Annotated in this window: 98 protein-coding genes (2 of these 98 running past the window's edge); 23 read left to right on the forward strand and 75 right to left on the reverse strand. The window is 43.3% G+C overall.

All coding sequences use genetic code 11. The features are described from left to right. The 22 genes from AC6H3C_RS00685 to AC6H3C_RS00790 all read right to left on the reverse strand — a co-directional run. On the reverse strand, positions 1-230 hold the 5' portion of the coding sequence (locus AC6H3C_RS00685; protein ID WP_497518583.1) for a DUF4134 domain-containing protein. The gene continues 85 nt to the left of window position 1, outside the view; the window shows 230 of its 315 coding nt (coding positions 1-230); the start codon lies at positions 228-230; its stop codon lies off the left edge, out of view. Positions 231-269: 39 nt separating this feature from the next. Beyond that, a complete protein-coding gene (locus AC6H3C_RS00690; RefSeq protein ID WP_497518584.1) occupies positions 270-629 on the reverse strand; it encodes a hypothetical protein in 360 nt (119 codons plus the stop codon). A 1,080-nt stretch (positions 630-1,709) separates the two neighbouring features. Next, complete coding sequence (locus AC6H3C_RS00695; protein WP_497518586.1) at positions 1,710-5,234, reverse strand: ATP-binding protein; 3,525 nt, start codon at positions 5,232-5,234, stop codon at positions 1,710-1,712. Positions 5,235-5,493: 259 nt separating this feature from the next. Beyond that, the gene (locus AC6H3C_RS00700; protein ID WP_497518587.1) at positions 5,494-6,222 is read right to left on the reverse strand and encodes a P-loop NTPase family protein; all 729 of its coding nucleotides are present in this window, start codon (positions 6,220-6,222) and stop codon (positions 5,494-5,496) included. Beyond that, positions 6,146-7,198 carry a hypothetical protein gene (locus AC6H3C_RS00705; protein WP_497518588.1) on the reverse strand — a complete coding sequence of 351 codons (1,053 nt, stop codon included), beginning with the start codon at positions 7,196-7,198 and terminating at the stop codon, positions 6,146-6,148. Before AC6H3C_RS00705 ends, AC6H3C_RS00700 begins: the two co-directional genes overlap by 77 nt. After that, complete coding sequence (locus AC6H3C_RS00710) at positions 7,195-7,491, reverse strand: helix-turn-helix domain-containing protein (protein ID WP_497518589.1); 297 nt, start codon at positions 7,489-7,491, stop codon at positions 7,195-7,197. Before AC6H3C_RS00710 ends, AC6H3C_RS00705 begins: the two co-directional genes overlap by 4 nt. 300 nt (positions 7,492-7,791) lie before the next feature. Further along, positions 7,792-8,052 (reverse strand): hypothetical protein, encoded by a 261-nt coding sequence (locus AC6H3C_RS00715; RefSeq protein ID WP_497518590.1) that lies wholly within the window; start codon positions 8,050-8,052, stop codon positions 7,792-7,794. A gap of 319 nt (positions 8,053-8,371) precedes the next feature. After that, positions 8,372-9,220 (reverse strand): RteC domain-containing protein, encoded by an 849-nt coding sequence (locus AC6H3C_RS00720; RefSeq protein WP_497518591.1) that lies wholly within the window; start codon positions 9,218-9,220, stop codon positions 8,372-8,374. A 410-nt stretch (positions 9,221-9,630) separates the two neighbouring features. Next, positions 9,631-10,830, reverse strand: coding sequence for an anaerobic sulfatase maturase (locus tag AC6H3C_RS00725; RefSeq protein ID WP_497518593.1), 1,200 nt, complete (start codon positions 10,828-10,830; stop codon positions 9,631-9,633). A gap of 258 nt (positions 10,831-11,088) precedes the next feature. Then, positions 11,089-11,316 (reverse strand): hypothetical protein, encoded by a 228-nt coding sequence (locus AC6H3C_RS00730; protein ID WP_497518594.1) that lies wholly within the window; start codon positions 11,314-11,316, stop codon positions 11,089-11,091. Positions 11,317-11,686: 370 nt separating this feature from the next. After that, positions 11,687-13,141 carry a glycoside hydrolase family 30 protein gene (locus AC6H3C_RS00735; RefSeq protein ID WP_497518596.1) on the reverse strand — a complete coding sequence of 485 codons (1,455 nt, stop codon included), beginning with the start codon at positions 13,139-13,141 and terminating at the stop codon, positions 11,687-11,689. Positions 13,142-13,259: 118 nt separating this feature from the next. Then, on the reverse strand, positions 13,260-15,026 hold the full coding sequence (locus AC6H3C_RS00740) for a beta-L-arabinofuranosidase domain-containing protein (RefSeq protein WP_497518597.1): 1,767 nt from the start codon (positions 15,024-15,026) through the stop codon (positions 13,260-13,262). Between the two features lie 321 nt (positions 15,027-15,347). Beyond that, a complete protein-coding gene (locus AC6H3C_RS00745; RefSeq protein WP_497518598.1) occupies positions 15,348-16,697 on the reverse strand; it encodes a sulfatase family protein in 1,350 nt (449 codons plus the stop codon). A gap of 132 nt (positions 16,698-16,829) precedes the next feature. Beyond that, on the reverse strand, positions 16,830-18,761 hold the full coding sequence (locus tag AC6H3C_RS00750) for a beta-L-arabinofuranosidase domain-containing protein (protein WP_497518600.1): 1,932 nt from the start codon (positions 18,759-18,761) through the stop codon (positions 16,830-16,832). 74 nt (positions 18,762-18,835) lie between these two features. Beyond that, entirely contained in the window at positions 18,836-20,359 is a 1,524-nt protein-coding gene (locus tag AC6H3C_RS00755) for an MmgE/PrpD family protein (protein WP_497518602.1), read from the reverse strand. Positions 20,360-20,528: 169 nt separating this feature from the next. Beyond that, positions 20,529-22,070 (reverse strand): alpha-L-arabinofuranosidase family protein, encoded by a 1,542-nt coding sequence (locus AC6H3C_RS00760; protein ID WP_497518604.1) that lies wholly within the window; start codon positions 22,068-22,070, stop codon positions 20,529-20,531. Positions 22,071-22,073: 3 nt separating this feature from the next. Beyond that, on the reverse strand, positions 22,074-23,729 hold the full coding sequence (locus tag AC6H3C_RS00765) for a lyase family protein (protein ID WP_497518605.1): 1,656 nt from the start codon (positions 23,727-23,729) through the stop codon (positions 22,074-22,076). 210 nt (positions 23,730-23,939) lie between these two features. Then, positions 23,940-25,379 (reverse strand): RagB/SusD family nutrient uptake outer membrane protein, encoded by a 1,440-nt coding sequence (locus tag AC6H3C_RS00770; protein WP_497518607.1) that lies wholly within the window; start codon positions 25,377-25,379, stop codon positions 23,940-23,942. Between the two features lie 17 nt (positions 25,380-25,396). Next, positions 25,397-28,705 (reverse strand): TonB-dependent receptor, encoded by a 3,309-nt coding sequence (locus AC6H3C_RS00775; RefSeq protein WP_497518608.1) that lies wholly within the window; start codon positions 28,703-28,705, stop codon positions 25,397-25,399. Positions 28,706-28,798: 93 nt separating this feature from the next. Continuing rightward, on the reverse strand, positions 28,799-29,824 hold the full coding sequence (locus tag AC6H3C_RS00780) for a FecR family protein (RefSeq protein ID WP_497518609.1): 1,026 nt from the start codon (positions 29,822-29,824) through the stop codon (positions 28,799-28,801). A 267-nt stretch (positions 29,825-30,091) separates the two neighbouring features. Continuing rightward, positions 30,092-30,646 (reverse strand): RNA polymerase sigma factor, encoded by a 555-nt coding sequence (locus AC6H3C_RS00785; protein WP_497518610.1) that lies wholly within the window; start codon positions 30,644-30,646, stop codon positions 30,092-30,094. A 112-nt stretch (positions 30,647-30,758) separates the two neighbouring features. After that, positions 30,759-30,974: a hypothetical protein gene (locus tag AC6H3C_RS00790; RefSeq protein ID WP_497518611.1), complete on the reverse strand. Its 216-nt coding sequence runs from the start codon at positions 30,972-30,974 to the stop codon at positions 30,759-30,761. A 420-nt stretch (positions 30,975-31,394) separates the two neighbouring features. Here AC6H3C_RS00790 and AC6H3C_RS00795 point away from each other — a divergent pair, with 420 nt between their 5' ends. Genes AC6H3C_RS00795 through AC6H3C_RS00805 form a run of 3 tightly spaced genes read left to right on the forward strand, consistent with a single transcriptional unit; the run spans position 31,395 to position 34,322 of the window. Next, a complete protein-coding gene (locus AC6H3C_RS00795) occupies positions 31,395-32,618 on the forward strand; it encodes a site-specific integrase (protein ID WP_497518613.1) in 1,224 nt (407 codons plus the stop codon). Between the two features lie 2 nt (positions 32,619-32,620). Continuing rightward, entirely contained in the window at positions 32,621-33,997 is a 1,377-nt protein-coding gene (locus tag AC6H3C_RS00800; protein ID WP_497518614.1) for a site-specific integrase, read from the forward strand. After that, positions 33,966-34,322, forward strand: a complete 357-nt coding sequence (locus tag AC6H3C_RS00805; RefSeq protein WP_497518615.1) for a virulence RhuM family protein — start codon at positions 33,966-33,968, stop codon at positions 34,320-34,322. The genes AC6H3C_RS00800 and AC6H3C_RS00805 overlap by 32 nt, the downstream gene beginning before the upstream one ends. 47 nt (positions 34,323-34,369) lie before the next feature. Here AC6H3C_RS00805 and AC6H3C_RS00810 read toward each other — a convergent pair whose 3' ends face one another. Together AC6H3C_RS00810 and AC6H3C_RS00815 are read right to left on the reverse strand one after the other, a co-directional pair. Beyond that, complete coding sequence (locus AC6H3C_RS00810) at positions 34,370-34,681, reverse strand: helix-turn-helix transcriptional regulator (protein ID WP_497518617.1); 312 nt, start codon at positions 34,679-34,681, stop codon at positions 34,370-34,372. Continuing rightward, on the reverse strand, positions 34,671-34,964 hold the full coding sequence (locus AC6H3C_RS00815; protein WP_497518618.1) for a helix-turn-helix domain-containing protein: 294 nt from the start codon (positions 34,962-34,964) through the stop codon (positions 34,671-34,673). The genes AC6H3C_RS00810 and AC6H3C_RS00815 overlap by 11 nt, the downstream gene beginning before the upstream one ends. Before the next feature lie 458 nt (positions 34,965-35,422). Here AC6H3C_RS00815 and AC6H3C_RS00820 point away from each other — a divergent pair, with 458 nt between their 5' ends. From AC6H3C_RS00820 to AC6H3C_RS00850, 7 genes are all read left to right on the forward strand, one after another. Further along, positions 35,423-35,659: a hypothetical protein gene (locus tag AC6H3C_RS00820; protein WP_497518619.1), complete on the forward strand. Its 237-nt coding sequence runs from the start codon at positions 35,423-35,425 to the stop codon at positions 35,657-35,659. Positions 35,660-35,670: 11 nt separating this feature from the next. Then, positions 35,671-36,672, forward strand: a complete 1,002-nt coding sequence (locus AC6H3C_RS00825; RefSeq protein ID WP_497518620.1) for a hypothetical protein — start codon at positions 35,671-35,673, stop codon at positions 36,670-36,672. 50 nt (positions 36,673-36,722) lie between these two features. Next, complete coding sequence (locus AC6H3C_RS00830; protein WP_497518621.1) at positions 36,723-37,133, forward strand: PcfK-like family protein; 411 nt, start codon at positions 36,723-36,725, stop codon at positions 37,131-37,133. Next, on the forward strand, positions 37,130-38,398 hold the full coding sequence (locus AC6H3C_RS00835) for a PcfJ domain-containing protein (RefSeq protein ID WP_497518623.1): 1,269 nt from the start codon (positions 37,130-37,132) through the stop codon (positions 38,396-38,398). Before AC6H3C_RS00830 ends, AC6H3C_RS00835 begins: the two co-directional genes overlap by 4 nt. A 50-nt stretch (positions 38,399-38,448) precedes the next feature. Further along, entirely contained in the window at positions 38,449-38,739 is a 291-nt protein-coding gene (locus AC6H3C_RS00840; protein WP_497518625.1) for a DUF7258 domain-containing protein, read from the forward strand. 2 nt (positions 38,740-38,741) lie between these two features. Beyond that, a complete protein-coding gene (locus AC6H3C_RS00845) occupies positions 38,742-38,978 on the forward strand; it encodes a DUF7688 family protein (protein WP_497518626.1) in 237 nt (78 codons plus the stop codon). Between the two features lie 137 nt (positions 38,979-39,115). Then, positions 39,116-39,442 carry a hypothetical protein gene (locus AC6H3C_RS00850; RefSeq protein WP_497518627.1) on the forward strand — a complete coding sequence of 109 codons (327 nt, stop codon included), beginning with the start codon at positions 39,116-39,118 and terminating at the stop codon, positions 39,440-39,442. Between the two features lie 280 nt (positions 39,443-39,722). On the opposite strand, the gene traN is transcribed toward AC6H3C_RS00850, so the two are convergent. From traN to AC6H3C_RS00930, 16 genes are all read right to left on the reverse strand, one after another. Continuing rightward, entirely contained in the window at positions 39,723-40,643 is a 921-nt protein-coding gene (gene traN / locus AC6H3C_RS00855) for a conjugative transposon protein TraN (protein ID WP_497518629.1), read from the reverse strand. 62 nt (positions 40,644-40,705) lie between these two features. Next, positions 40,706-42,052 carry a conjugative transposon protein TraM gene (gene traM, locus AC6H3C_RS00860; RefSeq protein ID WP_497518630.1) on the reverse strand — a complete coding sequence of 449 codons (1,347 nt, stop codon included), beginning with the start codon at positions 42,050-42,052 and terminating at the stop codon, positions 40,706-40,708. After that, the gene (locus AC6H3C_RS00865) at positions 42,033-42,341 is read right to left on the reverse strand and encodes a TraL conjugative transposon family protein (RefSeq protein ID WP_497518631.1); all 309 of its coding nucleotides are present in this window, start codon (positions 42,339-42,341) and stop codon (positions 42,033-42,035) included. Before AC6H3C_RS00865 ends, traM begins: the two co-directional genes overlap by 20 nt. A 6-nt stretch (positions 42,342-42,347) precedes the next feature. Beyond that, positions 42,348-42,971 (reverse strand): conjugative transposon protein TraK, encoded by a 624-nt coding sequence (gene traK, locus AC6H3C_RS00870; RefSeq protein ID WP_497518633.1) that lies wholly within the window; start codon positions 42,969-42,971, stop codon positions 42,348-42,350. 28 nt (positions 42,972-42,999) lie between these two features. Further along, positions 43,000-43,986 (reverse strand): conjugative transposon protein TraJ, encoded by a 987-nt coding sequence (traJ, locus tag AC6H3C_RS00875; protein WP_497518634.1) that lies wholly within the window; start codon positions 43,984-43,986, stop codon positions 43,000-43,002. A gap of 20 nt (positions 43,987-44,006) precedes the next feature. Further along, the gene (locus AC6H3C_RS00880; RefSeq protein ID WP_497518636.1) at positions 44,007-44,546 is read right to left on the reverse strand and encodes a hypothetical protein; all 540 of its coding nucleotides are present in this window, start codon (positions 44,544-44,546) and stop codon (positions 44,007-44,009) included. Further along, positions 44,539-46,344 carry a reverse transcriptase/maturase family protein gene (locus tag AC6H3C_RS00885; protein ID WP_497518637.1) on the reverse strand — a complete coding sequence of 602 codons (1,806 nt, stop codon included), beginning with the start codon at positions 46,342-46,344 and terminating at the stop codon, positions 44,539-44,541. The genes AC6H3C_RS00880 and AC6H3C_RS00885 overlap by 8 nt, the downstream gene beginning before the upstream one ends. A gap of 555 nt (positions 46,345-46,899) precedes the next feature. Then, a complete protein-coding gene (locus AC6H3C_RS00890) occupies positions 46,900-47,115 on the reverse strand; it encodes a DUF4141 domain-containing protein (RefSeq protein ID WP_497518639.1) in 216 nt (71 codons plus the stop codon). Between the two features lie 65 nt (positions 47,116-47,180). Continuing rightward, positions 47,181-47,492, reverse strand: coding sequence for a hypothetical protein (locus tag AC6H3C_RS00895; protein WP_497518640.1), 312 nt, complete (start codon positions 47,490-47,492; stop codon positions 47,181-47,183). Positions 47,493-47,505: 13 nt separating this feature from the next. After that, entirely contained in the window at positions 47,506-50,001 is a 2,496-nt protein-coding gene (locus tag AC6H3C_RS00900; RefSeq protein WP_497518641.1) for a TraG family conjugative transposon ATPase, read from the reverse strand. Then, complete coding sequence (locus tag AC6H3C_RS00905; protein WP_497518642.1) at positions 49,998-50,327, reverse strand: DUF4133 domain-containing protein; 330 nt, start codon at positions 50,325-50,327, stop codon at positions 49,998-50,000. Before AC6H3C_RS00905 ends, AC6H3C_RS00900 begins: the two co-directional genes overlap by 4 nt. Before the next feature lie 41 nt (positions 50,328-50,368). Next, on the reverse strand, positions 50,369-50,671 hold the full coding sequence (locus AC6H3C_RS00910) for a DUF4134 domain-containing protein (protein ID WP_497518643.1): 303 nt from the start codon (positions 50,669-50,671) through the stop codon (positions 50,369-50,371). Between the two features lie 148 nt (positions 50,672-50,819). Next, positions 50,820-51,581: a hypothetical protein gene (locus tag AC6H3C_RS00915; protein WP_497518644.1), complete on the reverse strand. Its 762-nt coding sequence runs from the start codon at positions 51,579-51,581 to the stop codon at positions 50,820-50,822. A gap of 33 nt (positions 51,582-51,614) precedes the next feature. After that, the gene (locus AC6H3C_RS00920; protein WP_497518645.1) at positions 51,615-51,899 is read right to left on the reverse strand and encodes a DUF3408 domain-containing protein; all 285 of its coding nucleotides are present in this window, start codon (positions 51,897-51,899) and stop codon (positions 51,615-51,617) included. Between the two features lie 19 nt (positions 51,900-51,918). After that, entirely contained in the window at positions 51,919-52,353 is a 435-nt protein-coding gene (locus tag AC6H3C_RS00925) for a DUF3408 domain-containing protein (protein ID WP_497518646.1), read from the reverse strand. 8 nt (positions 52,354-52,361) lie between these two features. Next, complete coding sequence (locus tag AC6H3C_RS00930; RefSeq protein ID WP_497518648.1) at positions 52,362-53,114, reverse strand: ParA family protein; 753 nt, start codon at positions 53,112-53,114, stop codon at positions 52,362-52,364. A 752-nt stretch (positions 53,115-53,866) separates the two neighbouring features. Between AC6H3C_RS00930 and mobA the strand changes: the two genes are divergently transcribed. The 4 genes from mobA (at position 53,867) to AC6H3C_RS00950 (ending at position 57,290) form a co-directional block, all read left to right on the forward strand. Further along, positions 53,867-54,301 (forward strand): conjugal transfer protein MobA, encoded by a 435-nt coding sequence (gene mobA, locus AC6H3C_RS00935; protein ID WP_497518650.1) that lies wholly within the window; start codon positions 53,867-53,869, stop codon positions 54,299-54,301. Between the two features lie 6 nt (positions 54,302-54,307). Continuing rightward, entirely contained in the window at positions 54,308-55,570 is a 1,263-nt protein-coding gene (mobB, locus tag AC6H3C_RS00940) for a conjugal transfer protein MobB (protein WP_497518651.1), read from the forward strand. Between the two features lie 90 nt (positions 55,571-55,660). Continuing rightward, the gene (locus tag AC6H3C_RS00945) at positions 55,661-56,398 is read left to right on the forward strand and encodes a type IV toxin-antitoxin system AbiEi family antitoxin domain-containing protein (RefSeq protein WP_497518653.1); all 738 of its coding nucleotides are present in this window, start codon (positions 55,661-55,663) and stop codon (positions 56,396-56,398) included. Beyond that, positions 56,391-57,290 carry a nucleotidyl transferase AbiEii/AbiGii toxin family protein gene (locus tag AC6H3C_RS00950; RefSeq protein ID WP_497518654.1) on the forward strand — a complete coding sequence of 300 codons (900 nt, stop codon included), beginning with the start codon at positions 56,391-56,393 and terminating at the stop codon, positions 57,288-57,290. The genes AC6H3C_RS00945 and AC6H3C_RS00950 overlap by 8 nt, the downstream gene beginning before the upstream one ends. A 12-nt stretch (positions 57,291-57,302) precedes the next feature. On the opposite strand, the gene AC6H3C_RS00955 is transcribed toward AC6H3C_RS00950, so the two are convergent. Then, positions 57,303-58,160, reverse strand: a complete 858-nt coding sequence (locus AC6H3C_RS00955; RefSeq protein WP_497518656.1) for a toll/interleukin-1 receptor domain-containing protein — start codon at positions 58,158-58,160, stop codon at positions 57,303-57,305. A gap of 177 nt (positions 58,161-58,337) precedes the next feature. Between AC6H3C_RS00955 and mobC the strand changes: the two genes are divergently transcribed. The 8 genes from mobC to AC6H3C_RS00995 all read left to right on the forward strand — a co-directional run bounded on the left by mobC (position 58,338) and on the right by AC6H3C_RS00995 (position 72,115). After that, entirely contained in the window at positions 58,338-60,350 is a 2,013-nt protein-coding gene (gene mobC / locus AC6H3C_RS00960; RefSeq protein ID WP_497518657.1) for a conjugal transfer protein MobC, read from the forward strand. A 179-nt stretch (positions 60,351-60,529) separates the two neighbouring features. Continuing rightward, positions 60,530-60,841, forward strand: a complete 312-nt coding sequence (locus AC6H3C_RS00965; protein ID WP_497518659.1) for a hypothetical protein — start codon at positions 60,530-60,532, stop codon at positions 60,839-60,841. A 266-nt stretch (positions 60,842-61,107) separates the two neighbouring features. Next, positions 61,108-61,284: a helix-turn-helix transcriptional regulator gene (locus tag AC6H3C_RS00970; RefSeq protein WP_497521238.1), complete on the forward strand. Its 177-nt coding sequence runs from the start codon at positions 61,108-61,110 to the stop codon at positions 61,282-61,284. Between the two features lie 7 nt (positions 61,285-61,291). Continuing rightward, entirely contained in the window at positions 61,292-62,671 is a 1,380-nt protein-coding gene (locus AC6H3C_RS00975; protein ID WP_497518660.1) for a toll/interleukin-1 receptor domain-containing protein, read from the forward strand. Further along, complete coding sequence (locus AC6H3C_RS00980) at positions 62,652-64,175, forward strand: argonaute/piwi family protein (RefSeq protein ID WP_497518662.1); 1,524 nt, start codon at positions 62,652-62,654, stop codon at positions 64,173-64,175. Before AC6H3C_RS00975 ends, AC6H3C_RS00980 begins: the two co-directional genes overlap by 20 nt. A gap of 153 nt (positions 64,176-64,328) precedes the next feature. Beyond that, positions 64,329-65,789 carry a DUF3945 domain-containing protein gene (locus AC6H3C_RS00985; protein WP_497518663.1) on the forward strand — a complete coding sequence of 487 codons (1,461 nt, stop codon included), beginning with the start codon at positions 64,329-64,331 and terminating at the stop codon, positions 65,787-65,789. Between the two features lie 223 nt (positions 65,790-66,012). Beyond that, positions 66,013-66,459 carry a DUF1896 domain-containing protein gene (locus AC6H3C_RS00990; RefSeq protein WP_497518664.1) on the forward strand — a complete coding sequence of 149 codons (447 nt, stop codon included), beginning with the start codon at positions 66,013-66,015 and terminating at the stop codon, positions 66,457-66,459. Next, positions 66,446-72,115 carry a helicase-like domain-containing protein gene (locus AC6H3C_RS00995; protein ID WP_497518665.1) on the forward strand — a complete coding sequence of 1,890 codons (5,670 nt, stop codon included), beginning with the start codon at positions 66,446-66,448 and terminating at the stop codon, positions 72,113-72,115. Before AC6H3C_RS00990 ends, AC6H3C_RS00995 begins: the two co-directional genes overlap by 14 nt. A gap of 107 nt (positions 72,116-72,222) precedes the next feature. On the opposite strand, the gene AC6H3C_RS01000 is transcribed toward AC6H3C_RS00995, so the two are convergent. The 15 genes from AC6H3C_RS01000 to AC6H3C_RS01070 all read right to left on the reverse strand — a co-directional run bounded on the left by AC6H3C_RS01000 (position 72,223) and on the right by AC6H3C_RS01070 (position 87,754). Next, positions 72,223-72,537 (reverse strand): helix-turn-helix domain-containing protein, encoded by a 315-nt coding sequence (locus AC6H3C_RS01000; RefSeq protein WP_497518666.1) that lies wholly within the window; start codon positions 72,535-72,537, stop codon positions 72,223-72,225. 261 nt (positions 72,538-72,798) lie between these two features. Continuing rightward, positions 72,799-73,626, reverse strand: a complete 828-nt coding sequence (locus tag AC6H3C_RS01005) for an RteC domain-containing protein (protein WP_497518667.1) — start codon at positions 73,624-73,626, stop codon at positions 72,799-72,801. Next, on the reverse strand, positions 73,611-74,312 hold the full coding sequence (locus AC6H3C_RS01010; protein ID WP_497518669.1) for a vitamin B12 dependent-methionine synthase activation domain-containing protein: 702 nt from the start codon (positions 74,310-74,312) through the stop codon (positions 73,611-73,613). The genes AC6H3C_RS01005 and AC6H3C_RS01010 overlap by 16 nt, the downstream gene beginning before the upstream one ends. Beyond that, positions 74,309-75,214: a CobW family GTP-binding protein gene (locus tag AC6H3C_RS01015; protein WP_497518670.1), complete on the reverse strand. Its 906-nt coding sequence runs from the start codon at positions 75,212-75,214 to the stop codon at positions 74,309-74,311. The genes AC6H3C_RS01010 and AC6H3C_RS01015 overlap by 4 nt, the downstream gene beginning before the upstream one ends. Continuing rightward, complete coding sequence (locus tag AC6H3C_RS01020) at positions 75,211-76,560, reverse strand: uroporphyrinogen decarboxylase family protein (protein ID WP_497518672.1); 1,350 nt, start codon at positions 76,558-76,560, stop codon at positions 75,211-75,213. Before AC6H3C_RS01020 ends, AC6H3C_RS01015 begins: the two co-directional genes overlap by 4 nt. Before the next feature lie 2 nt (positions 76,561-76,562). Beyond that, positions 76,563-77,234: a cobalamin B12-binding domain-containing protein gene (locus AC6H3C_RS01025; protein WP_497518673.1), complete on the reverse strand. Its 672-nt coding sequence runs from the start codon at positions 77,232-77,234 to the stop codon at positions 76,563-76,565. A gap of 42 nt (positions 77,235-77,276) precedes the next feature. Continuing rightward, positions 77,277-78,446: a uroporphyrinogen decarboxylase family protein gene (locus AC6H3C_RS01030; protein WP_497518675.1), complete on the reverse strand. Its 1,170-nt coding sequence runs from the start codon at positions 78,444-78,446 to the stop codon at positions 77,277-77,279. Positions 78,447-78,454: 8 nt separating this feature from the next. After that, a complete protein-coding gene (locus AC6H3C_RS01035; protein ID WP_497518677.1) occupies positions 78,455-79,729 on the reverse strand; it encodes an MFS transporter in 1,275 nt (424 codons plus the stop codon). A gap of 2 nt (positions 79,730-79,731) precedes the next feature. Beyond that, positions 79,732-80,688, reverse strand: coding sequence for an aldo/keto reductase (locus AC6H3C_RS01040; protein ID WP_497518678.1), 957 nt, complete (start codon positions 80,686-80,688; stop codon positions 79,732-79,734). A 5-nt stretch (positions 80,689-80,693) separates the two neighbouring features. Continuing rightward, complete coding sequence (locus AC6H3C_RS01045) at positions 80,694-81,827, reverse strand: glycoside hydrolase family 88/105 protein (RefSeq protein WP_497518679.1); 1,134 nt, start codon at positions 81,825-81,827, stop codon at positions 80,694-80,696. 17 nt (positions 81,828-81,844) lie between these two features. Continuing rightward, complete coding sequence (locus AC6H3C_RS01050) at positions 81,845-82,855, reverse strand: winged helix-turn-helix domain-containing protein (RefSeq protein WP_497518680.1); 1,011 nt, start codon at positions 82,853-82,855, stop codon at positions 81,845-81,847. 185 nt (positions 82,856-83,040) lie between these two features. Then, complete coding sequence (locus AC6H3C_RS01055; protein ID WP_497518681.1) at positions 83,041-84,540, reverse strand: ASKHA domain-containing protein; 1,500 nt, start codon at positions 84,538-84,540, stop codon at positions 83,041-83,043. Between the two features lie 88 nt (positions 84,541-84,628). Continuing rightward, a complete protein-coding gene (locus tag AC6H3C_RS01060) occupies positions 84,629-85,549 on the reverse strand; it encodes a CobW family GTP-binding protein (protein ID WP_497518682.1) in 921 nt (306 codons plus the stop codon). A gap of 43 nt (positions 85,550-85,592) precedes the next feature. Further along, a complete protein-coding gene (locus AC6H3C_RS01065; RefSeq protein WP_497518683.1) occupies positions 85,593-86,969 on the reverse strand; it encodes a methyltransferase MtaB domain-containing protein in 1,377 nt (458 codons plus the stop codon). Positions 86,970-87,088: 119 nt separating this feature from the next. Continuing rightward, entirely contained in the window at positions 87,089-87,754 is a 666-nt protein-coding gene (locus AC6H3C_RS01070) for a cobalamin B12-binding domain-containing protein (protein ID WP_497518685.1), read from the reverse strand. Between the two features lie 140 nt (positions 87,755-87,894). Between AC6H3C_RS01070 and AC6H3C_RS01075 the strand changes: the two genes are divergently transcribed. Beyond that, on the forward strand, positions 87,895-88,764 hold the full coding sequence (locus tag AC6H3C_RS01075) for a helix-turn-helix domain-containing protein (RefSeq protein WP_497518686.1): 870 nt from the start codon (positions 87,895-87,897) through the stop codon (positions 88,762-88,764). A 55-nt stretch (positions 88,765-88,819) separates the two neighbouring features. Here AC6H3C_RS01075 and nqrF read toward each other — a convergent pair whose 3' ends face one another. The 19 genes from nqrF to AC6H3C_RS01170 all read right to left on the reverse strand — a co-directional run. Continuing rightward, positions 88,820-91,102 (reverse strand): NADH:ubiquinone reductase (Na(+)-transporting) subunit F, encoded by a 2,283-nt coding sequence (gene nqrF, locus AC6H3C_RS01080; protein WP_497518687.1) that lies wholly within the window; start codon positions 91,100-91,102, stop codon positions 88,820-88,822. Between the two features lie 2 nt (positions 91,103-91,104). Further along, positions 91,105-91,920: a sugar phosphate isomerase/epimerase family protein gene (locus tag AC6H3C_RS01085; protein WP_497518689.1), complete on the reverse strand. Its 816-nt coding sequence runs from the start codon at positions 91,918-91,920 to the stop codon at positions 91,105-91,107. A 244-nt stretch (positions 91,921-92,164) separates the two neighbouring features. Beyond that, positions 92,165-93,214, reverse strand: coding sequence for a uroporphyrinogen decarboxylase/cobalamine-independent methonine synthase family protein (locus AC6H3C_RS01090; protein WP_497518691.1), 1,050 nt, complete (start codon positions 93,212-93,214; stop codon positions 92,165-92,167). Positions 93,215-93,300: 86 nt separating this feature from the next. Further along, positions 93,301-94,584, reverse strand: coding sequence for an MFS transporter (locus AC6H3C_RS01095; RefSeq protein ID WP_497518692.1), 1,284 nt, complete (start codon positions 94,582-94,584; stop codon positions 93,301-93,303). Next, positions 94,568-95,701, reverse strand: coding sequence for a uroporphyrinogen decarboxylase/cobalamine-independent methonine synthase family protein (locus AC6H3C_RS01100; RefSeq protein WP_497518693.1), 1,134 nt, complete (start codon positions 95,699-95,701; stop codon positions 94,568-94,570). Before AC6H3C_RS01100 ends, AC6H3C_RS01095 begins: the two co-directional genes overlap by 17 nt. Positions 95,702-95,752: 51 nt before the next feature. Further along, on the reverse strand, positions 95,753-97,381 hold the full coding sequence (locus tag AC6H3C_RS01105; RefSeq protein ID WP_497518694.1) for a glycoside hydrolase family 28 protein: 1,629 nt from the start codon (positions 97,379-97,381) through the stop codon (positions 95,753-95,755). Positions 97,382-97,411: 30 nt separating this feature from the next. Then, the gene (locus AC6H3C_RS01110; protein WP_497518696.1) at positions 97,412-98,923 is read right to left on the reverse strand and encodes a glycoside hydrolase family 28 protein; all 1,512 of its coding nucleotides are present in this window, start codon (positions 98,921-98,923) and stop codon (positions 97,412-97,414) included. A gap of 9 nt (positions 98,924-98,932) precedes the next feature. Beyond that, positions 98,933-100,030, reverse strand: coding sequence for a glycoside hydrolase family 16 protein (locus AC6H3C_RS01115; RefSeq protein WP_497518698.1), 1,098 nt, complete (start codon positions 100,028-100,030; stop codon positions 98,933-98,935). Positions 100,031-100,221: 191 nt separating this feature from the next. Then, complete coding sequence (locus tag AC6H3C_RS01120; protein ID WP_497518699.1) at positions 100,222-101,898, reverse strand: RagB/SusD family nutrient uptake outer membrane protein; 1,677 nt, start codon at positions 101,896-101,898, stop codon at positions 100,222-100,224. 12 nt (positions 101,899-101,910) lie between these two features. Beyond that, positions 101,911-105,183 carry a TonB-dependent receptor gene (locus AC6H3C_RS01125; protein WP_497518701.1) on the reverse strand — a complete coding sequence of 1,091 codons (3,273 nt, stop codon included), beginning with the start codon at positions 105,181-105,183 and terminating at the stop codon, positions 101,911-101,913. Between the two features lie 197 nt (positions 105,184-105,380). Continuing rightward, positions 105,381-106,376, reverse strand: a complete 996-nt coding sequence (locus AC6H3C_RS01130; RefSeq protein ID WP_497518703.1) for a FecR family protein — start codon at positions 106,374-106,376, stop codon at positions 105,381-105,383. Between the two features lie 116 nt (positions 106,377-106,492). Next, positions 106,493-107,104: an RNA polymerase sigma factor gene (locus AC6H3C_RS01135; RefSeq protein ID WP_497518704.1), complete on the reverse strand. Its 612-nt coding sequence runs from the start codon at positions 107,102-107,104 to the stop codon at positions 106,493-106,495. 30 nt (positions 107,105-107,134) lie between these two features. Further along, entirely contained in the window at positions 107,135-108,436 is a 1,302-nt protein-coding gene (locus AC6H3C_RS01140) for an ATP-binding protein (protein ID WP_497518705.1), read from the reverse strand. A 177-nt stretch (positions 108,437-108,613) separates the two neighbouring features. Beyond that, positions 108,614-110,377, reverse strand: coding sequence for a hypothetical protein (locus AC6H3C_RS01145; RefSeq protein WP_497518706.1), 1,764 nt, complete (start codon positions 110,375-110,377; stop codon positions 108,614-108,616). A gap of 84 nt (positions 110,378-110,461) precedes the next feature. Then, positions 110,462-111,610 carry an SGNH/GDSL hydrolase family protein gene (locus AC6H3C_RS01150; RefSeq protein ID WP_497518707.1) on the reverse strand — a complete coding sequence of 383 codons (1,149 nt, stop codon included), beginning with the start codon at positions 111,608-111,610 and terminating at the stop codon, positions 110,462-110,464. A gap of 134 nt (positions 111,611-111,744) precedes the next feature. After that, a complete protein-coding gene (locus AC6H3C_RS01155) occupies positions 111,745-112,902 on the reverse strand; it encodes an MFS transporter (protein WP_497518708.1) in 1,158 nt (385 codons plus the stop codon). Positions 112,903-112,907: 5 nt separating this feature from the next. Continuing rightward, entirely contained in the window at positions 112,908-113,516 is a 609-nt protein-coding gene (gene lpcA, locus AC6H3C_RS01160; RefSeq protein WP_497518710.1) for a D-sedoheptulose 7-phosphate isomerase, read from the reverse strand. Positions 113,517-113,535: 19 nt separating this feature from the next. After that, positions 113,536-114,513, reverse strand: coding sequence for an ROK family protein (locus AC6H3C_RS01165; protein WP_497518711.1), 978 nt, complete (start codon positions 114,511-114,513; stop codon positions 113,536-113,538). A 15-nt stretch (positions 114,514-114,528) separates the two neighbouring features. Then, positions 114,529-115,343, reverse strand: partial view of a uroporphyrinogen decarboxylase family protein gene (locus AC6H3C_RS01170; protein ID WP_497518713.1) — the 3' portion only. Its footprint extends 427 nt past the window's final position; only the last 815 of its 1,242 coding nucleotides appear in the window; the start codon falls outside the window, past its right edge; the stop codon is at positions 114,529-114,531.

A 115,343-nucleotide genomic window follows, 5' to 3' on the forward strand; every position in this document is an offset into this window, starting at 1 on the left:
TCCTGGTCCCCGCTCTGCCATTTAATGTACACGCGGACACCGCCAATCAGCCCAACCACGGCTCCAATGGCAATAATCAGGTTGGAGATGGGATCCACGTAAGAACTCACTTCGGCAGTGGCCTGATCAATTCCGGCGGCGGATTGGGCCATGGCCTGGTAAACGCCCAGAAGGAGCAAAACAACAAGGGCTTCCACCCTTTTAAAAAAACGTTGAACTTTTGTTTTCATGAAACTTTGAGTTTTTAAGAATGAATAATTGAGGATGATTTATGACTGGAACTGGATGTTCTCCAGGATTTTTGGCAATTGAGGATGATTGGGATTTGTAAAGCATTCGATAGGGTAACCGTCGTCCAGACCGGTTTCTTCGTACAAGGAAACTGGTAAGAGAATCGATTCTGCCAACCGAATTGGGATAAGCTCTGAAGGGTAATCATGTGCAGAGACCGCAATGGGTTGCAAGCCCTCTGAAAGAACCGGAGTAAATTGGTCGTCCTCAAAAAGAGTTTTCCGATTGCTCTTTTGATTGACAAGCGCAATAAGGATAATTGACAGGTACCATAAAATAAGAGCTCCAGCAATGAATTGAACGAATTGCCCCCAACTGATTTGATCGATTCCAAACATATTTTTTAAGTTTTTTGGTAGATAAAAAGTGATGGACATTGAGGGTTTTGGTCAATCCATTCCCTCAAGTCATCGCCGCAAAGGTGAAGTGCCGGAATCAGATTATTTATCAAGATGAGTTCAGGTGGGGTGTTTTATATGGTTAAGAAACACATTAACAATCAATTGTATTTTAATTGGTTTTGTATCGTTTTGATACTGATAGGATTTGTTTAGGCTTTAAATCCCATTTCAAAGAGTATGATTTGATACAGTTTGGAGGGTGAAAGATTATTCCAAAAGAGAGAGAAAAAACAGTCAAAAAAAGAAAAAGAAAGCCAATCAAGAGCCGGTCGGGGCGGAAATGCAAGACTGTACCGGTCAATCAGGAAAATTTCTTATTGAAATGGGAAACAAAATGAGGAAAAAAGCGGGACACTTGTCTTGGTCTTGCATTTGTTCCGGCACTTGGATGTGTGGAGACTGGCTAAATTAGGCTTGCTTTTTGATTTTGACGAAACTATTAACTGACCAAAATTTTTGAGAGTGGGCGGGCGAAAGGCAAGTGTGGCCCGGAAATGGAATGAAGCTGACGGCTAGGGCCGGAATGAAGCCCTGCATCCGGTTTTGTGCAGGGAAGTGGTTATGGGTAAACCGGGCGGGCGAAATGGAGTCGGGGAGGGGTCAGCGCAATGGAATGAATCGGGCTACTCTTGCCGTGCGGTACAACCCGGCTTATGAGCTGAACGAGCGGATCAAGCGACCGGTCCCAGTGAGGTTACGAACAGGGAAAAGGGAGTGATAAAGCGAGGGAAGCGAATGTGCCGGGGTACAGGGGAAATACCTGCTAAAAGGATTTTTAAACCTCAAAATTCATTTAAAACCTAAAAAAAAACGGGGAAGTGTGGACGGGAAGGGAAAAGTCAATCCAGGCATGAAATGACAGGTATTGATCTTTGAACCGGACAAGGCCACTCTTCCATGCTGAATCGAGGCTTGTTCGCGCCCTGGCGGAGCCAAAGCGCGAACAGGCCGCAGAACCTAATACACAAACCTCATTAGTTTACTGAGTAGAACATTAGTTTCCTAACAGGAATTGGGTTAATTAATAGATGCTTTTGCTGGAAGGTATTTGTTCAGGAGTTCAAATAATTTTTGCGAATTAATCGGCTTCGAAATATAGTCGTCGCATCCGGCAGCCAGACATTCGTTAATATCATTGGCCGAGGCGTAAGCGGTCTGGGCAATAATTATCATTTTCGGTTTTGTCTGTTTCAAAGACCGGGTAATAGTCAATCCATTGCTGTCCGGTAACCGGATATCCATGAGAACCATGTTGATTTCAGGGTTTTGGTCTATAGCTTCGAGCGCTTCATGGCCCGACCCTGCAAAAAACAATTTTATATCGTGCCCGTTAAGCAATTCTTTCAGGTATATTGCATTTGGCTGGTCATCTTCAACAATCAATATGGCTTTACCGTTCCATTTCGAATGGACTTTAATTTTCTCCTGTTTTGCTTCATGGATTTCAACATCCCCATTCAACGAATAGTTGAAATAAAACGTTGAGCCTTTCCCTAATTCCGATTCGAGCCACATTCTTGAATGAAATAATTCAAGAATGCCTTTGACGATAGAAAGTCCTAATCCCGTTCCGCCATATTTTCGGGTGGAACTTATATCTTCGGCCTGCCTGAACCTGTCAAAAATGATCGTTTGTTTATCCGGCTCTATCCCGATACCGGAGTCTTTAACAAAAAAGATAATTTCTGAATCAGCCCCTTTGGTAATCCCAAATTCGATTAAGCCCTCTTTAGTAAATTTGATCGCATTATCAATTAAGTTTCCAAGTACCTGTTTGAGCCTTTGCGCGTCGGTTCTGATCACGGTGTTAATTAATTCATCCGGAATTGATAGAAGTATTGAAACGTCAGACTTTTCATGGTTTGTTTCAAGGTACAACTGGTAAAATTCGTTCAATCCTTTTAAGAGATTGGATATTTTGACGGGAACCATAATAACCTGTAGTTGGCCTACCTCAATTTTAGAAATATCCAAAATGTCTTCAATAATATGCAACAAATCGTATGACCGACGCTGGATCAGGTGGGTAAACTCAGTTTTTTTCGATTCGTCAAAGTCAGGATCTAAGATCAGTTCTGAAAAACCAATGATCGCATTCATCGGTGTACGGATTTCGTGGCTCATGTTTGCCAAAAAAGAGGATTTTAACCGGTCGCTTTCTTCTGCTCTTTCCTTTGCCCTGATAATTTCATCTTCGGCAAGTTTACGCTGCGTAATGTCCTGAATTATTCCCTTTAGTATTAATGGTTTATTGGAGTCATCATGTATGAGTTCACCGGATTCTGTCCAGACGTAATGAAGCGAACCATCAGGCCAAACGACCCTGTATTCAGCAGGAACAGTAACCCCCTCTTCAATGACGACTTTCATCGAATTAAAAACTCGTTCCCTGTCGTCAGGATGAATTGCGTTCCGTATAAGCGATTCGATGCTCCCGTCAAACGTTTTTGGATCAATCCCCATTATAGGGAAGATCTCATCTGACAGCTCTAGCTTATTGTCTTTGATAGACCATGTCCAGTATCCCAAAGCAGCTATCTGCTGGGCCCGCCTGAGCTCTGCCTCAGATTTCTTTATCCGTTCTTCAGCTTTTCGGCGTTCGGTAGTATCAAAAGATAATATAAAAATCCCATCGGGAATGGGATGGATACTCATTTCAAACCAGCCCTTTGATTGGTCCGGATATATAAATTCAATTTCAAAGTGGTCGCGAACTTTGTTTTCAAGACAATTTTTTAGCTTGGCGTAGATAGGTTGTTCCACAATATTTGGATAAACCTCGATGACTTTTCTCCCTATTATATCGTCCCTGGTTGTATGTCCGAATTTTGCCCCGCTGTCGTTTATGTACAGGTATTGCCAGTCGTGCCCAATTATCTGGCAGCCCTCAAGCATATTGTCAAGGGCATATTGGTAACGGAGTTCGGCTTCTTCAATTTTACTCTTCTGTTTTGAATTTAACCTGATAATATTTTCAACTTTTGATTGAAGCTCTTCGACCGAAAACGGTTTGGTCAGAAAATCCTGAACCGATTCCTTCAATAGTTTATACTTAAGCTGTTCGTCAATAACGGCAGTCAGCATGATGATCGGAGTATCCGTCAAGTCTTCATTGCCCCTAATCAGGTGGACCATTTCATCACCGTTCATCAGGGGCATCATAATGTCAGTAATAATCAGGTCAGGCTTAATCATTAACGCTTTTTCAAACCCTTCCTGACCATTTGATGCTGTCGATATTAAAAAGTCGGGTGATAAACTACGGCTAAGAAAATCGGTAATATCCTGATTATCGTCCACAATCAGGATAGAATTTAACAATGCTGTTTCAGAATTCCGGGTCTTTTTTAATTTCCCGGATTCCTCCAGGTAAGAGTCAAAGGATACCTGATTCCTGATGTCAGTTGATTTTTCTCCCTCGTTTTCCGAAACTGTAACTCCTTCCGGCGCTTTCAGGGGAAGGAAAACCTGGAATAATGCCCCGTTTCTCGGAGAATCTGAAACAACGGCTTTCCCTTTATGAAGCTCTGCAAATTCTTTAACTATGGCTAATCCCAGCCCGGTACCTCCATAAAGTTGTCCTTTCTGTCCTTCAATTTGCTGAAAGCGTCCGAATATATTTTCCCTTTTCTCTGATGGTATTCCAGGGCCGCTATCATTTATCTCAAAAATTACGTTCTCACCATTGCTTGTCAAACTAATCGAAATCTCACCTCCGGGCGGCGTAAAACGAAATGCATTGGACAAAAGGTTCTGGAGAATACGCTGATACTTCTCTGTATCGAGTTCAACTAATAACTTATCAGGAAGTTGAACCAAATATTGGATTTTATTTGATTTGGCGATAGAGTCAAAGTAAGAAGTAATCAACCGGGTATTTTCAACCAGGTCAACACGCGAATAATTTAAAGCCATCTGGTGGGCTTCCAATTTGGATATATCTAACAAATCGGTCACCCGACGGTATAAAACATTGGCATTTCTCTGGATAAGTTCAAGATCATACCTTGTGGTTTTATCGATCTTTCCCTTTTTCAGCAACTCGGAAACTGGGTTTACAATTAAAGTAAGCGGGGTGCGGAGTTCATGACTGACATTGGTAAAAAAATGGGTTTTAAGTCTCTCTGCTTCAACTGATTTTTCATATAATTGGCTTACTTTTTCGTTTGCCTCCTGTGCGGCATCCAAAGCTTCGGAAGTTTTCCGGTTAGCCTTTTTCAGGTTTTCCTGCACGTCACTAAAGAGATAGCCCATAACAACAAATACTATAATTGAAAACAGGGCTTTGGGTTCTTCTATTTTAAAAGACAATTCAGGCGGCATAAAGAAAAACCAAACCATCAATGCGGATAAAAGGGTACTGGCGATACCTGCTTTCAGTCCCCCGACACGTGCACTGAAAAACACAGCCGGATAGAACAAAAACCAAACAAAAGGGTTGATGAATGACCACAGTTGCCATTGAACCAGTAACGCAATAAAAGGAATGCTAATTGCAACGAAAAAATTTACCTGTCCTTTTCTATCTGATTGGTGTTGCATTGCTAAAGATTAAACTCAAATATGAGATAGGTTAGTATAGAATTACTATTTGGTTTTTTGCTGTTTATGAGCTATTTGTAAAGTTATATTAAAAAAACATTGAATTCCTAATGAACTATATTTTTAATTTAAAATCTAATATTTTCGGTATAAAACAAACAGTATCAGATTAATTTACACACTTCATCTTATATCTCTCAACTAAACCCTTTTGCACTGCACAAAATGAAAAAACTTACAAAAATCAAAATCAAAATTTTCAAACCCGTTTATCTTTTGTATCCCGGTCAAAGGCCACCAGATTGAACATCTCTCGCATCCGGCTGCGGATTCTGTTGCCGTATATGGATTCCAATTCTGAAGCAGAGAGATTGGTGGTAATGTGGGTCATCATGCGTTTGGAGACAAACAGGTCATAGCGGTTTAGCAGGATTTCTGCCATCACATTGCATTCGTTGCCAAAGTATTTCGGGGTCTGTTCCAATCCCAAATCATCGAAACAATACACCTTTGGCAGGAAAGGCATATTGGCATATTTGACAAATGAACCCTTGCTGTAATGATTGATCACTGCAAATCCATCTTTCTCAAACTCAAAACTGATCTCCCTGGTTGGCTTAACGAGGTATTGAGTTTCTCTGGGGAAAAAATAGTTCACCAACTGCATCAAAGTTGTTTTGCCCGATCCGATTGGGCCCGACACAAGAATACCTTTTCTCAGGCTGATTCCGTGATTTGCAGCATTTTCCTGATCACCGATGGCATAAACCAGCAGTTTGTAGATCAGCTCGAAGTCGGATTCAACCAATGAAAAATGGTTTCCAAAAAGGATTTTACCCCGCTCTTCCATCCATTGCAGGCTGGCCGGGAAGCTGAAATTGAATACTCCGCCGCGAAAATCGGCTATCTGCTCATAAGGGTTCAGAATAATCTTTGTTGACGGTGACGCTAAGTTTGCTGGTCCCGACTTGATTGGGTTCTCGTTCATCTGTTCTAAAACTTTGGGTATTGTTCATCCATTTCCGGGCAACGGCCTGCCAGGAAAGTATTTTTTTCATATCTCCCGTTTTCCAGCCTGACGACTGGTAGTGGGCGTAAAACTTCTGCGCCTCGCTGCGAGGAAACTGGTTCTGTTCAAAAAATTGTTCGGTTTCGGATAAATCCGGAATCGGAGATTTCTCCTCCGGAAGATTTTTGGAATTTTTCTTTTTAATCCTTTTTTGACTTTTTTCGTTTTCATCAACATCTGATTCTTGATTTCTTCTGACTGACTTTTCTTCCTGTTTCTTTTTGTTTAGACTGTTTATAAGAAGTGTATCACTTCCTGTATCACATGGAGTATCAGATTTGATACCGGCAGAATTATTTTCTTGGTCAGCAGTACTTCTTCCTGTATCAGTTTCAGTATTGGCTGTGATACCGGTATCACTTGCGGTATCACATGCAGTATCACTTTTGAGATTGCATGAAGTCCCGGTATTTCTTCCAGTATCATTTGTAGTATCAGATGCAGTATCAGTTTTAATACAGGTATCACTTGCGGTATTACTTCCTATATCACTTTCAGTACTGCCTGAAATACCGGTATCTCTTCCAGTATTATTACCTATATCGGTTGAAGAATTAGTTTTGATACCGGTATCAGTTCCTGTATTTCTTGCGGTATCAGTTACAGTATCGAATCTGATACAGGAGACCCGGCTACCTGAGTGGAGATTGGAAGAAGCGGAGTACCTGATATATCCCCAATCAGACAGCTCTTTCATGCAGCGGGCATAGGTATTGGCAGAACCAATCCGGGACAGTTGCATCATTTCACTTCTGGAAATGACAAACCAATCCCCGAACCGTTCCGCATTCCATTGCTGAAACAGGGAAAAATACAGGCTGATGTGATAAGGTGTCATCCGCTGATCTTCGGCCAACCGGATAAAGAATCCGCTCAGGTGCCTGATGTAGTTCATCGTTTCCCGTCGAAACTGAACCGGGGCACATTCTTGTTATCTTCCAGTATTTTACGAATGTCTTCGGAGTCATAGAAAAGGATTCCGCCCATTTTTGTAAATGGAATGGTTCTGTTTATCCTCATGTTCTGGAGGGTTCCCGGAGAGATGCCAAGCATTTTCTTGACCTCGTGGGATTTAAGCCACTTTTTGGATGGTTGACCATGATGCTCTTTCAGCATCTTTCTGAACTCGGTGAGTAATTCGGTTTTAAATTCCCGAAGATCGTCAGTTGTAATAATTTCTGAAGGCATAACTTTAAAATTTAAATTGGTACATTTTGAATAGTCCCAAATTTGAAGCCTTCAAAAATCATTTGTTGTCAATACGAGTTCAGACGGGGTGTTTTTTATGGTTAATCAAAAAGAAAAGAATTCACAAGACAATATAATATTACACTGATAAACAATCAGATATAATACAATTCAAATAGATGATAAGGATATTTTATTCAGACAAGAATTTGAGGAGAAATAGCAGCACATATAGCCAACTGTATTCAATTGGGAAAGGAATGATATATACAGAGGAAGGGTGGAATTCCTCTGACGATTTTATATCGCTTTCATTTTGGGATTTGTTGGTTTCCATTCGCCACTCCTGTATCTTGCCATGCAAGCGCGATGGAATTTGCGGAGTTCATCCAGTTCTTCCTGTGGGATAACTTCAACTTGTTCCATTTGTTTTTGCTCATCCTTCAGTGCATAATAAGGGATAAATGGGCATTCAGCGATTGGATCCCCAAACGGGCATTCCGAGATCGGGACAAGCAGATCAGCATTTTGACGGATTTTATCAGTATAAAGATTTGACATAACTTATTATTTTGGGTGTAATTTTTATCAAAAAAAGAGGCGCGAACCAAGACTTAAATCTTCCACGGTACCGCCAGGAACCCTAGTCTCAGTTAAGCTCGATCCACGCCAAAAGCGCAGACATCGAACTTTTATCTCTGAGACTATAATCAATAAAACTGGCGGTTTTAGGATTCTCAAATAAAAGTCAACGCATTATATGTCCTCAATTCATCGGAGTTTTATTTCCGATGATCGTTTACAATTCATTTCATTTATCAATAGCAAAGATACAAAACATACCGGAACTATTGATTTTTGATCATTTTTACTTTTCCTATTATGGAGCTTGAAATTTGTCATCTTCGTCGATCCTTCGTTTCAAAATAGCTTTAATGTAATCCAAAAACTTGGCCTTTTCAATCTTTCGCTGCTTGATTTCCATATAATACTTGTATATGTCCTTTGTCAGGTCCACATTCAAGATATATCCCATGGCTTCAGTCAATTCCTTGATGGTCGTATTACCATCGTTGATAGCGTCAGAGAAATGGAGTGCGTAAAGAATCTCGGCCAAGTCAATCTTATTGCCGGTCCAGCGCAGGGTTGACTTAAAGGTTTCCGTAGTCTCTATACCTGAGTTTTCAAGTCTTTCCATCTCTTTCCGGATATATTCCATCAGCATTTCATAGGCCATGATCGTCGAAAACGTGTGGTCGTGCCATGTAAAGAAGGCTTCATCCAACAGGTGTTGGTCTCCTCGAATTTCCATTGGGATTTCATTGTTTTCACGCACAAAATACTTCTCATCAAGATGCTTGAAATTGCACTTGTAATACTGGACTTTCACCTGGTGTTTATCCATGTATTCCTTGATTTTGTCCATCTGTTGCTGAAAATACTTCTTCTGCCCTTTTTTGTCTATTTCATTACGATTGGACTCAATTTCAAAAACAGCCCGGTAGTATATCAGCTTACAATAAACAGCAGGTTTGATCTTCTTGAAAAAATAGATTTCCGACTTCTGGTCTGGAAAACCTTCACTGACCACCAATTTACGCATACGGTCCAGTGCGACCTTACACTGCCCGACAGCATACTCCAATTGTTCCGGTAGGTTTTCCGAAACTTCTTTCATTCTAGACAGGTCGTTCTCAAGGTCCAGAATGATTTCACAAAACGTTTCCATAGCTAAGATTTAAACTGTTAATGTTTGGGTCTTAAATAAGACCGGTAATATCTTGAATCCATCCACCAGATTCTATAACAGTTCAATCTTCCCTTTTCAAGTAATCTAAATTATTAACTCAATCCTATTATTTATTTTTCAGTCTGAAAGTTTTGCCTAAAGCCCCCTCGCCCGGATTCCAGACAAAAGGGGCAAACCATCCACTCCGATCAAACTCTGTTTTTTGAACAGTTGCTATGTTGTTCAATCATTCTTTGCTTTTAATGCTGACTTAAATTCTTAATCCAGAGATATTTCTCACTAAAAGTAAGAGATTCAACTTCTAGCATTGGGCAGTTGTTCTTTCTATTATGATATAGAAAGTCAAAAGTCAAACCGTAGAGTGTAATATCTTCTCCCATAGAAAAAAACTAGTTTTTGACAAAATCTTTAAACGCATTATAAACCCTGCGGGAACATTCTACCTCTGCATAATCGGACTGTTTTTGATGCCAATGCTCTGCCAACTGCTTCATTTTAGCATCGGCATGTTCGAAAAACATTTGATAGGCCAGGCAAAACCTGGGTTGACGCTTATCGCCCGGATCTTTAATCCGGTCTTTTATACATCCACCAAAACATTTCTGATACCAAGGACAAAATTTGCATTTTCGGGGTAGTGAAGTTTTGGCTTTGCCAAATTCGTCCTGCCTTTTGGAGTTTAGCATGTCAATTATCCTTCCCTGCCGAATATTTCCCAGACGGTGGCGAGGCTCTACAAAGAAATCGCACGAATAGACATTACCATTGTGTTCAACAACCACGTATGGGGCACATTCTTTCATCATCGTGCATTCGGGCGAATCCATTCCCATATAACTGTAAAAAACCGAATCGAAGTGGCGAACTGAAGTTGTTGGCTCTCCATTCTTGAAATCGTTGATCCATAAATCGAAAAGTATAACCAGAAATTGACCATATTTTTCATCGGTTACCGAAAATGGGGCTGCTTTTGAAGGATCATCCTTATCGGTTTCTACAATCGGGATAAATTGCATCCAAGTAAAGCCAATGCTTTTATAATAATTGTATAACTCCACAGCATAATCAGCGGAGTAGTCGGTAATACAGCACATGGCATTAACGGCCACCCCCTCTTCCAACAACATCTTGGCCACTCCTTCCACTTTCTCCCAAGTCGGATGAAGTCCTTTATCTAATCGATAGCGGTCATGTATATGCTGAGGTCCATCAAGCGAAAGACCAATCAACCAGTCGTATTCTTTGAAAAACGTGGCCCATTCGCGGTCAAGCAATGTGCCGTTGGTCTGAAACCCGTTTCCAATCGACTGCCCGTGTCCGTATTTTTTCTCCAATTCAATGGATCGCTTATAAAAATCGAGTCCCATCAAGGCGGGCTCGCCTCCCTGCGAGCCAATCGTTACCGCTTCACTCGACTGTTGCATTATCTGGCGAATCATCTCCTCCTGTATCTTAGGATTCATCTGATGTACCGGCGATTGTTGAAACAAGGCAGATTTCTCAAGGTAAAAGCAGTATTTACAATCCAGGTTACAATCCGGACCGGTTGGTTTGATCAAAACTGAAGATAAAGAAAGCCGTCTCGCCATGTTTTTTTTCGTTATTGCAATTTAAAATTAATCCACTACAAGAGTAATCCGTAATCTACGTTTAGTAACCTTTTTTTTGTTCCAAAATATTGGTAACTAAATTTCAACTCTAAATTTTTATAATCATTCTAAATCTACCTTTTCAAATAAGAACGGGGCTTTTATGAATCGTCTTTCTATATTTTGAAATTTAAACTTTTCAAAGACCCTTTGCCGAAATTTCGGCAAAGGGTAACCTAACTAATTCAGCCACTCCAATCAAACTCTGTTCTTAGAACAGTTTATATGATGATTTACTAATTCCCTTTTTCGGTCTTCGCTCAATTCGGTTATCCGGTGATACTTTTCTTCAAATGAAAGTTCTTCTAATTCCTGGATTGGACAATTACCCAGTCTGTCCATATAGGGACATCCGTAAGCTATTCCGTAAAGCTGATAATTATTCTCTGTTGGTTTTCCTTCATTATACCCATATTTTCTATCCAAGTAAAATTAATTCAAAACTTAGACAACCTAATTGCAACGAAGCCCAAATAATATTATTCGCTTAATGAATCCTGGTTTCTTTTCCAAACATTATGAACAGAGCATGATATGGTAGAAAAAAGAAATAGCAGTACCATATCTTCTTGTAATACTGAAATTTTCATATTTCAGTATTCTTTTTTAATAAATTGAGTATTTCATCAGTAAATAATTTGTTTTTAATGTCTGATGTAACTAACATGTTGTTGCGAATTATTTTCGTTTCATGGATTTCCACTTCGTTCCAATTCATTGGTGTTTGTGCTGCCCACAACATGTTTGTTTCATTTTTAAATCATTGCACTTAAACCAGATATTAAAAAGGTTTCTTTTATCCCAGAATTATTGTCATAATCGAATGCGCCAAACTAACTGTTTGGGCTGCTTTGCAATCAGTCAACAAGCGGAAAGGCAGCTTTTCATCCGATGTATTTAAAATAACCACGACCATTTTGCCATTCGGATTCAGAAATGCCGTTGCCTGCAATTTGTCCCGATTGGTTGAGCAGCTTATCCGTTTGGCTCCGGGTTGGATAAATTTAGAGAAATGCCCGATGTAGTAATAACTGTTGGTATAAATCAGTTTGCCGCTTTTCGTGTCGGCATGTACTGGAGCGAAGCAGAAATTACCCATGTGGTTTGGTCCACCTTTTTCGTCTAAAAGAACATTCCAGTCGGTCCAGGCAACGGTTCCGCAATTGAAATCGTTTACCATTGAAGTTCCGTAGCGTTCACCCAATGACCAGTCATTTACTCGGTCAAAGCTGAATTTTGCAACACAGCCTTCTGTGAAAATCAAGTTTTTATCGGGAAAAGCTTCTTTCACCCGCTTCAGGTTTTCGAACTGCATTGAGTTTCCGCTCCAGGTTTCGTACCAGTGGTAGCCAATTCCCCAAATATACTTGGCAGCTTCCTGATCGTTTAAAACTGTGCTGGCGCGTTGGAAAATCAAGTCGCGGTTGTGATCCCAGCAAATCAGCTTTTTATTCCCCAATCCACTCTTCTGTAAAGTTGGGCCAAGGTAGTTCTTCACAAAATCACGTTCTTCTTCAGCAGTGTAAATGCACGACTCCCATATTTGGCTAGCCATTGGTTCGTTTTGTACAGAAAGCCCCCATATAGGAATTCCAATAGATTCGTATTTTTTAATAAATTTCACATAGTGATTTGCCCAGACCTTGGCGTATTTCGCTTGTAGTTTTCCTCCGTGCAAAACATTATTGTTGTCTTTCATCCATCCTGGCGGACTCCACGGACTGACAAACATAGGCAGTGAGCCACCAGCAGCAAGAATGACCTTTTTGATAAATGGAATCCGATACTTTTCATCATGCAAAACATTAAATGACGCCAAAGTCGTATCTTTTTCAGCAATATAATCATACGTGTCGCTTGAGAAGTCACAACTGGCTATGTTAGTGCGACTAAAATTGTATCCAATCCCTTTTTCGCGGTCGTAATAGGCCGTTAAGAATTCTCTTTGATCGGTTTCCGAAAGTTTGGAAAAAACCTCGGCAGAGGCATCAGTTAAAGCGCCTCCTATTCCAATATAAGTCTGGAAAGTGTGTCGCTGATCAACAAATACACAGGCCTGAGTTTCGAGCGGCTGTCCGAAATTTTCGAACGAAATATCGGCGGTTTTGGTTAATCGGAGCATGGTGTCTTTAGCGGTGACAAAAACCTGGGCCTTTACAGGAACATCTTTTCCACCGGTTTTTTGCTCCGAAACAAACGAGAATATTCCCAGGCTCAAAACGAAAAGAAGAATAGAATTAATCTTGTTCATATTGAATTGTTTGTTTATTTGTTTTGAATGCAAATAATTTTTAACTGACAATAAGACTTCTGAATGTATATGAGTTCAGAAACGTCTTCCCCCTTAAATCAGTAAACTCATTGATTAATCAGAAATCAGATTGTTTTATCCCCTGCATTGCATTTAGTGGTATCCTAAACCAGATATTAAACCTTGACTGCTCGTCCCAAGTGTTGCCTGCCGAAGCGTAATCACAGAATTTGACCATCCTTGCCTGGTGATAAGCCGGTTCGGTGTTTAAGCCCATTATTAGCGGTGTCTCATAGCTCATCAGCATTCCTTCTGGTTTGTCTTTTATTTCATTCAGCTCTACAAATCCATCTTCCGTTTTTGGGGAAAAGGCTGGCTCCAATACATTCCCGTCATTAAAGCGGGCATCCCTGGCCAAAACCAACGGGCCCCTTGTTATAGCAAAATGATTGCCTTGCAAAATAACATGTCCCCTCATATCCAGGGCCAGGCGTATTTTGTCCCCCTTTTTCCATTTTCTCACCAACCGTTGGTAATTTCCCGGACCGGCTTCATATGACAGGTCGTTTACTTGTAACATCACTTTTTTGCTCCATTCCGGGACCCTTACCCCGATGGTGAACGTTTCCTCCCTTTCCGGGATGATCTCGATCTCCAGGTCACCGCCTGCCGGATAGTTGCCTCGTTGGACAATTTGTACTGCATTTCCTGTTTTTGTCCGGAATACGGTCCTTGAATCTTCAAAAAAGTTAATAAAAACCCCTTCGTCATTCTGCGCATACATCAACTGAGGGTAAAGGATCAGGGCGCGTGGCCCGTTTGCCCCGCAACAGTTCAGTTCCATTCCGCATTGACCGCCGCTCAACTGTTTCATGCCTTCCAGGGGAGGGTACTTGGTAAAAGTATGCCCGTCGGGGGTCAAGCCAGCAAGTAAGGCATTATACATGCTTTTCTCTATTTGATCGATATAGCCGGGGTTACCCGTTATCTTAAATAGTTTCGTACACAGTTTGATCCAGGTCGTGGTTACGCACACCTCGTTAAAATGGATTACTGCTTCGGCCTGGTGTTCTTTGCCATGAAACCAGCATTCGTATGCCGATCCGGACCCTGCTATGTTGATTTCGTCCCTTATTATGCTCTTAACCGTATTCTCGGTAGTCTTTAGCCAGTCAGCATTGCCTTCGAGGGTATAAAGCTCCAGCAATCCTTCATAGCACGACATCATTTCATAAGCTTTCTGCCCGTTGGTGGTCCACAGTGTGCCAGGCTCATAGGGGAAACGGGCATAAACCGGGACATCTTCCAGCCCTTTGCTTACCAGTTGGGGGCCGTCGTTTGTTTCCCACTGCTTGACAATGTAATGCGCAAAGTCAAGGTACTTTTGTTCGCCGGTGCGCTTATATAGTAAAACGATTGGTTCCAGGACTGAACTGGCTGCAAGTCCACGGTAGTTGCCCTGCATTACAATGTCGGCTTTCCCGGGACCAACTTCAGTCAGCAAGTGGTCGGCCAGTCTGATCGCGGATTGTAATGCCTTTTGATTATTCTTCGGATCGAGGTCATAATAAGCAAGCAAGCCCAGCAGGCAATACTTCCGCCCCCAGATGTCCCACTGTGCCAAATGAGACCCATCAGCATAGTTGCCGATATAACCGTCAGGTGTCTGCGTCGTTAGCAATCCATTAACTGCACCTTCAATCTTTTGCATAAGTAACGGGTCTTTGGTAAACTGCCAGGCCTGTATGGCCGAGGTGACCCATTTGCCCCAAAACTCCGATTGCCAAAGACGCGTTTCACTGCGGTAACGGAATGGGGAGACCAGCTCTTCCACATTTTGCTCCCGAACACCATGCGAAACGCTCAGTTGAAGCTTCCTCCCCATAAAACCCCGCAATACAAGGGAATCCATTGAACAGGGGGAGAACGCGGCCCCCGCTTTTATTTCATTCTGAATAGTTTTTTTGGAAATTTGAGAAAATACAATCGAACTGAATATGGACAAAACAATTAAAAGTAATAATGGACGCGAATGTTTGAATGTATTCATCGGTAAAATGTTTTATTGTTTTTAACTCTCACTTTCGATATGTTTCTTCAACAGATCTTTTAATGGTTAAACAAAATTTTTGCTTTCCCTAACCTTAATGGTTAGTCTCTTCTTCATTTTCATCGATCAACTGATTCTGCAAATCAGTTACCGCTATTAAAAGGCAGATTTAAAATTTGACCATTCTTTGGGAGGTATTGCGTATTCCTCTTTTAGTCCCCGGTATATTTCTCGCAACTCATTAAGTTTTATTGTAAATGCCGGATCATTTACCTTGTTTTGCGTCTCATGGGGATCGTGTTTGATGTCAAATAGTTCCTCGTAACCATGTTCCACGTAGTTCATGTACTTCCAGTCCTTTGTTACAGCCCCTTCTACCCGGGGAATACGTGGACTACCCAAAAAATAATGTTGATAGAAAAAGGCTGTTCTTTCCATTATCTTATTTTCTATCAGATCAATAAGGTTTACTCCCTGCATCTCTTCGGGAACCTGGACTCCCGCCATGGAAAGAATCGTTGGGGCAATGTCGATATTCAAAGCCATTTGTGTTGCCCTATACTGTCTGACCTTGTCGGGCAACCCAGGATGATAGATCAAAAGAGGGACACGAATTGATTCTTCATATCCATACCATTTCCCCTCCATTCCATGCTCGCCCAGCAACATACCATTATCGCCCATAACTATTATAATGGTATTCCGGGCAATACCAATGTCCTTTAACTTCTTCATCATTTCTCCGATCACATCATCCACTCCGGTTATTAACCGGTAATAGTTTTTTACATTTTCCTGGTATAACTCAGGCGTTCCGAAAAGTCCCTTCCATCTCGCCCTGGCAAAATTTGTGTCTGTTCGAAAAAAATCAGGAAATTGGTTCCAATACCTGGGATCATCCGTGACCGGCTCTGGAATAACCACATCTTGATAATAATCCTTGTAATGGGGTTGAATAATATACCTTGGAGGATAACCGTCCTGTTCATGCGGTGCCTTAAAACTAACCGAAAGGCAAAATGGACCATTTTTACCAAATTGGCTTAAGTAGGTTTGCATTGCCGATCCTATCGTATCCGTGTCGTGGATTTGATGGCCATTCTTGTCGGTGGTGATATAATCAGGCTGTCCTTTTCCCCCTGCTTCCGTATCAATCCAGAAATCGAAGGAGGAACCGGGTGGATGATGACCAATGCCAAATTTCCCAATAAACCCAATGTTATAACCGGCCCTTTTTAATAAATATGGATACGTTTTCGAAAAAGCTTGCGGAGTAAGGTCGGTTTCGAAATCATGTATTTTATGATTAGATTCGTATTGACCGGTTAATATGCTTGCACGGCTCACGCAACAAATTGCAGTTGTGCAATAGGCATTCTGAAACAAAACCCCCGAACTGGCCAACTGATCCATATTTGGTGTTTTGATGATTGAATTACCCATTGCACCAAGTGCATCCCATCGCTGGTCGTCGGTTAATATGAAAATAATATTGGGACGCTGCATTTGTTCGATTTTTTGTTCTCCATAACTATGTAATGATGAGAAGATTCCGATTGTCAAACCTATCATTTCTATTTTTGAATTCATCTCTAATTAATTGATTATCTAGTCTATAATATTGAACTCATTCATTGTTTAATCGTTTCTTTGAAAGGTGACTCTACGTAAAATTGTATTGCCCATTGGTACAAGCATAATACTTTTTTTGGTCTCATTAAACTTACACTGAAGTCCTATAACCGGTTTGTCAAATGGGAACAAATGGTTTTTGCTATCCGCTTTATAAAAGGTAGCTTCAGTATCCTTATTCAGACTGTAAGTCCATCCCAAAGAGTCTGTTGGAGCCATCAGAAATTGATAAAAATTACAGCTATTATGCTCTCTTATCGTATCAATTTTATTAGGTAAAGGTAATGCATACACAATTGGGCCTCTTTGAAAATAGAACTCACTTTTTCCTCCTGTATTGGAAGGTTGTTCAATTTTATTCACGTTAAAATCAAATTGAATCTTGAACTTGTTATTCAATCTCCATTCCCGATTGATAACAATAAAGGTACCGCAGTCCTGTATTTCTTCCTCTGAAACTCCTGATATTTTCATATTTTTTACGTTGAAAGGCTTCCTCAAACAAATGCCGAATTTTTTTTTCTTTAAAGGATTTACTTCAAATACAATGTCATCTGAGAATGGATATCGGGTATCTTCTTTTATATAGACATCCGTGCCATTAATATGGGTGTTGAGAGTAGATGGACCATATAAAGATGCTATCAGACGGTTATTTAAAGTATCTCTCATCCACATGCTCTGAACATAAAAGGGCATTAACCTTCCTCCATTTAAAGCACAACATGCAGCCGCTTCGTGAGATGAATCATAAGTTTCTCGCCCCTCATGATTCGTTTTACTCATAAACAAGCGACTATCTGATGTTAAATATGAAAGAGCTTTTAGATTAGGTAAACGTGCACCTTGCAAAGCATTAAATGTAAGTTTCTCAATCATATCAGAAACAGATAAATCTCCTGAATATGCCAAGACCGTTTTTAGCGAATTAACCAATTCAACATTTGAACAATATTCATAAAAACCATTCGCAGTACCTTGTTGTTGCCTGATATTTTCGTCACAAACCATTGCGCCACCAGGCGTAATATGAGATTTTAATTTTTCTAATGCATTCTGAGATGCAATATTCATTTCTTTTTGATGAGAAAGATTAGCAATGAACCAAGGCACAAAAAGACCTTCAGAAATGTGTGCTCCATGCCCTTGAAATAATTTTTTTACATTTAATAAGTTTGATTTAACAATATCATTATCTCTGACGTCGGAAATATTAAACTCATCATATAGTTTTACCGCAAAACTGGCATAGGAAGCGTCCTTTGTTATTCGATTGAGCCATTCAAGAATTTCAAAAAAAACAACTCCATGACTAACTCCACCTTCCCCATACATAAAAGGATTTGATTTCTCGTATGCTTTCATTGTAAGATGAACCCCTTTTTCGACTGCTTTCAAAACTTCCGTCTTACCAGTGAATTCGTAATAAGCAAGCATTGTTTTAAAAATGAGGCTTTGAGTCCAAAGTTCACCATTTTCGCCTACATGCATATATCTGCAGTTGGGTTCAATCTTACTGCAATAAATTCCTATGTATCCTGTTGAATCGGTACTTGCAAGAATATCATCTATCCACTTTTGTGCTATTTTTTCATATTTCATGTTATTCGTCAAAAAAGCTAGACAAACAACCGATTCTTTCCAATAACCTTCGTGTTCTCCACTCCACCAACTTTTCATATTATCAATAATAACACCTGATTTGCGATCAGAATTCACAAATAAATCTTTGGTCACAGTATTATTGATTTGATCAAAATGCCCCGGAATTCCATCTGCCAGATCTCTTTCCATCTGGGCTTTGATCCATCCTGTTGGTTCTATCGAACCCATTGGTAACACCTGATAATAATGGGATTTATGATACTTTTCCTGATTATATCCAGAAAAAAAAGTAGTCAAAAAAAACAGTATTGTAAGAAAATATTTCCCCCCCATAAGAAAGTTTTGTTTTATATAAATTGCTAACGCAAATACTTATAAGACTAATAAATTTTCAAAATTTTATTGTATTATTTGTCAGGCAGGTTTGCTCTAAAAACCAAATAATTATCAATGAAGTCGCTAATTTTAATGAATTGTTCAAGATGTTTTACGCTTTCAATTATTTTGTCAGCTTGCAATGGAGAACACAACCCAGAGAATTTAGCGTTCTCCCTGAATTTTTTAATTAGTTCGTCTTCTCCTTCTGGCCGGATACCTTTTTCGCTATCCCGGGAAAGGACATAAATTTGACCGGCTTTAGTCCTTATGCGAATGGTATGTCCTCCCGGATATGACGCACCAAAATCATCCTTACTTTTTATAAACACGCTTTTTTCAGCGAAATCAGAAACTTCTTTATCAGACTTTACCCGTTCTTCAGTAATCTCATTCGGGCCAAAATGTCCGTTTTTTATTGCTGAAGCCACTTGGTAAGGAGCACAAAACTGGGCCAGTACTTGCGGATATTTGTGGTTTGGGTTCCACGGGGTAGCCACCAGTTTACTCCATTCAATTCCAAAAAGTTCTATTTGGTCAATATCTGCAAGTTTCAGATTATATTTTTTTGATAAATCTATCGCGGATCGAATTACCCGGTTACTGTGCCCGCAACTGGTTTCACCTTTGTAACTTAACCGTTCAATTTCCCAGAAGGTCCTCTGTTCTGTAATATTATCCATCAATTTATCCATTGCATCGTATTTCCCATAGGTAGCCATTATTCCCGCATCTCCCTCAAACACCCTGTCAGGACCATTAATTCCTAATTCAGCAAGGCAAGTTGATATTACGGCTGCTTTACCGCCAATAGCAGGTTGGATACGCTTGGTCAATGTCCGGTCGATTAATGCCTGTCTGTTCCCTGATGCATGGGCATAAAAAATCCCCATCGCATCGACAGTTTGATCTACAGACATGCCTTTCAGACGACATGCGGCGGCTGTTGCCCCAAAACCACCTAAAATTGATGTTGGAAGAAATCCCTCTCGTAAATATTGATTGCCAGAAACACCTAGCCTTCCGGTTATTTCAACTCCAAGAATAATTGCTGTCAGTATTTCTTTTCCTGACGCTCCTGTTGACTCACCAATAGCCATCGCAACCGGTAAAATGATACTCATGGTATGTGTTAGAGAAGGAAGATGGATATCGTCGTAATCCAAAGCATGGACCATTGCGCTGTTCATAAAAGTGACCTCTGGAACAGGTAGTTTTGTGCCATATACCCAAACTGTTGCTTCAGGCTTTCCTCCCCAGGTATTTAATAGTGTGGATATTTGCTTAATTCCATCTGCATTATGCCCGGCTAAAGCTGTTCCAAGAGCATCAATCATGGCTAGTTTAGCCGCATCGAATGCGGCAGTATCTATTTTCGATATTTCTGTCTGAATCGCAAGCTTAGCTATAGCACGTGTAAGTGTAAACGTTTGCTGCCTCTGTTCCAGAATAACATCCTCATTTAGCTGGCTAGTAACCGATTGAGCCTCTGCCTTAAAACAAAAAAGACTGAGGGCAAAATTTAAGATAATCAATAGTAAAGCTCTGTTTATCATTTTATTAATCTTTGATATATTTTTGATGAGCTAACATTTCTTCCGTCAATAAATCCACTGCGACATGTTGTTTTTGTCAATAAACCATATCTTTCTTTTAAGACCGAAGCCAAATAACAGAAACAACAAGGCAGTGGATGAAATCTTCATAAAATACTCCAATTCTGAACTATTCAGGCAAATTCTTTTTCTCCAGGTACAACACGACCATACTTTTTTCAGGCATTAGGTACTTGGTGAATGCATTATTATCTGAACACAATGATTCTGTTGTTGTTATCTTTTTATTTCCATAAGAATTGTAAGAACTTAAGTCTTCTGCAGTAACTACAACTTCTTTAACCAATTTATATGGATTAGAATCGAATTTAAATTTCAAATTCCGTTTTTTGTTTGGTTCAAGATTGAAAATCACCAGGTTAATTCCTTTTTCTGTCAACATGGCTGTCATCTCCAGATTAACGGTATCCTTCCCGGTTAACGAAGACTTTATTATTTTTTGCCCTGTTGCATTATAAAATGCATTCACCATTTCAGCAATGCCTGAGGTAAATCTGCTGCCAGATGTATTATCACGGCCAATAATCTTCCAGGGACCTGCATTGAAAGCATGAATTGTAGAAAAAGCAACATCTGCACGGTTACACAACCTACTGACGAAAGCACCTGTCGCCAAAGTTCCTTTTAAATCATGGGTTTGTACCCACGTAGATTGATCATTTAAATTCGCTGGCCATACTCCATGTTCTGAGATATAAAGTTTGATTCTATCTGAACCGGTTGCAGACAATATTTGGGTTTTCATTTCGTTCATGTAGTTCTCCATGTTGTTCATTGCAGATTGACTCCTTGCGTAATAAGGATGGAATGTAAGATATTCGATTTGATCTCCTAAACCTTGTAAAACAGTGGTGTTCCATCGACTCCAATCCCTCTTATTGTCCCAGGGAGAAGTTGCTCCAATCGCTGCAAATTTTGCATCGGGACAAACTCCTTTAATGGCAATTATGGCTTCCTTTGATTTACTGACATAATACTCAGGGGTATATTTGCTTGTCTTGGTATCCAACTCGTTTCCCAGTTCCCACAGAACAACTTTAACGGGTCTTTCAATACCTAATTCAATCCTTTTTTGAGCCCAATTAATTCCACCGTTTATATTTACAGAACCGTCACCTGTTAAAAATTCAGCCAAGTCTGCAAAGTCTTGTGGTATTTCCTGTTCATAATTTAAGACGAGTACAAATTCAGCAGCAGGGTCGATGCTTCTAACCAGGTTAATCCATTCTACTATTCCCATCCGCTGCTTAACTTTGGGATTTCCTTGTGATGTTCTGCTTGCCAATGGGCCTATTGCTTCTTTCCATTTCATCAACTGGGAAGAAGTACCTGCCATTCGGTTAAGTGGAAGGTGAACTCCTGAGGTTTTCATGACGTTAATGCAATCCTGCGATATATCCAAAACATTACCATCCTCCATGGTAACTTTCATTGGATTGTAGCCCCATTCATAATTAATCCCTAACAAGTATTTATCAGCATTTTTTATTTCCGAATTCTCGTCGACAAAAATTGTTGTGGCATTAGAATTTAATTCACCAATTGATGCACTTTTTAGTTCATTATTGTTCAGTTCATTATCATTGGAACATGAGACAAATAATAAGTTTGACAAAAAGAAAATTTGTAAAAAAAGTCTTATAGTTTTCATAAATTACTTATTAATGATATTTGTAATCTCAGTTTTTAATAAATTGAAGCCGGTTTCTACCTTTTCGCGGCGAAGAGTTTGTTGTTGTTCGGATTCTTTTAATTGATCCCGTCGAATTTTAACCATGCGGATTGTTTCTTTTGGATTTGGGTCTCCGGTATTGTCGTGGCGTTCGATAAACTTTACCGGGTCCATAATTTCACGGATCTCTTCTGTGGTGATATGTGGTTCCGGGTCGTGAGATATGCGAGCAGCTTCATCGAGCATTGCGCCAGTTAATTCATAGGGTTTAATATTCCTGTGTATTCTGGCTATACGAACCATTACTGCACAAATCCGGTGAGCCTGCCGGGAAGCATATCCTTTTTCTCGGATTAACTTTACAGCAAGATCCGGTGTACATCCCCAGCCATCACGAGTTAATTGCAATAATTTTTCTTTATCAACAATCTCGTTTTTTATCAGGTCACCGAATGTTGCCATAACCGCTTCAACTTCGCAAAGAGCGCCAATTGCTCCTTGATATGATGTCCAATGGGAGGCCTGATAACTTGGTAATATATCCATAAATGGTTCTCCTTTAAGTCCAAGCATCCCTACTGTCATTGCACCGATAACATTGTTCGCACTTTTTCGAATCAGTTCATATTCAGATGAAGAATGTGCTTTTTGCGGCATTAGAGAACTAACTCCCGCATTTCCCCAAGGCACAAGATTAGTTCTGTAACCATCCATCCCCCAGATACTGTGATCCATTGCGGTACGGCTTAATGTTATCATCGTATTCGATAAGGCAAATAATGTATTCATAGCGAAATCCTGTCCAGCTTCACCTTCATAAGTGGGTTCTATCAATTCGTCAAAACCCAGTAGTTCTGTGACAAGGTTACGGTCAACCGGCCAACCGGTGCCGGAAGTTGCACCACATCCCCCACTATTCTTATTAGTCTGTTTATAGGCCAATTCCAGGTTCTCTAATCCGTCATAGATTCCATCATATAAAGCAAGGAGATACGCCCCATAAGTAGTTGGCTGGGCATGGGCCATGTGGCTCATACCTGGCATGATTGTTCCCGAGTTCCGTTCGATAGCATCAAGAAGTTCGTGGAGAAGGGCATGGGTATCGTCAATAACGTCTAATTGTTTTTCACGGATTTGCAGCCTTGACATCGGTTCTTGTGTAGTCCTCCCCAACTGTGTCATACTGGCAAGATATTCATCACCTCCTAAAAGTGATTTTAATGCATTCTCTCCCCCTATTTCCGATTTTTCCAATGCAGAAAGTACTTTTTTCGCAACATCAACAGGAATAAGTCCTTGTTTATACAACATAACAGTCCATGCCTGATCCATTAATTTATCGTACCTGTATTTGTTGCCAACACGATCAAGTTCCTCTTTCCAATGGGCTCCAGGAATTTTTCCATTGTATCTCATATCGGATGGAGGAGTTCCTGTCGCATGGAGCCGATGTTCATGAGAACCAAGGAATTCAAGTTCTTCTTTGCTAATTGATTCAGGTAATTTGAGTGTATCCTTTTCTTGTCGTAATTCTTCGATATTTGGATTTACTGCCTGAGCTGAAGCAATTCCATCGACGAATATTCCTTCGAAAACTGAAATAATAATTACGATTAGTATATATTTTAAGCTGTTCATTTAATAAAATTTAAATAGATAAAAAATAATTTAGTTGCCTAATTTCTAAGGATGGTATTTCCTCCTTGATTGCAGTCAGTTAAAAATCGATTCCACAGAAGTCCCCCGTCTTCCCGCAGAGAAGTTATTCATTCTCAAAATATTGTAAGTTGAGGCCGCCATCAATAGCGAAGAACGAGCCCCAACTTTATTTTTGAAGAATTTGCGGGATTAATACCCTGGATTTTGATCTTCAGTTGTGATTAACTTATTATATTCCATTTCAGAAGGAGGAATAGGCCAAAGCATGTATGTGTCGCTAACATCTTTGCCCCTGGCGGCTTTAATTATCTCTTTGGCTTTTCCGCTTCGTTTAAGATCTAACCAACGTTTTGCTTCCATTTGTGTTTCATAACCTCTTTCTTTGAGCACTAGATCAATGAAAGATTCTTTATTATAATCACTCAATTTGAAGTCAATATCAGAAATGCTTAATGGATCTTTTCCATACGCGCGGCGATGAACCATGTTTAGCTTTTCTATTGCATCTGAAGTGGGGCTACCGGCTACCTGGCATTCTGCTTCAGCATAGAGTAACAACAGATCGGCATATCGGTACCATGGATAATCATTTCCTGCGCCATCTTGAGATGAAGCATTTGGATCAATAAATTTTTTAGGTAAAATTGAGTTTGCCCCAAAACCGATATTTTTACTATACCACCCATAAGAATAACGAAGATCATTTTGATCCCAGTTCTTCATAACAGAATTTGAAATCTTGTCACTATATGTAATATAGTTTCCACCGCTTGGATGATATCCTGTTCCCGGATAGGCCATAAACATAACATATCGCCAGCCCTTATCTGATTTTCTTGAATATTTTAGGTAAAATATTTCCTCGGAAGTTGTAATTACGTCTGGTCCAAAAACTTTACTAAAATCATCTGCAACATTTACTTTAACCAAAGCATATTTATTAGAATTGATCACCTCTTTGGCTTTATCTCTGGCCTCAGTGTATTTTGCCTGATAAAAATAAACATCAGCCAGGACTGTTTTGGCTGTCCATTTAGATGGTTTTCCTGGTAATGGAGAATTGTCCGGGAGATTTGCCTCAGCAACTAAAAGATCCTGAACAATTAATTGATATACATCATTGGCGTTGTTCCTCTTAATATCCTGCACCGTCATATTTTCTTCGGTCCGGATTGGAACTCCACCCCAGTTCCTTACCATTATAAAATAAATCAAAGCCCTCATGAACTTTGCTTCCCCTACTGATTTTGCAATATCATCAGGAGCCAAATCTTTCCCATTCGGAGCATTCTTAATTACCAGATTTGCATTTCGGATACTCTGGTAAAATAGTTGCCACATAACGTATGTGCGGTTGATATTTGTAGCGTCAAACACCTGGAATTCACTGATTGGGGCATGACTTGCACGTCCGAACGCATAATCAACCATGCAATTATGAACACCCGGATAACGTCCACCCATACAATCATTTTGCTTTAATGGGCCATAGATTGCAGCTACGGCAGATTCTAATTCATCCGGGGTATTGTAAAAGGTTTCAACTGCAATTGATTTTGGTTTTTCTATCAATACATCTTCACACGAAAAAAGCATGATACTTAACAAAACAAATAGTATTTTTTTCATTGGTCCTGTTTTTAAAGTTAAAATGATACTTTTATGCCAAATGAATAGGTTTTTGCAGTTGGATAAGAATATTGATCGATACCTTGTCCTATTGAATTTATTTCCGGATCCCACCAGGAATAGCTGGTTACCGTTAATAAATTCTGCCCACTAACATAAACCTGTGCATTGCTCAATGCATTAATATTCCATTTTTTCACTGGAAGGGTATATAAAAGCTGGATATTCTTGAGCCTTAAATATGAACCATCTTCAATTTGCCTGTCAGAATACTTTGCTGTTGAGGATTTTGTTATTTTAGGATATTTAGCATTGAGATTATCTGGGGTCCAATGATCATTGTAAACTTCTTTCAGAGTATTTAAACCGCCTTGGTAGTCGATAGTGGAAATCCCGCTTACATTAAGAATATCATTCCCGTAAGTGCCCTGAAAAGATAAATTTAATTCGATGTTTTTAAAAGACATATATGAATTCAATCCATAAATAAAATCAGGATTTGGGTCGCCAATAATAGTTTTGTCAAGCTGATTTATTATTCCATCGATTTCAATATCTTTATATTTTTGGTTCCCATTTTCATCATATCCATCACTCAGGTATCCGTAAAAAACTCCTAAAGGTTCTCCTTCTCTTAACACCTTCGCATTGTCAGTTATCAATGGATTCGAAAAGCTTCCAGTGAGAATATCCTGCCCATCATTTAATTTAATAACCTTATTCCGGTTAATTGCAATATTAGCATTCAAATCCCATCTAAACTTTCCAGTTAAAATTTTTGAATCCAATACAAGTTCCAATCCCTGGTTTTTAATTTGGCCGACGTTTCTGATTGTACTTGAATAACCCAAAGATGATGGCAAACTGACCGGGTTTAATAAATCACGTGTATTCTTCAAATAATAATCAGCAGTTATCCTGTAGCGGCTGTCAAAAAAAGCAATATCAAATCCTAAATTTATTTGTTCTGTTGATTCCCATTTTAGTCTTCCCGGCAAAAGAGTCCCTGGAGAAAAAGTAGTATAAAGATCATCGCCAAAAACCATTATTCCCGAAGACAGTTGGGTAAGTGTTTGATAAGCATTTATTGCCTGACTTCCAGTCACGCCCCAACTCGTTCTTAGTTTCAAGTCACTAATAAAGGGGATGTTTTTCATAAATGATTCCTCTTTAATTTTCCATGCAAAGGCTGCCGAAGGAAAATATCCCCATTTATCGCCAACACTGTATTTAGAAGAGCCATCTGATCTTATACTGGCTGTTAAGAGATATTTATTACTGAATGTATAATTAATTCGTCCCAGATAGGAAAGTAAAACCGATTTTGAATAACCGGAACCAGGGATACCAGGACTTGCTGCCGAACTTAAATCGTACGTTTCAATTGCATCATTTAAAAAACCAGTACCACTCCCACTTAATGATTTATACACAAAATCCTGATAAGTAAAACCTGCAACGGCCGAAATACTATGCTTTTCATTAATTATCTTACTATAACTAAGCGTATTCTCATTTAAAAGACTCAGGTTATTTGATACAGAAACATCTGCTACTCCCTGCGAGTTTGTAAATTTCAATGTTCTGTAATGGTCACTCCTGCTTTCTGTATTTTCGGCGCCTCCATATATTCTTAGGGTTAACCCCTCTACAGGTTTAAAAATCAAAGCAGAATTTACCAAAACGGAATTCTTATCGGTACTTCTGCTGTCCTCATTAAGATAGTTTAAAGGATTGACAAGATTACCAGAAATAAATGAATGCCCGGTTGCCAAAAACCGATAGGAGCCATCGTCATTATATGGGGTTAAAGTTGGCGGAGCAACGATCGCTGCAGAAAGAAGTGTACTACCTCTGTCCCCTTGTTGTGAGTTCTCTTTTGACGTTATATTTTTCGTCATAATAGCCCCGTACTCTACAGAAAAAACCTCATTGATTTCATGGCTTATATTTGCCCTAAGTGAATATCTTTCAAAACCAGTCTCTTTGATAATCCCTTGTTGGTTCAATACACTTCCGGATAGTGAGAACTTAGTTTTTTTTGTTCCTCCATTTATCGTTAAAGTATTGTTATAAACCGGAGCAGTCCGAAAGATTAAATTCTGCCAATCGTACCCAATTCCATACCCGTTAATTTCTTCCTGGGAAAAATAAGGTGAAAGGCCATCATTTACAGCTTGCTCATTATATAAATTGGCATATTCTGTTGCATCCATTAATTTTAGTTTCTTCCGCAATGTTTGAAACCCAAAACTGGATTCAAAATCTACTGTGGTTAGTCCTTCCTTCCCCCGTTTTGTTGTAATAAGTACAACCCCATTTGCCCCACGAGATCCATATATTGCAGTTGCAGAGGCATCTTTAAGAACTTCAATACTTTCAATGTCATTATTATTCAGTATATTAATATCACTTCCTGAATATAAGAATCCATCAATGACATACAAGGGTTCATTACTTCCGCGAATTGAATTTGCCCCTCGAATTTGTACATTCATAGAAGCGCCTGGTTCTCCGGTACTTTGCATGACATAAACGCCAGGGGTACGTCCAGCCAAAGACTGCATCACATTAGTTATGGGGGTCATCCCGATTTCACTGCCTTTAACAGAGCCCACAGAACCAGTCAAATCGCTTTTCTTGACCGTTCCATAACCAATAGCAACAACTTCTTCTATACCAATTGTTTCTTCTGTAAGTGTTACATTAATACTTGTTTGTCCAGAAACCGGTATTTCCTGTGTTTTCATTCCCACGAAAGACAGCACCAATGTCGCATTTGAAGGAACATTGGAAAGAGAGTACTTACCACTGTTATCGGTAATTATTCCGGTGGTGGTTCCTTTAATAACTACCGTTACTCCGGGCAAGGGCGCACCGGAAGAGTCGGTAACGCGGCCGGAGATGGATTTGGATTGTTGGGCTGTTAGCCCGGAAATGCCTTCCAGATTCGAAAGGATTATCTGCCGGTTAATTACGGAGTAATTAATATCCGTCTCTTTCAGTAACTTATCCAGGATTGCTGTAATCGTCTGATTAGTTACGTTAATGTTTACAGTTTGGGCAACATTGATCAAATCCTTGTTGTAAAGGAAAAAAAACTCAGACTTGTCTTCAATTGTCTTTAGTACATCTTCGAGTCGTTGATTCTGTTGATTTAACGAAATCCGCGTCTGTTGGGAGTAAGTATCCAAAGCCATTACTTGTATCAGGCTGAAGAAAAAACAGAATAGAGTAAAACGTACCATCCTGAAAATTTTTTTTAAGGCAAAACTTTCCTTTGATGAAAAGGAAGTCGATGCCCTGGGTTCTCGAAATTTTTCCATAAATTTACATTTGTTAGAGTGATTAAATAATTCGTTGTTCTTCGCTCTGCAACCTTTCAGGAAAGTGCCGCAAACACTTTCCTGTTTTGCATTTTATTGTTTAAGTTTTAGTATTACATGTTTCTTTTTTAAAACTCCATTTGAATTCTGGTCTCTGTTTTCTATTTTGTATGTGATTGGGGTTGTCATAGCAATAAACCGTAAGACTTCATCAAGTGTCTCTTCCTGGAAGGTCGCCTTAAATCTGAAATTTTTTAGAACTTCGTCCTGAATTGAAATCTCAACACCATACCATCGTTCAAGTTTTTTGGCAGCTTGTGCCAGAGGTTCATTGTCAATTACCAAGAATCCATCCGTCCAAGCGGTATAAACATTCGGATCAACGGCCAAGGTATTAAGTGATCTTTTTTCATGGTTATAGGATATTTTTTCGCCTGGATGAAGAACTTGACTAAATGCTGCTGTTTTGCCTTTTACTTCAACCTTCCCTTCTTTCAAAACAACCTCGGTAACAGCTTCGCTGGCATAGGCAGACACATTAAATTGTGTCCCCAAAACTTTTATATCCATATCATTCACACCAACGGTAAAATCGGAATGTTCCATATGCCTAACTTTGAAGAATGCCTCACCAATAAGTTCAACTTTACGATGTCTGGCAAATACGGCAGGGTATTTAAGCTTTGCCCCGCTATTTAACCAACCAGAAGTACTGTCAGGAAGCATAAATTCAATCTTTGCCCCTTCAGGTACATTAATTTCATACCAGGATAGAGTGGTATTTTTGGTAGGGGTCGAAAGAAAATAGATCGTGGCAGAAATTGTTAGTACAGGAATAAGAATTGCAGCTACCTGCCGGTAATAGTACCAAATACTCTTTTTCTTTTCTTTACTTTTCTCTTCAAGTAATATTTGATACTGTATTTTCTCAAAAATAGAATGAAGGGACTTAGTATTTGGGCTGTCTGAGAATTCTTTCCATTGGCTTAACAACTGTTCTTCGACTTTCACGTCATCTCTAACATTGGTAAACCAATGCTTTACATTTAAATAGTCGTTGTACGAGTATTTTCCTTTTGAGAAATCGAGCAGCGTTTTATAGTTGATTTTATTTTCCATGGTTTTTATTTAAACCTTTAAATCAAACTTCTGCCATTATATCCTGAAACTAAAGATATCCCTAGTGAAAAGTTAATTTTTTTTTTTGATATTACTGAAAAAACAAACACCACAACATTAAGAGACTGGTATTTAGAAACATACAGACATGGTGAAAAAAGAAAAATGTTACAAGAATAGGGCCGGATTACCAATTAATCTATCAATAGTCTATATAGCAATTCAATTGCTTATATCCACTTTGTGTTGACGGCAGAGGATCGTGGATTAACCAATAAAAAGGTGAAAGAATATCAAACCTTGAATCTGAAGTTTATCAAACTCACTCTTCAAAAACCGCATGGCTTCAGTAATATGGTATTCCACCGTTTTCGTGGTAATATTTAATTCTTCAGAAATTTCTTTCAGCGATTTCTCTTCGATCTTCTTTTTTATGAAAACTTCCCTGCGTTTTTCAGGCATCTGTTTAATCAATTCGTCCAGTTTATCCAGCATTGCCTGATAATCGGAACGGTCGTCGAAATTAGATTTGAGTCCAGATGAATCAAATAAAATACCATGCTTTAATTCGTTTAACCTTGAAAGTTGATTAAAATATTTACGAACTGAGTTAAGTGCTATTGTAAACAGGTAAGATTGGAAAGAAGTATCCGTTTTTAGTTCTTTTCTATTGTTCCAGATTTTAATAAAAACTTCCTGTACAATATCTTCAGCCGCTTCTTCCGACTTTAAGTAGCTCAAGGAGAATTGAAACAATTGCTTACTATATCGTTCAAATATTTTTTCAAAAGCGGAATGATCTCCCTTCTTTAATTCCTTCAATATTTTGGACTCTATAGGTATCATTAGTTTCAGTGAGAGAGTGCTGATTTATATTTTCACCTGACAAATCTAAAAAATGAATTCAATATTATGAGAATTCGTGCAAAAAGGATTAATTGTACGAGGTTATATTTCGTTGTACCAAATTCAGATTAGGTTCCTCCATACCATATTTATTTAATTCAGAAATATTTATTCCTGCTCCTTCAGGTTTATTTAAATCTTTTGCGCTTAGAGTTTTTTGCAACTGATTCATATCTTCCGAAATCTTTGTATCTACAATTCTTGCGTAAATCTGAGTTGTTTTTAATGAGGTATGTCCCAGCATCTTCGAAACGGTTTCTATCGGTACGCCATTACTCAAGGTTACAGTAGTTGCGAATGTATTACTCAAAAAGAAAACCTCAGATAAATTAGAATAAAGTGCTGATTGACAGGTCGCAACTGCGTTATTTCACTATATTCTTCCAACCCCTAAAATAGAAGAATAACACACGCCAAGGCAAAAGTTCTGTTACCTATGTATTGCCCTTTGGGGTGTCATGGGAATGAATAAAAAGAACGCCGGAAAGCTTGAAATAAAGCAGTCAATCAACCTTTCTTAAGCCAAAGATCGACAATCTTTAACGGTCATCGGCAGAAGGTTGAAAAACAAGCACTAACCGGTACCTTATGTGCTGATACGCTGCATTTTACATAACTACAAATGACTCTGTAACAGTTAATTTTAAAAATTAAAGACAGGGTTATGAAACAAGCAGTCAAATTATCATTCTACCTCAAAAAGAATGAGGAAAAACCCGATGGGACATGTCCCGTTATGGGACGTCTTACCATCGGCAAAACAATGGTGCAGTTCAGCGCCAAGATGAACGCACCATTGTCCCTTTGGGATACCCCTTTCGGACGTTGTAAAGGAAAAAGCAGACAGGCTGTTGAAATCAACGGGCAACTGGACAAAATACGCCTATCCGTCAGTTACCATTACCAGGAGATTGTTGCCGTCAAAGAAAAAGCAACGGCGGAACAGGTGAAAAATGCTTTTTTAGGCATTGCTTCCGAACAGGAAACGCTGGTGAAGTATTTTGAAAAGCATAACACGAATTTCGCAAAACGGGTTGGGGTAAACCGCACTTCCCACACGAGCTTTGAATATGAAAACGCCCTGCGTCATCTTAAAAACTTTCTGAAACATAAATATAAAGTTTCGGACGTCCCGTTTTCCGCATTGGATGATGCTTTCATCCACAGTTACGACTTTTACCTGCGTGTGGAATTACAGTTAAAACCGAACACGATCCTGGGAATCGTTACCCGGATGCGGAAAATGATAAAGTACGCGGTTTGCGAAGGCATCACAACCAGCGATCCTTTTATCAACTATGCTACGGAACGTCCCAAACCGCAACAAAAATACCTTACCCGTGCCGAATTGGATAAGATCATGAACACTCCCTTGGACCATCCCAACCGCTACCTGACACGGGATATGTTCCTGTTTTCCTGTTTTACCGGGCTTGCCTACCGGGATATGTGCAATCTTTCGGAAAAAGATTTGTACAAAGCAGGCGACGGGGTGATATGGATTAAAACTACCCGGCAAAAAACAGGAACGCCCTGCGAAATCCCCTTGTTGGATTTTCCGTTGCGGATCATCAAAAAGTACCGGGGCCTGGCCCCCGAAGGGAAACTGCTGCTCATGCTCAGTTGTGGCAAACTAAACGTTAACCTGAAGAAAATCGGCCAAATATGCGGGATAAAAAGACGGCTTATCTTCCACATGGGCAGGCACACCTACGCAAGCGAAATCACGCTTTCTCAGGGGGTCCCTATTGAAACGGTGAGCCGGATGCTGGGGCACAGCGACCTGCGCTCCACCCGCATCTATGCGAAAATCACCAACGATAAGATCAGCGAGGACATGGGCAAGCTGCAGGAACGGATAAGCGATAAATACCAATTAACGCAATAAGGATGATGGAAACGAAAAAAATATTGAAAGGACGCAGTAAACACCGCAGCACGTTCGCCGTGATGTTTTACATCAACCGGACTAAGACCAAAAAAGACGGTATGTGCCAGCTCTTGTGCCGGGTAACCATTGACACAAGCGTGGCGCAGATAGGCACGAAGATAGCCGTTGACCCATACGGATGGGATGGTAAAGCCGGACGGGCTGCCGGCAAAAGTAAAAATGCGGTTACCGTTAACCGTGCCATCGACAAACTGACCGGGGAAATAACCGCCCATTACCGGGAATTACGGGCGTCCCTCGGCTTCGTTACAGCGGAATTGGTAAAAAACGCCTTGAAAGGTATCGGCAGGAAACAAATAACCCTGATGAAACTTTTTCAGGAACACAATGAAGAATTTCAAAAGCGGGTTGGCGTGGACAGGGTGAAGGCGACACTTGACCATTATGCACGCACATACGAATTACTGGAAATATTCCTGCGGGAAAAATACAATACCGAAGACGTAACACTCCGCAGCCTTAGTCTGACCTTTATCGATGCCTTCGACCTGTTTTTAAAGCAGGACAGGCTGATGGCCCAGCACACGATATCCGGGCATCTGATCAACCTGAAAAAGATCGTCCGCCGTGGGGTAAGCCAGGGAACGCTCAAACGCGATCCGTTTGTCACCTTTATCCCGGAACAGCCCGAACGCAAATGCCGCCACCTGAAAGCCGGTGATTTGGACCGGTTGATGAATGTGCATATTAACAGCAAAAGCCTTCGCCACACAAGGGATATGTTTATCTTTTCGACCTTCACCGGCCTGGCTTACGCCGATTTGTTCAACCTCTCGGAAAAACACCTAAAACCCGGGGCCGACGGGAGCTTATGGATTAAGATCAACCGGCAAAAGACAAAAACCGAGTGTAATATCCGCCTGCTGGAGATACCCCGCCAAATCATTGAAAAATACCGTTCGGAACGGACAAACGACAAAATTTTCAATGTAAAAACGCTGGCTGTTATGTGCCAGCACTTTCGTAAAATTGAGAAGATGTGTGATATAGAGAAAGTTACCTTCCACATGGCGCGTCATAACTTCGGGACGCATATTACCCTGTCGCAGGGTGTTGCCATCGAAACCGTCAGCCGGATGATGGGTCACAGTTCGATAACCACCACACAGATTTATGCGCGTATCACGGATACGAAAGTAAACGAGGATATGAAAGCCCTCTCCGGCAATATCGGCGATAAATATTCGCTTTATGAAGATGAATTGATGCCGGTGGGAATCAGAAACACCGATAATTTCAGGTTGAATGACAACACTGTAAACCCATTTAAAACAGGGCGCAATTATGAAAAGAGAAAAAATAGAAATAAAAAGTAACGGGGTATTTGTATGCCCTTCGGGTGAAACGGTGTGGTTTACAAAACATCAAATTGCCGACCTGTTTGGTGTATTTGTTTCAACAGTAGGGAGTAATATCCGTTCAATTTATAAATCAGGACTATTACAACGGGAAAATGTGGTAAGACAGAATAAATCCGCAAATGGGACTATTGCCGAATCATACAACTTTGAAATGATAGTTGCCCTCGCTTTCCGCATCCGTTCCGAAAAAGCGGAAGTGTTCCGGGCGTGGGTGATAAGCCGTACCGTACATGTGACTGTGCTATGGAAATTGACACAGAATGGCCCGATACTCAATTAAACGCTTATCCGATAAAAGAAAAGCAACCAAATGGGTTGCTTTATCTTTTATACCAGGTCTTCAATCTCCGGGCTGCTTTTCCGGGCCGCGTTGATAACTTCTTCAATTTCACTTTCCTTGTATAAAACCTTACCGTTTATCAGGTAATACGGGAAAATACCTGCCGCACGGTAGTCCTGCAATGCCCGGCGGCTTAGCTTCAGTTTTCCCGACAATTCCCTGTCATTCAAAAAGCGTTCGTTACCGAACCTTTGACGGTTATCCTTTTCCAACCGCTCAAACGTACCTTTAATCCGTTCCAACTGCTTAAACAGTTCTGCCACCCGCGGATCGGAATTATTCAACAGGTTATTTTTCATGGCCGTTGGTTTTATGCGAAGACTCCAATAACTTTTCCACATCTTCAGGCCTGTAAAGAACCTTATACCTCATTTGGTAATACGGCAGGATACCGCTGTTGCGGTAGTTTTGCAGCGTACGCTTGGTTACACCCAGTATCCGGCACACGTCCTCATTGTCCAGCCAGTCGGAAAGGGACATATCCCTGTCTTTCCGATCCAACATTTCAGCTTTTTTTGCCAATGTTTCCACCCGCCTGACCAGCGAATCGAAAACCCGGATATCAAGACTAATAATTTCCATATTTTAATTTATTATTGTTTCCTCTTTTATGAAGCTAAATGTAGCTAAATAGTTTTCAACTATTTACCATACAGCATATTACTGGCAGTCCTTGGCACAGTAATGGCCACTTGAGGCATTATAGTCCTTGGAGTTTATTTGCGATTTACTTTTGAAATCGCAGGTTATCTACAGTTTAGTTTTTTCGATGCTTCTCCCGGTATAATTTCTTCCCGTTTAGCGGTGTATGCGGAAAGCGGTTTTGAGCAACCGCGTTCAGGTGCGAAAGTATTTCCGTGTTCTTTACGCCGCCGCAAATTCAAGCCTGACGGTTTTACGAAAAATCTTCCTCTTTCCCTTCGGGCGAGCGTATTTGTCCGCAAAAAATTTGACAACGGCTAAACACTACTTTCCCATGCCCCTGAAACACGGTCACTCCTCACCGGCTCCGATACGGCATAAAAAAAAAGTCAGAAATTATGAGAAGCACTGAAAAAAATAGGAAACAACGATCTGCCTACCTTCCAATCAACATAAAATCGGTAGTAAAAATCGCTTTGGTGGTTTTGGGTTTTTGTGTATGGGGAACGGAGTTCATTTGGGTACTGCTGGGCTTATACCTTGGTTGGGCTGTCATCAAACAACTGTTTTCCTGCCTTTTCTCTCTGGCCGTTCTCTTAATTATCCTGGCTTTGCTGGTTTCATTAATCTTTTAACAGTTAAAATTATGGCAAAGTATTATTCACTATTCGGAAAAACGACCACAGATACGGAAGTACAGGTGGTAAAAGAAAATCAAATTGTAATCGGTTATGGCTATGCCATGAATGAATCCCGGTATGTGGTTTACAAAGTGGAACACATTGAAAACAGGGGTTATATGTACCATCTTATCAACACCGTCACCAAGGACATGGACCGTACCGACATAATAAACCCGCTATCCAAAAAATTCGGCATCGGCAGGTATTACGATGATGTTAACCCCGAATTTATGGACGCTTTTGAGGTCGCTATACTCCTTCAGGAAGCGCAGCATAAAGCAAAAACAAAAGCGGACGAAGCTGAAAAAGAACGGGCAAGGGTTGAAGAAGTAAAAGAAGCCGGTCACAAACGCTTTGCAGAAATATTGCCCGAAAACACACAGGCGGTCATCGTGGCACGGCTAAAACGGGACGAAAGCGACATGCAAACCGACTACTTTGCAAGCAGTACACAGCGCACCGTCATTTTAGGCTTTTCCACGCACAAAAGGGACATCTTTTCCGAAATGCGTAAACACGCATCCAACTTTGAAGAAACCACCTGCTTAGCAGAATACAACGAGGATTACGAACACAGGGAAAAGTATTCGATGGGTGCAGGGTACTATTTGGGCGAAAGCAAATATCACGGGTGGATCATTGAAAAAGTACCCGTATATGACCGGAACCGCACGATAGAAGAATTTTCTTATACCGCAGGAAACGAAGATAATATACGCATTAATCAGCCAAACGGAACACCGCCCAACAACCCCAAAGCAGAAGACAAAACAAATTGCACAATGGTCGAATATTCATCCAAAGCGGTCGCAGTTTTCGGAAATACCAAACCAATCAGGGAAGAACTCAAAGCGATGGGCGGACGGTTTAACAGCCATCTGACCTTTAATGGGGAGAAAATCGCAGGATGGATATTTCCCAGATCAAAAGAGCAGCATTTGGCCTGTTATTTCGGATTGGATTAATACAAATGTTTCACACGGGGCAGTATACCTGCCCCACAATTCCACAAAACATGAAAGCATCAGATCATTTCAAAAACACCATAAAGGCTTATTTAGACCAACGGGTGGAGGGCGATGCATTGTTCTCGCTCCAATACTGCAAACCTGAAAAGAACCTGGACGATTGCATTACCTACATCCTGAATACGGTGCAGAAAAGTGGCTGTAATGGGTTTGCTGACGAAGAAATCTATTCAATGGCGGTACACTATTATGATGAGGACAACATCGGAACAGGCAACCCGGTTAACTGCCATGTGGTGGTCAACCATGTGGTTGAACTGACCGAAGAAGAAAAACAGCAGGCACGCAAAGATGCTATACAGCGGGTACAGGACGAAGCTTATGCTAAATTAAAGAAGCCCAAAAAAAGTGCAAAGCAAACCGAAGTCAATAACCAGAAAAGCCTTTTTGACCTATGAAACCACAAAATAAATTCCAGAAACAAGTTTTGGCATTAAGCAAAAAAATGCCCCCCATTACCGAAGCCCAGGTTCAATGGGGCTACAGGAACTGTATGGAACATATCGGGCGCAGGATAAAAACAGGTGTTATATCCTGCATGGAATGCGGGCATTCATGGACTGATAAAGCAGAAAAAAAGCATTGCACCTGCCCGCAATGCAACACAAAGCTGGTTGTTAAAGATACAAGGCAACGGGTATTCGACGATTACCAGTACCTCTGTATCGTTACGGCTTGCGGGGAGTTCCAGGTGTTAAGGTTCTTCTATATCGGATGTTATGCCAAAGTCGGGGGAAAAGCACGATATTTTCATTCGGAAGTAGTGCAACGCTGGATAGCCCCCGACGGCAAATATGCAACAATAGCCCGGTTGAGGCCAACGGGATTTTTTGTCCACACATGGTGTTGGGAGAGTTCGCTTGAGATTCGTCCCGAAAAACCGCTGTACAATGTTATCCCGACTTGTGTTTATCCGTGCCAAAAGTTAATCCAAGAGATCAAACGAAGCGGCTATGAAAAACGTTTTTACGGTCTCACACCGTTTGACTTGTTCCAATACATATTGGCGGAGAACAAAGCGGAAACCCTGCTGAAAACCGGGCAAACAGGGCTATTGAAATTCTTCGCTTACAATACCTCCCGCAATATTGCGGACTACTGGGCATCCATCCGTATTTGCATCCGTAGCGGCTATAACACAGGGGATACTTCCTTATGGTGCGATTACATGGATTTGCTCCGGTTCTTTGGCAAAGACCTGCACAACGCCAAATATGTATGCCCGGCTGACCTTAAAGCCGAACACGATAAATACGTTAAGAAAAAAAAGGAATATATGGAGCGGGAACGCCGGGAAGAAGCAAGAAAGAGGGCATTGGATGATGAAGCAAAATTTCAGGAAATGAAATCCCGGTTTTTCGGTATCTGCTTTACCGATGGACTAGTACAGGTGAAAGTTCTTGAAAGCGTGGAAGAATTCATACAGGAAGGCGATGCGTTGCACCACTGTGTTTTTACCAATGATTACCACCTCAAACCCGGTTCGCTAATCCTTTCTGCCCGTATCAATAACGAGCGGTTAGAGACCGTCGAGCTCTCCCTTGCAAAATTACTGGTACTCCAGAGCAGAGGGCTATGTAATGAGAATACAAAGTACCACAACCGGATAATTAAGCTTGTGGAAAAAAATATGCCCCTCATTCAAAAAAAATTATCAGCATAACCATTAACCACGGGGAGAAATCCCCCAAAACACAATAAGGAAATACAAACATGAAACCGGAAGAAGTTAACAACAGCATAAAAGGAAAACATTGCAAGTGCATTTTTACGGGTATGATGGTTACCGGTGTGATTGAAGAAATCACAAAAGACCAACACGCAGTACATGTAAAAGTACGATTCGATGAACCACACCGGTGGGGTGATGAATTATATGAATGCAACTGGTCATTCGCCCGCCTTTCCGACGGGTTTGGCTCACTCCACTATCTGGAAATTACAGACGACAAATACCGGGACAGTTGGGATATTTCTGAAAAAGAACGCCAAAACAACAAATAATCATGAAACAGGAAATCAGGCGAAACGCAGTAGCAATTTTAACCAGTGAGGATAATTGCTCTGTCCCTGTCATTTTTAATAACCTGACAGGCAAAAATCACGAAACCGACGAAGAATATCAAATCTATATCGCACACATAGCTATTCCTTTAATGGGATTTAGTTATGGAGAGATTGAACGGGTTGAAAACGGGGAAGTAATGGAAACGGGGCAAATCAGCAAGAACAGACCCCCATAAGGACGGGCGAACCGCCCGTTACTTTTTCCATGAGCCGGTTAATTGTAGCGGGAGAAAAAGTAACAAAAAGCCATTTATAAGCTATTTGCTTTCTTGCTTTCAGGCAAATAGGTATCTTTGCATTGTAATTCAATGATATGGCTGTAAATGCAAAAATAGAAAAATGGGTTATTGCCCAAAAGAAACATAAGCTGTCCGATAAACACGTTCAGATGGCCCGTGAGTTAGGATTGAATCCTGATAAGTTGGGCAAGATAGACAACCATAAGCAGGAAACATGGAAAGCCCCACTGCCACAATTTATTGAAGAAATATACTTCAAACGTTTTAAGCGGGAGAGACCCGTTACCATCCGTTCCCTAAAAGAAATCATGGCCGATGATAAAGTCAAAAAGAAGAAGAAAAAAAAGGAAAAGGCTGAAAAACGGGTAATGAAGGAAGAACAATATAAAACCCTTCAATAGAATTAGGCTTGACCATACATATGTTTTTTATACTCATTCAGCCTGTTTGGGTATTGATCTCTTTTTTAAAACGGACAGGATCGGCAACAAAAGGATAACTGCTTACAGCGCTTCCGGTTGTAACGGTAATCGTTCCCAAAGCGAAATTATTAAATAAAGGAAAGCGTCCAATTTATGAACGCTTTCCTAATTTTGAATTTCTGTCTCGTTCCGTCGGCACCAATATAACCCGGTCAGTTATGTAACTTTCAATTTCCAACGTAAAAAATTACTGTCTGCCTCATTTCACTTTTAATTCGTTAATCACTTTGGCGCGGACCAGATCAGCATTCTCCACAAAAAACGACTGGTGCCGACCGCCCTGTTTTTCGTGCAGTTCAACCAGCAGGTGCTTGTCGTCGGGTATGGTGAATTTATGCAGGGCAAAAACAGTCCGTTCGGTAGTTTTGCCCCCGATTTCCTGAACGTTGTTGTAAGCCCGGAGCGGATAGACCACCTGTTCCTGGATGGCGGTGCGTTTGGCTACTTTTCTATCCACAATTTTGAACGTAATAAAATCCACATTAAAAGGGACATTGGACGAGTTTTTCAACTGGAGGTGGAAATACAGTAACCCGTTGTGGGTATAAATCCCTTTCAACGTGTGCTGGATGCCGAAACGTTTGGAACCAATATGCTTGATTTCCCGTTTATCGTTTTTGTAAACCGATTTCATAATCAGCCTGACCAGCAGCGGCGATTCCTGCCCCAGTTCTTCCAGGTAAACATCCAGCGAGTTATTGGGCCGGTTAACCGCTTCCCCGTCGTGGATAAATTCGGCCATTTCCACCGATAGTTTGACCGGTTCATCCGCATATTTTACATTGAAAGAATAATACGCCCCGTCTTCGGTTATGACCGAAAGGTTACTTTCTCTTGAAAAGCCCCGGGCAGCAGCTTTAACCCGCAGTACATTCTCTGCACCATCGGCTTTGGCAGCCAGCAGGTCGGACGAGCCTAAATCCACATATCGGATGGCCGATGGGAAAATAATGTGTACCGTTTTACTAAAGGTTACTTCCAGCGCGTAGGGCGGGATCATCCTATCGAAGGTCAGCGGGCGTGTCAGCCCGTTAAAATAATCCCCGGTCGTGGGTTTTTCCTGTGCGTTGGCCGCAAATAGTATTGCTGCGAACGCCAACAACAAAATAATTTTCTTCATATTTCTGATTGTTTAAAATGAAACTTGTTTGTTTTGGATATTTTAGTGGCAATAAGCCTTGTTTACTGCATGGAAGGGAGCAGCAATACCCGGTGCCCGGCTTTGAGCGTAACCCTGACCGTTCGCATCTTTTTGCCCGCATATTGTGAAGCCCCCTGGACAATGCCCCGTCCCAGATCCGCCAGCAGTTGCGAACCGGCATTGTCGGAGATGGTAATACTGCTCCCCATTGAGGTGCCCATATTGGCAGCCACTTCCTTTACGGCATTGAGTTCTTCCGAACCCGGTACGGAAATGCCCGGATTGCCATCCAGGTCGAAAACCTCCATTTTAACCGGGATGATATTCCCGGCATACTGGATATGGGTTATCTCAATGTTCATCCGTTCGCCCGAAATCCGGGCGGAACCGGATACAAGCGTATTTTCAGGGATCAGCCGGTTTCCAGCATGTACAGGCTCCAGCAAACGTACCTGGACTTCCTGCCCATCAGTGACCGTAACCGTTTTACTGATACAGGCATCGATGCTGTTCTTTTCCATCGCCTGCTCACTGCCGGCAACCGTATGAAACCCCAGGTTCCGAGGTTTGGCATATTCTTTCAGAAACACCGAATCGGGCACGGGAGCGGCCAGAAGGGAAACTACCTTACGGGAAACCTGCGATACCGGACTGGAAGCGGCTTTCTTTTCCGTTACTGTGGTACTTAAGACGGGAGTAGCTACCGTTTCTGCCGTAGTCTTATCAGCAGGCATATATTTGGCGGCAATCTCGTAGGATTTTTCTACCAGGGCCAGTTGCTGCTCCGCTTCGTTCTTTTCCTGAAGCTGCCGTTCCAGTTCCCCGATGCGTTCTTCCAAAGCGGCCTGTTCCTGCCCGTTTGCTTCAGGTGCAGGTTCTTTGTAGAAGCTGCCCAATTGCCGGTTGATGTCCTGGTACTGACCGGCAGATGAGCGGAACGCACTGGTCCGGCTTCTTCCCGATGAACTGTTTTTAAGGCGTGAAGATTTGCCACTGTTCCCTGAAGGTTCAGATACCTCCTGAAGATCCGCTTTTCCGGGTGACGTTTTTTCTTCCGGCGTTTCATCGCCCAGCATAAAAGCAAAATCCTGCAAAGAGCGCATCTTTTCCTGCTCTTTGGCCCTGATGGCTTCCTGCCGGTAAGCATCCCGTTTGTCGGCTATAATACCGCTTTTCTTCGGAGTGGGAAGATTGGTATTAAAAACATCCCTGTTTTCTTCTTTTTTATCGGCAGGTGGTGCAAAGATGAGCCACATACTGATGGCAAACAGCAGGAAAAAAAGCGGGAAAATCACCATTTTCTTCCGTTTTTGTAACTGTTGGGGTGAGAGCGGTTTTTTTTCTTCCACCACCGGCTTTACCCCGTCATTATTCTCTTTGTTTCTCATAATGAAATTCATTTGATGTTTTTAAACTGTCCGGTTTGTTCCGTTTGTCCTTTAATTCCAGTTGCAGCCCTTCAATATGTTTGAAGTTCAGCTTCTCCTTCTCCCTTTCATCTTTCCCGAAACCAAGCAGGGATGAAAAGGTGATGTAAAGCGAAAGTCCGGCAAAAAGGGAAAGAAGGGTAAGTATTGCAGCAATCCTTTTACCGGGAGGAATTCTCCCACACCACTGCCTGAGACGATTTTCCGTCCGTTCTCCGATGGCAGTGAATCTCTTTTGTTTTTTTGCCATAATACTTTACCGGTCCAACACCCGGATGTCTTTGTTTTCAAGGATTTCGAATTTCTCGATGGTAAACCCGTGCGGATTGTTATCACTTCGAACCGAGTTTATCAGGTTGCAGCGGGTCACCAGCGAACGTTCGGTTACATTGCTCGACCGGATTATCCGCTGCCGGGCATAGGTGACAGCCGTGTACGGGTAACTGGCAAAGTTGCACGCCACGCTGTCCACCTGCAAAACCTGCTGGATATTCCCCGAAACAACCCGGTTGAAATACCCTTTCTCCTGCATATCCTGGTAATAGTTGTAGGCGCTACGGTCGGCAAGGAACAGGGCGCGGGTGATGTTGGATTCAATGGCGCCCCGGTCGGGTGAAAGGGTAAAAAACAGTTCATGGAAGCGGGTCACATGGTCACGCGCCTCCACCGGCCGGTTTTGTTCCATATCCTGGGAGAGCGCCAGCATAAGGGATTTCCCCTGGTCAAGCACATAAATTTTCTGCCGTTGCGCTTCGGCAAAACTAAAGGCATTCCATACCGAATAGACGGTTATCCCGGCACAAAGGCAGATGAACACAAGGACGAAAAACCGGATTTGACGGAACGAGGTCTCTATGTTTTTCAAACTTTTAAACTCCATAATTTTATTGTTTTTTTGGTTGTTACAATTACCTCCCGACAAGACGGCCGCCTATATTCCCGGCAGCGCCTCCGGCCATGCCAGCAGCATAGCTTCCGGCTTTTCCTGCGGTTTTATTGATCGTATGGTTAGCACTGCCCATACCGCCCGACTGGATAATCCAGTTGGCCACCGTGGGAACCGTAAAGTACCCGATGATGCCAATGAGCATAAAGACAATATAAATCCCGTTCGAGCCGTCAGGGATATAATTGGGGTCTTCCAGCAGCTTGATATCGACTTCCAGCATCAATACCTGGATTCGTGCCAATATTGAGCTGAACAGGTCTGAAACCGGCAGCCACAGATAAACGCTGATGTAGCGGGCAAGCCACTGGGTAAGCGTTGCCTGAAACCCGTCGTAAACCGAAAAGGCAAACGCAATTGGCCCCAATATCGACAGCACCACCAAAAAGAAAGTCCGTATGGTGTCAATTATCAATGCCGAGGCATTGAACAGCAGTTCCATTAAATCCCTGACCACCTGCCGGAACCACGTTTTAATGTCGTACCAGAACCTTTCGCTCCACATCCCGATAATTTCGGGGGTGTCCCATATCCCCAGGTCCTTCAGCTTCTGGTCATAAGCCTTGTCGTCCACCAGCCAGGCTTTTCCTTCCCGCACACGGGCCTGGTATTCCAGTTCGTCCTTTTTCTGCTGGTAGGCCTGCATATCGAAAGTCTGGGTTTCCAGAATCGAATGCGTCCCTTTAACAATCGGGCTCATTACCGCATTGATGGTCCCCAGTACAATAGTTGGGAAAAAGAGGATGCACAAACCGATGGCAAACGGGCGGAGCAGCGGGAACACGTCGATAGGCTCAGCCCTTGCCAAGGCCTGCCAGACGCGGTATGCCACATAAAACAAAGCGCCCAGTCCGGCCAGCCCTTTTGCCACGCCAATCATGTCACCGCAAAGGGGCATCATATCTTCATAAAGGCTCCTTAGAACCTGGTGCAGGTTATCAAATTCCATAATTTAAAAAGCTTTACCTGTTACCAGTATCTTTCCGAAGGACTGCCATAGAGCGCAAGCACCCTGTCTGTGTCTGCTTTCGCCTTGGCGCGGATAAACGAAACGGAGATGCTTTTCTGCGTGAAATACCTGGTCAGGTTGCGGTATTCCAGCATCCGGTTATAAATTTGGTCAACCACATCCATGCGCTCCTTGTCCGACATGGAAAGCCCGTTACTACTGGATACGATGTTTTTGAGGTCTGTAACCAATGCGCCTCCTTCTTCCATCAGCCTGGCATAGCCTGCGGAGATAGCGGCCAACTCGTCCACCGTGAAATTGGGATCGGCCACCATCTTGTTGAAACCGTTGATATACATGTCGCTGATCTCGCTAATCATTTCGATGGTCCTTTTCACCTTGCGGGCATCTTTAATCAGGTTATTTACTGATTTCAGGGGTAGGCTAAGCATCCAACGCCCTGCCGCATTACTACGGTGGGTTTTCGGAAACTCGCCCCCGAACCGTACGTACACGTCTCCGCGTATACGGCTCTCTACTAATAATATCAGTCTAATCATTGTTGCTGAGTTTTTTGTTACACTTACTGCAAATGGCAATAGTCTTTCGTTTGCGAGCCATCATCTGTCTTTCACAGGGAGTTTTCCCCCGAAGGTTCTTTAATTTCCTTACATGATGCATCACTAACTTATCTACTGCTCCGCACAGTTCACATTTCTCTGCTTTCAACCTGTCTGTAAGACTTGTATTTATAGCATAGTATGTGAATTTTGGTAAGCTGTCTAAATCCGTAATTTTCATTGGATTTTTCTTTTTGAACCCACCATGGTAAAAGGTCAAATCTTTAGCTGTACCATTTTTCAAGTAGTATCTGACTGAAAAAAGTCCATTCTTGGTGTACTTCTTTCTGATTTGCGACATCGTTGTCCGATATTTCTGTGCAAAAGTTTTGTACATACTATACTTCATGATATAACCGAATTTTGACAGGCTGCTGCAATTGTTAGCCAGGCAGTAGTAATTATACATGCCCTTTATTTCCTTGTTGTACCTGTCAAGAATCTCAAAGTCAGTGTTGTTTGAAAGTTTGGGACGGGATTTTGCTTTCCAATACTCCTTGCCGTTATGGAGTTTTATTTCTAAAACACGGTATTCAAGTAGCTTTTTCTTATATAAATCCTTTCCAAGAGTTAATTGTACCCTCTTATTGTGGACACGTCTTAATACTCCGTTTTTATTTCTTTTGGTATCATTGGACTTGCTTACACTGATTTCATATCCGAGAAATTTTGCAGCATCTTCCGCATGGGTAATGAGAGTTTTCTCATCTGACAGTTCAAGTGCCAGCTTCTCATTGAGGAAGTTTTTAATATCCTCTTTAATTGTAATAGCATCTTGTTTACTGCCAATAATCCCGATTAGAAAATCATCTGCATATCTCACGTATTTGAGTCTTCTGTAGTTTATATCCATATCATCACCATAAGAATACAACAGACCTTCCTGTTGATAAGCTTTGTATTGCTTTATCAACACTGACCTTTCATTTTCATCTTCTACCAATTTCAATTGTTTCAGAATACGGTGTCGTTTGCCTTCAAGCGATACTGCCTGTTTGGTTCTTTTCCGTACTTTCCCCTTATCAAACTTCCCGGTGTATTCTTTCATGAATTTATCTAACCTATCAAGGTATATGTTTGCCAGGATAGGGCTGATAATTCCCCCTTGCGGTGTTCCGCTGTAGGAGTTATGAAAGTTCCAGTTTTCGATATATCCTGCATTCAGAAATTTCCTAATCAGGCGAATGAATCTTTCGTCAGCGATACGTTCTTTCAGAACACCTATCAGTATTTCATGATTGATGTTATCGAAAAAACCTTTTATATCGCCTTCTACAAACCACTTTATACCTGAAAATGTCTTTTGAACATCGGTCAAAGCAGTGTGGCAACTTCGTTGAGGTCGAAAGCCGTGGGACGTTTTTTCAAACTGTCTTTCATAAATGGCTTCCAATATCATTCTGACCACTTCCTGCAAAAGTTTATCATTAAAAGCTGGTACACCTAACGGACGCATTTTCCCATTTTTCTTTGGGATGTACGCCCGTTTTGAGGGTTGTGGCTGATAACCTTCATCTTTCAATGAGTTTATCAACTTTTCAATTCGGCTCAGGCTCATTTGGTCAATAGTTTTTCCATCTGCACCTGCTGTCATATTACCCGGTTTCGCATAAATGCGTTGATAGGCAACATAATACATTCCCTCGTTGAATAAGATACGGTACAGGCGTTCAAACTTGTAGTTCAAATTTTCACTGTGTTCCGTTAGACTGTTTAATACATTCTCTGGATTTCTCATAATGTCTCTCACATTTTCCGTTACTCGTATTAAAATTATTAGCTGCTTCCCTTCGCCATGTACAAGGCTTTCCCTTGCTCGGACTACTACGGAAGCTCCGTTACCTTGCCAGATATTCAGAGGTCGGTACCTCATAGCCTTACAACTGGCTTTCTGGTTTAGGCAATCCCCGTTTATGATATAATAACATGGCTGTGATAGATTGTCGGATATGACTTCCGCCCGTTTCTGCTTATTGCAGTTGTGCCGTAACAAGTTCCTGCCTCTGCTACACGACGCTCGCATCAGAGGTGTTACGATATAGCGAGTTAAGTTATCTTTCACTATAGACCGTACTATGACCACTTGGACTATCATTTAATCAGTTTGGATTTTATCCTCATATCTATCTGTTTCATCTCCCCATTCAGTTGCAATTTGATAACTAATTGACTTATGGCTTTCCGGCGTGCTATACTCCCTGCCGTCCTTTCGTGGGCAGATAAGCCGGTGATGATAGGTAAATCATTGGAACACATACCTAATAGCTTGCCAATGCTACATTTACTAAATCACCTATACGGGCGCACCGTCGTAGTATTGTTTGCCCTGTTCATAAATTTTGACTGTCTGCTGCACATTCTTCACCATGTTCGTGAGGGTGGACGAGGATTTGACCACCTGCTGGATATTCTGTACAAGATTGGACGGGTCGATTACAGCCCACTGTGCTTTGGCCTGATAGGAAAAACCAGCCAGGGCCATACATAAGATTAAAAATATTCGTTTCATATTCTTTCATTTTTTGTTTAATGATACTTTGGGTTAAAAGGGCGGGGATTAGTTTCCGTGAGGTGCTAATCCTCCGCCTTGTCATATTTTCCGTAAGCGGAAAGCTGTAACACTTCATTGTCCGAATTATAGGACAGGCTTATGAAACCGTAGTGGTTAACATACCGGATACCCTGGTACTGTCTGACAGGGCGACGGAACACATCGCCGCCTTTGTAGGCAAACTCCATAAAGAATCCGCCGTTTTTCCTTTCGCTGTTTCTGTAAATCCGGATATCCGGCGCACCTTCCCGGCTTTTCCACAGGCCGGTAATATCCCGCAGGGCAAACCCTGTTTTTGCTCCCAACGGTTTGTTTCCGGTAGTTTTTGGGTACATGGCCTGCCTTTTTTTACTGTTTGTTTTCAGCGAGTTGCTTAATGGCCCCTTCAATGTCACCGCCCAGTTTTCCGGCAAGCTGCATCACTTCCATTTTCTCCGATTCTTCGGTGGTATAAGTCAGGTACTCCGGAACCGATACTTCTGTGGCATAGACCGCGCTCTGAACACCCCCCAGTCCGATCCAGACCTCCTTGTACCGGCGACCAGACGTATTGCCCATGTTGATGGAGAGTATCTGCGACTTTTCCTTTTCCGTCAGCCCGAGCAAAGCCTGTATCTGGTCAAACTTGTTCATGTATTTGCGCTGGTCCAAAAGTATCTTGCAATCCGAATTATTGATGATACTTTCCTTGACCACCGGGCTGGAGATGATATCGTCCACTTCCTGAGTGACCACGATGGCCTCGCCAAAATATTTTCGCACGGTCTTGTACATATAGCGCAGGTATTCAGCCATATTCGCAGAAGCAAGGGCTTTCCACGCTTCTTCCACGATCAGTTGTTTCCGGACCCCTTTTAACCGTCTCATTTTATTGATAAAAGCCTCCATGATAATGATGGTCACCACGGGAAAAAGCTCGCGGTTTTCCTTAATGGCGTCTATCTCGAAAACAATAAAGCGCTTGGAGAGCAGGTCGATATTCTTATCCGAGTTCAGCAGGAAGTCAAACCGCCCGCCCCGGTAATACTGTCTCAGGGTGGTCAGCATATTATCGATATTAAAATCGTCCCTGCCTACCTTGATTTCCCTTTCCTCCAGTTCACGGCGGTAGTCATCGCGCACGTACTCGTAGAACGTATTGAAGCAGGGTGTAATATTCCGGTTTTCCTGTATCCTGCGGATATAGGCCGATACCGCACTTCCCAGTTCGCCGCTTTCGGTTTTGGACACTTTATCGTCCTCGCTTTTCCACAGGGTCAGCAGCAGGGTTTTGATGCTGTCTTTTTTTTCCACATCAAACACATTGTCGTCGGTATAAAACGGGTTAAAAGAAATCGGGTTTTCTTCGGTATAAGTGAAATAAACCCCGTCTTCCCCCTTGGTTTTTCGGTGAATCATTTCACACAATCCCTGGTAACTGTTACCGGTATCCACAAGAACAACGTGGGTGCCCTGTTCGTAGTACTGCCTGACAAGATGGTTCATAAAGAACGACTTTCCGCTTCCGCTGGGCCCAAGCACGAATTTATTCCGGTTGGTAATAATGCCTTTTTTCATGGGCAGATCGGAAATATCCAGGTGGATTGGCTTACCGCTCACACGGTCGCACATCCTGATGCCGAAAGGCGACGGGGACGACCGGTAATTGGTTTCTTCGGTAAAGAAACAAAGCGCCTGTTCGATGAACGTATAAAACGATTCCTCTGCCGGAAAGTCGCCCGCATTGCCTGGCATGGCCGCCCAGTAGAGGGTGGCTGCATCCACAGTATTATGGCGGGGCTTGCACTCCATCAGCGCCAACTGCGAGCCGACTTCGTTACGGATAGCCTTTAGTTCCTGCTCATCCTCACTCCATGCCATTACGTTAAAGTGCGCCCGGATAGATGTCAGCCCCTGCGAATGGGCCTGGTTCAGGTAAAGGTCAATCCATTCCCTGTTTATGGCATTGCCCCGGCTGTAGCGTGACAGCGACTGCATGTTCCTGGCGCTCTTTTCAAACTTCCGCAGGTTCTCCGCGCTGTCATCCAGAAACAAATATTGGTTATACACATGGTCACAGGGCAGCAGAAGCCCAACGGGAGCGGCAAACGACAGCAGGCAATCGCTCCGGTCGGTGGATAATTTTTCGTAGCGCATATCCGTCCCCACCTTTCCGGGCAAATCTTCCACATCGGACAAGGTATGCAGGCATACGTGTTTATCGCCAATGCGAAGATCCTCCACCCCCAGTTCCATATCTTCCAGGCAGGTGGTGTTTTCGAGTGAAAGCGAAAAATACTTTTCGATTAACCCGGCATTTTCCGGTGTCCCGACAATCTCATCGGATGTAAGCCGGGTAAGGCTTATCAGACCACTGTCGTTGATTATCCGCTCAAACTGCCCGACGGCTTCCAGGAACCTTACCGTACTGTCTTTATTGACTTCTTTGGGGATGATATTGCCCCGGCATAGGGATGAAAAATTGCTTTGCATTCGCATCCGCTCTTTGGTCGTTTTGGTCAGGTAAAGAAAACACACGTGATCCAGGTATGGCCGTTCGTTAAAATGGCGTTCATAACTGCGGGACAGGAAACTCATTTCCCCGTCATCCATTTTGGGGTGGTAAGTTTCCCGGACAAACCAATCCTGTTTTTGTACTACACTGTAATCAGGCAGCACCTTAACCGCTTTTGCCCAGGCCGAATGGATGGCTTCATATTCGGGAGAGGTTACGGTAAACAGTTCCGGCAGGCCCACACGGAAAGCGACCGTTATATCGGCATCTTTACTGATTATACAATCGTGCTCTGCACTCAGCAGCGGGAACTTACTTTCGATAGTCGTTGCTTTCATTGTATTTCTCATGCTGCAACCTCCTTTCTTACTTTTTGGAAAAGGCTGCGGGGAACTTTCCTGTTAATCAGGTAACGGGGATGCTGTTTTTTAGCCATCAGTTTCATCAGGCCAAATTCCCCGTAACGGCTGTTCAGGTTGAAAGTCAGCCATACCAGTACCGACGCAGCAACCACCCCGAAGGCGATGCAAACCCACTGGCTGACCCCGGCCATGTAGAGGATGACAAAAACCACGAACACGGCAAGCAGCCCGGCAGCGAATATGAACAGGTACTGGGATTTCAAGCCCTTAAATTCCACGCTTTTGCCAATTCCTTTATTGATATTGTACTCCATTTTTATTCTCTTTTGGTGAATCATAAAGGGGTCTGTGACCCTTAAAGGAAGAAAGAGCGCAGGATGGTGGCGGCAACAATCAGGAATATACATGCCCCGAACCATGAAGCAGCAGTTTTGCTGGTATCCGGATCCCCTGAGCTGAACTTGTTGTAAACTTTGATCCCGCCGATAAGCCCTACTACGGCGCCAATGGCATAAATCAGTTTGGTTCCGGGGTCGAAATACGAGGTGACCATATCGGTGGCATCAGTAATACCGCCAATGCCGTTTCCTTGTGCAATTGCGGTTGAAACAGCAGCCAGTATTAAAGCTGCCTGCATCAGAATTTTCTTTGTTGTCATACGGATTTCTTTGTTTGTGGTGCAGGGTGTAATTAGCCCCGCACCGGGTGAATAAAATATTTGTCTGTTCCGGATATTTTAGTGGTCGGGTGTAATCAAACCCTGCCTATCCGTAATCGCGCTTCTTCATCTTTTTGTACTAAATGTGTTAAACATACTTTCGAACGTCAAACCCTTTGGGAACAGGGCTCGCGGGAGGCTTATCTTCTCCCGGCCGTTCAGCTTTCCGCTGATAGAAAGCTTTCAGGTACGAATCGATCAATGCGCCGACCCTGTCCTCCCTTTGGGGCTCTCCTGAAACCATCGCCTCAAACATATCGGTATGCTTCAGGTTGAGAAGAACACGTCCTGTTTCTTCTTTTTTCTCCTCTGTTAGAATTGGATTGTGTACCACGGTGCGGTAGGCTTCGCCCATTTGTTCAAAACTGATCCCCTCGGCCAGCAAGCGGCCCGAAACCGGCAAGGCTTCGTATTCTTCCTCCTCGTCCTGGTTCTCTTCATCCGCCTGTTCCGGTTCTTCCGGCATCGGGCAGTCAATGTCGAGCGGCGGGTTGGCCTGGCCAGGAGGAACATCGCCGAAAACTTCGTCCAGCTCATCCGCCGGAATTACCCGGGAATGTTCTTTGGGTACATCTGACGGGACAAATATATTTGCTTTCCTGTTATCTTTTTCATCTTCAGGCTCTTTGGCAGTTTGTGGCGCCGGAATGCGTTCTTTGAGGACAAAATGGCTCTTGCCGATAATATCGCCTTTGCGCTTTTTTTCATCCTGCTTTTTAAGCATTACCTCCCTGTTTTCTTTCTGCAAACGCCGGTTCCCGGAGATGAAAAAGAACATGGTCCAGAGCGCGTAGATAACTGTAAAAGCAACCAGCAACGCCAGTACGGTATAAGATGTAATAGTTATCATCTGCTGATGGAGTTTTGATGGTTACCGGTATCATTATTCTGAACTTTTAATGATGTTTATTCCTTTGTGCTTTTCGTCGTACAAACGGGTAATCTCATTACCCCAAGTCTCAAAGTGATGGGCCAGCACATTGTCAATATACCCGGACAGGCTAAGCTTGTTGTCCCCGATAACATATGCTATTTTGCCAATCATTTCATGAAACTCCGGACGGATATAAATCATCCTGCCTTTTCGGGCGGTAATTCCGCATTTACGGATAAAGGTTTTCTTATAGTCATTTATCCGGTCATCCTTTTTTATTCTTATTATTTTCATTTTTATGTGTTTATTGGGTTTAAAAAACATCGGTATTCTTTTTCCGGTACAACTGGGTAATATCGTCCTGGAACATGATGAAATGGTGCTCCAGTACATTGTCCAGGTAGCTGAACAGGGACAGTTCGTTTTCGCCGATCACCCGGACGATTTTCAGGATACGGTCATGGAACTCCTTCCGGATATAGACCACTTTCCCATTTCTCGTTTTAACTGCCGCCTCTTTGAAAAAGAGGGCTTCATAGTCCATCCCCCTGACCTTGCGCCTGCGGGTTTCGTCCCGGGGTGCATCGGAAGGGTTTTCCTGCTCCGCCTGTTGTTCCGCCTTTTCTGCTTCATCGGCCTTCCCTTCTTCTGGTGGCGGCGAATAAGGGGTAATCGGACGGTTGCGGCTTTTGGCCTGGCTAATGATAAAAGAGGCATCCAGTTTTTCATGTTCATTTTTCTTTTCCATGCTTTACTTTATTTAATCAGGTTAAGAAATTCATCTGCAAGCATACCGAGGTTACTCCCTTTCAGGAGCGTCCTATCCGGGGGAAACAGTGTGGAACGGAACAGGGCCTTGTGGCTGACGGATTGTTCATGCCGGAACCGTTTCGTGTCGGGCAGGAAAGTTTTGAACAGTTGGAACCCCAATTCCCCGATCACCGTTTCATAAACTTCGTACAGCTCCGACTTTTCACGACCATCCACCATGTTCCAGAGCAGGTACAGATTTTTGATGTTGGATTTGCCCGGCTGCATGATGTGCTCTTTTACCACCAGCAGGTAATTAAGGGTGCTTTCCAGTACCACCCGGTCGGCGCTGATGGGGGCAATCAGGTAGTCCATTTCCGCCAGCGCATGGATCAGGTGCTGGTTGTTCATCGTTCCCGGCAGGTCAAAGAAGATAAAATCATAATCACCCTGCGGGAGCAGGTACTCTGCATCGGCAATCGCTTCCTGCGTGTTACTCTCAACTACGGGATAGGCTTTTTTGTCTATCCGGGTAAACTGTTCGTAAGCCATACTTTTGTAGCGCTCATCTTCCAGTGCTAACTTTAAATCCCGTTCGCGCATCTCCACAATCGAGTGCTGCGGGTAATCGCAGTCTATTACTGCTACATTGTAATCCCTGAGATAATGGAGATAACTGGCGACCAGTACGGTCAGCGTTGTTTTGCCTGCCCCGCCCTTTTGGGTGGAGAAAGCCACATAAATCGGTTTCTTTTTCATTTGTCTGTACTTTTATTGAAACATTTGTTTATTCTCTCATCTATTTACTTTTGCATCTGTTTATTTCCTTATTTGCAGGGAATCAGTCCTGCTTGCATATAATCCTGCCTGTTTGTTTCCCTGTTTATGTTTCCGGGCAAACACTTCCTGTCAGACGGAAATACCCAAGAGCTTAAAAAATAAAAAGCATACACAAACATTTGTATTTTTCAATTTTCACATTTTATCATGTGCCGGCCTATATTTGTTTGTCTGATTAAACTTGCTTCCATCTTTTTACCTGTTTATTTGTGATAACAGACACTCAAATCCGACCTTGATTATGGCTTTGTCTACCTGCCTGTTCACCTTATTTTCTGTGCAAATAAAAGCCAATAAAACCCCGCTTTAACAGGCGCTTAGGAAAGTGGCAGCTTCTGGCTCCGAAGTGGTAACTTTCGGCACAATTGCATGTTGTACAGATGATTATAATGACCGGTAACTTTGCCTCCGGGTCGATACCGTTAACAGGTCAGCCTGTCATCCATCATTTTTGCAGCCCGTCAATTTATCTGTCCGGATGGCGGACAGATTTATTTGCAATGTGGCAAATAGCAAGCTGTGTTTTGAGTTACTCATTTCATTTCACGTAACCCAAAACCGCTTGCCCGCAAGGGGAGAAAAGCAGGCTCCGAAGTCGCTGCATTTTAATAAGGACAGTAATAATGACTGTGTTATGGTACCGGATTTTGAAACACTAAAATATCCGACAGATGAAACAGGAAAATACAAACCGCCGAAGGCGAAAAGGGGGACGCCCTGCCAAAAGCGACCCCGTTACAGAGTGCGTTATGGTACGCTTTAACGCCCGTGAATATGCCCGTTTTCTTACATTATTTGAACAATCGGGGGTAAAAGCAAAAGCCGTTTTTATCAAAGCGAGGGTATTTGACCAGCCATTCCGTGTGGTTAAAACCGACCGTGCGGCGCTCGAATACGTGGCAAAACTGACCACTTTTTATGCACAATTCCGTGGGGTGGGAACCAATTACAACCAAGTTGTAAAAGAACTGCACAGCAACTTTTCGCATAAAAAAGCGTTGGCATTGCTCTTTAAACTGGAGAAACTGACTACCGAACTGGCAGTAACCGGGCAGCAAATCATCGCCCTGACAAAAGAGTTTGAGGAAAAATATTTACAGAAATAACCCGCTATGATTGCCAAAATAAGCACCGGAAAAGACATTTACGGCGTACTTGCCTACAACCAGGAGAAGGTAAACGAAGGGCTGGGAAAGGTACTCGGCTCGAATATCATCCCGGAACCAGAGGATGGCCGGTTTAGTGTGGTGGCGTGTACCGAAGCCTTTAACCGCTGGTTGCCATCGCATTACCGGACGGAAAAACCGGTTATCCATATATCGCTTAACCCGCACCCGAACGACAGGTTAACGGATGAACAACTGGCAGACATCGGGCGGGAGTATCTGCAACAGATGGGTTACGGCGCACAGCCGTACCTTATCTTCAAACACTCTGACATTGAACGAGAACATATACACATTGTATCGTTACAGGTGGACAGCGAGGGCAAAAAAATCAAAGACAGCAAACGCAATTTGAGGAGTGTGGCTGCAACTGAAAAGCTGGAAAAGAAATACGGACTGCACCAAGCCAAAGAACAAAAACAGTTGGAACAATGGCAGTTTAAGCCCATCGATGTAAAGAAAGGTGATTTGAAAAAGCAAATCGGTTCGGTTATTAAACCGGCAGTTGCAATGTACCGGTTCCAGACAATGGGAGAATACCGGGCCCTATTATCCCTCTACAAAGTTGGTGTGGAAGAAGTGCAGGGAACGCGAAGCGGAAAGCCTTACCGGGGATTGCTCTATTCCGCACTGGGCGTTGAAGGAAACAAAGCCGGTACAACAATCAAATCATCTGCTTTCGGGAAAACAGTCGGGTTCGCTGCCCTTGAAGAGCGGATGGAGAAATCCGCCATTCAGATAAAAGAAAAGGGATACCGCGAACGCCTGCGCCCGTTGATTGCGGGAATAATGCGAGAAACCGGAAGTGAAACGGAACTGCGCCAAAAGTTACAGGAAAAGGATATTGACCTTTATCTCCGGCGAAACAATACAGGGCGGATTACCGGGGTAACTTTTATTGACCATCAAAGCCGTTGTGTGCTGAACGGCTCCAGGCTGGGCAAAGAGTTTTCCGCCAATGTATTCAATGACCTGTTTAGAGAGTCCCCGTCAGTTGAGGGACACACAAAACAGGTGGGAGAAAAAGAACCGTTCACGCCTCCGGCTGAACCGTTCTCACCGGCTAACAATCAGGCCGGGCATATTGAATCCGCCATCAGCAGCCTGTTTTCAATTTTTTCGCCGGAATCGGAATCCTATATAGAGAATCAGCAACAGCTTCGAAAAAAACAGAAAAAGAAAAAACGGAGATATGGGAGGCAGACATAAATGATATATTCCAACCGGATATTATCTTTGGTTTATATTTTTGAGTATATTTGTACCATGAGTACAGTTACACCTATAAAAATAAACCAATTGCTTCAGAAGTTACCTTCGGGGAGCCTGTTCTTTTCATCGTGGATGAGAGAGAACGGCATATCTTATGAGTTGCAACGACGCTACCGCGATTCCGAATGGCTGACTTCTGTCGGGGCAGGTGTGATGGTCCGTACTGGCAAGAACCCAACCATATACGGAGCTTTATCTTCATTGAACAAACAAACCGGCAAGCACTTTTATGTTGGTGGATTATCAGCTTTGGAACTGGCGGGGTACACGCATTATGTTCCTATGGGGCGACCGGTTGTCTATGTCGGCCATCCGAAAGATGAGTGGGTTCCATCCTGGCTTAGAAAACATGACTGGGGCGTGGACTTATTACTTGTTACCTCGGAGTATTTCGATACGGGTACTGGCATAACCCCGATGATGCAGGATGCATTTGAAGTATTGGTTTCCATGCCAGAACGAGCGTTTATGGAATGCCTGAACCTTGCTCCCCGGCAGTACAACCTCATGGACTTGTATTATGTGATGGAACAATTAACTGCACTTCGCCCCGGCACGATACAGACCTTGCTGGAGCAGAATACATCAGTAAAGATGAAACGTCTGTTCCTGTATATGGCGGAAAAAGCAGGTCATGCGTGGTTCAGCGACCTGGATTTGCAGAAAATAGATACCGGGAGCGGTAAACGGGAAATTGTACCGAACGGTGTTTACGACAGCAAATACCAGATAGTAATACCAGAAGAACTGAAAAATTATGAATAATCTCTATAAAGAGCAGGTCAGACTTTTACTCCGCATATTACCTGTAATCTACCGCGAGGAAGATTTTGCGGTTCATGGTGGTACAGCCATAAATCTGTTTATCAAAGACCTTCCGCGTTATTCGGTGGATGTGGATTTAACTTATATTCCGCTTGGTCCGCGGGATAGAAGCCTGGCAGAAATCGATAAAAAGCTGGCTGCAATTAGTCAGCAACTACAACGGGCAGTCCCTGATATTAATATTCGTCCGGTACCCAATAAGCTTTTATGTATACAGGGACGGAGCACAGTAAAAATTGAAGTTAACGGGATTAAACGGGGCATTATCGGGCCGACAATTGAAATGCCACTATGCGATAAAGCGCAGGCAGAATTCGGGATGTACTGTAAAGCGCGAATTGTACCGGTAGAACAATTGTATGGCGGGAAAATTGCAGCGGCCCTCAGCCGCCAGCATCCGCGCGATTTATTCGACTACAATTATATGGAACCTGATAAAATCGACAATTTGAAACGAGGTTTTATGTTTGCCCTGCTGGGAAGCGACAAACCTTTTATTGAATCACTAGCACCACACGCGATAAACCAGCAGGAAGCCCTGGAGAACCAGTTTCGCGGTATGACAGACATCTCTTTTACTTATGAGAATTACGAAAGTGCCCGGAAACACCTGATTACGTTTATCAACTCAACGCTGAGCGAAGAAGACAAAGCATTTCTTGTTAGTTTTGAAGAAGGCAACCCACAATGGGAAAAATCAGCTTACTCAGATTTCAAGGATTTTCCTTCCGTGCAATGGAAACTGCTCAATGTAAAAAAATTGAAAACTCAGAATTCAGCAAAACACCGTCAGGAAGTGGACAAATTGAAGGGCTATTTCGGGATGATATAATATTGCGACTATTTACTTTCTGTATCCGGAAAACCTTTCATGTCGGTCTTCCATCAAGCAAGTTGTATAATCACTGAAATGAATCAGGACATCGTTTCCGTCATCTTTCCCGGTTAAAACGCCTCTAATCGTCACATAAAAGATTTGTTCTGAGGAAATATCTCTGATTGCTATTTGATTGTAATAAGGCAGGTCATTACTGATTCGGATTTCAAGAGAATTTAATTGAGGATGCTCATGAAGCCCTAAAAGAACAGTCTCAGGTATTATCCATTCCCTGTTATTCTTTAGATGTTCTTCAAATCGTTTAGTGACGATATCGTTCCCTTCAATTTCAACCTGTAACAAGAATGTTCTTTCAGTTTTATTATGAAAATTGACAAAATCCAACCAGACAAAAAATGAATCATCAAGCATTCCCCAGTTAAATGCAAAATCAACTGTCAATCCTTGATTATAAAACCGTCCCATATGGTCATTGGCAATGATGGAAAGTGACCTAAACAGCTCTATAAATCCATCATCAAAGTTTCCACTGAAATCTGCATACACTTTTTCCTGTAAAAATATAGGGATAGGGCAATCTTCTAACAGTATCGGAATAACGACAACTTTTTTACTATTTATTTCTTTTATAAGTCCTGCATTTTGCTCCTTCCGGCACCATTCGCTCTGCACGTAATGATTGGACAGCACAACCAGTAAATAGGAAGATTTTTCAAGACCATTTTGTATCTTGTCAATTAATGAATCTCCCGGTTTCATTTCCCATTTATCCAGCCACACACCGACTCGATTTTCGACCAGCTTTTTTGATAACCTTTCTACAAAATTCTTATCCTTTGAAGAATAACTAATAAATACACCCATAATTTATTTTTCTTTTTTCTATCAAAAGTAAGAAACAGCTTGAATATTTGCTTTGTCTTCAGAATAACAGACACAAACTATCAATACTAGGCCATAAGCTGCCAGCTTTTTAAAATAAAAATTTTTCCATTTCAGGCTTTTTACTTTCATCCCTCGAACATCTAAAAGTAAAGTGATATGCAACAAGAAGATGATTTAAGGGCACTGGCAAAGGTTATGGACTTTATGCGTGCCCTGAGTATTTTATTTGTCGTTATCAACATTTATTGGTTTTGCTACCAGGCTATGATCGAATGGAAAATTAATATTGGTGTAATAGATAAAATACTACTGAATTTCAACCGCACAGCAAAGCTATTTGGGAACATCCTTTACACGAAACTTTTTGCAGTAATATTCCTGGCTTTATCCTGCCTCGGAACAAAAGGGGTCAAAAAGGAAAAAATCACATGGAACAAGATCATCACATTCCTTTTTATTGGCTTTGTCCTTTTCTTTTTCAACTGGTGGTTGCTGGATTTACCGTTGCCGTCGGTTCCCAAAACAGCTTTTTACATTTTTACGATGGCTGCCGGTTATCTTTGCCTGCTGGCCGGTGGTGTTTGGATGAGCCGTCTTTTGAAGAACAATATGATGGATGATGTTTTCAATACCGAAAACGAATCCTTTATGCAGGAAACACGCTTGGTTGAAAATGAATATTCAGTGAACCTCCCAACCAGTTTCTATTACAAAAAGAAATGGAACAGTGGCTGGATTAACGTTGTGAATCCTTTTCGTGCTGGTATTGTATTGGGAACTCCCGGTTCCGGGAAAAGTTATGCGGTAATCAACCAGTTTATCAAACAGCAAATAGAAAAAGGATACTCGCAGTATATCTACGATTTCAAGTTTCCAGACCTCTCGACGATTGCCTATAACCATCTGCTGAAAAACCAACGCGGATACAAAAAAGTCCCGACCTTTTATATAATCAATTTCGACGACCCGGCACGTTCGCACCGGTGCAACCCGATTAATCCCTCGTTTATGAGTGATATCTCCGATGCCTACGAAAGTGCCTATACCATTATGCTGAACCTGAACCGGACATGGGTGCAAAAACAGGGCGACTTTTTTGTGGAATCGCCGATTATTCTGTTTGCTGCCATCATTTGGTACTTGCGCATATACAAGGGAGGCCGGTATTGCACATTTCCTCATGCTATCGAGTTTTTGAATAAGCGATATGAAGATATTTTTCCGATTCTGACTAGCTATCTGGAATTGGAGAACTATCTTTCTCCTTTTATGGATGCGTGGATGTCGGGAGCACAGGACCAGTTACAGGGGCAAATTGCATCGGCCAAAATCCCGCTTTCGAGGATGATTTCACCACAGTTGTACTGGGTTATGTCAGGCGATGAATTTACGCTGGATATTAATAATCCTGAAGACCCCAAAGTGTTGGTCGTAGGGAACAATCCTGACCGTCAGAATATTTACGGCGCTGCGTTGGGCTTGTACAACAGCCGTATCGTAAAACTTATCAATAAAAAAGGGCAATTAAAAAGCTCGGTTATCATAGATGAGTTACCAACCATTTATTTCAAAGGACTGGATAACCTGATTGCCACAGCCCGAAGTAATAAAGTGGCTGTACTGCTCGGCTTTCAGGATTTCTCGCAGTTAAAACGCGATTACGGCGATAAAGAGGCTGCCGTGGTTATGAATACCGTTGGAAATATTTTCTCAGGACAAGTGGTGGGTGATACTGCCAAAAACCTTTCAGAACGTTTCGGCAAGGTTTTACAAAAACGCCAGTCAATGACCATCAATCGCAACGATAAATCAACGTCTATCAGCACCCAGTTGGACAGCCTCATTCCGGCCAGTAAAATATCCACACTTACACAGGGCATGTTTGTCGGGGCAGTTGCCGATAATTTTGATGAACGCATTGAGCAAAAGATTTTCCATGCTGAAATTGTCGTGGATAGTGTGAAGGTTTCCGCCGAAACCAAGGGATACAAGCAGATTCCGGTAATCACCAATTTTGTGGATGAAAGCGGCGTTGATAGGATGAAGGAAATGATTCAGGACAATTATAACCGTATCAAAGAAGAAACAAAACAAATCGTGGTCGATGAACTGACGAGGATAAAGGATGACCCGGCGCTTTGTTACTTGTTGCCGAAAAAAGAGAAATAGGAAGACCTTAACTGATTTTCATTGACATTTCAAATTCTCAATGTACCAAGACTGTCTGCTACCGTATTTCTAATTCGATTATGTCAACTTTCATTTATTCAGATAAATCAGATGTCATTCGCTGCCTTGAAACAATATGGTTTTTATACCTTTGAGATGTTATCAATCATTTCACGATTATGCCAACACAAGAAACCGTAGCAGAACTAACCGCTTTTTATAAACGTCAGCGTTTAACCAGTCTCATTTTTAACAATCAGGAGACTGCTGATAAATTTGTTGAAACATTGACCGGCTTTCTCAACCAGAAAGGAAAAGATGAATTCTCCTTTAAGGGAGATATTAGAACCGTTTACACTCCTGAAACGCTTACCGGGGAATTCCGCAGTTATGCTGAAGGAGATATCTCACCGGAAGGATTGCTATTAAACATGATGAAAGTGATTGATGGCTTGAACCAGACAAAGAAAATTTTATTCAGAATTGATTAATCTGTGTTCATTGCTAATTAATTTTCTATTGCTGATCATTTACTTGTAATAAAAATACCGCCAATTGATGACTCCCCTTTTGTATATTGTGGAAAATTAAAACGCGCATTTTTATCGGCTTGAACGTGTAAATAGTATTTCACAACTGGATGGATAAAACTGATTTATCGATAGTAAGATATTAATATTATGACCTATCAAAAAAGTCAATATATTTGCATAATACGTCAATATATTGATTAATGGATCTTAATAGGTTGAAGATAATGCTAGCAGAAAAAAAGCGCACCGGGAAATGGCTTGCTGAAAAATTAGGTAAGAACGAAGCGACTGTATCCCGGTGGTGTACGAATGAATCCCAGCCTTCGATCGAAACATTATTCGAGATTGCAAAAACTCTGGATGTAAATGTTAGAGAGTTGCTGACAGAAACAAAAACATGAATCAATTATGAGGGATACAATATTTATAAGTCACGCAACTCCAACAGATAATGAATTTTCGATATGGATAGCATCTCGATTGGAAATGCTGGGATATAAAACATGGATTGATAAAGAAGGATTGTTGGGGGGAGAACGTTTTTGGGCAACAATTCAAAAGGCCATTGATCTCTCAGCAAAGGTTTTGTTGGTATATTCAAAAAATATCACAACACAGGATGGCATTCTCAAACAAGGAATTGAAAATGAGATAGAATACGCTAAAAGTATAGCAGGACAATATGGTTTAAAAGATTTTATTATTCCATTACATATTGATGATTCACTATATAATTTGGCAATTGGGCTACCAAATATTAACCATATTCCATTCGACAACAATTGGGCTGATGGCCTTAAGCAATTAATAAAAAAGCTGGAAAAAGATTCTGTTCCCAAGAATTTCGATAGCGAAAAGTCTTCATTCTCTGAATGGTATGAAAATGAATATACTTCAAATTGTTCCATCATTCCTGCGTATGAGCTATTCTACACCTCTTGGTGGTCTGTCGACAATATGCCGGAACGGTTTTACATGTACCAATTCTCAAACGCGAAACAGGCAAAAGCGATTAGGGATTTGAACCGGGATATACCCATTAGTCTATTGTCAAATGTCTTATCATCGTTTGATGAAAACTTAAGCTACCTCGTAGAAAGAGATGGTGAAAGCATTGATGTTAAACCGGAACAAACATATTCGTTTACGTTAAACGATATTTTGTCAGGGTTCGATTCCGACAAATTTCCTCAACACCGAGATGCCGAAAATCATTTCAAAAGGCTTCTATACTTCTCTATATCAAGAATGTTTAGACATAAAGGTCTATGGAAACATGAAATGTCAAATAAAAGGCTGGCATATTTTCTTCCCAAGTATGATAACCCAAGAAGAATCGTATTTACATATCCCTTTGGTACAAGAAAAAAATCGAAATCTATTTTAGGAAAATTTGAAGATATTGGAACCTGGCATTATGCCATTTCTATTCAAACGATATTATTCCCTTTTGTGGGGTTTTCCATAAAATCTCATATTTTATTTACTTCCGATGGGTTTAAAATCATTGATGATGATAAAAAATTGCATAGTTATAGAAGACGTAAAGGGAAGCGACTTTTTAATGAACATTGGAGGGATTTACAATTAGCTTTTTTGCAACAGTTAAAAGATAAGGACGGAGATATCAAAATTAACGTTTCATTAGATGATCAAATCTTGAAGATGAAAGAATGGCCGGAAACCTTTTGGAGTGAAGTCGGATATATTGATCCTGATTCTAAAATGGACACAGACAAGATAGAAGATTACTATGAAGAACAATTAGATGATACTAACAATGATTGAACCTATTCTAAAGTACATAAACGAACCTCTTCTAACCTTTGGGAACGGGCAAAATGCCATTGACCCCAGAGATGGTTTAATGTTGTTTGGTCCATTTGATCAGAAAAAAGTTAAGGGAGTAAAAAATATTGGGGTCATTGGACCTCAAAAACTAAGAGCAAAAATGATTGACTACCTGAAAAAGATTCATTCTCCCATGACCAATTCAGATAGAAGCATTGCTCGTCCCAATTTTCCCGGGTTAGAAACAGTTTTTGGTATATCTGTCAATTTCGACAATGTCATTCAAATTGATGTGAAAGAAAGTAATATCAGCAAATATTTAAAATATACGGATCCTCACCAACGTGTCCATAATTGGGTTAACCTGTATGTAAATCCATTAATTCAGTATACAGAGAAAGAAGAAATGCCGGCTGACGTCTGGTTTATTGTTATACCTGAAGAGATATATAAATTTGGCCGACCAAATTCCAAAATCCCCAAAGCAGAAGATAATATTAATATCGGGCTGAAAAAGCAGGAGCGTAATTCAGACCAGCTGAACCTATTTTTTCAAGATGAAAATGACATACTACGTGAGGCATATGAGTTTGAAGTGAATTTCCATAATCAACTAAAAGCGAAAATTCTGTCGTCCAAAACTGTAACACAAATAATTAGGGAAAGTAAGATTGCTTATGAAGATATTTTTAATCCAAAACAGATTGAAGAAGAAAGAAAATTTGACACAGCAAAAGCCTGGAATATTTCCAATAGTCTTTATTATAAGTTAGGAGGGCTTCCATGGAAACTAGGCGAGATCAGAGATGGTGTTTGTTATTTAGGATTAGTTTATAAAAAAACGGAGGCTGATACAAACAATAAGAACGCATGCTGTGCCGCGCAAATGTTTTTAGACTCCGGAGACGGTATGGTTTTCAGGGGTAATGTTGGCCCTTGGTGGAATCCTAAAACAGGAGAGTTTCATTTATCCGAGAAGGATGCATTTGAGATTATATCTCAATCATTAGAAGCCTATCACTCCAGATTTGGAAATTATCCTAAAGAGATTTTTGTACATGCAAAAACATATTTCGATGACATAGAATGGACCGGATTTGAAGAAGCTGTTGCCGAAAAATCAAAAATAATTGGAATTAGGATAAGAGAAAATAATACGTTTAAGCTATATAGACAATTTCAATATTGTGTGCCAAGGGGAACCATGCTCCAATATGACGAAAAGAGAACCTTCCTCTGGACAAAAGGATTTATACCCAGGTTTAAAACGCAAATTGGATTGGAAACACCAAATCCCATTGATATTGCAATAACAAGGGGAGAGGCAAATATGGATATCGTTGCCAGGGACATATTAAGCCTAACAAAATTGAATTATAATGCCTGCATATACGGGGATGGTGTTCCCGTAACTTTAAAATTTGCAGATTCAATTGGTGAAATTTTAACTGCCGGGAGAGATATTAAAACAGGTGTCTTACCTTTCAAACACTATATTTAAAACGGGTAAGTTATCCTTCCCTTCTTCGAGGCCACAAACTGCCACCACAGTTCCTCAAACTGCCACTATCGACATATATCTTTATTTGTCATATAGTTACGTATAAATTCGTCCATGCATCAATAGTGGTGCAGCAACTAAAACATTCGTAAGATGGACGAAAAAATCAGCAACGACGACAAAAAAGTATTACTTGTCAAAGACGCAAATGACGGTAAAATCAAAGCCGTTACCGGTATGGATGGAAAAGGGAACATCCAGACTGCGGAGCCGACAGCAAAAAACCAAAGCAACCTTTTTGCTGTAAATACGAACGAGCCCATGCTGGAGGCATTCTTTAAAAAGATGGTGGAACAGGTACAGCAACCTTCACACATCGGATTTTTCCTGATGACAGAAAAAATGTTGGATAAGCTTGTTAAAATCGACCTTGACCCCCACGAGCTGGAACTGCACCGTGTTAACCCGGCGGAATACCTTGAAAAAGCACAGAATCAAAACCCGCAGCAAAACCAGAGTGGTGAAAATGAAACTTCCCAAAGCGCTTTCCAGCCGATAGATATCAGCAAGATTGATGCTCGGGAACTCCAAAAACTTGGTATCAGTGCCGACGACCTGGAACCCCACCTCAAAGCCATGTCCTACGGGCACAAATCCCCGCAAATGATTCCTCTAAACCCGGAACTGGAACCAGGTATCCGCGTTCCCACCAAAGGGCGTGTATCGCTGGAAGAACAAGCCGATGGTTCGCTAAAGATCATCCCGCATTACTGGCAGGAAATGCCCAACCTGGATGCCCCTTTTCATGGTATCCTTCTTAGTGAACAGGATAAGGAAAACCTGAGGCAATCATTGAACGCAGGCAGGGTGATTGAACTGGAACCTACCGCCGGACAGAAAATCCCGGCTTTTGTTTCGCTCGACCGGCTTACCAACAAACTCGAAGCCCTGCCCTTGGAAAACATTTCCATTCCCAATAAAATAAAGGGGGCAGACCTTTCTGAAGACCAGCAAAACCGGCTCGGTACAGGAGAAAAGGTGCTGGTAGAAAAAATGGTTTCCCGAACAGGCCGGTTCTTTGACGGATATATCCAAATCAATGCTGCGGATAAAAAGTTTGATTTCTCTTATGGCGGGCTTGACCGTAACCGCTATTCAAAAGAGAACAAAGAAATTCAACGCCAGCATAAAGAAAATGCACATGAGGGGGAAACCGGGAATCAAAAGCAACTATTTATTCCCAAAAAATTGCTTGGCATTGAACTGACCGAAAAACAACAGGAATACCTCAAAGCTGGCCAGGCCACCTATATCCGGGGTATGCTGAAAGACGACAAAGGGGAACCATTCAACGCGTGGGTAAAACCTAATCCAGAGAAAATGAAATTCGATTTTTTCAAATGGAACCCCGACAAGGCCAAGAAACAGGGGGCAGAAGTGAAACCTGCAGAAGAAAACAAAACGCAGGTAGCCGTAAACAACGAAGGCAAAACCAATGAAGCGACCAAAATCGTGAAGGAGCCATTAAAACAGGGACAGCAAAAGCCTACGGAAAACCAGTTTAAACAAGAAGAACACAGGCCTGCTGCAAAGAAAAGCGGTATCAAAATCTGAGTCCTGTTTTAAACCGTTCCGGCTGAAAACAACAAAAGAAAAGTTCAACCGGGAATGGCTATATTTACCACTGAATATACCGCTGCTTTCTTCGATACGCATAACATTTCTTTGTTTATTGATTGTTGGTGACGGATATTTTAGTGGTGCGCTCCGGGTGGGAACCCGGGGCGCTTTTGCCTGATATACCTTCCTTCTTTTCAACCACTAAATATCCGTTATCATGAGAAACAAGAAAAGTAAAACCGGACTGCAATTGTCTTATTATGGTTTATCCCTCCTTTCGTACCTGAAAGAGAATTTCCCCGACCGGGCCGGTAACACAACATTTATTGAAGAACGCGCAGATGCCGCAGCAGAAACGTACAGCAATGCTGTTAAAGATGGGCACACACCCATTGAGGCCGAAGAACTGGCTTCGAACGTACTTTTCCAAGGCCTGCACTTTTCTCCTTACAATACCCTTGTTAATTTACTTTGGAACGAATTCACAAACGAGATACCTGAAGAACGTACAAGAGAGATTGCCCTTCAAATCTTACCGCTTTGCAGTAAAGTTTTGGACAGATACACCCTTTCGGATGATTTTGAAGGCACTTCACAATACGATAAATTATATACAGAACTGACAGGTACCGTCGAAATACTGCTCGAAGATGGCTTACAATAAAAAGGAACACCTGCGGGCAAATATCGATGCGATAAAAACGGCGTTTACCTTAGAACGGGAGAACAGACAGGCAACAGCCGGGGAAAGTGAAATACTCGCCCGGTATTCCGGGTTCGGTGCAATCAAGGAAATACTCGAACCACTTCCTGCTAAAGGCACAACCAATCCCCTGATAAATGAATTGCATGATGTTTTACGCGAAAATACCCGCAATGATAAAGAATACAAACGCTATTTCGACGGCCTGAAAAACTCCATTCTGACGGCATTCTATACGCCACCGGAAGTCGTAAGTGTATTGGCAGAGACACTTAGTGACAGTGGTGTACATCCATCCCGCCTACTTGACCCAAGCGCCGGAACAGGTGTATTTGCCCTGGCTTTTAAAAAACTTTCGCTCAATACCGAAGTAAACTGTTTCGAGAAAGACCCCATAACCGGGATGATACTCAAACACCTTAACCCTGAAGATAAAGTAAGGATAGAGGGGTTTGAAAATATCGAAAAGAAATATGCCGGTTATTTTGATGTGGTGGCAAGCAATATCCCGTTCGGGGATGTGGCAGTATTTGACCCTGCCTTTTCATCCGGCAATGACCCGGCAAAGAAAATTGCCTCACGCTCCATCCACAATTACTTTTTCCTGAAATCGGTGGACATGCTGCGTCCGGGAGGTCTGGTGGCTTTCATTACCTCGCAGGGACTACTGAACGCCCCGGCAAACCGCCCGGTGAGGGAATACCTGATGGACAGCTGCGAACCGGTATCAGTTATCCGCCTGCCAAACAACCTGTTTTCAGAATATGCGGGAACTGAAGTTGGGAGCGATCTGATTGTTTTGCAGCGAAAAGATAAGAAAGCAGAATTTTCACAACGGCAAATGGATTTTATTGAATCCCGCAAGCTGTCGAACGGGATTTCCGTCAATAACCTGTTCCGGGACTTTTCGCGGGTGCTGCAAACAGATTCCAAAACCGACACCGACCTCTACGGGAAACCTGCCATTGTTTTTACCCATGGAGGGGGCATTGACGGAATGGACAAAGAGCTGAGGCAAATGCTAAAAGAAGATTTTTCCCGACATTTAGACTTGCAGTATTATCAATCCCATGCACAGAACACACCGGCACAACAGCCTGGTACCACCATCGAAATCAAACCGGCACTTGAATCAAATTTCAATGAACTCGATCCTTTTTGGCAAGCTATCGAGGATGATTGGTTCCCCGAAGAAAAAGAGTTTTGGGACAGAAAAACGGTAAGACCTGAAACTGAGAACAACGCCGTACCTGTAACGACCGAAGCCAAAGAGAAGATTCCAAGGCAACAGTCAACATCTTCAAGCCAAGGTACTCTTCTCGACACTGATGCCACCGCCAATAAAAAGAAGCCTGCCTTGAACTCCGCCCCCCAATCTGACACACAAGGGCAGTTGATTTCGCTGTATGATTTATTCGGACTTTCAGAGAAAGAACGGGACCAGCAAAAGCATTCGAACAGGAGAAGAATGCGACTGCCTCAAACGTCGGAACAGCAGGAAATTCCTTTTATGGAATGGCGGGAGCGCTTGCATTACGAAGGAATGCAAAAGAGAAAGCAATTGGAAAAAGAATCTCTTAAAAACAAGGAAGCACATTTGGTAAACGGTTCAGAAAAAGGAGAACAGCCGAAAAGCATAGAACGAGAACAGGAGCAGCGAGAACGGGAGGAAGCAATAAAACCAGTGCCGTTCAAAACTGAATTGTTACCTCATTACCGGGAAGGTTCACTGGTATCCGACCAGAGCAACCGTATCGGCTATTTAAGGGATATCGAAGGTTTGCAACCCATGTTCCATCCCTTGGATATAAATAGCACCCAAAAGCAGAAAGTATCCTTATACATCGAAATACGGGACACTTATCACCACCTGTACCGTAACGAAGCCGAGCGGCATGAAGCCAATCCCGCCCTGCGCGAAATGCTGAACCATCTGTACGATAATTTTTCCTTTTGGTTTGGATTGCTAAATGACAAGAAAAACCTCGACCTGATTAAGATGGATGCGCGGGGAACTGAGATTTTATCGTTGGAACGTTACATTGACGGAAAAGCGGTAAAAGCCGATATTTTCAACCATCCGGTAGCGTTCAATCCCAACGAGCTTACCTCTGTTGAAACACCACACGAAGCGCTGGCTGCTTCGCTTAACAAATATGCCGGGGTAAACCTGGGCTATATGGCTTCACTGACCGGCAACACGGTGGATGACCTGAAAGAAGAATTAAAGAGAACGGTTTATTTCAATCCAATGACTGGCGGGTACGAGGTGGCTGATAAATTTATTTCGGGAAATGTTATTTCAAAAGCCGAAGAAGCAGAACGTTTCCTTGAACGAAATCCGGGAAACTTTGAGGCAGAAGAATCGTTACGTGCCCTACGGGAAGCCATTCCAAAACCCATTGCCTTCGACGACCTTGATTTTAATTTTGGTGAACGCTGGATTCCAACAGGTATCTATAACAAATATGCTTCGCACCTTTTCGATACCGAAGTCAACATCCATTACGCCTCCAGCCGTGATGAGTTCAGCGTTCAATCCGACTATTCAAATGTAAAAATTACCGACCAGTATGCTGTAAAATCGCAAAGCCGGACATATAACGGGCTTGCCCTGATGAAGCACGCTTTACAGAACACTTCGCCAAACATTACAAAAACAATCTTAGTGAACGGCGAAGAAGTAAAGGTTCGGGACGGAGAAGCCATCCAGTTGGCCAACACCCGTATCGATGAGATACGAAACGGGTTCTCCGACTGGCTACGGGAACAATCGCCGGAGTTCAAAGACCGGCTGGCCGGTTTGTATAACCGCACCTTCAACTGTTTTGTCCGCCCTGCCTACGACGGTTCACACCAGAGTTTTCCCGGACTTGACCTGAAAGGGCTGGGCATTGACAGTCTTTATAGAAGCCAGAAAGATGCCATATGGATGGATAAACTCAACGGAGGCGGAATTTGCGACCACGAGGTAGGTGGTGGGAAAACGCTCATCATGTGTTGCGGGGCGTATGAAAAGAAACGCCTCGGGCTGGTCAACAAACCGATGATTACAGGTTTGAAAGCCAACATCCACGAGATTGCCAAAACATTCTGTACGGCCTATCCCAATGCCCGTGTCCTGTATCCGGGCAAGGAGGATTTTACACCCAAAAACCGGCAACGGATTTTCAACGAGATAAAGAATAACGACTGGGATGCTGTAATTCTCACTCACGAACAATTTGGTATGATTCCGCAGTCGCCGGAGGTCCAGCGCGATATTTTACAGGCAGAACTCGACAGTGTGGAGGAAAACCTCGAAGTCCTCAAACGGCAGGGCAAAGAAGTTTCACGTGCCATGCTGAAAGGCTGTGTGAAACGTAAACTGAACCTGGAAGCCAAGCTCAAACAAATTACATTCAACATTGAAAACCGGAAGGACGATGCAGTGGATTTTCGCCTGATGGGGATTGACCATTTGTATGTGGATGAATCGCACAAATTCAAGAACCTGACCTTTAACACCCGGCATGACCGGGTAGCAGGTTTGGGCAATCCCGAAGGCAGCCAGCGTGCACTCAATATGCTTTTTGCACTTCGCACCATACAGGACTGCACCGGCAGGGATTTGGGTGCAACCTTCCTTTCAGGAACCACCATTTCAAATTCGTTAACGGAATTGTACCTGTTGTTTAAATACCTGCGGCCAAAAGAGCTGGAACGGCAGAACATCAAAACATTCGATGCGTGGGCAGCTATTTTCGCCAAGAAAAGCATCGACTACGAATTTTCGGTAACCAATGAAATCGTACAAAAAGAGCGTTTCCGGTATTTCATTAAAGTGCCGGAACTGGCACAGTTCTATGCCGAGATTACCGATTACCGGACAGCTGCTGATATTGGTATCGACCGCCCAAAAAAAAATGAAATCCTGCACAACATTCCGCCAACACCCGACCAGGTTGATTTTATAAACCGGCTGGTACAGTTTGCCAAAACAGGCGATGCAACATTGTTGTTTCGTGCCCCACTGAATGAGCGGGAAGAAAAGGCAAAAATGCTGATTGCAACGGATTATGCCCGAAAAATGTCGCTGGATATGCGTATGGTCGATTCCCGCTTTGACGACCATATCGACAACAAAGCAAGCCATTGTGCCCGAATGATTGACGGCTATTACAGGAAATACAACGGACATAAAGGAACACAGTTTGTGTTCAGTGACCTGGGAACCTATAAACCGGGAGAATGGAACGCTTACAGCGAAATTAAACGTAAACTGGTTGAAAACCATAACATTCCGGCACATGAAATCCGTTTTATACAGGAAGCAAAAACAGAAAAAGCCCGAAAGATGATGATAGCCGATATGAACAACGGAAGAATCCGGGTGATGTTTGGTTCTACTGAAATGCTGGGAACAGGCGTAAACGCCCAGAAACGTGCTGTAGCCGTTCATCATTTGGACTGCCCATGGCGTCCGTCGGATTTGGAACAGCGCGATGGAAGGGCGATACGTAAGGGCAATGAAATAGCCAAATCGGTTGCAGGAAACCAGGTGGATGTTATTCTTTATGCCGTGGAAAAATCATTGGATGCCTATAAGTTTGGCTTGCTACATAACAAACAGCTTTTTATCCGCCAGTTAAAAAACAACAATTTGGGATGCCGTACCATTGACGAAGGGGCAATAGACGAAAAAAGCGGTATGAACTTTTCAGAATATGTGGCCATTTTATCGGGCAATACGGAACTGCTGGAAAAAGCAAGGCTGGAAAAGAAAATTGCGGCCCTTGAAAGCGAACACCAGGCATTTGTCAGGGGAAAGTCTTCAAGCCGGTACAAGCTGGAGAATAATACACAAACGGTGGAAAGGAATAAAGGGCTTATTGAGCGTATTTCCAAAGATATGGCAAACTTCAAATCCCGCGTTCAGACCAACGAAGACGGTTCCTACTGTAACCCGGTACAATTGGACGGCGTTACCGGTAGCGATTTCAAGATAATTGGGAAAAAGCTAAATGAGATTGCCGGTACTGCCAATACTCATGGCGCACACGAGCCAATCGGAAACTTGTATGGCTTCACGCTTTATGTGAAAAGCGAAACGGCCCATAAAGACGGTCTCGATTTCATTCAGAACCGCTTCTCTGTCCGTGGTGAGGGAGAAATCTATTACCAATACAACAACGGGCAGATGGCTGTTGACCCAAAGCTGGCTTCCCAAAACTTTCTGCATGCTTTGGTGGAAAATATGCCACGACTGTTAGAACGTTATAAGGCAGATAACGAAAAACTGTCAAGAGATATTCCTGTACTCAAGGAGGTAGTGGAAAGTACCTGGAAACGGGAACCGGAACTTGCAGCGCTAAAGTCAGAACTTGTATCACTGGAACGAAAAATTGAGCAGTCGTTGAAATCATCGGGTGAATCGGTAGGGCAAATTTCCGTTCCGGCAAATGGAACTGTAAGCAAGCAGCTACCTCCTCCGGAAAAGAATAACCTGGAAGATTCACCTAAGGTACCGGAACGTTCACAGAAAATTGCTGAATCTTCAAACGGAAAAATTATTCCCGGTATTGGTCATTTGATGAAAACAGATAATCCTATTGTTTCTAAACGCTTGAAAATATAGCTTACAACGAAAAAAGCCAGTACTGTAAAGTTGATACCGGCACTTTTCTTTTAACTTCCCTACCCGCACCGTTTAACAACGAAGCGGGTAAAGCAAAAACAAACAGCTCATTTTTTATCTTTCCGATTGCGCTTGCTATGAAAACGGCTAAAATGGGTTTCAATGAATTTTACGACATCGGATTCTTTATAAAAAGTCTTGTGGTAAATCATTTGAAAGGGTAATTCACCTGACGAACGATAGCGTTGCAATGTTCGTTTGCTAACGTTAAGCATCCGGCAAACATCATAGTTATCCAGTAATTTTTCGCCATCAAATAATGGGACTTCCTCACCGGAATCGTCCAGTTTGTTGACGACCTCATCCAGCCTTGAATTTAATCGCTGCATCCAGCCCTCAAAATATTCCTTATCTATAAACATGACAGTAACTCATTGAATTACTGCGAAATTATGGACTATCCATTTGGCTGATAAGGAAGTCGGTATCGGTACTTTTACTTCAAATTACTTCTGGCTAATAACCAATGGTTTACGGGGCTGGTTTTAAGGGAAACAGCAATAAATCAATGAAGAAATACTCGGTATCGGGTAATTGATGCCAAAATTGGCCCATTTTTATCTTGTAGATTGGAAAATTAGAGGTAACAAGCAAACAATACCGTTAAATACCGAAGTCGGTACTTAATTTTTTCTGCCCATACGCCTGAGCAATGCTTCTTTCAGTTTATCCAAAAATGGGGTAGGTACATTCCGGATTTTCATATCACTGAACGCTCGGGAGAGGTTTCTATCAAGCCGGATATTGAAAACGTTTTGGATATAATCGGATAATTGCGTTAATGGCACGTCTCCGAAGGTATTGTCACTATCCCAGGAATATAGCTGTTCCAACAGGTCCGTTTTTGTCCCCATCCAGGTCAGTTTAATTAACGGAAATCCTGAAGGGAGGCTTGCCCCATTGCCATTCAACCGTTCTATCTCCTGCATCAGGTAAGCCAAAAGCATGTCGTTGGACAATATTTTTGCCACCTTAAAATCGTAGTTGGTGGAAAAATTCGGGTCCAGTTCATAATAAAATGTTTCCAGGTATTGTTCCGTATCCATTTTCCTACGTAAAAAATACAAAGAATCCAGATGGGTAGCGCCTGAGCGAAAGTAACGGATAAAGTCCAGACGTTTAGCGTTATAGTTGTTTATTTCATTTAATTCTTCAATCAGGTACTCCTTTTGATTTTCTACACCCGCCGGGCGGTTCATCTCGATATTATACAATTTTCTGTAATAAATCAGGCGATAACATAGTTTGGGCTTGATTTCTTTGAAAAAAGTAATTTCTTCCTGTTCATTTTTAAATTGATAGGATAGAATAAAAGTTTTTAGCCGGTCGAATGCCCCGGCTAGGACATGAGAAGCTTCCAACGATTTTTTCAGGATATTGCTATCTGATGATTCGATGCAGTCTATTGCTTCATCCGTTTCCTTTCGCAGTTTGGCTACGTATTCAAGCACGTTTCAGGTATTTTCCGGTACAAACACTTCTTTATATTGCATAGCTCGCATTGGTACTCGCGGTACTGCACGTTAGCTCCAACCCCGATCAGTCCGCTGATGGACTTTATAGGGCTCATCAAGGCAGAACCCGTGAGGCTGACCCCGCAGGCGCTCCCGTTAAAAAGGTCAAACAGCTTGCGCTGGTCTGTTATCGGCCACTGGCAGTACCCCGGGCTATATCGGTTGGTCAATTTCTGTCCCGACTTTCGGGCTTCTTCTCCCAGCCGGGCCTGCATGGCATCCCCGGCGGCTTCCGCAATATACGAGCCCAGCACATCGTACACATAACCCAGCGCCGGGTCTTCACCTTTAAGCAGGGCTTTTGCCCTTCGGTTGACCGTCTCACCGGCTGTGCAAATAAAAAATGCGATCTGCCCGCTGCCGGCAATTTCATGCCTGATCGTTTTTCCAACCTTAAAAGTAATTCCTTCAACGGTCAATTCCGACTTTTTTTCACCCGGTACTATCCTGTCCCTGACCGTGTAAGTCGCCCTGATATCATTGAGCCCTTCGGCAAATTGCCATGCCTCGTCCAGGTAGCTGTCAAACGGTTCAGGAGCCACACCCGGAAACCCCAGCGTAGCGCTGACCTGAGAGCGGTCGATAACCAACTCGTTGAACGTGAATGAAAATTCTTTAATCATCTGTTGCAATATTTTTCAAATAAGCCCTGAAGCCCAAGTTCCTTTAAACGGGCGCCTATAACGACAAACTCCGTAGGCCCTGACATGTCCGGTACCGGGTGCAGACAGTAGTCGTCAAACGTTCCCTGGATAAAAACACCCTGGGTTGCGCTTATGCGGACAAAACCTTTACAACGGACAGCATGGCCTTTAAACTCTTCGATAAATGCCGGAAGCCCCTCCTGTTTGATCTCCCTGCTTGTTTTAACCACCACTGACTCCAGGCCGGGCAGGGGATAAACCGGACTGTTGCCTGTTTCTTCGGGATACAGCTTGATGGCTTTTTTTATCGTGTCTATGTTAATTTGGGCATAGGCGCTTTCAATGACCCGTGCAAAAGGGTTAAGCCTTTTTACCGCTGCGGTTACCTCGCCTGCATTTTCGCCCGCCAGGTCTTTTTTATTGACAATGACGGTATCGGCAATGCGCAACTGGCTGGCTATCCTTTGTTGGAAAGCGTTCGACCGAAGATAGTTCCGTGCGTCTGTAATGGCCCAGACATGCCCCAGGTACACTTTGCCCCTTAATGGTCCCCCTTCGAGGATCTGCCCTACCGAAACCGGGTCGGACATGCCCGAGGCTTCCATGATCAGTTCATCCGGTTTTACGCGCTCTATAAATTCAGCAAGTGATTTGACAAAAGATCCCAAAAGGCAAACACAAAACACCGAACCGTTGTTGACTTCCATCACCTTATAACCTGCGAACTCCTGAAGTTCCCTCCCGTCAACATTGACAGGAGAGAACTCATTTTGAATAATTGCGGTATTGCCTGTGTTTCCTTTTGTCCGCAGGTAATGTTTCAGGAAGGTCGTTTTACCGCTGCCCAAAAAACCGGTAACCAGGTGGAGTGGGATGCTCATACATGCAAGGCTTTTTCGATTGCCTTTTCTATTTCAGCGCGGGGAGGTATCCGGCTGATAAAGCTTACCTTCCCGTTAATGCAGGTGGTTGGAACGTTTTGGACACCCAAAGCCAGCATCATACGGATCCCGTTAACGTCTTTGATTTTATGCTCGTTAATGATAACCTTCCCGTCAAAGCCGGACGAGGCCTGCTTCACGGCTTCGACCATATACTGGCAGGGGGCGCAGGAAGCCGAATCAAGGGTAATGATATCGACAACCACTTTGCCATCAACCCAATGCCCTTCCAGGTCCAGGGGCAGAAGCGACGATGTGTGCTCCATCTCCCGTGCTACCTGGCGGGCATATTCATCATGTGCTACTTCTGTTACGGCCTGCAGGTTTTCTACCGGGGTATCCATCGGCAAATCACAGCCCGGTGCCAGGATAAAACCTTTGTTACCGCCCAAATCAAGACAGTTAACAGCTTCTTTTTTAGAGTTAAGTTCATCACCCAGCAACAGGACGCTGGTCAGCTTCAGGTTCCCTCCAAAGCTGATCCCTTTTTCCAAGGCTATGTCCTTCACATAATCCAACGGGATATTCTCATCAATGGAGATGTTGTCCGGACGACATCCGCACATTACTTCAATATTCTGCTGTGCATGGCCACAAACAAAAAACGAACTGTATTTTTTCTGCAGCCGGACGAAATCAAAAATCCCGCGTGCATAAGGGCTGACAAATGTTTCGAACGACACCGGGTCGATCTGGCTGGTCATCGGGTCAACCACGGCGATCACGTCACAACCGGCCTCCAAAAGCATTTCCGAATGTTTGATCCCAACGCGCATGCAAAAGTCCATGACCCCTTGCACATAATCCGGGGCTTCGAATAGTTTCATGAAAATTTCGGTGCCCAACAGGTGCAAGGCCAGCGTGAAGGGCCCGGTAATCAATCCATACAAAGCCAGGTTCGGATATTTTTGGCGCAATATCTCTGCCGCTTCCAATACAACCGGGATCCGTCCATCGGTTTTACCGGGCAAATGTAGTGAACTTAGCCCAACACCATCGGCCAGCGGGTGGGAGACAACGGCCGGCGGGTTCTCCTTGCTCCAGACCAGCTTGCAGCCCAGGATTTCTGCCTCGATCTGAAGGTCAAATGCAACGGGGACCCCATCCGGCTTATACAGTTCAACCGCTTTGCTGATCCCGTCAACAATGTTTTTTGAAGATTTCAGGTAGGCTTCTGCATCCACACCAACCAGCTTGCCGCCGTGAACGCCCACAAATGGCACCCAGGGGGCCCGTTCCGTTTCTTCCAACCGAAAAACTTTTTCAATCAGTTTCAATCCATCCATGGTCAGGCAACTTTCGCGTTTAAAAATTCCACTACCCCCTGGGGATCGGGCGAATAGGCATCTGCGCCTATCTTCGCGCAAAATTCGTGGTTTACCGGGGCGCCACCAATCGTTACCAGGGTGCCGGGGGCTACCTCCTTAATTTCTTTCGTAATCCTTTCCATGTTCACCATTGTCGTGGTCAGCAGCGCTGAAAGGCCAACGACCGCCCCCGGGTTTTCGTTCAAGGCTGTAATGAATTTTTCCGAACTGACATCGGTACCAAGGTCAATGACCTTATACCCGTTTCCTTCCACCATCATGGCGACCAGGTTTTTGCCAATATCGTGCAGGTCACCCAGCACCGTGCCGATAATGAAGGTGCCTTTTTGTTTAGCTTCCCCGGAGGCAAAATACGGCTTCAGGTGGACCATGGCGGTGCCCATGGCTTTGGCCGACATGAGCACCTGGGGTACAAATACCTTGTTTTCGCGGAATTTTATGCCAACGCGCTCCATGCCGGGCATCAGCCCTTCGGTAAGGATTTCCTGGGCGCCGGCGCCCACGTCCAGCAACTGGCGGGCGATCTCGTCCGCCCCGGCCTGTCCCTTCATTTGGGGAGGGAACGGGGAGGCCTGGTTAATTTTGCCAAACTCGATGCATTCGGCTAATTTTTGTAATAATTCGTGTTTCATGATCGAATTTTTGGATTTTTTTAACTTTTATTTTTCTATAAACTAATATTTTCCGTACTCCTGCAAGGTATCCCACATAGCCCAAAAGTTCTCAGGCGAAACATCGTCCTGGATATTATGCACCGGGGCAAATACAAAACCTCCTCCAGGGCCAAGGATGTCGATAATTTGTCTGACCTGGTCTGCCACCTGTTGAGGGGTACCGTTATTAAGCGTGGTTTGGGTATCGACCCCGCCCCCCCAAAAGGTGAGCACATCGCCAAAATCCTTTTTCAGTCCTTTTAAATCCATTCCGGCAGCGGTAAATTGAACAGGATTCAAAATATCAAGTCCTGCTTCAATCAAATCGGGAATTATTTCTTTGATTGATCCACAACTGTGCATGAAGGTTTTAACATGGGGTAACCTTTTTTTTACATGCGTAAAAATGGTTTTAAAGTGTGGGATGACCATTTGCCGTAAAGTATCCGGGTCAAGAATGGTCGTAGACTGAGAACCCAGATCATCACATTCGGAAATCACCGTAATCTTTTTGTCATTCCCGGTCTCTATTGCCCAATCTATAACAGCATCCCAATAGCGGAGCTTATCCTCAACGATCGTGTGAAACAATGCATCAACCCCTTCAGGATCAATCATTGTATCCATGAACCAGTTTTCATATCCACGGATGCGAAGACTATTTTCTGTCAACCCGGCGGTATTCCGGTCGGCTATCACGCAAAAATCACCCGCTTTTTTTATCTGTTCATTTAAGTTATCACGAAGGACCGCAACATAACTGTCCCAGTCAGGCCGCGGAAGCAGGTTTAGGGATCCGGATAAAGTTTCAGCCTTTTCAATTGGCGACGAGATCAAATTAAAATAAATATCATTCCCTTTTTCAAACCGCCAGTCACATCCATAAAAATCGGTCACTTCGATAATATCGCCTGACACCCTTTTTGTATTCCTGTAATTTGGAATACGTTGAGCCCCAATTCGCCTTGTATCCGATTTTAAAAACGACAAATTCTCATCAGTAGGGGTGACAATCTGTTGAATGGGGTCAATTTCGTCATCTCCAATTTCGGTTGAAAGCCCGCGGAATTTCATTGCCCGCAAATAAGCATTCCTTGTAATCGCTGTTACCGTTGTTCCGGCCAAATCGTATGGAATGCGGTCGGGCTCTTTGTGTGCCAATGTTGTTAGAATTCTTTCTCTACTGTTCATTTCTTATCTTAAATAATTATTGTTTTGATTTTTGGTACGAGCAAATGGACGACCAGCAAGGCAATCAGGTATCCTGTGCCCGCGATGGCAAAGGGGACAGCATAACCGTCAACTCCCACGTCCTGCAAGATCCTGCCAACCCCGTAAGCAACAATTGCACCCCCTACGGCCCCGGCAAAGCCGCCAAACCCGGCAACGGAAGCAGTCGCCCTTTTGGGGAAAATATCTGACATCAGGCTGAAAACATTGGCCGACCATCCACAATGCCCTCCCGCGGCAAGAGCGATCAGCCCGACTGCCAGCCACATGTTTGATGTATGCGGGACTAAAACCACGGGTACGGCAAACAACGCGCAGGCCAACAAACTCAGTTTACGGCCTTTGTTCAATCCGAACCCCACCTTCATGAGTTTGGAGGAAAGCCAGCCCAGGGCGATCCCCAACCCCCAAGATACCAGGTAAATCGTGAAAAAAGGCAGACCGATCTCCTTTAGGTTTAACCCAAACTTTTCGTTCAGAAATTTAGCTCCCCAAAACAGGTAAAACCACCAGATCGGATCGGCCATAAACTTGGCAACGGCGATCGCCCAGGCGCCGCGATGTGGCAAAATATCTTTCCACTTTACGTTCGTGGTATTTTCTTCCGGATCGCTATCTGAATTAATATATTGGAGTTCTTCCGGTGAAACCCGGGAACTTTGTTCCGGCCTCCGGAAATATTTCAACCAAAGGAGAACCCAAACTAAACTAATTGGGAACGTCCATAAAAAACCGGTACGCCAATCTTCAAAACCAATCACGAGCGCCGGGATCACTAAAGGGGCGATAATCGTTCCCATGTTAGCGCCACCATTAAAAATCCCGACAGCCAACGCCCGGTCTTTTTTAGGGAACCATTCGGCAACGGCTTTAATGGCCGATGGAAAATTTCCTGATTGTCCCACGGCCAGGCTGAAACGGGCTACGGCAAATCCAACCCATGAACGTGAAAGCGCGTGCCCTAAGGTCGCCAGGCTCCAAATCCCGATCGAAAGAATGTACCCCTTCCGTGTGCCTATTGTATCGATGATTTTTCCCATCAGGATAAAACAAATGGCATAGGCGATCATAAAAACGCTGTTAATAATGCCGTACTGTTCTTCGGACCAGCCAATGCTTTTTTGCAGGTCGGGCGCCAAAATGCCCAAAGCAGAGCGGTCGATGTATAAAATGGTGGTGGCAATAAAAAGCAGGGACAAGATGGCCCAGCGGAAGTTGGTTGCCGGTTTTTGATTTTTACCCATTTTTAATATTTATATGGTTTCACAATGTCCTGATTTAACTTTTCCATTTGTTCCTTCGATAAACTGACCGATAAAGCTTGCAGGTTTTCTTCCATTTGCACTACGGAACTGCCTGTTGCCATTGGAATTATCCGGGGTGAATTTTGTATCATCCAGGCCAATACTACCGCGTTAGGCGATACTTTCAGGTCATTGGCCATTTCTTTTAATGTTTTCATTTTTAATTCGTTTGTTACGCTTTGATAGTGAACGGCAAGCGGGACATCCTCCCGGACATACCCGCCTCCAAGCAGGGGGGAATAAGCCATAACTGATATCTTTTTCCTGGTACAAAATTCTTCGGTCTCAGGGGTTAACAAAAGCTGTGTGCCAAAATTTGCCCGCAATGATGGCTCCAGATAAGTATGTCTCTGCTGGATACAGCAAAATCCTTCCCAACCCTGAAGATGCGCTACGGCATTCGCTTCTGATAACTGCCACGCATAAAAATTGCTCGCTCCCGCGAACCGGATTTTTCCGGTTTTTTTGAGCAGATAAAATGCCTCCATAAATTCTTCGGGCGGGGTACCGGCATCGTAAGCATGGGCGTAGTAGAGGTCGATGGTTTCAGCGCCCAGCCGTTTCAGGCTTTTTTCGCATTCCGAAAGAATAATTTCTTTTTTCAGGGAGCGGGGAATGTTACCATACGGGAATCCAACTTTCGATGATAGGAACAGTTGTTGCCTGTTACCCTTTTCTTTCATCCATTTGCCAATCAATGCTTCGCTTTCGCCACCCATGAACCCCGGTACCCAACTGGCATATTTGTTGGCTGTATCCAGAAAAGAACCGCCGTGCCCGGTGTAACAATCAAGAATTTTAAAAGATGCCGGTTCATCAACCCTTGTCCCGAAATACATGGTGCCCAATCCCATGCAGCTAACCTGTTCCCCGGTATTTCCTAATTCGGCCTTCTTCATGTCCTTTATTCCGAGAATAACCGGTAAACTTCACTGGCTGCAGATAAAAAGGCGCCGACTCCGTAAGAAGCGGTATGATCGTACGAAACGGCATCAGGGGCGTCGCCAACCCGCTGTACATATCCAAGTTTTCCATCGGGATGCACGCTTTTTACGAGCACGCCCCAGGCTTTTTCAACTGAAGGAAGATATTCTTCCCTGTTCAAATAACCGTTATTGATCCCGTAAGCCAACGCGTAACAAATAAACCCGGTACCGCTGGTCTCAACCCCTCCATAGTGTGTGGCATCCAGCAGGCTGGAAGACCAATGCCCTTCCGGTTGCTGAATTTCTTTCATTCGTGAACACATTTCTTTATACAGGTTTTCGTAAAATGGCCGGTGCGGGTAGTCTTCCGGCATGGATTGCAGAATTTTTACCAGGCCGGCAATCACCCAGCCATTGCCCCGCGCCCAGAAAATTTTCTTTCCTGATGGTGAACGTTGATTAAAAAAACGGTCGTCCCTGAAAAAAAGCCTTTCATCTTCATCATACAAATAGTCATAAGTAATTTTATACAACTCGTGCATTTTGTCGAGATACCGTATTTCCCCTGTCGCTTCGGCGTATTTGGCAAAGGTGGGAGGGGCCATATACAAGGCATCGCACCAGCTCCACCAGCTCCACCAATATTTGTTCCCTTCGAAGGTTACGTCAGGTCCCGTTGGGTGCCTGTCGAAATAAGCAGCCAGGCCAAATCCAATCATTTTAATCATGTCAGGATCCTTTTTTATCCTGTATAAATCGATATACATGTGGCCGATGCACAACACATTGGCGTCCCATAACCTTGGACGGATGCTCCATTGATATTCTTTTCCCATGTCCAGCATTGCATCAAGATATTGATTTTGAGGCGATACCCGGTACCAATCCATCAGGCCTGAATAAAAAGCGCCATATTCCCAGTCCAAAAAATATTGCCCATACTGGTGGGGCGAAGGCCAGGTCCACCAATCGTTTTCAGGTAAGTTGGATAATTGCCAGGCAGTAACCTTTCCTGTTATTTCCTTTATCGACTCCCGGGAAACTGATTTAGCGCTTCCGGGAAAAAATCCCGCGAATACAAATAGCAAAAAAGTAATATTCTTAAATTTCATTTCAGTATTTTCAGTATTTATAATGAGTTTCTAATAGTAACTTCCGGGATAAATAATTTTTCAATATGGACCGGATTGGAAATAAAATCAGCGATTGCATTCCCCATTTGGACAAAATCCACACTGATCACGGTGATCCCGTTCCTGATGATTTCTTTCATGGGGGTTTCGTTGTATGAAAGAATGCCAAATTCCTTTCCTGTCTGAAACCCGGTTTCTTCCCCTATCTTTATTAATGAGATCAAATCAATATCTTCGATCACCCAAAAAGCGGTTCCTGGTTTAACAAGGTGTTTATTGATTCTATTTTCAATATTCCATACAATTCCTGTTTCGTTGCAAAATTCGACAAACGTGTTTTTTATTTCCTCAGGATGCCCTTTCCCAACGGGCAATACCAGTATGAACCGTTCATATTTCATCAGATATTTTTTCAACTTTTTCAGGGATTGCTTTAACCCTGCATTAAAATCCTGGTAAAGAGAGGCGCTTCCGTCCACAACCGGCGGCCGGATGATCTGCAAAAGTTTTTTCCGGGGAATCCGCGATAATAATGTCTTCACGTTGGGGTGATCAAAACCTGTTATTACATACAGGCCATATCCTCCCAGATTTTCCTGCAATACCGATTTAAAGGCTTTTGGATTGCAATGATGAAAGTACAGGTCAATCGTGATGGAAGGATCTTTGAGGTTATCTATAATCTGGTTATATAAAATTTCATGGTAAGAGTAGAACCCCGTGAGAAAGAGAAAAACCTTTAATTCGCGCTTAATATTATCGTCCCTGACAAAATACCCGACCTTGTCTTCCGACACGATGATACCCCGATCTTTCAAAATATCTAACGCTTTTACAATGGTCATCCTGGCAACCCCCAGCCTTTGAATTAATTTATTGACAGAAGGAAGCCGGTCTCCTTTTGATAAAGCATTATCGTCAATGGCAGATAAAATTCCCTCTACAATCCAGTCTTTTTTTGACCTTACCGGCTGTTCTTGCTTGATATAGTCGAAAATATCGGGCATAATTATATTCTGTTCTACTTTTCAAAGATACAACGTACAGGCTCTTAATGCTTTTTGTATATAATAGAATTCGATTAATAGAATAGCTATTTAGAATAGGTTTAAACAGTTCGGCCACAGACGAGATAACATACTTGTGGTCCCGGAACCTTTTGTGTACGCGTTTTTCATGTAGAAAATCCGGATTATTTTCCCCTGTCGGGGAATATCATCTGGCTGACATAGATATCCTGGAAATTGGGGTCGCCTTCCAGGTTGATGTGACGAACCTTTTCAAGTATTTCCCCGATCAACCCGTTATTTTGGTATAAAAACATTTTGGCCCCGATCAGCGCGGTGTTGCCCATTTTGCGGATCTTTTCGCTATCCGGTCCGATCATTCCCGTTTCCACAACATGGTGGGCATTAATGTAACTTCCAAACCCGCCCGCGATGTAGATTTCATCAATTTCGTGAAGGCCAATGGAAAGTTTTCCGGCAAGAATCTCAAGCCCGGCTGCAATGGCTGCCTTGGCCAACTGGAATTCATAGATATCTTTTTGGGTGAGTTTAACTTTCCCTGTGACAACAATGTTTTCCTCTCCGGAATTAATTTCCCCAAACATGCCAATTACTCCCAATTCCCGGAAGATCGCAACGGCGTCGATGAGGGCGCTGCCGCAAATGCCTTTGGGTTCCGTATTGCCGATCACCGTTGCATGGATTTTGCCGGACTCCAGGCTGAGCGAAGAAATTGCCCCGGTGACCGCACGCATGCCCATAGAAATATTGGCCCCTTCAAATGCCGGGCCCGCAGCCGTCGAAGCACAAACAATGTGTTCGCTGTTGCCAACGACTATTTCCCCGTTGGTCCCCAGATCGATCAGGGCAGTGTATTGTTTTGTCCTGTGCAAACCGGTCGCGGCGATCCCGGCCAAAATATCGCTCCCGACAAAACTTCCAATGGAAGGCGTAAATTCTATCCGGCATTCACATGGCAAGTCCAAGCCCAGGTCGGAGGGATTGAAAACTTTCCCGCCCAGGTCACTAACGTGAAAAGGATAGACAGAAAGAGGCGCTACATCCTGCCCGCTGAAGATCAGTTGCATGGCCGTGTTCCCGACCAGGACGATCTTTCCCGGGCCGGCCTGATGCTGATTGAGCATTTTCCCGATCATCCCGCCAATGGCTGTACGGACAGCCTGCGTCATTTCAACGGCATGTCCGTCCAGGCAAGCCTGTATCCGGGAAATCAGGTCGGCGCCATATCTCACCTGGGGGTTCAACATGGTTTCAACAGCCAGCACTTTTGCGGACCTTAAATCAACGAGCTGGGCGACAAGCGTTGTTGTCCCAAGATCGACAGCAACCCCGAAACCGTCCCCCGGCTCAAATTCAAAATCACTCTCATCGGCCAAAATGAGATGGTCAAATTGCTCTACCTCCAGTACCAGCGGACCGGTGCAAAAACTCAGGCAGGCCAGACGCCACTCAGGCGAAAGTCCCAACTGGTCAAGCTTGCGGTGGTGCGCTTCGGTCATTTCGACCTCACCCTCGAGCAGCCTGACCCGGCATTTCCCGCAAGTCCCTTTTCCCCCGCAGGGAAATTCAATGCCATATTCGTGTAAAACGTCGATCAGCGGCGTCCGGTCATTGACTTTCAGTTCTTTTCCGAGCGGCAACAGGCGAATGGTGTGTTTTTTCATCGGTTGACAGGTTTATGAATTGTATTTATCGGGAAAACGGTAAATCTAAGCAATTTCAACGCTGCTATAAAGTTTTTTCGGTACCACGTTACCCTGTAAACCAATCATCTGAAAATTTATTTGCCTGTCGTCCGCCTGACTCCCGCACCAGTACCAGAAGATTCATATCCATGTCCTGAGCTGCTTCAACGGTATGACCCGACAAGGAGTAATTAAACAGCAACCAGCCATTTCTGGTGTGGACATATCCCTTTGCCCTGACAATGCTTTTATCATTTTTTATTTTCTTCAGCAATTGTTCAGGGTCGAGAATTTTGCTCCCGTCCAATGAAAAGCTTTCTTCGCGGTATTGCACGCCTTTCTGGCCGTTGAAATAGAAAATGTCCCCAGGCCTGCTCCCTGCGTTTTCAGGACTGCCTCCGGGGCCGCCGGCAGCCAATATTTCCGGACTGGCACTGACATTGGCAAGCAGGGTCTTCCCCGGGAAATCCTGATTGAACTTCGCCATCAGGCGGGATGACTGTGCTTCGTCCATCAGATCCGTCTTGCTGAAAACGATCCTGTCAGCATGGATGATCTGGTTTTTATAAACAGGGACCAACTGCAACCGCGGATTTTCATACGCGGCAAGGTCCACCAGACAGGTTACCGGCATCAGGGATAGGCCGGGACTGTTTGAAACAATTTCCCTGACCATATCGGCTCCTCCTAGGCCCGTGGGCTCGATAATGATCCGGTTGTATTTGTTTTCCCGGATAATTTTATCCAGGTTTTCCAGAAAATACAATTTGGAAGAACAACAAATACAGCCGCCGGAAATTTCAAAAACCCCTTCTGCCTGTGACCTTCCGGAACCCAGCGTTTGGCTGTCAACCGAAACCTTTCCGAATTCATTCACGATAATGGCCCATTTTTCACCGGTTGGCCGCCGTTCCAGGAGCTTAATGATGTACGTGGTTTTCCCCGCGCCTAAAAATCCGGTGATCAGATGTACAGGGATACTTTTCATAACAGAAATCCCGGTATTTTTTCGCCGGGCCTTTTATTAATTTTTACAGTCCGTATTCCGACAGAATGAACTTGTTTTGGTCAACCAGGGGCAACATCATTTCCACGAATTCGCTTTCATCATCAGGGATGCTGCCCAGCTCATCGTGAAGGATTGGCAAATACGCCGTTTCCATTTCCGAAAGTTTCATTTGTCCCGACTGCAATGCTTCTTCAATAATATCAAGCGCTGCCATCGCCCCGTTCCGCGCATTGGAAACATACGACTCCCCTTTAATCAATTCCCGGGAGATGCGGATCACGTTTTCGGGGGCGAGGATCAATGCCTGCGGATCGGTGTACATGTCAGAGCCTACCAATAATTGCTGCAGGACGGCACAGTGATTTTTTCCTGTCCTGAGGGCCTCATTCATTAAGCGGGCATCATATTCCAATTGTTCCATATAAGCCGTAGGGGCCATTCCTGAAAGTAATTTGATATTTTGTACCGATTCGTTGCTCCACAAATCGGCACAGGCTGATGCAATGTTCCCGATCGGGCTGAGGTGGGCACAGGCAGCCGTCTTTCCCTCCATCGAGATCGGGATACCGGTAATCGCTTTCAGGAACGGGCCTTCGTATCCACAGTCTTTGTCCGGCCCGACAGCCCCTTCTTCCATGGCCACGATGGACCTGACTACCGAGATGACGCGCACCAATGCAGCAAAAACCCGCGGAATATATTTTTTCTCTGCCAGCACCATCGCAGTATTGGCAAAACCGCAGGCGGAATCACCCGCGGCAATTTTATTGTGCTTTCGCGTCAGGGCGACCATCTTTTCCCACAAAAACTGCATATCCCTAACCCCAAGAACGGCCAGGGCAAAGACAACTCTTTTGATGTCGCACATCATCAGCGCTTCATCCGACACTTCCTTGCCCCCCGTGCTTTCGATGGACAACAGGTCCCCGCCGGCAACCAGCCCCTGCTCAAATAGCTCGAACATGGGCTCCAACAGTTTTGAGGTGCGCTGTCTGGCCGGCCGTTCAAACTCGCGAAGGTCGTTCGGTGTTAAACGGATCTCGGATGGCAAACCATGGCTTTGATAATATTTCTCACAAACTTCGTTCATGATTTTGACAATCTCCACCCCGATGGAGGGGGTTTTGGTCATTTCCAGAAGGGTTTCAAATTCCAGGACAACCCCCTTCGATCCCAGGTGTAGGGCACGTTCCAGGGCGCCCTCTGCAATTTCGCGGTAATGGGCATACACCTGTTTCAGCGTGCTGTCTTCAATACTCATCACAGGCAGGGTAAAGTTTAGCTCGGCATAAACCTGTCCGCCACCGATTTCCAGCCCGCGCCGTGTTTTCACCGGCTTCGGGGCAATCCCAAACATCAGTTCCCCGGGATCATTTATGATCAGATTTTTATACTTCATCTTTTTGAATACTAATAGATTATAAATTGTGTCGTACATTCCACAAAGGCAACACCGCCATACCCCCCTTTTAATACCAAGGGGTATTGTCAATTAGATCTGTAAAGGCAATGTTATTACTATGAAGCCAGTTTATTCATGTAATCAACTGCCTGCTGCGGATCCGGGGCATAATAGTCGGCACCAATCTTTTGGCAAAAATCCATGTTGACAGGGGCTCCCCCAACCAGAATTTTGGTTCCCGGTACCTGCTCCTTAATAGTGGATACAATTTCACTCATGTTGACCATCGTTGTCGTCAACAACGCGGACAATCCCACTACTGCCCCGGGGTTATTTTTCAGCGCCTCGATAAACCGTTCCGAACTGACATCCACGCCTAAATCAACAATGGTCCAGCCCCCACCTTCAACCATCATGGCAACCAGGTTTTTGCCGATGTCGTGCAAATCGCCTTTTACGGTGCCAATAATGAAAGTGCCTTTCGACCTGACTTCCCCTGACGTGAAAAAAGGCTTTAACTGTACCATAGATGCCCCCATTGCCTTGGCTGACATCAGCATCTGGGGCACGAAAATCTTATTTTCGGAGAACTTTTTACCCACTTTTTCCATCGCCGGGACTAACGCGTTTTCCAGGATATGCTGGGGATTGATCCCCGATTCAATTGCTTTTTGTGTTAGCTCATGCGAGCCATCCATGCCTTTTAGCTGCGGAGGATAGGGGGATTTTTGGTCCACCTTTCCCAATTCGACCGCTTCGAGTAATTTTTCGAGTATTTCCATTATCGTTCAGTTTGTTAGTGATAAATTGATCATTCGATACAACAAAGATAGGATGCCAAGTCGCTGGTTCCTATGCCAATATTGACCAGATTTGATGCGATATTAACATTTTTTGTATATTTGGGGCAAAAAGCACTCTTATGACAGCCCGTTTGGAACAGACCCTGTTAAAGGATGATGAATCGTTTTTTATCGGTATTTTTCAGGACAATCTCAGCAAAAGCGCCTGGCACTATCACAACAACTTTGAAATCAGCTTCATCACCGAAGGAACTGGAAAAAGGATTGTAGCCGATTCCATTGAGGAATTTCAACCGGGAGACCTGGTGTTTATCGGCAGAAACCTTCCTCACGTCTGGATCGCCGACAAGGAGGCACGCGGTATGTCCGACCGCACACTTGAAATGGTCTTTCTTCAGTTTACTTCCGCCATCCTGTTTCCCCGGTTGCTTGCACTTCCTGAGTTTGTTCATGTAAGAAAGGCGCTGGAACTCTCCGAAAGGGGCATCCAGATTGTAGGCCAGACCCTGAATGAGGTAAGTGAGATTATGCTTCAGCTCCCTTACCAGAAAAATTTTGACCGGCTGCTGCAGTTTTTCAGGCTCATGGACCTGATCGGCAGGAGCACGACAAACATCAGCCTGGCCAGCGAGGAATACATTAAAAAACGTTTCACCCCGGGAAACAAACGGATAGCAACCGTTCATGAATACCTGATGAACAATTATCGTGAACAGGTTGACCTGGACGAGCTTTCCGGCCTGGTTAACATGGCCAAAGGGTCTTTGTGCCGCTTTTTCAGGATGCACACGGGGACCACGGTATTTGAGTACCTGAACCGGATCAAGGTGGACTTTGCCTGCAAATTACTGATGGACCACGACCTGAGCATCCAGGAAGTTTGCTATGACAGCGGGTTCAATAACGTAAGCCATTTCAACAAACAATTCAAAAAGGTTACCGGGTTGCAACCGTCCGGGTACCGGAAACAGTATACAGGGCTGTTCTGAGTCAATAAACAGGGTTCAACAGATACATTGCTGATATCATTTTCTGAAGGTAACTTCAAAACTCATCAAAAGAAATCATTTCCTCCTTGACCCCTAAGCTCTCCAGCATTTTAAGGCTTGCCTCTATCATAGGTGGGGGGCCACATAAATAATATTCGATTTCTTGTGGTTGCTTATGCTCCTTTAAGTATTCATTTAATAATACTTCATGAATAAAACCGGTATGATAGTTATTTCCAGAGCCTAATTTTTTTTGTTCAGACAGGGCAACTTTAAAAGAAAAATTTGAGTGACGCGCCTGCAGGTTTTCAAAATATTCCATGTAAAAAAGGTCTTCGGTTGTGCGGGCGCCATACCAAAAAGAAACTTTTCTTTTTGTTTTCAGGGTGTCAAACAGGTAGGAAAGGTGCGAGCGCAACGGGGCCATTCCTGCTCCGCCGCCTAAATAAATCATTTCCCTGTCCGATTTTTTGATATGAAAGTTGCCGTAAGGGCCGGTTAATTGAACTTCATCGCCCGGTTTCAGGCTGAAAGCGTAAGAAGAACCCACGCCGGCGCCAAAGCCATTTTTGCCGTCAGGCAGGGCGATGCGGATGTTAAAGCGCAATAACCGTTCTTTTTCCGGGTTTGTGGCCATCGAATAGTTCCGATGGGTGTGAAATTCGTTTTTTGCAGAGTATTTTTTCAGCCCCAGGTTTTTCCATGTTTCATCAAAAGGCGGGTCAATGGGAAGCTGGTCAAAGTTCAACGCGAACGGGGGCACTTTCAACTGCACGTATTCACCAGGATTGAAATGGAATGCTGAACCATTCACAGGCTCAAGCACGAGTTCCTTGATAAACGTCGTCACGTTGTTGTTGCTCACCACCCGGAAAGTTTTTTCCTGGTCTGTTTCGGAAAGCTTCTTATCTGGCTGTTTCCAAAGATCAAGATAAATCTTTCCATTGGCAATTTCAACATCATACGTCTGTATTCCAACGCAAACGGGGATACGCCGCGGAGAGCCGTCCTTTATGCTGAAACGCCCGTTGTGGCGGGGGCATTCGATCAGGTCGCCAATGACAACGCCTTCTGACAAATGTGCGTTGCCATGCGTGCAAATCCCGTTGGTGGCATAAAATCGGTCGTCTTCCGTGCGGTAAATGGCATAGGTTTTCTGCCCGTGGTCAAACCTGACGACTTCCCCTTTTAAAATATCCTCGACCCTGCATATTTCCGCTTTGCCGTCAATTACAGGAGCCTCAATACTAGATTCCAAAGACTTTTTCCCCCGGTTAATGCTTCGTCCAGCCCCCGCCGGCAATTCTCGTTTAACGTAATAGGAAGGGTCTTTTACCTGTCTGAGGACAGCCGGAATGATTTCCCTAAAAGTCTCAACAAGCCCGTTGTAGGGTTTGGGACAATCATGTTTCATGAGTTCATGCAATTTGGGAAGGGCATGATAAGGCACCAGCGGGAACACGTGGTGCTCAATATGGTAATTCATGTTCCAGTATAGATACCGGTGAATTCTGTTCATATAAACCGTGCGGCTGTTCAACCGGTGGTCAAGGACATTTTCCTGTAAGCCGGCATGCTGGGTAAGGGTATAGATGGGCATCAGCCACGAACCCAGGAGGGTGGGAAGACCGATAAACATCAACGGCAGGATTGTTCCATAGACGATGGAAAGCGTGATAACAGCCAAATAGATCGCCAGATAGATTCGCGCAATCCTGAAAACTTTCCCGTGTTCCGATTCAGGAACATAAGTTGCCACCTGAGGGTCTATTTTTCCCAGGGCATGTTTAACCAATCGTTTGGCTTCGGGGATCGAGCCTTTAAGCCCGATGAAACCGCGCAGGATCTTTTTTATATCCGGCGGTCTGGGCACGGCGATTTCCGGATCCCGCCCCCGGATGATCGTATCGCTGTGGTGACGGGCATGACTCCATTTCCAGGTGGTCGATTGCCTGAAAACCATAAATGACGCAACTTCATACAGAAAAGCGTTCATCCAGTCGGTTTTAAAAGCGGTGCCATGCCCGGCCTCGTGCCACCTCGAATCGGAAGTGGAGGCGTACAGGGTGCTGTAAATGATATAGGGGAAAATGGCCCACCAGTTGCCCCACCAAAGAAAGAACAGGAAGCCGGAACCCAGGATCAGCCCAAACCAGATTAACGTATCGCGGATGGCCGGTCCGTCTTTGCGGATTAACAACTCACGCATTTTTTCCCTGGGAACTGGCGTTTGGTACCACTCTGCATCAGCCAGCCCCATTTCGATGGCCTTTCGCGTTTCTACGCCAATCAGGCTGTAATCCCTGGTTATCACCGTTTCGTTTTCCATCGCTACCATGACTAAGCGTTCAAAACAGATTTGAGGTAATCCATCATATAGACATTAACTTCCCATTGATCGGTAACCGGCTGTTGCGTAAAAGGCAGGATGGGCATGTACGGGAAAGGGCCAAACTCGGGGGTAATGGTAAAAAAAGCTGCACCTTCGTCCCGCTTTTGTTTGACAACTTCCTTCCACCAACCGAGATGCGTCAGCAGCGCTTCCTCCCACTCCGGAACCCTCGGATCGGGAATCTGGGGCCCTTCCGGGAAGCCAACGCGGGCATGAATGTGGTCAGCACGAGACAAGGCCAGTTTTACCGCATCCCGTTGATCGTCCAGATAAGATTCAGCCACCGCGCACCAGTGGGAAAGGTCAATTGTTAACCGAAGGGTTGGGATTGTTTTTAAATATTCAGTAGCAACATGGGCCGCAAAGCTGAACTTTCCCCGGTGGGTTTCATGAAGGATCTTCACCCCGTATTGCCGCGATACCTCCGATGCAATTTCAATCAGTTCTGCATTTTCTTCAAACGAAAAATAATCTTTTCCTGTTTGCGAGTTGACCAGCAAAGGCCCTGCCGATGCCAAGTTGTCAAGCCTCTGGCGATATTCTGTTTTATGGGCGTTAAAATCACCCGTCAGGGTTTCCCAGTGTTGCGCCACAAGTTGAAGGCCATAATGGCTTAACAGTTCCAGGGTTTCTTTTTTTTCGCCTGGTTCAGCAGGTAAACTCATCTCCACACCGTCGTACCCGGCACTTTTCACTTTCTCCAGGAACAGTCTCAAATCCAAGTGTTTTGATCCCCAATGCGGGCAAAAAAATTTAATTTCCATAGTATAGTTATTTTTTGAAGAAATATTCATTTTTATTCCAACCTATTCTACAAAAAATAACGACAACGCTTTAAGTGATTTTGTTTTGAAAAGATAATAGAAATAGTATTGTAGAATAATCTTTTAGAATGAATTTCACTATTGGACGTGGTAAAGGGCGAGGGTCTCAATATCTAATCGCTTCAGGTTATTTTTACATTCTGATAGGATGATTTTTTTTTTCAGCGAGCGGGGAACATATCGTTTATTGTTTTTGCCTCAATTCATCAACGGTTTGAAAAATTGTCGTTATTTTTGAATCTTGAATCCTGTCATCTATATTAATGCAACATACTCCGGTCAAATACGGATTACCTGATTCATTAACAAGCCGGGTAATAATTTCCTTGATTTCATCATCTGATTGTGTGACTAATTCTACAGGACTCAATCGAATATTGAAGAATGTTCCCGGCAAAAACTTTCTGAGCATTTTGACATCGCCGCCCCAACCGACATCCAGAAAATCGAGATGAGGAATTTTAGCAAAAGTTTCAGCAAAACGATGTGGATCCCTGCCACAATAGTGGATACCAAAAGGACGCTTTATCTTACTCCAGCGAATATCGTACCCGAGTAATACATTTTCATAATCCTCAGTTGAGATCATTGTATGTGAACATTGTGAATGGAGAAATACTGGTTTATCGAAATGCCTTACAGCCCGATTAACAGCAATTGAACTGCTACCGGTTTCTGTTTGAACAAAATCAGTGAACTTGTCGATTAGGCCCGCTATATTTAAAAAGTATTCCCGAACGGCATCCGGGTCAAGCATAATATCTGTAAAAATATCTTCACCTCGCAGATCTATCGCCAGGTTTAATATTCCTCCCCAGTTGACATCACCGGTCAGATAGCCATATTTTTGTTTCAACTGCTCTTTCAACCGGCAGAATTCTTTGAATGTGTTTGATTTAAATGCATCAGTCATGTTAAATAATAAGCTGTCCCGCTTTTCCGGAATTACTTGAGGAGGGTGGTTTTCGCTATATCGAACCTTGCAACCCATCATTTCCGATAACATAAACCCGGCGGCCAGGTGCACTGGCCCTACTTCAGGTCGTTTCTCTTCTTTATTGGCTCCCAAACCATACTTTCCCCATCTTTCATATAATGCTTTTTCCATATTCTGTTCGCTTTCGATACGCTTCAAAGGGTGGAAAAAGTAGTCGCGGTCGAAAGTTATACCGGTGTGTTTATTCCACCATTCAGGGGTAAATATGATTTCTACAGGTAATTTCTTTTTTAGCATGCTAATCTGTTTTGATAGTTATTCGTTTTCGGCTTGAAATATAATCCCATTTAAAAGAATTATTCTTCATCTCGATTTGATTTAAGTTATCCTGCAAAATCTATTGGTTTAATTTCTTTGATACCCAGCTTGAGAATAGCCCAGGCGATCAGATAAGCCGATCCGGCAAGAATAAAGACGGGGAGATAGCTTCCTGTTACCTGTAAAATAATACCAACCAGTGAAGCAAATAATGCACCTCCAATTGCCCCGGCAAAGCCTGAAATACCCACCATTGAGCCAACCGTATTTTTGGGATAGATATCGGAAACCACGGTAAAAATATTGGCAGCCCAGCCGGCATGCGCGGCTGCCGCCAGGGAAATTATTCCCACCGCGACCCATAAATTTTTTGTCGTCAGAACAAAAGCAATAGGTACAACACAGACAGCGCAAATCAGAATCGTAGTTTTACGAGCAAAATCGATCGACTTTCCAATTTTAATAAAATGGGAAGAAAGCAAGCCCCCGCCAATTCCTCCCAAGCCAGAAATGGTGTAAATAACGATCAGGGGAAGGACAATATCTTTCATATTGATCCCGTGAATTTTATTTAATATGTCCGGTACCCAGAACAGGAAAAACCACCAAACCCATTCCGTTATAAAACGGGAACTGCAAATGGCCATTGTTTGCCTGTGTTTAAGTAAACTGCTCCACCTGACCAATTCTGTATCAACTGCTGTATCATCAGAATGGATGTAATCATATTCTTTTATAGAAAGATACGGATGATCTTTGGGCGCATCATAAAATAATAACCAAAATACCACCCAAATAAATCCTAATGTACCTGTAATAATGAAAGCCCATTGCCAGCCTAAGCCAAGAGTGATCCCGGAAACGACTATCGGAGCAATAATTGCCCCAATATTTGATCCTGAATTAAACAGCCCGGTAGCAAAAGCTCTTTCTTTTTTTGGAAACCACTCCGCCACTGTTTTTATGGCAGCCGGAAAATTGGCGGCTTCACCGATCCCAAGGGAAAAGCGAGCCAAGGCAAAGCTCATCACCCCCCTTGCTGCCGCGTGGACCATGCCCGCGACACTCCAAAGAATGATGGCAACAGCATATCCATATTTAGTCCCGAATTTATCAAGGAATTTACCCGATAGGAGTAAGCCCGCCGCGTAGGCAATCTGGAAAGCTGTTACGATATAGCCATAATCTGCTTCGCTCCATCCCAGATCCCCGGCAATATAAGGTTTAAGAATACCGATCACCTGTCTGTCAATATAATTGATCGTTGTAGCAAAGAATAGTAATACCAGTACTCTCCATCGAATGTTGCCGACCCCTGAATGATAGATATCCTTATTGGCAGATCTCATGGACAATCTGGTATATCTGTTCCTGTTCTTCAGGGCTCTTACAATAAGTAACCACAGTCAATTTCATTCCGGGAGACCATAATTTTTGAACTTTTTCTTCAATTACATCTATCCCTCCAACTATCCTTGCATTTACAATAATTCCTGTATTAACAAAACCCCTGGAAAAATCTTCAGCCAGATTAGGATCAGGATCGGTTGCTTTCGAAAATGCCGCATCTATCATTTTTAAGCCTTTAATCTGTTTTACGACCGGTATTTTTTTTGACCAGTTTCCACATGAATGAAAAGCGGCGCCACTAAACGAGAGGCTGGTGTTTTCAAATGCAGGAGCTGCCGTTTCCAAATAGAGGTCATCGGGCAACATGATAAAAAGGTCGTCGCTCATGCCCAGTCCCTCAAAACAACGGCATGAGGAGAAACCATGCCCGGGCGAGGCTAATGCATCGCCAATAAGGCCCTTCATCGTTCGCGTAAAATCAACCATCAGTCCTGAAATCCTTGTAAATAATTCCCTGACAGACTCCAAATCGAGGAGGAAATCTGTCATCAAAGCGTTGATATCCACAATATTTTCGGCAATATTCAGGGGTGATTGCATATCGCAATAAGAAACAGGGATCTTTCCTTTAGTCTTTTCAAGGAAATATTCAATCATCTGCAGGGTATGTTTCCCGATCCTTGTTTCCTTAACCGGTGTAAAATCAAAGTCCAGGGCCTCTTTGGCGGACGAAAATTTATTTACGATAGCAGGAGCCTGGTTTTCATGCCAGACATACTCTTTTCCAAAAGCGCTTGCAACCGTCCCAATGCCATACCACGGTTCAAGAAAGTTGGGAACATCTGCCCGATAGTCCATACTCCTTTTTAATGCGCCGAGTTGCCACTCCAAAGATGCCTTCATGTCCTTACATCCGTGTGAGAAAACTTCAGCAACCCGCATACGTCTGTAAACCAGCACACCGCTGCTGCCTTCCCAAAAATCACGACATTTGGCCAGTAGCTCTTGTTCATAGTCAACATACGCAGCAATATCGAACGTTTCATAGGTCACCGGACGTACCGGGGTAGCCTGTGAATCGGCTAAACTTGTATCAAATTGATCTGTCAAACTCATAATATTATTTTCCAGGTTTCACATGCAACCCATTATATTTTGCGCTCTCATTTATTTCGGTTCAAAATTACTCTCCTGGTGCATTTCCCCGGGAATTACTTCCCCGGACAATTCGATGGGTTTCTTTACTTTCGACAGGTTATTGCCCAGCAAAGTAATTCCCGAACTATTCTCACCATCTACTTTCAAGTAGGTGCCTTTGGGGGATTGTGGGTTGCATCCTCGAATCAGTATATCGCTGCTTTGTGACAAGCGAATGAGTGAGTTTGCTTCAGTACCCTGTGATGTACTGATTCCATTAAGATCGGCATCTTTAACATCATCAAGTACAAGAGCATGTCGTTGATCGGGATGGATCGTTTCCAGTCTGATATTTGAAAGTTTCAGCCCTTCCAGGTGACGGCCATACAAGCCATAGGCCGGCAAATCACCCCACCATGCAAATTGGGGATATTCACGGGCTTTTTCTTCCACTACACGATTCACGAGCTCAGCTTCACCTCCACCTTCATTACGAATCGTAATATTGCTGAGCGAAATATCTTTAATCGGATGACCCGGGTGCCCGAGGAGCATAATGCCAACGTTTCTGCCTCCCTCTGAAGCCACTATATTCGAGAAAGATATATCCGTTATGGTACCTGTCGGCCGATTATCCGGAGTTTTAGATTTCTCCGTATCCTCCGGGACATAACCTTTTCCCCGGTCACCCAGACGAACACCGAAAGGGACCAAATATCCCTGGATCGAGACATTATCAACTGCAACCCTCTCCATATCACCGCCATCAACAATGATCAATTCAATCCCAACATAACCAATCTTCCTGTCCTGGCCGAAGATAAAGGGTTCATTGAGTGGAACTTTTAAAACAGTACAGTTACTGATGGTAATATCTTTAAATCCCCATGATGAATCGGTTCCGAATTTTATGGCGCTCGAACGGCTTTTGACTATACAATTCGTAATGACAATACCCTGTGTAGGATGATCTGAAGTGCTTTTCAGTGTAATTCCATCATCTGAGGTGCTGAAATTGCTGTTTGAAATGATCACATCACGACAGCCGTCTATGTCAATACCGTCGTTGTTGAAATTACTAAAACCCCACACTTTGATTCCGTTTATTCTTACGCGGTCGCAATTCAGGTAGTGGTGTGTCCACATGGGAGAACTGGTAAGCTGTACTCCCTCCACCCTGACATCACGACAACTGATAACCCGAATTATGAAAGGTCGCAGAAGATATGGTGCATCCCTTGGGAAAGAGCCTCCGTTACCGTGAATGGTACCATCACCCTCAATACCAATGTGATCTAAATCTTCTGCATAGATCAGGCTGCGTTTGCAATAAAGGTTCACACGGGAATTGATTGCCGGCGTTAATTCCGGATAATCAGAAAGGTTTGGGCTACCCAGCAACATGGCTCCGTTCTCCAGGCGTAAGGTCACATAGCTCTTTAACCGGATTGTTCCGGAAGTAAATGTTCCGGCAGGAATAATAACGACGCCTCCTCTGTTATCAGATGCGGCATCTATGGCCCGCTGTATAGCTATCGTGTTTATGGTGGCACTATCGCCTTTTGCTCCGAAATCTTCAACGTTATAAGTGGTTTGTGCAGAAAGAGAAGCATTGAACAAAAAAGTGAAAATGATAGATTTATATAAAATGGTTTTCATAATTATATTTTTCAAAAAATATTTAACCAACTATTTTAATGTTATGCAACCACAACTTTGAGTAATTGAGAATGCAGGCGTAGGAGTTATTCCCTTTGCAGAAATATCATCAAATACCGAATCATGAACGTCATCCAGGAATAACGCAGGCCTTCCGTCAGGTTGTTCAATGGTAACATGAACACTATTCATTTTCATGTTCCGGGCATGGCGGATATAGAATCCATAAGCCGGGAGTACTCCAAACATCCTGTTCTCCGGGTATTTAGTCCCCGATTCAGGGATTTCACGAAGAGTATCTTCTGCGTTCCGTTTTGGGAAACCTCCTTTGATGGTTATGTTCACATCTTCGATTGTGACATCTTCCACATCCTGTCCGGGAAATCCCGTGATGGAAGAGGCATAAGGGATAAAATCAAAGTACTTGCGCTCGAGGTCATTATAAATTTTATATTTATCGACTATCGCATGGATGCCACTTATATGGATATTACGGATTATTCCGCTTGGCACAGTCATATCGCCCCTGACTTTTCTATGCCTGTTGCTTAGCATGATAAAAATCGGTGTAGCAACCACATCCATTTTTAAATTACGGACTGTTATGTTTTCCATCGTACCGCCATCGGCAATTTCAAGCGCCAGACCTGCGATACCGGTCTGCCACACTTCATTGTTCTCGATTATGATATCCTTAAATCCCCCGGAAGAATCGGTTCCCATCTTGATTCCATTGCATATACTCCGTACTTTGTTGTTGCGGATAATCCCCCTAATACAGCCTTTGTTGGTATAGCCTTTCAGGCAAATGGCATCGTCCATCGCATTTATATTGCAGTTTTCAATGATAAAATCTTCGCAGTCAACCATGTTGCACCCATCCGCGTTATACAAATAGTTTTCAGTGACTGTAATCCTATCCACATGAACATTTTTACAACGGGAGTAAGTCTCAGTCCACATGGCCGAGTTCTTATATGTGATATCTTTTATCAGGACATTTTCGCACTCATCGAACCAAAGGAGGCATGGGCGACTGGATTCACTTTTTATATTGAATTCGCCGAGACTCTCCCCCAACAGCCCGTTTCCATTGAAAACGCCTTTCCCTGATACGGCTATATTTTTTGCCTTTTGTGCAAAAACCAGGGCATAGCGCAGGTAATCACCATAACGGGCATCGCTTAACGGCAATTTTGCCTTGTAATCCTTCATATATGGGCTTCCCAATACAACTGCGCCTTCCTCCAGGTGGAATTCAATGTTGCTTTTTATTTCGAATCCACCTGTCAGGAAAATACCTTTGGGCACAATTACCTTACCGCCACCATTCTTTGTACATTTGTCAATGGTTTTTTGGATAGCAACCGTATTCATTTTTTCTCCATCACCTACTGCTCCGTAATCACAAATGTTGTACATTTTCTCTTCTTTTATGTTATTACTGAAAACAACCCTGGGAATCAGTATGCCGGCAGTACCAGCTATTCCTGCTTTTATAAACTCTCTTCTTTGCAATGGTTTCATTTTATTGATTGTCATATTATTGTGTTATTTTTTTTCTTCGAGCATATCCGTGTATTGATAAACCACCACATAATCAATGACTAATTCCTTAACTCCTTCTGCCATCGGATTACCGTACGCTTCTGCCGTTGCCCTTGGTATTATAGCATTGTCAATCAAGATGAACCATGGGCGATGATATTCGGGGTACATAGGCTGCCGCACAATTTCTTTGCGGTCGAAATAAAAGATGATCCAATCCTTTGTCATTTTCAGTCCGTAAGTATGAAATCCCTCCAGTTTGTGATTATCATCGGATATTGTTGCCCCCCAGTTATTTAAATTGAAATAATACGATTTGTAAACGCTGCCAGCTAAGGGATTTTCCGATAAATCAGCATTACCAGCACGGTGAAGATGAACAGAGCAATGATGACCCTTTGCGTCAGACCCATAATGTTCTATAATATCAATTTCCGGCCGGTTCATTGAAAAGTCGGTTCGTTCGGCAGCGCATTTCAGCCAGAAAGCCGGCCAGGTTCCATGACCTGCCGGTACCTGCATACGACATTCCCAGTAACCATATTGTTGTGCAAAACCATACCCTTCGCGGTCAACAGTTTCCATTACACCTGTGTACCAGTTCCCATCGTAGCCTTTTTGGGCTGTAATAGTCAGTAAGCCATCTTTAACAGAAAAAGGACCTGTAGGAAAACCAGGGCCAAGCACACCCTGTTCAGGCGGCAGGCATTTGGCTTCACCACCGGCAGCACCGTGAATAGGAGCATACCACTTTGCGTCCGGACCGGTGGGTCCCGAAATATCCATTTCATCAAAATCATCGCGCCATGTTTCTGTAAACCTGGTCAGGTCAAGAGATTCTCCCCGGTAGTCTGCACTCCACATCGAATTCTTAGTGCCAAAGGTCTCCACCGTGGTAACATTCAATTCTGTCCGTGCTGCGGCGCCAGGCTGCACAGCATAGCTGGGCTGTTTGCTGTTGCGATAATTTGACGGTTGCCACGTAGCGCTGTCAGGATTACCCGGGCTGTCGCTCTTGTTGCACGATGCCAACATGATCGTTGATAGCAACACTAAAGCGCAAAGCACCATTACCTTACCTAAGTTGTGAACTATTGCCATATAAAAAAATTGTTATGAATTTTACTAGACAAGAAATTTTTCTACATATGAGTCCCGTCTAAAAAGTAGCTATGTTATTGCAAAGAAGCAGAACAGGTGAAGCAATCTCCTGCTAATGAACAGATTGCTTCACTTCGCTCACAATCGGTTTTACTTTAGACTTTTTAAACTGGACTCAAATATTCTTCTTGCTAATTATATCCTGGATTTTGTTCTAACACCGCTTCCGAATTCTTTTCAATTTCGCCATAGGGAATTGGGAAAAGGTTGTTGTGAGGCTGGATAGTCTGCCCTTCGTCATAACTATTGTATTTTTTTGTCCTCTCATAAACCATACCCAGGCGGGCAAGTGTCAACCTTCTTTTTTCCTCATAAGCTAGTTCCCTGAGCCTTTCATCAAGGATGTAATCAATATCAACATCGACGGAGGCAACCGGTGTTGCATTTACCCTGGTCCTGACCATGTTGATATCAGCAGCAGCTTTCACTTCGTCTCCCGAACCCAAATAAGCTTCAGCCCTGATTAAATAGGTCTCTGCTAAACGGGCGAAATATTGGTCTGTATAAGTAGTCCCGGCAGAAGATAGTAACAATCCTACGCTTTTATCAGCATATAATTCTTCCGGATGATTACGGGGTGTGGAAATTTTTGATTGGAAAGGATAAAAATCCCTTCGCCTGTCAAGATTTGCAGGCGGAAATTCGCTGACTTTTTTCCCATAATACGCTGAGCTTGGATTGTCATAAACAAAGTCCCTAAACATGTTATACGCGTTATTTCGCATATCATTGTTCCAATCGCTTTCCCAGATTGTAGTTGCCCAATAATCTGTAGGTCCCATCAACCCGGCCGGGCGTCCGCCATTCTGCGAAGTAGGACCGATAAATCCATTTACTCCATTCGGGTCTTTAATAAACCAATACAGGCATCCCCAAAATCTTTCAGCTTTATAAGTGTCTCCATAACTGTCGTCGCCTCCGGCAGCATTATAATCTATTTGAGCTACCCAGATTGCTTCCGTATTTCCGCTACTCCTGTTTTGGTTGCCCATTCGAAAAAGATCCCACCATACATCGCCGGATTCATTTTTCCTGGAGCCAAAACGTGCAGTCATTAAATGAAAGTTGGGATTATCAATAACCTGGGAGGCTGCATTGATGGCTTTGTCCCATTCATGAGTGGCGAGGTACAGTTCGGCCAGGAAATGAAATGCCGCTTCCTTGCTGACCTTACCTTCAGCCTTCACGTGATTAATGTCCGGCAAATTTTCAGAAGCGAATTTAAGGTCGTCGATACACTGTTGATACACTGCTTCTCTTGTTGCACGGGTATAGTCTCTTTTAGGCGATGTTACTTCATTGAGTTCGATGGGAACGCCGCCAAACAGATAAGCCAGCATGCGGTAAGAAAATCCCCTGAAAAACCTGCCCTCGGCAATCGCGGCATTTTTTTCTTCTTCCGTGGGATAGGTTACATCCGTAATTCTGTTAAGAATAACATTTGCTTTTGAAATGATCCTATACAATTGGTTCCACCACTCATCCGGAATATTTGACAGAGGGGTTATATTTGCCGCGTAATTACCAATACTATAGTCACCGGCGCCTCTTGCATCCCGACCAAAATCTGTCCCAGTCGTAAGAGCGAATGCCCACTTCGAATTAATATCATGAGTCCAGGAACTATAATATACGTACCTGGTTTGATAATAAAGTTCAGTTATAGCCGTTTCAATTTGTTTTGGCGTGGTAAACGAATTTTCCGGGCTGTAAAAATCAAGAGGTATCTCTTCCAATATTTTATCTTCGTTACAGGAAAAAAATGAAATGGCGAAGAAAATAATCAATAAATATTTATGCAATTTCATAGTCTTAGTTTTTTAAAATGTTAAATCGATTCCCAATGAATAACCCCGTAGCACAGGCATCCCGTTATAATTATACCCTTGTCCTGTCTCAGGATCCCAGCCCTTCCATTTGGTGAAGGTATAGAGGTTCTTCCCACTCAAATAGATTTTCAATCCCTGGACATCAATTTTATTCAAGAGGCTTCTGTTAAACTGGTATGATAATGAAACATCCTGTATCCTTACAAAACTCCGTTGATTATAGTGACCCGGTAATATGGGCGAGTTTTTTAAAAGGGCCGGATATTCCGCGTTTGGATTGGCGGGCGTCCACCAGTCCCATTTGGTGAGATTGCTCTGCGTGATATTAACACCATCCCACGAATTGGAAGTTGTTGGGTTATTTGATCCATAATACATATCCCTGCCGCCCTGAATCGAGTTGATGAAAATTTTCAGGTTCCAGTTTTTATAGCTAAAATCATTGGAAATACTGAAACGATAACTTGGATCCCCAACCCCAATAATTTTACGGTCGAACTCAGCAGTAATGACCTTATCGTCATTCAAATCAGCTAACCGGTATTGCCCAGGCAACCAGCCGTTCGGGATGTCATCTCCTATCTGGTACAACCCGTCAACCTTAAAATCGTAAATAGCGCGTAATGGTTTTCCTATGAACAAGCCATTCGAAACAAGGTCATCTTCCCTGCCATCGCCATTTTGATCCATTCCTAAAATTGATTTTATTTTGTTTCTGTTCCTTGAAAAATTAAAAGTTGTACTCCATGTAAAATGATCGGTCCTTATATTGGCGCTGGTAACCGAAAACTCAATCCCGCTATTCTGTACCTTCCCAAGATTGCTGGTAATCGAAGTATAGCCTGTAATAGCAGGTACTTGTACTTGAAACAGGATGTTTTTTGTATCGGTGTTATAATATTCTATGTTCCCGCTGATCCTTTGTTTTAGCAAAACAAAATCCAATCCCAGGTTTGTGCCTGTAGTTGTTTCCCATTTCAAGTTCGAATTTGCCAATGTATATATCTGTGATCCAAGGGCTGAAGATGCGCCATCTCCAAAGATGTAACGTTTGGCGAGAACAACTTGTGGCTGGGTGCCGTAACGTCCCAACGTACGGTTACCGTTTGTTCCGTACGAGGCCCTTATTTTTAGAAACTCAAGCCAGTCCTGGTTTTCTTTTAGAAAACGTTCCTCGCTAAGTACCCATGCCAATGCTCCGGATGGAAAAATCCCAAATTTGTTTTCCTTGGAAAACCCTGAAAATCCATCCCTGCGGACCGTAAATGTTGCCAGGTATTTATTCTTAAATCCGTAATGCAGCCTTCCCATGTAATACAAGCTGCTCTCGTTCCATGCGCTGGAAGAAGTGAATTGATCGTCTCCCACATCCAGCTTGTTATAGCCCAGATCTAAATTAGAAAAACCTCTGGCATCGGCGGTCGTATTTTCATACTCCCTTTCCTCCCGTCCGGCAACTAGTGTAACATTAACCGTATGGTCTTGAATTGATTTTGAGTAAGTCAGAATATTGTCAAAAGTCCAGTCATACTCAGTAGCATTATATTTAGAGGCACGACCTGTAAAATTGACTTCGTATAAACTGGCATTAAACCGGCGACTTGTCGTGTAGTTGTGCGAATAATTAATCCGGTATGATAAACCCTTGATAAACGGGATGTCAATATCGGTATAAAAATTTGCAAAAAGGTTCAAACTTTTATCAAGATTATCAGTTTCCGAGCTATAAAATGGATTTAGCTGGGCCGAGCCCGTAGGGTTCTTCAGCAGTTCGCCACTCTCGTCATAAGGAGTTGCCAGGGGACTCATGATAAAAAGCTCGCTCAAACTTGGTGATATTCCTGAATTGTCACTGGAGGAAACAAATGACTGAACCCCAAACTTAAACCAATCCAGAATTTTATTCTCCAGGTTTATTCTGAAAGAGAATCTTTTGTATTTATCATTCATTACAAAACCCAATTGGTCCGTAAACCCAATCGACGTGTAATACGATGTCTGGTCGTTCTGCCCCCTGATGCTTAGGTTATGTTCCTGAATATGCCCTGTTTGGGTGCCGGCGTCCCACCAGTCAAAATCGGTCCCATTTTCATAGCCTGCTCTCAATTCAAGTGAAGTCCATCCCACATTCGGATCAAAATCAGGATTAGGCTGAGTATAGTCGGGAGCAAGATATCCTTGTGCCCAATGGGCATCCCTGATTTTTTCAAGATATCCTTCCTTGCTTAAAGGACGCATGTTTTGAACCGGATTTTGTATCGTGTAAGAGCCCGTGTAGTTAATGACCGGTTTCCCGTAATTTCTCCCTTTTTTCGTACTGATTAGAAGGACCCCGTTGGCAGCCCTGGATCCGTAAATGGCTGTTGAACTGGCATCTTTCAACACATCTACCGATTCGATGTCAGATGGATTCAGATTCACCAGGGCTCCATTATAAATGACCCCGTCCACAACGATCAAAGGCGAAGTATTCTTCGCATCAAAAGTATTTTGTCCTCTGATTGTTATTCCTGGATTCTGCCCCGCCGAATTTACCTGTCCGACATTTAATCCAGGAACGGTTCCCTGCAACGACTGTACAATTGATACATTGGGCGATTCCCTGAATGCTTCGATGTCTGCCGAAACAACCGAACCGGTCAGGTCGCTCTTTTTCATGGTTCCGTAACCGATGGCCACTACCTCTTCTATTCCAATGGTTGCTTCTGCCAGTACGACATTGATTTGATTTTTTCCGGCAACCGGAATTTCCTGGCTCTTCATCCCCACAAATGAGAATACCAGCGTAGCATCGGAAGGCACATTGGCCAGGGTATAATTGCCATCGGCGTCGGTAATGGTTCCCTGTGTTGTACTTTTAATAACTACGGTAACACCAGGAAGAGGAGATCCGGAGGAATCGGCGACACGGCCAGAAATGGTTTTGGGTTGTTGGGCTATACCCGAATTATTAAAATCCACGCCCCGTGGTGCAATAACAATTAAATTATCTTTAAGCACCCGGCAGGTAACATCCTGCCCCCTGAATAGCTCTTCGAGTACCTTTTCTACGGTCCCTTCGGTAACCTTTAAATCAACCTTTTGGGTCACATCAATCTGTTCGCGCCGATAAAAAAACCGGAAATCGCTTGAGTTTTCAATGTCCTTCAGGACATCGACCACCTGCCTGCCCTGGACATTGAACGAGAACTTTGTTGCCTGTGAATAAACACTTGCAGAAACCTCCATCAGGCAAACTACCACAATAAAAAATGTCAGTTTCATCTTTAAAATTAGCTTATGCCCCTTTATCCTTTTGGAAAAGGAAGCAAATTGTTTTTTTTTCATAAATTTGCACTTGTTATGGTTAATAATTCACTTGGCGTGTCACCGCCGTTTTATTAATTGTATTAAGCCGGTTGGATGTTCTAGCATCTCCGGCTTTTTTTCTGGTGTAAGATCCTATTCCATATTGTACCTCCTTATTTACCCGGGTTAATGATTATTTTCTGTCCTTCCACGCGGTATTGGATTGGCAGCGTACGTTTAATAATGTCAAGAATTTCGAGGATGGTTTCATTCCGGAATGTCCCATCGAAATGATATTGTAAAATATGGGAATCACTGATCTCAATTTCAACACCGAATTTCCGTTCCAACAAGACTTTCAGTTCCTTCATGCTCATGTTCACAAAGATCATCTTATTGTCCTTCCAGGCAGTGAACAAGCCGGTATTGACTTCCCTAACGCTGATCTTTTTCTCCCCGCTGTTGTAAATTAATTGTTCGCCGGGTTTCATTTCAACTATACGGGCCAGTTTCAGGTTCTCCGACGGTACAATCAGCACCGATCCTTCAACCAGTGTCGTTGCCGCCTCCGGGTCTCCCGCGTACGCCTTCACGTTAAAAGTTGTTCCGGTAACCCGGACATCGTAAAACGGAGTATGCACCAGGAAAGGCTTCCCGTTTATCTTTGCAACCTGGAAAAAAGCTTCGCCGTCGAGGAAGATCTCACGCATGCCGTTAACACCTTCGACCGAATATTTTATCTCCGACCCGGAATTCAGAAAAACATGTGTCCCGTCGGGCATAAACATTTCGGAAACCGATCCCTTTGGCGCTACCGACGTATAGTAAACAGGGGAGGCCCCGCGCTTAACCGAGTCAAGAAGATAGCCCGCAACCAAACCAATAGCCAGAATAGAAGCAACACGGGCAACACGGTACAGGAATCGTTTGTAAGTCCTCCAAACAGAAAGATCTCTTTTCCTCTTTTCCCATATCTTTTCGAAAACCCCTTCGTAATACTGCTCATCTTCAGGAAGCACCTCCATTTGACTCAGATCTTCGTACAGGATACTCTTCAATTCGAACTCAACATCCGGCTGGTGAAAAAGCGACAGCAGTTTTTGTCTTTGCCCGCCGGTTGCCTGCTCAGACTTTCCTTCGCTGACTATTTTACGGATAGATGGCCCCATTTTTGAAATTATTTGGAGTAATACGAATATCTTGAACAAGATACTGAGTTTTCAATGAAATTTTTTTGAGAAAAATCCGATTTGGCTGATTCTCAAACAAATTCCGGCATGGGGTCCTATTGGCAATACAGATAAAAGAGCAGCAACGCGGGGAGGGAACCGTTGCAAAGTTTACCTTTTAAAAAGGCGACAGCAAAGTACAGGTGGCTTTCGACGGTCCGCTGCGACAAGCCCAGCTTCCGGGCGATCTCCTCGTTCGATAAACCTTCTTCCTTGCTCATCTTGAAAATCCGCCGGCGCTGTTTTGGCATGGAATTAACGAGTTTCCGTAGATTGTCCAGCATATCGTTGTAGATCACCTCTTCCCAGGTTTCGTCTGACTGAGGACGCAGATCGTTTCCAAAATGGTCGAGATAAGCTCGTTCGATGTTTTTTCGGCGGATGAAATCGTAGATCAGGTTAATACCGATCTGGAACAGAAAAGACCTGAAACTTTTTTCGGCATCAAGGCTGCTGCGGATTTCCCAAATCTTCAGGAATACTTCCTGTAGAAGTTCTTCCGCATCGGCATTATTTTTAAGATACGACAGGGCAAATGCATGGATTCGGGGACCGTATTCGCTATACAAAGTATGGTAGGCGTATTTTGATCCGTCCCGCAGTTGTTCTACTAATTTCTTTTCGTGATCTTTTGCGGCGATTTCCATGTATAAATGTTCCTGTAACACAAAGATATGTTTATATCCTGAAACTCATGGCTAACTTACAGACGAAGCCACGAAATATAAAGGAATAAATGAGATTTTTTGCTCAGGGAGTTCTCCGAACCGGGCACCTGAAAATACATACGCTTTTTTTACGTTGTGATAGGTGTTCAGTAATATATGCAGGCTCTTGAGACTTCCTGAAGGGCCGCTTTTAACTTCAATAGGAATAATACCATCACCGGTTTCTACAAGATAATCGGTTTCGGCATTACTGCTTTTGGCCTGCCTCGACCAGTAGAACAAATTGCCGTTGCCTAAAGCAACAAGTTCCTGACCAACAAATTGTTCGGCCAACGCCCCCCGGAAAACAGACAACAAATCGGTCTGCTGAAACTCTTTCGCAACATTTAAGCCGCACAGGTTTGACATCAGGCCAATATCGAGCATAACTGCTTTGAATATCTTGTCGTTTACACCAGCCCCTAAAGGCATACCGTCCGGGTTTGACGCAACCACCTTCTTAATAAGTCGGGCTGTTTCAAGCAATTCAAACGCTTTTTTTATGGTTGGGTTGGTAAATCCTTCTGATAAGCGGGAATATTTAATTTGAGCGCCAACCTGCTGGGCAACGGAACTCAAAACGGCATTCAGGCAACGCTTGTCAGAATATTGGGCATACTTTGCAAAATCCTGCCGGAAAGTATTGATCAGATCCGATTGTATAGCAAATACTTCGGCTATGCTACTGGTTTCGACATACGTCTTTACACATTCAGGCATTCCCCCGATAAAAAAATACTTTTTTAGCTCGTCATTGAGTAGTTGATGGATGTTTTCAGCCAATTCATAAGGTTTTTTTACAATTTCCCCGGCTAAAAGTTCTTTGCCTGTCGCTGTCAGAAATTCGTAAAAAGTCATGGGGTGCATATTCAGGAGTTGCACCCGGCCGACCGGGAATGAAATATCCTTCAATGCGAACTCGATCAGCGAACCGGCAGCAATTACATGAAGTTCGGGCATCTGTTCATAAAAATAACGCAGGCACAGGATTGCTTTCGGGCATTCCTGTATCTCATCGAAAAAAAGCAGATCCTTGCCGGCCCGGATGCGCTTTCCGAGAAAGATTTCAAGCTCTGCTACAATCCGTTTGACATCAAAATTTTTTTCGAAAACTGAATGCCAGTCGGGATTGCTTTCAAGATTCACAATGTGCAGGTTGCCATCAAAATGGCTCAAACCAAATTCTTTTATCGAAAATGATTTCCCAACCTGTCTTGCTCCTCTTACAATCAATGGCTTACGAATGGAGGCTGACTTCCACTCCAATAGTTTTTGTGTAATATTTCTTTGCATAGATTCTCTATTCTAATCATATTCCATGCAAATATAAATGATGACTTTAAAAATACAAGCATGTTTTCATTTTTATTATTTAAAAAAACAAGCATATTTGTATCAATCTAAGGCAATAATTGCCTGATAAATGTTTGTGATTGAAGGTTTGCTGTCACTGCTTTTCTCTTAACTTTTCTAAGTAGCAGAATTGGGATTTGCTTCTTTCCTGTACTTTTCCAGCGCCTCCCGGAATGGAGGGAACGGGCAAAACTGCGCCTGATCATCCTTGTATAAGGTCGGGCAAGCCGGATTGGTTGCTTTTAGGTTTCTCCATTCTTTCCAGAGCTTGTCATATGCTTCGATAGACACACGCATGGCTACCGCGTCCATCGGCTTTTTGTCGATTTCAGATTCGGCTGCGAGTAATTGCATCTTCCATATCTGCTCAACAATCTGGTATTTGATGCGCCCGTATGTGGATGAAACCTCCATGTATTCCTGATCAGCCTGATTGGGTAAATGAATTTCACGGGCAAGTTTTTCGATTCGCTGCCACATCCTGACTGCTTCGGCCTTCTCTTCCAGCACCTCTTTCTCTTTTCCGGCATGTACCACAGGCTTCAGGTCAATGGCTGTCAGGTAGTCATCGCGGCACCACCAGTCTTCTACCTGGACATGAACAGATGCCTGCCCCCGCATAACAGCAGCGGCAGAAAGCAGGCATAGCTCGCGCAATTTTTTCAGGTCATCGCCTTCAACACCAAAACGTCCACGTGCTGCCTCGTTGAACAATTCTTCTTCACTTCGCCAGGGTTCCCGGGCAAAACGGGTAAATGCCTGTTCGTTCAGGTCAACCCAGAGTTCGTTTGTCAGGTATGGGCCGGCCCAGCCGTCACCACGCGACCATGTCCAGATGCCGGCCATTTGAGGCAAATTTACTAAATCGCGCAAACAACTGGCCGGGCCTTCATTTTTAATCCAGGCAAATTCTTCCCAACCTTCAATAACGCCTTGCCCAATATAATAGGGATGGGTATTTTTGCCATACAACCCTGCCGGATTGCAGGATATTTCAACTATTTGTTGATGTTTCCCGATCCCCAGGCAGGGGTTAAACGGATGTAACCGGAGGTAATCCCCCTGCACATGTTTGATAGAAAACACCAGATTTGAATGGGGTTCCACAGCATTGGTCACCTCAAGATAATAAGACGGATCGGTATGAAAACTTCCCGATTTGCCGTAACCCCAGGTCCGGTAAAACAGTTTCTTGTTCCGTTTTACACAGACCTCATCCCGCAGGATATTGATCAGTTTTATGTGTTCCTCCACACTTTCAGCAGGACTGCCACCTGCATGATTTGGAAATTCATGCAGATAAGTTTCCCCGTATCGGGTAGTCAACCCGTCGAGATTGGGAAACCGCTCAAAGATTTCCCTTATTTGTATCCGTAATACCTTTTCTGTACGTGGTTTCAGAATACTGGCTTGTAGCCGCGTGCCTCCCAGTACATTGATGTCATCAACCTCTTTTTCTTCACCCATTTCTTTGCCATACTTTTGCTGAATAGCTTTAGGTATTACCAAAAGATCTGTAAATGGATAAATGGCAATTCCTGCCTCTTTTGCTTTCAGGAATATCGAATCAAGTTTTAGAGCATACGATTCTGTTTCCTTACGAATGTCCGAACCCTCTGGCATGATTTCCTCATCAAACGAGCTATAGGTAACAGCACACGGAAGAAAAATCCTTGGAACTTGTCCGTTGAATCCCTGTTCTTTTAAATATACCGGATCATTATATTTAGTATCAAACGGAGGTTCACCTGGATTGTGATGAACCATGTTTAGATTGTACGTAAATGACTCTTCTTGTGGAGTTTCGGTTTTAGGGCTGAAACAACCTACATTCATTGTTCCTAAAACAACAATCGTAATAATGATTCTAAATTTTTGCATATTCTTATTTTTTTGATTTATATTTTGCAATTAACATACCGATCCCGGCTTACCATTTTGTGCTTGTTCTCTAATTCCCATGGGTTAATTCATGTTATTATTGACTTTATTTACAAGGAAATGGACGATTTGGCAGGTATGTCCTTTACTTTTTTCGTTTTTACTTTCCGATATCCTGATTTTCAGTATATGCTTTGAGGGTGAAAGCGTTTCATCAAATAAGAGATACTGGTTCAGGTACAGGTTATCGCTCCAGGGGGAGAACAAGTCTTTTGAATGGTATTCTCCTCCATCAATGCTGTATTCAATAGTCCCGACATCGGGACCGGCAACGTTACAAATACCAACGGCTGTTCCTTTAAATGAAAAGGTAATTTCTGAACCAGGGGTTGATGAAATCAGCATCGGTACATCTACATACCCTTTGCGGGTGGGAATGCTATCAGCAGGAGACCATTTTTTATCAATAGACCACCCGGTTGATCGATTGGCTTTATGGATATTTTCATAAACACCATGTGTAAAACTATATGAGTCCATTTGAGATGGGATCAGGTGAGGTTCTATTTTTTCCTGATTGAGAGCCAGATTCCAACAATTCTCGAGTAATGCTCGCATGGAAAGGAAATAAAGCTCATGGCCAAAAGGGGAGGGGTGAAGGTTTTTAAAATCATCATCCCAGGTAAACTCTCCTGCATTGATCCGGTCCGTCACTTCTTTGGCAAGGTTTAATGACGGAAGCTGGTAATGACTGGCAATGCTATCGTGACAGGCAATAGTCAACGGGATTTCCCCTTCATTGTATTCCCTGATTTTTTGAGGGTCAACAAAATACATCAGTACGATATCCGTGTATGGGTTGGACACCAAAGCATGACGTACAATACCTTCCATCCCCCGTATATTAGTAGCTCCGGCCTGTCCGTTATCATTAACGGCGGCTTCTTCGAACAATAAATCGATCTTGCCTTCCGACAGGACATCCCTTTCCAGACGAAAAGCTCCAGGGGTACTCCCGGTTGAAGGTATCCCTGCATGGACAAATTCAAATTTGGTTTTAGGAAATCTTTCTGTAAGGTATTGGCATACGTTTTCACGCCAGCCGTTCATTGCAGTTATTGATCCTCCCACAAAAGCTACCCTGGCTGTTTTATTCCTTGTAAAATGCAAATAGCTGTTTGCTAAACCACCTCTGATTTCCTGATAGGAAGATTGGTCGATCGAAGAATGCATTAATACTGAATCAGCATTCTTTTGTGCATAACTATAATTAATGAAACAGAAATTCAAAATTAGTGGTATGTATAGCAATCTTATTAAAAGTTTCATGTTATTTCATTCAATTCAAAATTTATTCTATTCTCTTTTCAACTTTCCGATTTAGGTTTTGTCACCAGTGAATTTCCCAGCAGATACACCATGCAAACGCCCAGGACCAGCATCCCGGCAGTAAGGCCAAAATTATCGGAAACAATACCGATTAAAAGGGTTATGATGGCGCCACCAATCACACCCATCATCATCAAACCGGATATCTCATTGCGGAATTCCGGTTTTCTGATTAGCGCCAGGGAAAAAATGACCGAGAAAATGTTGGCAACGGTAAGCCCCACCAGAAAAATACCAATATAAACTCCTGACAGGGAAGGCGCCAACAGGGTAAAGGCTAATGAAGCAAGGCTCAGTAATGCGATCACCCTGTAAAATTTGACTGTTTCGATGCGGGATAACAGAAAGCCTCCCAGGAAGGCGCCTCCTGTTTTAGCCGCAAAATAAACACTGATGCCGAGCCCGGCTTCTTCCAGGGGGATGCCTCCTTTCAGCATCAGGTACTTGGGAACAGTTACATTCATCCCTACATCAATGCCAACGACCAGCAGGATTCCAACGAAAAAACCTAAAATAACTTTGTCTCCCAACAGGCCAAAACTATCCCTGAACGAACCTTTTTGCCTGATTGATCCGGATTCAGTTATATTGACTGCATTCAACCAAATGGCGGTAAGTACTGATATGCCGCCAAACAACGGGAAAAGGTATCGCCAGTTACCCAGGTAAAGTGCAGCCCCACCGGCAACTACCGGACCCAAAAACGAGGCGACCGATTTGACAAACTGACCGAAAGTCAGGCTACTGGCCAATTTCGAATCAGGGACAATGTCGCCCACCAGAGGGTTCAGGGAAACCTGCAGCATGGTGTTGCCAATGCCCAGCAAGGCCAGGGCCAAAAGTACCGTAACAAAACTGTAAGAAATCACCGGGACAAAAAGGGCAGCGGCGGTAGCCGCGATGCTGATCAGCACGGTTTTTCTTCTCCCGATACGCCCCATCAGCATGCCTGTCGGGATCGACAACAGGACAAACCAGATATACAGCATCATCAAAATCAGGTTGGCAACGGTATCGCTCAACTGAAAATCCTGCTTGATGTAATTCGAGGCTATCCCCACTACATCCACAAAGCCCATGACGAAAAAACCGGCCATTACCGGCAACAGGTGGTTGATGTTGATTTTTTGTTGCATGTTGTTTATTCGTTTTGATTATCGTTATGAAATAATTCTGCTCCCAGGCCCAGTTCAATGTAATGTACCAGCGCGTGGATGACCTTGATATGGATTTCCTGCACCCTGTCGGAATACCCGCCATGCGGGGCGCGGATCTCCACATCGCACAATTGGGCCATTTCCCCTCCTGTCTTCCCCGTAAGTCCAATCACTTTTATACCTGACTGCCGGGCCGAACAGATTGCGTTGATCACATTCCGGGAATTTCCGCTGGTACTGATGGCCAGCAGCACATCACCGGGTTTGCCCAAGGCTTCAACCGTGCGGGAAAAAATGTAATCATAACCAAAATCGTTGGCTACGCAGGTAATATGTGAAGGGTCGCTGATGGCAAGGGCCGGCAAAGGCCTGCGGTCTTTTTGAAACCTTCCGGTCAACTCTTCGGCAAAGTGCATGGCATCGCACAACGAGCCGCCGTTGCCGCAGGAAATAATTTTATTCCCGGTTTTCAACGCTTCAACCATCAATTCTCCTGCTTTCTCCAGTTTTTCCCAAGTCTGAGGATCGGCCATAAATTTATCAAGCACCTCGTGGGCCTGGACAAAGTCTTCTTTTATTTTTTCTATGATCATCTTTTTTATGTTTTTGTTTTTAAAGCAGGTTTGCCGCCACCGACAGGGAAGCCATGTCGCCGATTTGTTCATCCAGTTGAGCTGGTACGATCCTGCATACTTTCCTGGCCAATGGCAATGCCTCGGCTTGTACAGCCTTTTCGAGCGACTGCATCAACAGGTGGCCGGCACGTACATAAATGCTCCCTATCACGATGCATTCAGGGTTCAATATATCCATCAACACTGAAAGACCGCGACCCAGGTAATTTCCGCAAATGTCGAAAACTTCCCTGGCAAGCGTATCGCCGGAATTGGCAGCCTCCGCTACCTTCTGCGCCGTAATATCAGGTAGGTCTTCCACGCTCGCACACCACTGGACTTTCCCGCCCATCTGGAGTCTTTCCATGACCTTCAGACGTGCAAGCTGGGCAATGCCGCCCCCGCTGCAAAACCCTTCGAACGAACCGGACTTGCCATATCCGACCGGACCAAAGTTGTCGAGCCGGATATGGCCGACTTCACCTGCATTGTCGTTGGTGCCGGCATAAAGTTTTCCATCAAGGATCAAACCGGCCCCCAGCCCGGTGCCAAAGGTCAGGAAGATCATGTTCCTGGTTCCGCGGCCTGCCCCGAACTTCCACTCGGCCAACGCGCAGGCGTTGGCATCGTTCTGAATGGCTGTCGGGATGCCATATTTTTCGGTGAACAGCTTTACAATCGGGATTTCATTCCAGCCCGGAAGGTTGGGCGGCGAAAGTACCACTCCCCGGACACTGTCCAACGGCCCTCCACAACTAATCCCAATCGAAGCTACGGTTTTAATTTCTACCTGATGAGATTGGAGTAATTTCTCCATTTCGTGCTGCAACTTTTCAATCATCCGGTAGGGGTCAGGATAATTTTTGGTCGGCACAACGGATTTGCCTATAACCGTCGGATGGCTGCTTTCATCAAGCTGTCCAAGGATCACTGCACATTTGGTGCCCCCCAGGTCGATGCCTATGATCTGATTCATATTTTTTACTAAATTTTAATTATTAAACTCCTTTACCGCTTCGAACATCGCCATGATATTCTTTGGCGGAACATCAGGCATGATGTTGTGGACAGTGTTGAAAACAAAGCCTCCACCTCTGGAAAATACCTCCAGGTTATGCTTCACGTGATCTTTAATTTCTTGTGGCGTACCCCGGTTTAACACGCTTTTCGTATCGCATCCACCGCCCCAAAACGTTAATTCACGGCCAAATTCTTTTTTCAACCGTTCAGGTTCCATATTCACCGCATTGATCTGTACCGGGTTCAGGATTTCGAATCCCGCCCCGATCAACTCCGGGATCAGTTCGTAAATGCCCCCGCACGAGTGGAGCATAGTATGCGCTGACGAATGGGCTTTTACATAATCGCACATCTGCTTATGCCGCGGGAAAAAAAATTCGTGGTATGTTTCCGTCGGGATAAATGGCCCTGTATTCGTACCAAAATCATCTCCAAACTTCAGGATATCTACTATATCGCCAACGGCCTTGCATACGTTAGTCAAAAATGCCATGTGTCTTTCCATTAAGACATCGAGTAAACGATTGACATTCTCCGGATCAAGGTAAAGATCCATCATAAAATTGTCGATGCGACGAAGGAAAGTGCCCCATTCAAACAGATTACAGCCCACTCCCAAAAGCAGGGCTTTGTCTGTTTTTGAACGTAAGTCAAGGGTTTTTTCCCTGAGCAATTCCCAGAAATTAGGTTCATCGCCCCAATCGTAAGGTGTAAAACCGAAGCCTCCCCAAACTACCCGTGACATTTCCCTTCCGATATCCTGATAGTTATCAGGGTAGCCATCGA

It is taken from the genome of Gaoshiqia sp. US2, from assembly GCF_059705485.1.

Bases quoted from the DNA above. Each gene is read 5' to 3' on its own strand.
- AC6H3C_RS00895 (WP_497518640.1), bottom strand. From the start codon at position 47,492: ATGTACCCAAAAACTACCGGAAACAAACCGTTGGGAGCAAAAACAGGG.
- AC6H3C_RS00820 (WP_497518619.1), top strand. From the start codon at position 35,423: ATGAGAAGCACTGAAAAAAATAGGAAACAACGATCTGCCTACCTTCCA.
- mobB (WP_497518651.1), top strand. From the start codon at position 54,308: ATGATTGCCAAAATAAGCACCGGAAAAGACATTTACGGCGTACTTGCC.
- AC6H3C_RS01140 (WP_497518705.1), bottom strand. From the start codon at position 108,436: ATGCAAAGAAATATTACACAAAAACTATTGGAGTGGAAGTCAGCCTCC.
- lpcA (WP_497518710.1), bottom strand. From the start codon at position 113,516: ATGATCATAGAAAAAATAAAAGAAGACTTTGTCCAGGCCCACGAGGTG.
- AC6H3C_RS01015 (WP_497518670.1), bottom strand. From the start codon at position 75,214: ATGAGCATCCCACTCCACCTGGTTACCGGTTTTTTGGGCAGCGGTAAA.
- AC6H3C_RS00845 (WP_497518626.1), top strand. From the start codon at position 38,742: ATGAAACAGGAAATCAGGCGAAACGCAGTAGCAATTTTAACCAGTGAG.
- AC6H3C_RS00795 (WP_497518613.1), top strand. From the start codon at position 31,395: ATGAAACAAGCAGTCAAATTATCATTCTACCTCAAAAAGAATGAGGAA.
- mobC (WP_497518657.1), top strand. From the start codon at position 58,338: ATGCAACAAGAAGATGATTTAAGGGCACTGGCAAAGGTTATGGACTTT.
- AC6H3C_RS00885 (WP_497518637.1), bottom strand. From the start codon at position 46,344: ATGAGAAATCCAGAGAATGTATTAAACAGTCTAACGGAACACAGTGAA.
- AC6H3C_RS00975 (WP_497518660.1), top strand. From the start codon at position 61,292: ATGAGGGATACAATATTTATAAGTCACGCAACTCCAACAGATAATGAA.
- mobA (WP_497518650.1), top strand. From the start codon at position 53,867: ATGAAACAGGAAAATACAAACCGCCGAAGGCGAAAAGGGGGACGCCCT.
- AC6H3C_RS00865 (WP_497518631.1), bottom strand. From the start codon at position 42,341: ATGGCAAAAAAACAAAAGAGATTCACTGCCATCGGAGAACGGACGGAA.
- AC6H3C_RS00900 (WP_497518641.1), bottom strand. From the start codon at position 50,001: ATGAGAAATACAATGAAAGCAACGACTATCGAAAGTAAGTTCCCGCTG.
- AC6H3C_RS00770 (WP_497518607.1), bottom strand. From the start codon at position 25,379: ATGAAAAAAATACTATTTGTTTTGTTAAGTATCATGCTTTTTTCGTGT.
- AC6H3C_RS00805 (WP_497518615.1), top strand. From the start codon at position 33,966: ATGAAAAGAGAAAAAATAGAAATAAAAAGTAACGGGGTATTTGTATGC.
- AC6H3C_RS01095 (WP_497518692.1), bottom strand. From the start codon at position 94,584: ATGAGATCTGCCAATAAGGATATCTATCATTCAGGGGTCGGCAACATT.
- AC6H3C_RS00810 (WP_497518617.1), bottom strand. From the start codon at position 34,681: ATGAAAAATAACCTGTTGAATAATTCCGATCCGCGGGTGGCAGAACTG.
- AC6H3C_RS01130 (WP_497518703.1), bottom strand. From the start codon at position 106,376: ATGGGGCCATCTATCCGTAAAATAGTCAGCGAAGGAAAGTCTGAGCAG.
- AC6H3C_RS00825 (WP_497518620.1), top strand. From the start codon at position 35,671: ATGGCAAAGTATTATTCACTATTCGGAAAAACGACCACAGATACGGAA.
- AC6H3C_RS01075 (WP_497518686.1), top strand. From the start codon at position 87,895: ATGACAGCCCGTTTGGAACAGACCCTGTTAAAGGATGATGAATCGTTT.
- AC6H3C_RS01150 (WP_497518707.1), bottom strand. From the start codon at position 111,610: ATGCATTCTTCGATCGACCAATCTTCCTATCAGGAAATCAGAGGTGGT.
- AC6H3C_RS01060 (WP_497518682.1), bottom strand. From the start codon at position 85,549: ATGAAAAGTATCCCTGTACATCTGATCACCGGATTTTTAGGCGCGGGG.
- AC6H3C_RS01070 (WP_497518685.1), bottom strand. From the start codon at position 87,754: ATGGAAATACTCGAAAAATTACTCGAAGCGGTCGAATTGGGAAAGGTG.
- AC6H3C_RS01100 (WP_497518693.1), bottom strand. From the start codon at position 95,701: ATGAGTTTGACAGATCAATTTGATACAAGTTTAGCCGATTCACAGGCT.
- AC6H3C_RS00700 (WP_497518587.1), bottom strand. From the start codon at position 6,222: ATGAACGAGAACCCAATCAAGTCGGGACCAGCAAACTTAGCGTCACCG.
- AC6H3C_RS00890 (WP_497518639.1), bottom strand. From the start codon at position 47,115: ATGAAACGAATATTTTTAATCTTATGTATGGCCCTGGCTGGTTTTTCC.
- AC6H3C_RS01125 (WP_497518701.1), bottom strand. From the start codon at position 105,183: ATGAAACTGACATTTTTTATTGTGGTAGTTTGCCTGATGGAGGTTTCT.
- traJ (WP_497518634.1), bottom strand. From the start codon at position 43,986: ATGGAATTTGATAACCTGCACCAGGTTCTAAGGAGCCTTTATGAAGAT.
- AC6H3C_RS00910 (WP_497518643.1), bottom strand. From the start codon at position 50,671: ATGACAACAAAGAAAATTCTGATGCAGGCAGCTTTAATACTGGCTGCT.
- AC6H3C_RS01045 (WP_497518679.1), bottom strand. From the start codon at position 81,827: ATGAAATTTAAGAATATTACTTTTTTGCTATTTGTATTCGCGGGATTT.
- AC6H3C_RS00750 (WP_497518600.1), bottom strand. From the start codon at position 18,761: ATGGGGGGGAAATATTTTCTTACAATACTGTTTTTTTTGACTACTTTT.
- AC6H3C_RS00905 (WP_497518642.1), bottom strand. From the start codon at position 50,327: ATGGAGTACAATATCAATAAAGGAATTGGCAAAAGCGTGGAATTTAAG.
- AC6H3C_RS00765 (WP_497518605.1), bottom strand. From the start codon at position 23,729: ATGAACAGCTTAAAATATATACTAATCGTAATTATTATTTCAGTTTTC.
- traN (WP_497518629.1), bottom strand. From the start codon at position 40,643: ATGAAGAAAATTATTTTGTTGTTGGCGTTCGCAGCAATACTATTTGCG.
- AC6H3C_RS00815 (WP_497518618.1), bottom strand. From the start codon at position 34,964: ATGGAAATTATTAGTCTTGATATCCGGGTTTTCGATTCGCTGGTCAGG.
- AC6H3C_RS00780 (WP_497518609.1), bottom strand. From the start codon at position 29,824: ATGGAAAATAAAATCAACTATAAAACGCTGCTCGATTTCTCAAAAGGA.
- AC6H3C_RS00735 (WP_497518596.1), bottom strand. From the start codon at position 13,141: ATGAACAAGATTAATTCTATTCTTCTTTTCGTTTTGAGCCTGGGAATA.
- AC6H3C_RS00915 (WP_497518644.1), bottom strand. From the start codon at position 51,581: ATGATAACTATTACATCTTATACCGTACTGGCGTTGCTGGTTGCTTTT.
- AC6H3C_RS00715 (WP_497518590.1), bottom strand. From the start codon at position 8,052: ATGTCAAATCTTTATACTGATAAAATCCGTCAAAATGCTGATCTGCTT.
- AC6H3C_RS00720 (WP_497518591.1), bottom strand. From the start codon at position 9,220: ATGGAAACGTTTTGTGAAATCATTCTGGACCTTGAGAACGACCTGTCT.
- AC6H3C_RS00790 (WP_497518611.1), bottom strand. From the start codon at position 30,974: ATGCTGGGACATACCTCATTAAAAACAACTCAGATTTACGCAAGAATT.
- AC6H3C_RS01020 (WP_497518672.1), bottom strand. From the start codon at position 76,560: ATGGATGGATTGAAACTGATTGAAAAAGTTTTTCGGTTGGAAGAAACG.
- AC6H3C_RS00760 (WP_497518604.1), bottom strand. From the start codon at position 22,070: ATGAAAACTATAAGACTTTTTTTACAAATTTTCTTTTTGTCAAACTTA.
- AC6H3C_RS01050 (WP_497518680.1), bottom strand. From the start codon at position 82,855: ATGCCCGATATTTTCGACTATATCAAGCAAGAACAGCCGGTAAGGTCA.
- AC6H3C_RS00850 (WP_497518627.1), top strand. From the start codon at position 39,116: ATGGCTGTAAATGCAAAAATAGAAAAATGGGTTATTGCCCAAAAGAAA.
- AC6H3C_RS00755 (WP_497518602.1), bottom strand. From the start codon at position 20,359: ATGATAAACAGAGCTTTACTATTGATTATCTTAAATTTTGCCCTCAGT.
- AC6H3C_RS01105 (WP_497518694.1), bottom strand. From the start codon at position 97,381: ATGAAAACCATTTTATATAAATCTATCATTTTCACTTTTTTGTTCAAT.
- AC6H3C_RS00775 (WP_497518608.1), bottom strand. From the start codon at position 28,705: ATGGAAAAATTTCGAGAACCCAGGGCATCGACTTCCTTTTCATCAAAG.
- nqrF (WP_497518687.1), bottom strand. From the start codon at position 91,102: ATGGTAGCGATGGAAAACGAAACGGTGATAACCAGGGATTACAGCCTG.
- AC6H3C_RS01165 (WP_497518711.1), bottom strand. From the start codon at position 114,513: ATGAATCAGATCATAGGCATCGACCTGGGGGGCACCAAATGTGCAGTG.
- AC6H3C_RS01055 (WP_497518681.1), bottom strand. From the start codon at position 84,540: ATGAAAAAACACACCATTCGCCTGTTGCCGCTCGGAAAAGAACTGAAA.
- AC6H3C_RS01035 (WP_497518677.1), bottom strand. From the start codon at position 79,729: ATGGGTAAAAATCAAAAACCGGCAACCAACTTCCGCTGGGCCATCTTG.
- AC6H3C_RS01110 (WP_497518696.1), bottom strand. From the start codon at position 98,923: ATGACAATCAATAAAATGAAACCATTGCAAAGAAGAGAGTTTATAAAA.
- AC6H3C_RS00990 (WP_497518664.1), top strand. From the start codon at position 66,013: ATGAGAAACAAGAAAAGTAAAACCGGACTGCAATTGTCTTATTATGGT.
- AC6H3C_RS01000 (WP_497518666.1), bottom strand. From the start codon at position 72,537: ATGTTTATAGATAAGGAATATTTTGAGGGCTGGATGCAGCGATTAAAT.
- AC6H3C_RS00985 (WP_497518663.1), top strand. From the start codon at position 64,329: ATGGACGAAAAAATCAGCAACGACGACAAAAAAGTATTACTTGTCAAA.
- AC6H3C_RS01030 (WP_497518675.1), bottom strand. From the start codon at position 78,446: ATGAACAGTAGAGAAAGAATTCTAACAACATTGGCACACAAAGAGCCC.
- AC6H3C_RS00840 (WP_497518625.1), top strand. From the start codon at position 38,449: ATGAAACCGGAAGAAGTTAACAACAGCATAAAAGGAAAACATTGCAAG.
- AC6H3C_RS00705 (WP_497518588.1), bottom strand. From the start codon at position 7,198: ATGAACTACATCAGGCACCTGAGCGGATTCTTTATCCGGTTGGCCGAA.
- AC6H3C_RS00970 (WP_497521238.1), top strand. From the start codon at position 61,108: ATGCTAGCAGAAAAAAAGCGCACCGGGAAATGGCTTGCTGAAAAATTA.
- AC6H3C_RS01065 (WP_497518683.1), bottom strand. From the start codon at position 86,969: ATGAAGTATAAAAATCTGATCATAAATGATCCCGGGGAACTGATGTTT.
- AC6H3C_RS01090 (WP_497518691.1), bottom strand. From the start codon at position 93,214: ATGCTAAAAAAGAAATTACCTGTAGAAATCATATTTACCCCTGAATGG.
- AC6H3C_RS01155 (WP_497518708.1), bottom strand. From the start codon at position 112,902: ATGCAACAAAAAATCAACATCAACCACCTGTTGCCGGTAATGGCCGGT.
- AC6H3C_RS00930 (WP_497518648.1), bottom strand. From the start codon at position 53,114: ATGAAAAAGAAACCGATTTATGTGGCTTTCTCCACCCAAAAGGGCGGG.
- AC6H3C_RS00995 (WP_497518665.1), top strand. From the start codon at position 66,446: ATGGCTTACAATAAAAAGGAACACCTGCGGGCAAATATCGATGCGATA.
- AC6H3C_RS00690 (WP_497518584.1), bottom strand. From the start codon at position 629: ATGTTTGGAATCGATCAAATCAGTTGGGGGCAATTCGTTCAATTCATT.
- AC6H3C_RS00950 (WP_497518654.1), top strand. From the start codon at position 56,391: ATGAATAATCTCTATAAAGAGCAGGTCAGACTTTTACTCCGCATATTA.
- traM (WP_497518630.1), bottom strand. From the start codon at position 42,052: ATGAGAAACAAAGAGAATAATGACGGGGTAAAGCCGGTGGTGGAAGAA.
- AC6H3C_RS00800 (WP_497518614.1), top strand. From the start codon at position 32,621: ATGATGGAAACGAAAAAAATATTGAAAGGACGCAGTAAACACCGCAGC.
- AC6H3C_RS01120 (WP_497518699.1), bottom strand. From the start codon at position 101,898: ATGAAATTGCATAAATATTTATTGATTATTTTCTTCGCCATTTCATTT.
- AC6H3C_RS00965 (WP_497518659.1), top strand. From the start codon at position 60,530: ATGCCAACACAAGAAACCGTAGCAGAACTAACCGCTTTTTATAAACGT.
- AC6H3C_RS01085 (WP_497518689.1), bottom strand. From the start codon at position 91,920: ATGGAAATTAAATTTTTTTGCCCGCATTGGGGATCAAAACACTTGGAT.
- AC6H3C_RS00830 (WP_497518621.1), top strand. From the start codon at position 36,723: ATGAAAGCATCAGATCATTTCAAAAACACCATAAAGGCTTATTTAGAC.
- AC6H3C_RS00925 (WP_497518646.1), bottom strand. From the start codon at position 52,353: ATGGAAAAGAAAAATGAACATGAAAAACTGGATGCCTCTTTTATCATT.
- AC6H3C_RS00710 (WP_497518589.1), bottom strand. From the start codon at position 7,491: ATGCCTTCAGAAATTATTACAACTGACGATCTTCGGGAATTTAAAACC.
- AC6H3C_RS01025 (WP_497518673.1), bottom strand. From the start codon at position 77,234: ATGAAACACGAATTATTACAAAAATTAGCCGAATGCATCGAGTTTGGC.
- AC6H3C_RS00880 (WP_497518636.1), bottom strand. From the start codon at position 44,546: ATGATTAGACTGATATTATTAGTAGAGAGCCGTATACGCGGAGACGTG.
- AC6H3C_RS00745 (WP_497518598.1), bottom strand. From the start codon at position 16,697: ATGCAGCGTCCCAATATTATTTTCATATTAACCGACGACCAGCGATGG.
- AC6H3C_RS01115 (WP_497518698.1), bottom strand. From the start codon at position 100,030: ATGGCAATAGTTCACAACTTAGGTAAGGTAATGGTGCTTTGCGCTTTA.
- traK (WP_497518633.1), bottom strand. From the start codon at position 42,971: ATGGAGTTTAAAAGTTTGAAAAACATAGAGACCTCGTTCCGTCAAATC.
- AC6H3C_RS00980 (WP_497518662.1), top strand. From the start codon at position 62,652: ATGATACTAACAATGATTGAACCTATTCTAAAGTACATAAACGAACCT.
- AC6H3C_RS00920 (WP_497518645.1), bottom strand. From the start codon at position 51,899: ATGAAAATAATAAGAATAAAAAAGGATGACCGGATAAATGACTATAAG.
- AC6H3C_RS01010 (WP_497518669.1), bottom strand. From the start codon at position 74,312: ATGATTAAAGAATTTTCATTCACGTTCAACGAGTTGGTTATCGACCGC.
- AC6H3C_RS00835 (WP_497518623.1), top strand. From the start codon at position 37,130: ATGAAACCACAAAATAAATTCCAGAAACAAGTTTTGGCATTAAGCAAA.
- AC6H3C_RS00695 (WP_497518586.1), bottom strand. From the start codon at position 5,234: ATGCAACACCAATCAGATAGAAAAGGACAGGTAAATTTTTTCGTTGCA.
- AC6H3C_RS01040 (WP_497518678.1), bottom strand. From the start codon at position 80,688: ATGAAGAAGGCCGAATTAGGAAATACCGGGGAACAGGTTAGCTGCATG.
- AC6H3C_RS00740 (WP_497518597.1), bottom strand. From the start codon at position 15,026: ATGGGGAGGAAGCTTCAACTGAGCGTTTCGCATGGTGTTCGGGAGCAA.
- AC6H3C_RS00955 (WP_497518656.1), bottom strand. From the start codon at position 58,160: ATGGGTGTATTTATTAGTTATTCTTCAAAGGATAAGAATTTTGTAGAA.
- AC6H3C_RS01145 (WP_497518706.1), bottom strand. From the start codon at position 110,377: ATGCAAAAATTTAGAATCATTATTACGATTGTTGTTTTAGGAACAATG.
- AC6H3C_RS00725 (WP_497518593.1), bottom strand. From the start codon at position 10,830: ATGGCGAGACGGCTTTCTTTATCTTCAGTTTTGATCAAACCAACCGGT.